The organism is Streptomyces kronopolitis (genome assembly GCF_014646275.1).
GTDB lineage: Bacteria > Actinomycetota > Actinomycetes > Streptomycetales > Streptomycetaceae > Streptomyces > Streptomyces kronopolitis.
Window position 1 is genome coordinate 1 of sequence record NZ_BMND01000014.1, and the last position, 115343, is coordinate 115343.

Genomic DNA, 115343 nt, shown 5'->3' on the forward strand with positions numbered 1-115343 from the left:
CGGGCGCCTCGGCGGCGGCCGGTTCGGCCGGGGCCGCGGCGGGCTCGCCGGATGCCTGCTGCGGGGCGCCGGCCGGGGCGGTGGCCTTGCGGGTGGCCCGGCGGCGGGTACGCGCGGGCTTGGCCTCGTCGCCGGTGGTGACCGCGGAGGCGGTGTGCTCCTCGGCGAGGGCCGCACCGGGTCCGTCGGAGGTGCTGCTCACCACCGCGGCCTCGGCGGCGCCGGCGCCCTTGGGCGGGCCGGCCGGCCGGGAGGCGGCACGGCGCCGGGGCGGCAGGGTGTCGCTGGGTGAATGGTTGTCGTCGGCGCCACCGTTGCGTGAACGCGTCGAATCGGTGGGCTCAATGGGCTCGAGCATGCGGGCGGTTCTCCCGTCACGCTCCCGGGCGCCGCGCCTGATTCCGGTCGCGGTCCGCGTGATGAGCGCGGTCCCGCTGTCCGGGGCGTGGGCGCCGCACGGGAGCTGTCGTCTCGCTCGCCGGCTCCCTTTGGGCGGGGACCGGCGAAAGTCTCCTGGTCAGTGCGTCTGCCGGACCGGGGTGGCTCCCTGGCTGCTCGGCGACGCGACGACGGCGGTCCTACGCAGTACCTTCCCCGGCTGCCGGGGAGACCCCGCTCGTCGCCTTCGCGGCACTCAGCCCGGCGGCCGTGGGTGGGGCGGCCGTGGCAGCGTCGCGGTCGGGCGCTAGCGGGTCGGTCACCGCGCCGGTCTCCTCATCGAGCAGCCCCTGCGCCAGCCTGGTCACCGCAGCGGGGACCGGCGGCGCCAGGTCGGCCGCGGCTCGGAGGCCGGACAGGACGTCGTCGGGTCGAACGGCAGGTGTCAGATGCCGAACAACCAGCCGCAGTATCGCACAGGCTTTGCCGTCGGGCCTATCGCCCGGGCAACCGGCGGCCTCCAGACGCGTCACCGCGCCCCGTGCGTCAAAGGTCCGCATGCCGTTCTTCGTACGGCGCTCGACCTGCACCTCTTCGGCGGCGAGGAACGCCTCGACGGCGCGCCCGGCCTCCTCGGCCCCGACCCCGTCGAGCCGGATCTCCCATACGGAGGCCTCCAGCCGGTCGGCCAGGCCGGAGGTGTGCGCCTCGACGGCGTCGATCACATCGAGGCCGTCCGGCAGCGAGGTGTCGAGCAGCGCGCGGAGCGTGTCCGGGTCGCGGCGCTCGGCGAGCTGGATTTCCAGATACTCGGCCTCGCTGCCCGTGCCGGTGGGGGCGGCGTTGGCGTACGACACCTTGGGGTGCGGGGTGAAGCCCGCCGAATAGGCCATGGGGACCTCGGCGCGGCGCAGCGCCCGCTCGAAAGCGCGCTGGAAGTCGCGGTGACTGGTGAACCGGAGGCGGCCGCGCTTGGTGTAGCGCAGTCGGATGCGCTGCACCGCCGGTGCGGGCGGCGGGCCTTCGGGCTGTCGCTTGCCCAGTGTTACTTCTCCTTGTGAGAGGGCGCTGCCGGATGCCACCCCCGTGGGGCGGGGACGGCCCGGAGGACGCCGTCCGGCGTCGCCCGGTCCGGATCGGCCCCGCGCGGGCGGGGACACGTCGCGCCCGGACTTCTTACCTAGAGTACGTGTCCCGGAACCCGCCGGTTCCCGCCGGGGCACCGCGGCCCTCGCCGGCCGGGCCGCGCGGGGTGCCCCGAACAGGCAGGACGCGGCCGAGGACCCGGGAAATCATGCCCGCCGGGAGTGCGCCGGAGCCGGGCAGCCGTCGACCCCTCGTGCTCCGGTGCGTCAGCCGCGCGGCGACGGCTTCGGTCCGGCGGCGGGGCGGGGCGCGTGGATCCAGTAGCGCAGCTTCTCCGCCCGGCGGTCCTCGAAGACCCCGCCGCAGGCCTCGATGACCTTGCGCGAGGCGGCGTTGGTGTGGTCGCAGGTGACCAGCACCGGGTCGATGCCCAGCTCGTGATGGGCGACCGGCAGCGCGGCGCGCAGCATCGCGGTGGCGTGGCCGCGGCGGCGGGCGCCGGGACGGACGGCGTAGCCGATGTGGCCGCCGTGGTCGAGGAGCGAGGGGGTCAGGCCGTGCCGGAAGGTGACCCGGCCCAGGTACCTGCCGTCCGCCACCCACCACCGGGTGGTCATGGCGACGACGCCGTCCGGGCGCTCGTCGCGCGCGGTGCCGGCGGTCAGCGCCACGTACGCGGCGAACCCCTCGGCGGTGCGCCAACGATCGGCCCACGTGCGCAGTTCAGCGGCCAGCCGGGAGTGCGGTACGGCCTCGGTGCCGTCGGCGCGGAACTCCTCCATCGCGGCGAGGAAGGAGGCGTGGACCTCCGCGGTGGGGGCGATGAGCTGCGGAGGCGTCGGCATCGGCATCGGCCCATTGTGGGCGAGCACACCGCGGCCCGGCCGCGCGGGGTACGCGGGGCCGGGCCGAAGAGGCGTACGGCGGGCGCTACTTGACGACGCTCAGCGGCAGCAGCTTCTTGCCCGTGGGGCCGATCTGGATCTCGGTGTCCATCTGCGGGCACACGCCGCAGTCGAAGCACGGGGTCCAGCGGCAGTCCTCGACCTCGGTCTCGTCGAGGGCGTCCTGCCAGTCCTCCCAGAGCCAGTCCTTGTCGAGACCGGAGTCCAGGTGGTCCCAGGGCAGGACCTCCTCGTACTCCCGCTCACGGGTGGTGTACCAGGCGACGTCCACGCCGAAGCCGGGCAGCGTCTCCTCGGCGGCCTTCATCCAGCGGTCGTAGGAGAAGTGCTCGCGCCAGCCGTCGAAGCGGCCGCCGCCCTCGTAGACGGCGCGGATGACCGAGCCGACGCGGCGGTCGCCGCGCGAGAGCAGGCCCTCGACGATGCCGGGCTTGCCGTCGTGGTAGCGGAAGCCGATGGAGCGGCCGTACTTCTTGTCACCGCGGATCTTGTCGCGGAGCTTTTCGAGACGGGCGTCCGTCTCCTCCGCCGACAGCTGCGGCGCCCACTGGAACGGCGTGTGCGGCTTGGGGACGAAGCCGCCGATGGAGACCGTGCAGCGGATGTCGTTCTGCCCGGAGGCCTTGCGTCCCTCGGCGATGACCTTGACCGCCATGTCGCCGATCTGGAGCACGTCCTCGTCGGTCTCGGTCGGCAGGCCGCACATGAAGTACAGCTTCACCTGCCGCCAGCCGTTGCCGTAGGCCGTGGAGACGGTGCGGATCAGGTCCTCTTCGGAGACCATCTTGTTGATGACCTTGCGGATCCGCTCGCTGCCGCCCTCCGGCGCGAAGGTCAGACCCGAGCGACGGCCGTTGCGCGTCAGCTCGTTGGCAAGATCGATGTTGAAGGCGTCGACCCGGGTCGACGGCAGCGACAGACCGATCTTGTCTTCCTCGTACCGGTCGGCGAGGCCCTTCGCGACGTCGCCGATCTCGGTGTGGTCCGCGGAGGACAGCGACAACAGGCCGACCTCCTCGAATCCCGTGGCCTTCAGGCCCTTGTCCACCATGTCGCCGATGCCGGTGATGCTTCGCTCCCGTACGGGGCGCGTGATCATGCCGGCCTGGCAGAAACGGCAGCCGCGGGTGCAGCCACGGAAGATCTCGACCGACATCCGCTCATGGACGGTCTCGGCCAGGGGGACGAGCGGCTGCTTGGGGTAGGGCCACTCGTCCAGGTCCATGACGGTGTGCTTGGACACCCGCCACGGGACGCCGGAGCGGTTCGGCACGACGCGCGAGATGCGCCCGTCGGCCAGGTACTCGACGTCATAGAACTTGGGGACGTAGACGCTGCCGGTCTTCGCGAGGCGCAGCAGCAGCTCGTCGCGCCCACCGGGGCGGTCCTCCTGCTTCCAGGCGCGGATGATCTCGGTGATCTCCAGCACCGCCTGCTCGCCGTCGCCCACCACCGCGCAGTCCAGGAAGTCCGCGACCGGCTCCGGGTTGAAGGCCGCGTGGCCGCCGGCGAGGACGATCGGGTGGTCCTCGGTGCGGTCCTTGGCCTCCATCGGGATGCCGGCCAGGTCCAGCGCCGTGAGGAGGTTGGTGTAGCCCAGCTCGGTCGAGAAGGAGACGCCGAGGACGTCGAAGGCGCCGACGGGGCGGTGCCCGTCGACCGTGAACTGGGGGACGTCGTGCTCCCGCATCAGGGCTTCGAGGTCCGGCCAGACGCTGTACGTCCGCTCGGCCAGCACGCCCTCGCGCTCGTTGAGGACCTCGTAGAGGATCATGACGCCCTGGTTGGGCAGACCGACCTCGTAGGCGTCCGGGTACATGAGCGACCAGCGGACGTCGCACTCGTCCCACGGCTTGACTGTGGAGTTGAGCTCGCCACCGACGTACTGAATGGGCTTCTGCACGTGAGGGAGGAGGGCCTCCAGGCGCGGGAAGACCGACTCGACAGGCATCGTGGTGATCTTTCATCAGCGGGCAGGGGGGACCCTCAAGCCTAACGTGCTCCGCGGCGGCGGCCGGACCAGCCGCCGCGGACCGGGTCAGGGCCGCAGCGCGGTGCGGTACCGGCGGCGGGACGCCTTCTTCCACACCCGCGGCAGCCGGCGCTCCCGGTCGGCGGCCAGGGCCTCCTCGCGCCCGTGGAGCAGGCCGAAGGTGAAGCCGCTCTCGCCGGCCCGCTGGGCCTGGGTCGCCAGCTCGCGCAGCGTGCCGCGGGCCACGACGCTGTCCTGGTGGTCGCCGAGCAGCTGCTGCACCCGCTTGATGCGGCGGGCGAACTTCTTCGCCGGGCGGCCGAGCGCCGGGCGGGCCGCCTCCGCGGCGTACCGGGTCCGCTTGGCCGCCTTGCGGGCGCCGTGCAGCGCCTCGTCCCGCGCCCGTCCGGCCGGCGCCGCCAGGGCGGTCTCCATCCGGCCGGCCAGCCGCCGGTAGTCCTTCAGCACGGCCCGGGCGGCCACCTCGGGCGCCGGGCGGGCGGCGGCCGGGCGCAGCGGCGGCGCCTCCAGGAGCACGTGCAGCCGCTTCAGCAGGGCGAGGTAGCGGGGCCCGTCCAGGACGGCCAGCAGCTGCCCGCGCGCGCCGCCCCGGCGCCGCTCGGTCCAGATACGCAGCCGGGCGTCGACGGGGCCCAGCCGCAGCTCGCGGGGCACCCCGTCGAGCGCGGCCCGCAGCCGTGCGGTGAGCACCTCGCGGTCCCGCTCCACGCCCAACTCCGCGGCCAGCCACTTGAGTTCGACGCCGAGGGGCAGGGTCTCCGCGCGGTCGAGCACCTTGGTGTACGAGCGGAAGGCGCTGCGCAGCCGGCGGGTGGCGACCCGCATCCGGTGGACCGCGTCGGGCAGGTCGCGGCGCACCGCCGGATCCAGCTCGACGATCGCCCGCACCTGCGCGCGGACGTAGCGCAGCACGACCTCGCCGGCGGTGCCGCCGCCCTTGCCGGTGCCGGGCCCGGCCGCGTCCTCGTACCGCTGGCCCGTCTCGGCCAGTGCCCGCGCCAGTTTCGAGGCGGATCCCGCGGGGCGCACCCCCGCCTCGGCCAGCTTCCGGTCGACGGCGTCCAGCAGCCCGGGGCCGCCGCCACCGACGAGCTCGACCTCGATCTCGTGCCACCGGGCCTGGACCGCCGCCGCCTTCGTCTTCCTGCGCCCCTCGGGCGGGCCGGGCCGCCGCGCGCGCACCGAGTCCACCGCGACCTCCGCGAGCGGCGCGCCCCCGGCGTCCCGCAGCACCCGCACCGTGCGGTGGGTGCGCAGCCGTACGACGGGCACCAGGGCGCGGTCCAGCAGCCGGGATCGCAGGAGGGCGGTGAGTTCCGCGGGCGGGGTGTCGGACAGCGGGGCCCGCACCTCGTCGCGGACGCCCGGCGCGACCGGGAGCTTCAGATGCCAGCCCGCGTCCCTGCCGCCGGTGCGGTGGCGCAGGGTGATGCCCTCCGCGGCCAGGTGCAGTCCGGCGGTGTCGTAGTAGACGGCGTCCAGCTCCTCGGCACCCGCCTCCACCACCGTGGCGACCCCGTCGACCCCGGTCAGGTCGGGCAGCTGCGTGGTCCGGTCGGCCTCGTACTTCCGCTCGATCTCCCGCACGGTGTCCGCCATGCCTCGAATGTAGTCATGCCGCCCCGCCGGGAGCCACCCATCGGACCGGCCGGACGCCGACTGTCCGGGATCCGCCGGGTGGGTGGCACGCACCGCATCCGGTGACTTACGGTGTGTGACGAGTCGGCCACGCAGAGTGGTACCGGCCGCGTACTCGACCCCTTCGGGGAGGGAGACACCCGTGCACCCCCAAGCCGTACCCGCCACCCGGGCGCCCATCCACGTCTCGACCGGCGCCCGCCCGTCCCTCCTGACCGCGGCGAGCGAGCCCACCGCCCCGAAGGCCGCCCGCGACTTCGTCCGGGCGGTGCTGCGCCGCACCGGGCTCGACCCGCTCCGCGACACCGCGGTGCTGCTCGCCTCGGAGGCGGTGACCCGCTGCCATCTGCACACCCCGCGCTCCGCGGACATCCTGCTGCGGATGCTGACCGCCCGGCACGGCCTGCGGATCAGCGTCCATGACACCGCGCCGGTCCGGATCCCGCGCCCGGCCCCGCCGGACGGCGAGCAGGGCGCCGACCACGGGCTGCTGCTGACCGGCCACCTCGCCGACGCCTGGGGAACGACGCCGTGCGAGGGGCCGCGCGCCACCTCACTGTGGTTCGAGCTGTATCTCGGGCGGTGAGGGGGCTCAGCGGGAGGCCGACAGCGGCCGCTGAACGCGGATGGACTGCAGCAGCCCTATCGCGATCCAGACCGCGAACATGGAGGTACCGCCGTAGGAGACGAACGGCAGCGGGAGGCCGGTGACCGGCATGATGCCGAGCGTCATGCCGATGTTCTCGAAGGACTGGAAGGCGAACCAGGCGATGATGCCGGCGGCGACGATGGTGCCGTAGAGCTCGGTGGACTCGCGGGCGATCCGGCAGGCGCGCCACAGCACGATGCCGAGCAGCACGATGATCAGGCCCGCGCCCAGGAAGCCGAGTTCCTCGCCGGCGACGGTGAAGATGAAGTCCGTCTGCTGCTCGGGGACGAACTGGCCGGTGGTCTGGCTGCCGTGGAACAGGCCGGAACCGGTCAGTCCGCCGCCGCCGATCGCGATCCGGGCCTGGTTGGTGTTGTAGCCGACGCCGGCCGGGTCGAGGCTGGGGTTGGCGAACGCGGCGAAGCGGGCGATCTGGTATTCGTCCAGCAGACCGAGCTGCCAGATGGCCACGCAGCCGACGACGCCCGTGCCGCCCAGCCCCAGGATCCAGCGGTTGGAGGCCCCGGAGGCGAGCAGCACGCCGAGGATGACGGCGCCGAGCACCATCACCGAACCGAGGTCGGGCATCAGCAGGATGACGCCGACCGGGACGGCGGCCAGGCCCAGGGCCTGGACGACGGTGCGGTGGTCGGGGTGCGGCCGGTCGCCCGCGTCGACCCGGGAGGCCAGGATCATCGCCATGCCGAGGGTGATGGTGATCTTCGCGAACTCGGCGGGCTGGAGCGAGAATCCGCCGGGGATCGCCAGCCAGGAGCGCGAGCCGTTGATGGTGGCGCCCAGCGGGGTCAGCACCAGCAGCGCGAGCACGACCGACAGGGCGTACAGGATCGGTACCGCGCCGCGCAGGGTGCGGTGCCCCAGCCAGATCGTGCCGGCCGCCAGCGCCAGGCCGATGCCGGTGTTGAGGAGGTGGTGCAGGAAGAAGAAGTACTCGTCGTCGTGGTTGAGCGCGGTGCGGTTGCGGGTGGCGGAGAACACCAGCACCGAGCCCATGAGCGAGAGCGCCAGGCAGGACAGCAGCAGTATCCAGTCCAGCTTGCGCACCACCGAGTCACGCGCCGTCAGCTTTCCCCAGGTGCCGAGTTCGGGGGTGTAGCGCCGGATCGAGAACGCCCGGGACGTATGGCTGGTCGTCATCGTGGGCTCTCCGATGCGGACGGCGAGGGCGACGGCGGGGCGTACGGCTTGATGGGCTGGGCCTCGATGGAGCCATCGGTGTCGATCTTGGGCAGCCTGGCCTCCGGCCTCGGCAGCAGGGCCGCCTTCGGGTCGATGCCGCCCTTCTCGTCGATCCCGTAGAGCGCGTTGTAGATGTTGCGCACCGCGGGACCGGAGGCGCCGGAGCCCGTACCACCCTGGGCGATGGTCATGACGATCGTGTAGTCCTTGGTGTACGTCGCGAACCACGAGGTCGTCTGCTTGCCGTAGACCTCGGCGGTACCGGTCTTGGCGTGCATCGGGATCTTGTCCTGGGGCCAGCCGCCGAACCGCCAGGCCGCGGTGCCCCGGGTGGCGACGCCGGCGAGGGCGCCGTCCATCTGCCCCAGGGTCTTCTTGCTGACCGGCAGTTTGCCGTGCGGGTGCGGCATGATCCGCTGGATGTGCTTGCCGTCGGGGCTGACGATCGCCTTGCCGACGGTCGGGTTGTAGAGCGTGCCGCCGTTGCTGATCGCGCCGTAGATGGTGGCCATCTGGATCGGCGTGACGAGGGTGTCGCCCTGGCCGATGGCGTAGTTGATCGAGTCGTAGGCGTGCAGCTTCATGCCCTCCAGGCAGCCCTCACGGGCGAGCTTGGTGCCGAAGTCCTTCTTCTTCGGCCAGGCCTTGGCCTGCTGGCACCAGCCGGCCTTGTTGGCCTTCCAGAACGCGTTCTTCCACCTGCGGTCGGGGACCCGGCCGGTGACCTCGTTGGGGAGGTCGATGCCGGTCTCCTTGCCGAGGCCGAACTGGTGGGCGGTCTTGTAGAACCAGTCGTTGGGGTCCTTCTTGGGCTTGTCCCCGCCGTCCTTCTTCCACTCCTCGTGCGAGAGCCGGTAGAAGACGGTGTCGCAGGAGACCTCCAGCGCCCGGCCCAGGCTGATGTCGCCGTGGCCCTCGCCCTCGAAGTTCTTGAAGGTCTGGCCGCCGATGCTGTACGAGCTGGTGCAGGGGTAGTGGCCGTTGAAGTCGTAGCCGGCGTTGACCGCGGCCGAGGTCGAGATGACCTTGAAGATCGAGCCGGGGGCGGCCTGCCCCTGGATGGCGCGGTTCAGCAGCGGGTAGTCGGAGTCCTTGCCCGTGAGGTGGGCGTAGTCCTTGCCGGAGATCCCGCCGACCCAGGCGTTGGGGTCGTAGCTGGGGTTGGAGGCCATCGCCACCACCCGGCCGGTCTTGGCCTCCATGACGACCACGGCGCCCGAGTCGGCCTTGTAGTTGGTGCCGGTGTTCTTGTCGAACTCCTTGCGGGCGTCCTTCATGGCCTGGTCCAGCTGCTTTTCCGCTATGGCCTGCACACGGGCGTCGATGCTGGTCACGACGCTGGCTCCGGCCCGGCCCTTCTCGCTCTTGGCCTGACCGATGACCCGGCCGAGGTTGTCGACCTCGTAGCGGGTGACGGCGGCCTTGCCGCGCAGCGCGCTGTCGTACGTCCGCTCCAGCCCGGACCGGCCGATCTGGTCGGAGCGCAGCAGCGGCGAGCGGGTGTCCTTGGCCTTGTTGATCTCGACGTCGGTGACCGGCGAGAGATAGCCCAGCACCTGGGCGGTGTTGGCGGTGCCGGGGGCGGCGTAGCGGCGGACGGCGGTGGGCTCGGCGCTGATGCCGGGGAAGTCCTCGGAGCGCTCACGGATCTGGAGCGCCTGCTGGGTGGTGGCCGCGTCGGTGATCGGGATCGGCTGGTAGGGCGAGCCGTTCCAGCAGGGCTGCGGCGTCTTGGAGTCGCACAGCCGGACCTTGTCGCGGATCTCCTTCGCCGACATCCCGAGCACCCGGGCGAGCCGCCCGAGCACGGCCTTGCCGTCGTCCTTCATCTTCAGCAGGTCGGTACGGTTCGCGGAGACGACCAGCCGGGTCTGGTTGTCGGCCAGCGGCACGCCGCGGGCGTCGAGGATGGAGCCGCGGGTGGCGGGCTCGACGACCTGCTGGACGTGGTTGCTCCTGGCCTCGTTGGCGTACTCCTGGCCATTGCGGATCTGCAGATACCAGAGCCGTCCGCCGAGGGTGACCAGCAGGGAGAAGACCAGGATCTGGATCGCGATGAGCCGGACGGTGACCCGGGAGGTCCGGGTTTCCGGGAGATTACTCATGGCGCGCAGCGCCTCCATGAGGGGTGGTGGTCGGATGGAGACGGGAGGGCGTCACAGTCGCTTGACCCCCTTGATGCGGCCCACCTTGTCGCGGGCGGACTTGCCGAGCAGGCCGCCGCGCTGGGTGCCGATGCCGGCGCCGGTGCGCAGGGACTTCATGGCGCCGCGGCTGGCCTTGAGGCCGGTGCCGGTGGTCAGCCAGCCGTACCCGGCGTCGCCGGCGGAGCCGCTCGTGCTGCCGGAGCCCTCGCCGGCCAGCAGATCGCTGTCCGTCTTCCGCGCCAGCGCCATCACCAGCGGGACGGTGAAGGGGGCCAGCAGCAGGTCGTAGAGGGTGGCGCTGAGCAGCAGCCCGACGATGCCGACGTGCCGGGCGGCGGTGTCGCCGACCAGCGCGCCGACGCCGGCGTACATCAGCGTCGAGCCGATGGCGGCGCCGATGACGACGAGCAGCGGCAGCGTCGCCGAGCGGTGCCGGCCGGAGTCCGGGCGGGTCAGGCCCGCGGCGTAGCCGATGACGCAGAGCACCAGCGCGTAGCGGCCGATGGCGTGGTCGGACGGCGGGGCGAGGTCGGCCAGCAGGCCGGCGAAGAAGCCGATGAGCGCGCCGCCGACATGGCCGTAGACCAGCGCCAGGGCGACCACCACGAGCAGCAGCAGGTCCGGTACCGCGCCGGGGAGTTGCAGCCGGGCCAGGATCGTGACCTGGATGACGAGGGCGACGACCACCAGCGGGGCCGAGAGCAGGATCCGGTTGATGCGCATCGGTCAGCTCCTGGGAGAGGCGCTCGCGGAGGGGGAGGCCGTGACGGTGACCGTCGGTGTCGGCTTGGGCTTGGCGGGCCGCGGCGGCAGCACGGTGTCACGCGGGTCCTCGCGGGGCGGCTGGACCACGACGCCGACGATGTCGAGCTGGGAGAAGGCGACGAAGGGCCGGACCTGGAGGGTGCGGGTCAGATCGCCGTTGAACGGCTCGACCCGTACGACCCTGCCGACCGGCACCCCCGGCACGAACGGCTTGTCCTTGCTGGAGCCGAAGGTGACCAGGCGGTCGCCCTTCTTGATGTTGGCCCGGCCGTTGAGCAGCTGCACGCGCAGCGAGCGCACGCCCTGCCCGTTGGCGAAGCCGATCTCGTTGGTCTTCTCCATGCGGGTGCCGACGGTGAAGTCCGGGTCGGCGGCCAGCAGGACCGTGGAGGTGCTGGGGCCGACGGTGGTGACCCTGCCGACCAGGCCGTCGCCGTTGAGCACGGTCATGTCGCGGGCGATGCCGTCGCGGCTGCCGGCGTCGATGGTGATGGTCCAGGAGAAGCCCTGGGCCGAGCCGATGGCGATGACCTGGGCGCCCTTGATGGCGTACTGGCCGGTGCCGGCGGTCTTGAGGATCTTGTCCAGCTCGGCGGCGCGGGCGCGGTTGCGGTCGGAGGAGCCGAGCTTGGCCTTCAGCGCCTCGTTCTGGTGCTCCAGCGTGCTGATCCGGTCGTGCCGCCGGCCGGAGTCGCGTACCGCGCCCACGGCGTTGCCGACCGGGTCGACGACGCGGGCGACACCGCTTTCGACCGGCCCGAAGGCGGAGGCGGCGGCGTGCCGGGCACCATCGAGCGGGGACTGTTCGCCGCCGCGGATATCGACCGTGATCAGCGCGAACGCGATCGCGACCAGCAGCACCAGCAGCAGCCGGCTCTCTCGTGTGTCCCTCACGTGCGGCGGCCGTGTCCTTCCTCGTAGGACCGGCCGGCTGCGGGCCCCGCCGGTCTCGTTCGGGAGTTGAGCGTTGTGCCTGATGTGACGGTGCCGGATGGTGAAGCGTCAGGCGCCGTGTCTGTTGGGATGTGTGCCTGTATATCAGCGATCCGGCGGACGGATCGGCCGCTGCCGCCGTGGCGTCCGGCCGCCGTGGCCGCCGGGTGGCGGCCGCGGCGCCGGACGGACCCGGCGGGTGCTACCGGCGCGGCTGGGAGTCGAGGACCTGCTGGAGCGCCTCGAACTCCTCCACGCACTTGCCGGAGCCCAGCGCGACGGAGTCGAGCGGGTCCTCGGCGATGTGGATGGGCATACCGGTCTCGCGGCGCAGCCGCTCGTCGAGGCCGCGGAGCAGGGCGCCGCCTCCGGTGAGCACGATGCCGCGGTCCATGACGTCGCCGGACAGCTCCGGCGGGCACTTGTCGAGGGTCGTCTTGACCGCGTCGACGATGGAGTTGACCGGCTCCTCGATGGCCTTGCGGACCTCGGCCGCCGAGATCACGACGGTCTTCGGCAGGCCGGAGACCAGGTCGCGGCCGCGGATCTCGGTGTGCTCGTCCTGTTCGAGGTCGTACGCCGAGCCGATGGTGATCTTGATGCTCTCGGCGGTGCGCTCGCCCAGCAGAAGGCTGTACTCCTTCTTGATGTGCTGGATGATCGCGTTGTCCAGCTCGTCGCCGGCCACCCTGATGGACTGGGCGGTGACGATGCCGCCGAGCGAGATGACCGCGACCTCGGTGGTGCCGCCGCCGATGTCCACGACCATGTTGCCGGTGGCCTCGTGGACCGGCAGACCGGACCCGATCGCGGCGGCCATCGGCTCCTCGATGATGTGCACCTGGCGCGCGCCGGCCTGGGTCGAGGCCTCGATGACGGCACGGCGCTCGACTCCGGTGATGCCGGAGGGCACACACACCACGACCCGCGGGCGGGCCAGGTAGCGCCGCTTGTGGATCTTGAGGATGAAGTAGCGGAGCATCCGCTCGGTGATCTCGAAATCGGCGATCACGCCGTCTTTCAGGGGCCGTACGGCGACGATGTTGCCGGGCGTGCGCCCGATCATCTTCTTCGCCTCAGCACCTACCGCGAGGATTCCGCCGGTGTTGGTGTTGATGGCCACGACCGACGGTTCGTTGAGAACGATTCCGCGGCCCCTGACGTACACCAGCGTGTTGGCGGTCCCGAGGTCGACAGCCATGTCACGGCCGATGAACGACATGTTGTTCCCCATGAGGATACGTCTGGCCTTCCCAACTGGAGCGAATGCTTACTGGAGGTCGGCAGGAGGTGATGCGCTGCGAGGCGCGGAAGCCTCCATGGTAGTTCGTGGTGGGCCCACTCGAACACGTCGGGAGGCTGTTCCGCCATTGTCAGCCGTACACGTTCCCGGCCCCCTCAATGGTGACGTCGTGTCGCGGTGATGCGTTCCCCCGATCGTGTCGTATACACCAAAGGGCGACCGACGTTTTTCTCGGTCGCCCCTGGTCACGAGGGGTATACAGCTGATGAGGCGTCAGGAAATCCCGGGGAAGAAAATCTTGATCTCGCGCTCGGCGGACTCTTCGGAATCCGAGGCATGGATCAGATTCTCCCGGGTGATCGTTCCGAAGTCCCCACGAATGGACCCACTCGGTGCGGCAATCGGGTCAGTCGGACCGGCCAGCGCCCGCACGCCTTCGATCACCCGCTCGCCCTCGACGATCATCGAGACCACCGGACCGGCGGACATGAAGGCGACCAGCGGCTCGTAGAACTCCCGGCCGACGTGCTCGGCGTAGTGCTGCTCGAGAAGGGACCGGTCCAGGGTCCGCATCTCCAGCGCGCTGATCGTCCAGCCTGCCTTCCGCTCGATACGGCCGAGGATCTCGCCGATCAGACCCCGCTGGACGGCGTCGGGCTTGAGGAGGACGAGGGTGCGCTGGCTCACGGAGGGACTCCCTGGATATGAACAATGGTCAGCGGGTGCACTGAGGCTACAGGGGCGCGCCCACCAGCCGTCACCCGCCCACCCGGCGGGCCCGCGCCGCGGAACGCGCCCCCGGGAGGTGCTCCGCGGGGGCGCGTCGCGGGTCAGCCCGCGGTCGTGGCCTCGGCCGCCCAATGGGCCTTCGCCGCATCGATCTTGCGGCCGTAGTGGACCGACGCCCACCACAGGGCCGCGAAGACCCCGCCGAGGAAGAACATCGTGGGGATCACGAAGCCGCTGGCGATCAGGGCGAGCTGCAGCAGCCAGCCGAGCTGGACACCACCCGGACGGGTCAGCATCCCGCACAGCAGGAGGCTCAGCAGCATCGCGATCCCGCTGACCGTCCAGATCGTGGCCGTCGGGAGGTCGGACATCTGCATCGCCACCAGGCCGGCGAAGCCGATGACGAAGAATTCACCTATCAGGGTGCTCGCACACAGCGTGCGCACGGTCAGCCCCTTCCCATCAGCAGCCGGGCCTCGCCGACCGTGATCACCGAACCGGTCACCAGCACCCCGGCGCCGGAGAACTCGCCCTCCTCCTCGGCGAGGGTGATCGCCACCTCCAGGGCGTCGTCGAGCCGCGGCTCGACCTGCACCCGCTCGGCGCCGAAGACCTCGACCGCCACGGCCGCCAGCTCGTCCGGGTCCATCGCACGATGGCTGGAATTACGCGTCACCACGACCTCGGCGAAGATCGGCTCGAAGGCCTCCAGGAAACCCCGGACGTCCTTGTCCGCGCTGGCGCCGACGACGCCCACCAGCCGGCTGAAGCCGAAGGCCTCGGTGACCGCCTCGGCGGCCGCCCCGGCACCGGCCGGGTTGTGCGCCGCGTCCAGCACTACCGTGGGGCTGCGCCGCACGACCTCCATCCGGCCGGGCGAGGTGACGGCGGCGAACGCGGAGCGGATGGTGTCGAGGTCGAGCGTGCGGGCGTGCTCCGAGCCGACGCCGAAGAAGGCCTCCACCGCGGCGAGCGCCACCGCGGCGTTGTGCGCCTGGTGGGCGCCGTACAGCGGGAGGAAGATCTCCGGGTACTCGCCGCCCAGCCCGCGCAGGGTCAGCATCTGGCCGCCGACCGCGACCTCGCGGGAGATGACCCCGAACTCCATGCCCTCGCGGGCGACCGTGGCGTCCACCTCGACCGCGCGCTTGAGCATCACCGACGCCGCGTCCACCGGCTGCTGGGCCAGGACGACCGTGGCGTCCTTCTTGATGATCCCGGACTTCTCGCCGGCGATCTGCTCGGGCGTCTCCCCCAGCCGGTCGGTGTGGTCCAGGGAGATGGGGGTGATCACGGCGACATCGCCGTCGATGACGTTGGTCGCGTCCCAGGTGCCGCCCATGCCGACCTCGACGACCGCGATGTCCACGGGGGTGTCCGCGAAGGCGGCGTACGCCATCGCCGTCAGCACCTCGAAGAACGACAGGCGGTACTCCTGCTGGGCGTCGACCATCTCCACATACGGGGCGATGTCGCGGTAGGTCTCGATGAACCGCTCGGCGGAGATCGGCTCGGCGTCCAGGCTGATCCGCTCGGTGATCGACTGGACGTGCGGGCTGGTGTAGCGGCCGGTGCGCAGCTCGAAGGCGGACAGCAGGGCCTCGATCATCCGGGCCGTGCTGGTCTTGCCGTTGGTACCGGTGATGTGGATGGACGGATACGCCCGTTGGGGCGAGCCGAGGATGTCCAGCAGCGCCGCGATGCGCTGCACCGACGGGTCGAGCTTGGTCTCGCCCCAGCGGCCGGCCAGCTCCTCCTCGACCCCGCGCAGCGCGCGGTCGACCTCGGGGTCGGCCGGACGGGCCGGGATCCCGTCCCCCTGCGGCGGCCCGGCCTGGGCGCGCAGGGTCCGGCTGCCGGCCTCGATCACCGCGAGATCGGGGTCTTTGTCGGTCTCCGTCTCGACCATGTCGTCGAAGGCGTCGTTCGGGTCGGGGTCGTCATTTTCGGGGCGCTCGCTCACGCCGACCAGTCTACGAGGCCCCTCCGACAGCGGTGCGCTGAGCTGCCCGCGCCGAGACCGCGCCGTCACCCCGCGGCCGGCCGGCCCGGCAGGGGCCGGGATCAGCCCCGGCCGGGGCCCGGATCCCGGGCGCCCGGCCGGCGCCGCGCCGCCGCTACTGCAGTGCCGCCTTCATCATGGCCCGCGCGATCGGGCCCGCCAGACCGTTGCCGGAGACCTCGTTGCGGGCGGCGTGCCCGTCCTCGACCATCACGGCCACCGCCACCTGGTGCCCCTTGCCGTCCTCGGCGTACGAGACGAACCAGGCGTAGGGCGTACCGCTGTTGTCCACGCCGTGCTGGGCGGTACCGGTCTTGGCGCCGACGGTCAGTCCGTCGATCTTCGCGCCGGCCCCGGTGCCCTTGTCCACCACCGTCTGCATGGCCGACCGCAGCTGCTCCGCCGTGCGCCCCGACATCGCCTTGCGGTAGGTCTTCGGGGAGTTCTCCTGCACGGTGTTGCCGCCGCCGTCGGTCAGCTTGTCGACCAGCTGCGGGGTCTTCAGCTCGCCGCCGTTCTGGATGGCCGCGGAGACCATCGCCATCTGGAGCGGGGTCGCCTGGTCGTTGAACTGGCCGATGCCGGACAGGGCGGTCTGCGCGTCGTCCATGTCACCGGGGAAGACGCTCTTGGCGGCCCGCACCGGGGTGTCGACCTTGCCGTCGTTGAAGCCGAGCTTCTCGGCCTGCGCCTTCACCTTGTCCTTGCCCAGGTCCACGGCCATCTTCCCGAAGACGGTGTTGCAGGAGTACTGGAGCGCGGTGCGGATGTTCGCGTTCTTGCAGGGCGCGGAGGCGTTCTCGTTGGGGAGCTTCTTGCTGGTGTGCGGGAGGGTGTACGGGTCGGGACTGTCGGTGGGCTCGTCCACCGAGGAGTACAGGCCGTTCTCCAGCGCGGCCGCCGCCACCACCAGCTTGAAGGTGGAGCCGGGCGGCAGCGGCTGCCGCAGCGCCCGGTTGACCTCGGGGCTGTCCGGGTCGTCGGACAGCTTCTGCCACGCCTTCTGGTCGGCGCCCGAGGACCCGGCGAACTTCCCGGGGTCGTACGAGGGCGTGCTGACCATCCCGAGGATCCGCCCGGTGGCCGGGTCCATCGCGACGGCCGCGCCCTTCTTGCCCCCCAGCGCCCGGTAGCCGGCCTGCTGCACCTTCGGGTCGATGGTGGTGGCCACGTCGCCGCCCTTGGCGCGCTCGCGGGTCAGCGCGTCGACCGGGCTCTGCAGCCGGCTGTCGGAGCCGTCGAGCAGGTCGCCGTAGAGGCTCTCCAGCTGGTTGCTCCCGTAGATCTGCGAGGTGAAGCCGGTCACCGGCGCGTACATCGGGCCGTCCTTGTACGTCCGCTTGTACTTGAGCGTCGAGTCGGTCGCGGCGGAGCCGGTGACCGGCTCCCCGCCGACGAGGATGTTGCCCAGCGGCGCGGAGTACTTGCCGATCGCGACCCGCGGATTGTGCGGGTCCTCCTTGTAGTCACTGGCCTTGGCCCCCTGGATCCAGGTGGCCCAGCCCATCAGTGCGAGGATCAGTGCGAGACAGAAGATCGCGGCCCGTCGCAGGGGTTTGTTCACGGTGCGCGGCTCCTCCGTACGGGACGTGCGGTACGGCCGGAACGTCTGTATTCCGGCATTTCCGGTCCACCGTGCCTCGCCTTCATGAGAGGGCCATGAGAACGGCCGCCGCACCGCTCCGGGGCAACTTCCGGCCGCGTTCGCCCCTCTTCCACGGCGGGCTGTGGGCCGCCCCCGATGATCACCGCGCTGCGCGGACGGAAAGGCAGGAGCTGAGGACGGGTGCCGGCAATCAGTCAGCGGATGCATTTGGTCCTGCTCAGCGCCTGGACCGTGCTGTGGTTCGTCCTCGTGGAACCGCACGGCGGGTTCTCCTGGCACTACCTGCACACCGGCGGACAGCTGATCTACCAGGACACCTCGGACCACGGCACCGGCGGGCTCAACCTCTACGCGCACCACCCCGAGCTCCAGATGGGCCCGCTCAGCTTTCTGGCCGCCGGGCTGTTCAACCCGTTCCCCGAGGTCACCGGCCAGTTTCTGGCCGCCGCCCTGATGTCGCTGCTCGGCCTGGTCATCGTGGTGCTGGCCGGCCGCAGCGCCGCCCACCACTTCCTGGGCACCGGCACCAACCACCAGCGGCTGCGGCAGCGCGTGCTGATCGCCGGGCTGGCCTTCATCCCCATGTGGATCGAGGTCGCGGTCCGCTTCGGGCATCTCGACGACGTCCTCGCGCTGTTCTTCACCACCCTCGCGGTCCGCGCCGTCACCCGCGGCGACGCCGCCCTCACCGGCGTCTTCCTCGCCCTCGCGATGGACTCCAAGCCCACCGCCCTCGCCTTCCTCCCGCTGCTGCTCGCGCTGCCGCGGGAGAAGTGGCTGCGGGCCGGGCTGTGGTGCGCGGGCCTGGTCGCCGTCGCCTGGCTGCCCTTCTTCCTGGGCGACTCGCACTCCTTCGCCGCAGCGCGGTTCGCCATCCCGAACCAGCCGGCGTCCGCCCTGCGCTGGCTGGGCGTCGGCGACCCGAGGACGCCCGGCTGGGACCGCCCCGCCCAGGCCGCGCTGGGGCTCGCGCTGGGCGCCCTCGCGGTCTGGCGCGGCCGCTGGGCGGCGGTGGTGCTGCTGGGCGCCAATGCCCGGATCGTGCTCGACCCGAGCGTCTACACGTACTACACGGCGTCCGTGCTGCTGGGCACCCTGCTCTGGGACGTCATCGGCCAGCGCCGGCTGGTGCCCTGGTGGAGCTGGCTGGGCTTGCTCGTCCTCTACGGCAGCGTCTTCGCCGTTCCCGACGACGCCGCCCGGGGCCTGATCCGGCTGGCCTTCGTGGCCGTCTCGACGGCGTATGTGCTGCTCTGGCCGGTGCGCGAACGCGGCAGCCGGGGACGGGGGACGGGCCGGGGACGGCGCAGGCCCCCCGCCCGTACGGACGAGGGGCCTGCGTACAGCGCTCCCGGGGCGGGCCGCCCGGATCCCGGACCGCGGCCGGGCCCGGCGGCTACGCCTGGGGCAGGGCCGCCAGCTGCGCGGTGATCCGGACGATGTCCGCCTCCGCGGCCGCCAGCCGGACCCGGATCTTGTCCACGACCTGCTCCGGCGCCTTGGCGAGGAACGCCTCGTTGCCGAGCTTGCCGGTGGCCTGCGCCTTCTCCTTCTCCGCCGCGGCCAGGTCCTTCGTCAGCCGCTTGCGCTCCGCCTCGACGTCGATCGCGCCGGAGAGGTCCAGGGCCACCGTCGCGCCCGCGACCGGCAGCGAAGCGGTCGCGCTGAAGCCCTCACCTGCCGGCTGCAGCCGCAGCAGCGAGCGCATCGCGGCCTCGTGCGCGGCCAGCGCCGTACCGGACAGCTCCAGCCGCGCCGGGACCTTCTGGCCGGGCTGCAGCCCCTGGTCGGAGCGGAAGCGCCGGACCTCGGTGACCACCTGCTGGACGGTCTCGATCTCCCGCTCGGCCGCCTCGTCCCGGAAGCCGCCCGGGGCGTCCGCCCCCGCAACGAGCACAGCCTTCGGCCAGTCGGCGATCACGACCGACTCACCACCGGTCAGCGTCGTCCACAGGGTCTCGGTGACGAACGGCACGATCGGGTGCAGCAGCCGCAGCGTGACGTCCAGCACCTCGCCCAGCACCCGGCGCGAGGCCTCTGCGGCCGGGCCGCCCGCCATGAACGTCGTCTTGGACAGCTCGACGTACCAATCGAAGACCTCGTCCCAGGCGAAGTGGAAGAGGGTGTCCGACAGCTTCGCGAACTGGTAGTCGTCGTAGTACGCGTCGACCTCGGCGACGACCGAGTTCAGCCGGGAGAGGATCCACCGGTCGGTCGCCGACAGCTGCTCGGCGGGCGGGAGTTCGCCCTCCACCGTCGCGCCGTTCATCAGCGCGAAGCGGGTGGCGTTCCAGATCTTGTTGGCGAAGTTGCGCGAGCCCTGGACCCAGTCCTCGCCGATCGGGACGTCGACCCCCGGGTTCGCCCCGCGCGCCAGCGTGAACCGGACGGCGTCCGAGCCGTAGGCGTCCATCCAGTCCAGCGGATTGACCGCGTTCCCGAAGGACTTGGACATCTTCTTGCCGAACTGGTCGCGGACCATGCCGTGCAGCGCGATGGTGTGGAACGGCGGGGTGCCGTCCATCGCGTACAGCCCGAACATCATCATCCGGGCGACCCAGAAGAAGAGGATGTCGTAGCCGGTGACCAGGACGGAGTTCGGGTAGAACTTCTCGACGCTCGGGGTCTGCTCGGGCCAGCCGAGCGTGGAGAACGGCCACAGCCCGGAGGAGAACCAGGTGTCCAGGACATCGGTGTCCTGCGTCCAGCCCTCGCCGGTGGGCGCCTCGTCGTCCGGTCCGACGCAGACGACCTCGCCGTTCGGGCCGTACCAGACGGGAATCCGGTGGCCCCACCACAACTGCCGTGAGATGCACCAGTCGTGGAGGTTGTCGACCCAGCCGAAGTAGCGGGACTCCATCTCCTTGGGGTGGATGGCGACCTTGCCGTCGCGGACCGCGTCACCCGCGGCCTGCGCCAGCGGACCGACCTTGACCCACCACTGCATGGACAGCCGCGGCTCGATGGTGGTCTTGCAGCGCGAGCAGTGCCCGACGGAGTGGGTGTACGGGCGCTTCTCGGCGACGATCCGGCCCTCGGCGCGCAGCGCGCCGACGATCGCGGAGCGGGCCTCGAAGCGGTCCAGGCCCTGGAAGGGGCCGTGCGCCGTGATGACGCCGCGCTCGTCGAGGACGGCGAGGTTGGGCAGGTCGTGCCGGCGGCCGATCTCGAAGTCGTTGGGGTCGTGGGCCGGGGTGACCTTGACCGCGCCGGTGCCGAACTCCGGGTCGACGTGCTCGTCGGCGACGACCGGGATCCGGCGGCCGGTCAGCGGCAACTCGATCTCGGTGCCGACGAGATGGGCGTAGCGCCCGTCCTCGGGGTGGACCGCGACGGCGGTGTCGCCGAGCATCGTCTCGGCGCGGGTGGTCGCCACGACGATGGAGTTCTCGCCCTCGCCGTAGCGGATGGAGACCAGCTCGCCGTCGTCGTCCTGGTACTCGACCTCGATGTCCGAGATCGCGGTCAGGCAGCGCGGGCACCAGTTGATGATGCGCTCGGCGCGGTAGATCAACTCGTCGTCGTAGAGCCGCTTGAAGATCGTCTGGACGGCCTTGGACAGGCCCTCGTCCATCGTGAAGCGCTCGCGCGACCAGGCGACGCCGTCGCCGAGCCGGCGCATCTGGCCGGAGATCTGACCGCCGGACTCGCCCTTCCACTGCCAGACCCGCTCGACGAAGGCCTCGCGGCCCAGGTCGTGCCGGGAGACGCCCTCCTTGGCGAGCTCGCGCTCGACGACGTTCTGGGTGGCGATGCCGGCGTGGTCCATGCCCGGCTGCCAGAGCGTCTCGTAGCCCTGCATGCGCTTGCGGCGGGTGAGGGCGTCGATCAGCGTGTGCTCGAAGGCGTGCCCCAGGTGCAGGGAGCCGGTGACGTTCGGCGGCGGGATGACGATCGTGTACGGCGGCTTGTCGCTCTTCTCGTCCGCCTCGAAGTAGCCCCGCTCTACCCAGCGCTCGTACAGCGGCCCCTCTACCTCGGCCGGCGTGTACTGAGTCGGCAGTTCGGGGGCGCTGTGGTTGCTCTGCTGAGTGTTCTCGGTCACGACGCACAGTGTACGGGCGCGGATGTCGCGGCTTCGAATCGGTTTCGCCCCCGGGGCCGCGGCTGTCGGCGGCGTCGTACAGGATGTCCGCAGCGCGCGAACATCGCCGCACGTCACACCCAGAACTCCACACCCAGAACTTCACACGCAGAACTCAACTGTCTTCAGTTGTCACGAGGGGAACCGCTCCATGAGCTTCAACCAGCCGCCTCCCGGCCCGTACGGCCAGCAGCCCCCGCAGCCGGGCCCGTACGGCCAGCCGCCGCAGCCGCCGGCCCCGCAGCCGGGCTACGGCTACCCGCAGCAGGGCGGCCCGGTCCCGGGGCAGCAGGGTTACGGCTACCCGCAGCAGGTTCCCCAGCAGGGCTACGGCTACCCCCAGCAGGGCTACGGCTACCCCCAGCAGCCCGCCCAGCCCGGATACGGCCAGCAGGCGCCGTACGGCGGCCAGCAGACGCCCTACGGCATGATCCCCCAGGGCGCCCCGGAGTCCGGCGGCAACGGCAAGAGGATCGGCCTGATCGCCGGCGCCGTCGTGGTGGTCGCGGCCATCGGCATCGGCGCCTACTTCGTCTTCGGCTCGGGCGGCGACGTGGCCCCCTACACGATTTCCCTCCCGGACAAGCTGCTGAGCGGGGAGTACAGCAAGGCCCTCGGCTCCCCCGCCGGCGCCGTCAAGGACGTCTCGAACGACAAGGACGCCAAGGCGATGGGGATCACGGACAGCAAGGCGGTCTCCGGCAAGTACGCCAACGTCGCCAAGCTCCAGCTGAACGTGGGCGGGGTCTACGGCAAGGTCGCCGACCCCGAGTCGGCCGTGAACCAGGCGTTCGCCAGGCTGGAGGAGGACCAGAACAAGAACTCGGCCGGCCAGGGCTTCAAGATCGAGACGGTCTCCGGTCCCACCGCGTACTCGCCGAACGGCTTCGACGGCGCGATCATGAAGTGCAAGGAGCAGAAGCTCTCCGCCGCCCAGGGGGGCGTGAACGTGGCGGTGAACTTCTCGATGTGCATCTGGGGCGACAGCAGCGCCATCGGCACGGTCTCGGTGGTCCCGACCCCCTCGCCCAGCGGGGAGAGCGGGAAGGCGCCCAGCGCCGAGCAGCTGTCGGAGATGACCGCGAAGGTGCGTACCGAGGTCCGCAAGGAGAAGTGACCGCGGCCCGCACGACGGGGCCGTACGACGGGAGCCGCCCGGCAGCAGCTGCTGCCGGGCGGCTCCCGTGCGGGTGGGGCGGAGCGGCTAGGCGCTCTTCTCCTGCGGCTCCCCGGAGTCGCCGCGGTTGCGCGGGACCAGGGTGGGGTTCACGTTCGAGTGGACGACGTCCTCGGTGATGACGACGCGGGCCACGTCCTTGCGGGACGGGATCTCGTACATCACCGCCTGGAGGACCTCCTCCATGATGGCGCGCAGTCCGCGGGCGCCGGTGCCGCGCAGGATGGCCTGGTCGGCGATGGCCTCCAGCGCCGGGCGGTCGAAGTCCAGCTCGACACCGTCGAGTTCGAAGAGGCGCTTGTACTGCTTGACGAGCGCGTTGCGCGGCTCGACCAGGATCTGCAGCAGGGCCTCGCGGTCGAGGTTGTGGACCGAGGTGAGGACGGGGAGGCGGCCGATGAACTCCGGGATCATCCCGAACTTCACCATGTCCTCCGGCATGACGTCCTGGAGCTGGTCCTTGGACTCGATCTCGCGCTTGGAGCGGATCGTGGCGCCGAAGCCGATGCCCTTGGCGCCGGACCGGGACTCGATGATCTTCTCCAGGCCGGCGAAGGCACCGCCCACGATGAACAGCACGTTGGTGGTGTCGATCTGGATGAATTCCTGGTGGGGGTGCTTGCGGCCGCCCTGCGGCGGGACCGAGGCGGTGGTGCCCTCCAGGATCTTCAGCAGGGCCTGCTGGACGCCCTCACCGGAGACATCGCGGGTGATCGACGGGTTCTCGCTCTTGCGGGCGACCTTGTCGATCTCGTCGATGTAGATGATGCCGGTCTCGGCCTTCTTGATGTCGAAGTCCGCGGCCTGGATCAGCTTGAGGAGGATGTTCTCGACGTCCTCGCCGACATAGCCGGCCTCGGTGAGCGCCGTGGCGTCGGCGAACGCGAAGGGGACGTTGAGCATCCGGGCGAGGGTCTGGGCGAGCAGCGTCTTGCCGGAGCCGGTGGGGCCCAGCAGCAGGATGTTGGACTTGGCGAGCTCGATGCCCTCCTCGCCGCGCCCGGGGCCGTTCTCGCCCGCCTGCACCCGCTTGTAGTGGTTGTAGACGGCGACCGACAGCGCCTTCTTGGCGGGGTCCTGGCCGACGACATAGCCGTTCAGGAACTCGTAGATCTCCCGCGGCTTGGGGAGCTCCTCCCACCGCACCTCGGAGGTCTCGGCGAGCTCCTCCTCGATGATTTCGTTGCAGAGGTCGATGCACTCGTCGCAGATGTACACACCAGGTCCCGCGATGAGCTTCTTCACCTGCTTCTGACTCTTTCCGCAGAATGAGCACTTGAGCAGGTCGCCGCCGTCACCGATGCGTGCCACGAGGTGCTTCCCCTTCGCCTGGGATCCGTATTGCTCCACGGACCCGGGTGCTTGCCTATCGACGGTACCTTGCCGGGCCCCCCGTACGGGCCCCCCTTGGACCGACTCGGTTTCACTCGATCCCGACCCGGTCCAAGGGGGCAACGCTCCGGCTCACATTGCGAAGATCGTCAGCCGATCGACACGGAGGACTTCCGGGTCGAGACGATCTGGTCGACCAGACCGTACGCCAGGGACTCCTCCGCCGTCAGAATCTTGTCACGCTCGATATCGTCACGGATCTTCTCGACCGGCGTGGAGGAGTGCTTGGCCAGCAGGTCCTCCAGCTGCGAGCGCATCCGCAGGATCTCGTTGGCGGCGATCTCCAGGTCGGAGACCTGGCCGCGGCCGGTCTCGCTGTAGGGCTGGTGGATCAGCACCCGGGCGTTCGGCAGCGCCATCCGCTTGCCGGGCGTGCCGGCGGCGAGCAGCACGGCCGCGGCGGAGGCCGCCTGGCCCATGCAGACCGTCTGGATGTCCGGCTTCACGAACTGCATCGTGTCGTAGATGGCCGTGAGCGCCGTGAACGAACCGCCGGGGCTGTTGATGTAGATGGAGATGTCCCGGTCCGGGTCCATCGACTCCAGGCACAGCAGCTGGGCCATGACGTCGTTGGCCGAGGCGTCGTCGATCTGCACGCCGAGGAAGATCACGCGCTCCTCGAACAGCTTCGCGTACGGGTCGTACTCGCGCACGCCCTGCGAGGTGCGCTCGACGAAGCGCGGGACGATGTAGCGGGACTCGGCACGCGGGCCGGAAAACTCGGACTCCGCGCCCTGGGAGAGGCCGCTGCCGGGGAAGTTGTTCATCGTGGTGTTCACCGTCCTGGTGGCGATCAAGTGGGCTGGGGGCTGTGGGGCGAGTGGTACGGGGCTCAGGCCCCGGTGCCGCCCCCGCCCGGAACGCCGGCGGCGGAGGTCATCACATCGTCGATCAGGCCGTATTCCTTGGCCTCGTCGGCGGAGAACCAGCGGTCGCGGTCCGAGTCCTGCGTGATCCGCTCGACGGTCTGGCCGGTGTGGAAGGCCGTGAGCTCCGCCATCCGCTTCTTGGTGTGCAGCAGCCGCTCGGCGTGGATCTTGATGTCCGACGCGGAACCCGCCAGGCCCGCGGAGGGCTGGTGGATGAGGATCTCGGCGTTCGGGAGCGCGAAGCGCTTGCCCGGGGTGCCGGCGCTCAGCAGGAACTGGCCCATGGAGGCGGCGAGGCCCATCGCGATCGTCACCACGTCGTTCTTGATGTACTGCATGGTGTCGTAGATCGCCAAGCCGGCCGAGATCGAGCCGCCCGGGGAGTTGATGTAGAGGAAGATGTCCTTGTCCGGGTCCGCGGCCAGGAGAAGCAGCTGCGCGGTGATCTTGTTGGCGATGTCGTCGTCGACCGGCTGGCCGAGGAAGATGATCCGCTCGCCGAGCAGCCGGTTGTAGACCTGGTCGCCGAGGCCACCGAAGGTCGGCTCAGCGGCGGCGGAAGGCATCGGGATCGTCACGTGTCCACCTGCTCGTTGTCGGACGGCTCAGGCCGTCTCAGCGTCGTCTTCTGGGGCGTGGGGAGTGGCGCCGTGTAGGGGTCCGGCGCGGATTCAGCAACTCCCCTGCCCTCGTATCTACGGACCCTAACGCGCAGGTCGGACAACGCCATCCCGCATCGATATCTGTTCGCTGTGAGCGCAGGCTCACCGGCCGGTTACGACATACGGGCCCGAACACGCGGGCGTGCGTGTTCGGGCCCGTCACAGCCGGTCGGCGCCGCGGCGCCGGAGGCTCAGGCCTCGGGCTTCTCGTCGCCCTCGGTCTCGGCAGCCTCGGTGGCCTCGACCGTCTCGGCGGTCTCGTCCTCGTCGTCGAGGTCGATGACCTCGCCGTTGCTGTCCTTGACCGTGGCGGCCTCGACGACGACCGCGAGGGCCTTGCCGCGGGCGACCTCACCGACGAGCATCGGCACCTGGCCGCCCTCGACGACGGCCTGGGCGAACTGGTCGGGGGACATGCCGGAGGACTGCGCGCGGCGCATGAGGTGCTCGGTGAGCTCCTCCTGGCTGACGTTCAGCTTCTCCTTGTTGACCAGCTCGTCGAGGAGGAACTGGGTCTTGATGCCCTTCTCCGCCTGCTCCTTGGTCTCGGCGTCGAACTCCTCCTCGCTCTTGCCCTGGATCTCCAGGTACTTGGCGAGGTCGAGGCCCATCTGGCCGAGCTGGTGGTTGACCAGGTTGTGCTTGCGGGTCTGGATCTCGTCCTCGAGCAGCTTCTCGGGCATCGGCACCTCGACGAGCTTGAGCAGCTCGTCCAGGACCTTCTCCTGAGCCTGGGTGGCCTGGTCGTACTTCTTCATCTGCTCGAGGCGCTTGCGGCTGTCCGCGCGCAGCTCCTCGAGGGTGTCGAACTCACTGGCCAGCTGCGCGAAGTCGTCGTCCAGCGCGGGCAGTTCACGGGACTTGATCTCGGTGACCTCGACCGTGACCTCGGCCTCCTTGCCCTCGGCGGAACCGCCCTTGAGCTCGGAGGTGAAGGTGGCGCTGCCGCCGGCCTCGACGCCGGTGACGGCCTCGTCGATGCCGTCGAGCAGCTCACCGGAGCCGACGGTGTAGGTGACGCCCTGGGCGACGCCGTCCTCCAGGACCTCGCCGTCCACCTTGGCCTCGAGGTTCAGCGTCAGGACGTCGCCGTCCTGGGCCGCGCGCTCGACCGGGCTGGTCGTCGCGAAGCGCTCGCGCAGCTGCTCGACGGACTTGTCGATGTCCTCGTCCGACACCTCGACGGCGTCGACCTCGACCTCGATGCCGGAGTAGTCCGGGATCTCGACGGCGGGACGGATGTCGACCTCGGCGGTGAAGGCCAGCAGCTCGCCGTCCTTCAGCTCGGTGATGTCGACCTCGGGCTGGCCGAGGACGTTGAGCTCACCCTCGTTGACCGCTTCGGTGTAGAACTTCGGGAGCGCGTCGTTGACGGCCTCCTCGAGCACGGCGCCGCGACCGAACCGCTGGTCGATGACGCGGGCCGGGATCTTGCCCTGGCGGAAGCCCTTCACCGTGACCTGCTGGTTGATCTTCTTGTACGCCGCGTCGAGGCTGGGCTTGAGCTCCTCGAAGGGCACCTCGACAGTGAGCCGAACCCGAGTCGGGTTCAGGGTCTCCACGGCGCTCTTCACGGTTCGGTCTCCTTGGGGCTGACTTCTGGGGTTCTGCGTGAGATCAGCCTGTGCCCGGCTTATCCGGGTCCGGCCGACCGCGCCCGGTACACAGACACACGGACACGCAGTTTGCATAGTAACCGCAAGGAGGATGACGCCCACAATGTGATCTTGAACAGCCGACGATCCCGCGGCATCGCCAAGGTGGGTGGCAGCGGTGCCCGACGCGAACCGTCGGGCCGACCTGCTGCTGGTCGGGGTGGCCGGATTCGAACCGACGACCTTCCGCTCCCAAAGCGGACGCGCTACCAAGCTGCGCCACACCCCGTCGGTGCGACACGTAGGGTACATGGCCGCAGGCCGTGCGGCCGCACGTTATCGGGGCGTCCGGTGGGTGGCGCGCGGGCAGCGGCGGCGCGGGCGCACCGTCCGCGGGAAGGGATGTGCGGCACACCCCCGCGACCCGCTAGGATGCACTGCGTGCCGAGGTCCCGCGACCGGTCGGCGCTCGCGGGCGTAGCTCAATGGTAGAGCCCTAGTCTTCCAAACTAGCTACGCGGGTTCGATTCCCGTCGCCCGCTCAGATGCGAAACCCCAGGCCCTCCGGCCTGGGGTTTTCTGCTGCCCGGGGCGCCTCGGTGGGCGTCGGGCGCCCTCTTCGCACCGGGTGCCGGGATCCTTAAGCTGGCGCCATGGAGATCTGGCTCAATCCCGCGTGTTCCAAGTGCCGTTCCGCCGTGGAGATCCTCGACGAGGAGGGCGCCCAGTACACCGTGCGGAAATACCTGGAGGACCCGCCGGGCGCCGAGGAACTGCGCGCCGTGCTGCGGCGGCTGGACCTGGAGCCCTGGGACATCACCCGCACCCAGGAGGCCGAGGCCGCGGAGCTGGGACTCGCGGACTGGGAGCGCACCGACGCCGCGCGGGAGCGCTGGATCGCGGCACTGGCGGCGCACCCCCGGCTGATCCAGCGGCCGATCATCACGGCGGACGACGGGTCGGCGCTGGTGGGACGCAGTGCGGAAGCCGTACGCGAGGCCGCGGCGCGGACCGGTGGCGAGGAGACCTCGTAGACCTCGTACGACTGGCCCCGCGTGCGGGGCACGGGAGCCGGCGGTTCACCTAGAAGGTGATGTGGTTGATGGTGTCCGCCAGGGAGTTGAGGAACCGGTTGATGGACGGCGCCATGCCCGTGGAGGCGAGGAAGAAGCCGAACAGTATGGCGACGAGCGCCGGCCCCGCCTTGATGGATTTCCCTCTGATCAGCACGATCAGGATGATCCCCAACAGCAGCACCACAGACAGCGAAAGAGCCACAACTGATCACACCCTCGGTCGGAACGCCTCACCGGCCCGGGAGCATGCCGCGCACACCCCCCTGCACCCATCGTGCCACCAACTCCATGCCCACCGCAGACCGGTGACGAATCATCGGCCAACGCTTTGCCCGATTCCCGACGGGGGTGGCTGCGCCGGACGCGGCGGGAGGTACGGGCGGGCAACGCACGGGCGGCGACGGGTCGGTGGCGGGCTCACGAGGGGCCGGCCGGGCGGTGAATTCTTCCCGCCTGACGCCGCGTCGGCAAATCGCCGCGATCTTTCCCCGGAGCCTCTCGCCCTTTCCCACCGCATGCACGGAAAGAGGAAATTCGTGGCGTCCGTCACTGCTTTAGCCGGCGCCATAAGGGCCTATTAGCATTCAGACATAAGAGTAAGGAGTGGGACATTCCCGCGGAGTCGTTTGCGGGGGATACGGGAGGATTTGAGGGGACGATAGGGGATGAGTCGGACGGGCGCTGACATGCGTCTACCCGGCGCCCGCGGGTTTATCCGTGCCTCATCAACGGCCGTACCAGGGGAAATAAAAAATGCGCAGGCCGCGGTTTTACGCATTCCCCGGCCACCGCTATCGTGCCTCCAATGTTTTCCGCTGCCCCGACACCCCGACGCGTACTCCCCCCTGCCCGGGCGGCGGCGGACTCCGACCGGACGGAGGCGACGGCGGGGCCGTCCGACGGGCCGGAGGGAGCCGCGCCGCCCGCCCCGAAGACCGGTGGCCGCAATCCGTTCTTCGACAACGCGAAGTACCTGGCCATCGTGCTGGTGGCGATGGGCCACTCCTGGGAACCGCTGACCGACGGCAGCCGCGCCGCCGAGGCGCTCTACATGACCGTCTACACGTTCCACATGCCGGCCTTCATCATCATTTCGGGTTACTTCTCCCGCAGCTTCGACATGCGCAAGGACCGGTTGCAGCGGCTGGTGACCGGCGTCGCCGTCCCGTATGTCCTCTTCGAGACCGCCTACGCCTTCTTCAAGCGCTGGGCGGACAACGACCCGGGGCAGCCCATCAGCCTGCTCGACCCGTGGTTCCTGACCTGGTTCCTGGTGGCCCTGTTCATCTGGCGGCTGACCACCCCGCTGTGGCAGATCGTGCGCTGGCCGGTCCCGCTCGCGGTGGCCATCGCCGTCCTCGCGTCCGTCTCCCCCGACATCGGTGACGATCTCGATCTCCAGCGGGTGCTGCAGTTCCTGCCGTTCTTCGTCCTGGGGCTGTCGCTGCGGGCGGAGCACTTCCGGTGGGTGCAGCGGCGGGCGGTGCGGATCGCCTCGGTGCCGATCTTCGCGGCCGCGCTGGTGATGGCCTACTGGGCGGCGCCCCGGATGACCTCGGCGTGGTTCTACCACCGGGACAGCGCCCAGGAGTTGGGCACCACCTGGTGGATCGGTGCCGTGATGACGCTGGCGCTCTTCGGCTGCTCGATCGTGCTGACCGCCTGCTTCTTCTCCTGGGTGCCGACCCGGCACACCTGGTTCACAGTGCTGGGCGCCGGGACGCTGTACGGCTATCTGCTGCACGGCTTCCTGGCCAAGGGCTCGCGGTTCTGGGGCTGGTTCGACGACTACGCCTGGCTGCACTCCCCGCTCGGCGAGGTCGCGGTCACGCTGATCGCGGCGGGTGTCGTGACGGCGCTGTGCACCCCGCCGGTCCGCAGGCTGTTCCGCTTCGCGATGGAGCCGACGATGGCCTGGGCGTTCCGCAAGGACCCGGCCGATTCGGCGCGGGCCCGCGTCAGCGCCTGAGCGCGCGTCCCGGCCCGGCGAATCCCCTGGACGCGGGCCGGGGACCCGGCCCGCGCGGTGCCGTGCGGGTCAGGCGTCCCGGCAGATCAGCAGCAGTGCCCGGTCGTCGTTGACGTCCTTGGCGACGGCCTCGATCAGATGCCAGGCCGCGCCGGCGAAGCCGCCGGCGACATAGCGGTCGGCCTCGCCGGTCAGCCGGTCGATGCCCTCGGCGATGTCCCGGTCGGCGGCCTCGACCAGGCCGTCGGTGAACAGCATCAGCACATCGCCCGTCCGCAGCGTCCCCTTGACCGGGTCGAACTGGGCGCCGTCGTAGACCCCCAGCAGCGGCCCCTCCCCCGACTTCTCCTCCCAGCGGCCGCTGCCGGCGCTGAGCTGGAGGGCGGGCAGATGTCCGGCGGAGAACAGCTCGTAGTCGCCGGATTCCAGGTCGAGGACGAGATGGATGGAGGTCGCGAAGCCCTCGTCCCAGTCCTGGCGCAGGAGGTAGCCGTTGGCGGCGGGCAGGAAGCCGTGCGGCGGCAGCGAGCCCAGCAGGCCGCCGAAGGCGCCGGAGAGCAGCAGTGCGCGGGAGGCCGCGTCCATGCCCTTGCCGGAGACATCGGTCAGCACCACTTCGAGGATGGTGCCGCCGTGGGTGCGCGAGGCCACCACGAAGTCGCCGGAGAAGGACTGCCCGCCGGCCGGGCGCAGGGCCATCTCGTGGTGCCAGCCCCGGGGCAGCGTGGGCAGCTGGCTCTGCACCCGGATCCGCTCGCGCAGGTCGAAGAGCATGGTGCCGCCGCGCCGCCAGGGCACCCCGACCCGGCTGCGGAACTGGGCGATCAGCAGCCCGAAGAAGCCGACCGCGGCGACCACCAGCACCGTGCCCGGAGTGATCCGGTCCGGTCCTTCGTCGTACGGGCCGAACAGCGCGGACTCCACGACCAGCGCGGTCGCCGAGGCGCCGTACAGCACGAGGAGGTTGGCCGGGCGCAGCAGCAGTCCGCCGGCGATGACCGGCAGGACCAGGGCCGTCGGGGCGATCCACTCGGGGAAGCGGAGCGTGCCCGCGGCGATGGCGGGTATGGCCAGGAGCAGGACGGCCAGGGCGAACCGGTCGGAGCCCTCGCCGCGGAAGTAGTCGACCCCGGCCTTGCGCACGCCGATGCGGGCCCGGTGCAGACCTTTGTGCATCCGGGCCGTCAGGGTGTCCGTGCCCTGGCCATGTGTCATTGCTCTCGGACCCTATCCACCCGTTCGGCGGCGCGTCGATTCGCCGCACGACGGCCCGCCCAATTGCCGGGAAACACCGTTCGAAATCCGGTCGCGCGGCCGTCGGGCGGGCTGCTAGGGATGGGGCATGGCGACGGAACTGCGGGGTGTGCGGAGCCTCGAATGGGATGACTGGTCCGACAAGCTCGATCTGGCGTTCGGCGAGCCGCCGCCGACCGGCGCGCAACGGGCGCTCCGGCGCGAGTGCACCGAGATCGACCGGTCGTTCGGTGTCTGGGACGACGACGAGTGCGTCGCCACGGCGGGGGCGCTGTCGTTCCGGCTGACCGTGCCCGGCGGGTCCGCGGTGCCCGCGGCCGGGGTCACGATGGTCAGCGTGCAGCCCACGCACCGCCGCCACGGGCTGCTGCGGTCGATGATGCGCCACCAGCTGGCGGACGTCCGGGAGCGCGGTGAGGCGCTGGCGGTGCTGACCGCCTCGGAGCCGGCGATCTACGGCCGGTTCGGCTACGGGGCGGCGGCCCTGGACCTGCGGCTGACCGTGGACACCACGCGGCTGGCCGCCCCCGAACCGCCCGGGGTGGACGGCGTGCGGCTGCGGCTGGTGGACCCGGCGGCCGCGCTCGCCGACTGCGAGCGGGTCTACGCCCGGCTGGTCCCGGCCCGCCCCGGGATGCTCGCCCGGCTGCCCGGCTGGGAGCGGATGGCCGTGCAGGACGCGCCCGAGGAGCGGGACGGGGCCGGGGTGCTGCAGTGTGTGGTGGCCGAGGTGGACGGCGAGGTGCGGGGCTACGCGCGCTACGCGGTCAGGCCGGGCTGGGAGCGGGGCGGGCCGTCGGGCGAGGTGCGGGTGCGGCATCTCGACGCGCTGGATCCGGTGGTGTACGCGGCGCTGTGGCGCTTTCTGTTCGGGATCGACCTGACGACGTCGGTCTCGGTGCGCAGCCGGCCGGTGGACGACGCGCTGCCGCTGCTCGTCGCGGACATGCGGCGGTGCGCGATGGAGCTGCGGGAGTCGCTGTTCGTCCGGCCGGTGGAGGTGGGCGCGGCGCTGGCGGCGCGGACGTACCGCACGCCGGTGGACGTGGTGCTGGAGGTCGCGGACCCGTTCTGCCCCTGGAACGCCGGGCGCTGGCGGCTGACCGGCGACGCGACCGGGGCGTCCTGCGCACGGACCCGGGACCCGGCCGAACTCGCGCTGTCCGTACGGGAGCTGGGCTCGGCGTATCTGGGCGGCTTCACGCTGACGGCGCTGGCGGCGGCCGGCCGGGTGGAGGAACTGCGGCCCGGTGCGCTGGCGGCCGCGGCGTCGGCGTTCGGGTCGGACGTGGCGCCCTGGCTGCCGCACGGGTTCTGAGCGGGGGCGGGGCCGGTCTCCGCAGCGCGGCCGGCGCCGGGGAGCGTCAGCCGCCGCCGGTGGACGGCTGGCAGCCCGGGCACCAGAAGAGGTTGCGGGCGGCGAGGCCGGCAGTACGGATCTCGCTGCCGCAGACGTGGCAGGCCTGCCGGGCGCGGCGGTAGACGTAGACCTCGCCGCCGTGGTCGTCGACCCGCGGCGGGCGGCCCATGGTCTCCGGCAGGTGTTCCGGGCGGACGGTGTCGATCCGGTTGTGCCGGACGCCCTCGGCCATCAGGTACACCAAGTCGTCCCAGAGGGCGTCCCATTCGCCGCGGGTGAGGTCGCGGCCGGGGCGGTAGGGGTCGATTCCGTGGCGGAAGAGGACCTCGGCCCGGTAGACGTTGCCGACGCCGGCGACGATCTTCTGGTCGAGCAGCAGCGCCGCGATGGTCGTGCGGCTGCGGGAGATCCGCTGCCAGGCGCGGGCGGCGTCGTCGCCGGGGCGCAGCGGGTCGGGGCCCAGCCGGTCGTGTATCGCCTGCTTCTCGTCCTCGGTGATCAGTGCGCAGGTGGTGGGTCCGCGCAGGTCGGCGTGGTGCCGGGCGGTGGCCAGGCGCAGCCGGACGGTGTCCGTGGGCGGCGGGGCGGGCGCGGTGCCGAAGCCGAGCTTGCCGAAGAGGCCGAGGTGGACGTGGATCCAGTGGGCGGCCGGGCCGAAGCCGAGGAAGAGGTGTTTGCCGTGCGCCTCGGCGCAGGTCAGGACCTGGCCGTCGACGAGGGCGGCACCGGCGGCGAACTTCCCCTGCGGGCTGCTCGCCCGGACCGCTTCGCCCTCGAAGCGGTCGCGGTGGTCCAGGGCGAGGCGGTGGATCGTATGCCCCTCGGGCACGGGCGTTCCTCCTGTGGGCGCGCCCGCCCTCCCCGGCGGCCGGGGCGGGCGGGCGGCGGGACGAGCGGGGTCAGCCCTGCGGGTGGTGGGCGGGGATGGCCGGCAGTTCGCCGGTGGTCTCGTAGGCGGAGAGCATCTCGATGCGGCGGGTGTGCCGCTCCTCACCCGAGTAGGGCGTGGCCAGGAAGACCTCGATGAACCGGGTCGCCTCCTCCTCGGAGTGCATCCGGCCGCCGACGGAGATCACGTTGGCGTTGTTGTGCTCGCGGCCGAGCTTGGCGGTCTCCTCGCTCCAGGCCAGCGCGGCCCGTACGCCCTTGACCTTGTTGGCGGCGATCTGCTCGCCGTTGCCGGAGCCGCCGATCACGATGCCGAGGCCGTCCGGGTCCGCGGCGGTCCGCTCCGCGGCACGCAGGCAGAACGGGGGGTAGTCGTCCTGGGCGTCGTAGACGTGGGGACCGCAGTCGACGGGCTCGTGGCCATGGGCCTTGAGCCACTCGACGAGGTGGTTCTTGAGGTCGAAGCCGGCATGGTCGGAGCCGAGGTACACGCGCATGCGATGAGTGTGACACGAGGGGCGCCGGGTAGGCGCCGCTGGGTCGTCCCGGGCCCGGGCGTACGAGGTACCTCCCCCGCCTTCCGTACGCAAGCGCATCGCGTAACCACCCAGGGTTTCACACAACAATCAGACTTCAGGCCTTCCAATCGACGGTGAACGAAGATCTAATGCGGGGGTTCCATCACGCGAACCACGAAGGACGGTGCTCATGGGCGCGCACCCTCCCCCACGCTCCGCAGGAGCAGGGGGCACTCCCACCACCACAGCGGTCCCCCCGGCCGGCGCTTCCGGTAGCGGAACCGGTGGGCAGTCGCCGGACGGGCTGCAGGCAGGACTCAAGAACCGCCATCTGTCGATGATCGCCATCGGCGGGGTGATCGGCGCCGGGCTGTTCGTCGGTTCCGGTGCCGGCATCGCGGCCGCCGGCCCGGGCATCCTGCTCTCCTACGCGCTGACCGGCCTGCTGGTCGTGCTGGTGATGCGGATGCTGGGCGAGATGGCCGCCGCCTCCCCCACGTCCGGCTCCTTCTCCGCCTACGCCGACCGGGCGCTGGGGCGCTGGGCCGGCTTCACCATCGGCTGGCTGTACTGGTTCTTCTGGTCGGTCGTGCTGGCCGTCGAGGCGACCGCGGCCGCCTCGATCCTCACCGGCTGGGTGCCCGCCGTCCCGCAGTGGGCCTGGGCGCTGCTGGTGATGATCGTGCTGACCGGTACGAACCTGGTCTCGGTGGGCTCGTTCGGCGAGTTCGAGTTCTGGTTCGCCGGCATCAAGGTCGTCGCGATCGTGGTCTTCATCGTGGTCGGCGCGCTGGCGATCTTCGGGCTGCCGCCGGGCGGCGACCCGGTCGGCCTGTCGAACCTGACCGGGCACGGCGGCTTCCTGCCGCACGGTCCGGGCGCGATCCTCTCCGGCATGCTGCTGGTGGTCTTCTCCTTCATGGGCAGCGAGATCGTCACGCTGGCGGCGAGCGAGGCGCCGAACCCGGTGCAGGCCGTCCGCAAGGCCGTCAACAGCGTCATCTGGCGGATCGGGCTGTTCTACCTGGGCTCGATCGGCGTGATCGTGACCCTGCTGCCGTGGGACTCCAAGGCCGTGGCGCACAGCCCGTACGTGGCCGTGCTGACCTCGCTGGACATCCCCTACGCGGGCACCGTGATGGACGTCGTGGTGCTGACCGCGGTGCTGTCCTGCCTGAACTCCGGGCTCTACACCGCCTCCCGGATGGCGTTCTCGCTCGGTGAGCGGGGCGACGCGCCGAAGTCCTTCGCCACCGTCAACAAGGGCGGGGTGCCGGCCGTCGCCATCTACGCCTCGGTCGCCTTCGGCTTCATCGCGACGATCTTCAGCTACACCGCGAAGGACACCGTCTTCCAGTTCCTGCTGAACTCGTCCGGCGCGGTGGCGCTGTTCGTGTGGCTGGTCATCTGCTTCTCGCAGCTGCGGATGCGCCGGACCATCGAGCGGGAGACCCCGGAGCGGCTGACCGTGCGGATGTGGCTGTACCCGTGGCTGACCTACGCCACGATCGGGATGATCGTGTTCGTCGTGGGCTACATGTTCTACGACCCGGACGGGCGGGTGCAGATGGTGCTGTCGGTGGCCGCGGCCGTGGTCGTGCTGACCGTCGGGCTGCTGCTGCACCGGCGGCGGGCCGGGCAGGCCGCGGCGGTGCCCGGCCCCGCCGGGCCCGGGGAGTAGGCGCAAGCGCGCGAACGGGCCGGGCCCCGCACTCACCGGGTGGTGAGTGCGGGGCCCGGCCCGTTCGCGCGGTCGGCGGCGGGACTCAGCCGCGGCGGCCGGCCAGCTTCCAGGCCGCGGGCAGCGCGCCCATCGCCAGCGCGGCCTTGAGCACGTCGCCGATCAGGAACGGGACCAGGCCCACCGCGACCGCCCGGCCGAACGGCATCCCGGTGCTCAGTGCCAGGAAGGGCACGCCGACGGCGTAGATCACGGCGGTGCCGGCGGCCATGGTGGCGGCGGTGCGCAGCGCCCCGCGGTCCCCGCCGCGGCGGGCCAGTCCGCCCACCAGGCCGGCCGCGAGCAGCATGCCCAGCACGTAGCCGAAGGTGGCCCCGCCGGTGCCCGAGGCACCGCCGGCGAACCACGGCACGCCCGCCATTCCCGCCACGGCGTACAGCGCCAGCGACAGCAGCCCGCGGCGGGTGCCGAGCGAGGCGCCGACCAGGAGGGCGGCGAAGGTCTGGCCGGTGACCGGCACCGGGGAGCCCGGGACGGGCAGGGCTATCTGGGCGGCGATGCCGGTGAGCGCGGCGCCGCCGAGCACCAGCGCCGCGTCCCGGACGCGGGCACGGGAGGCGGTGGTGGCCGGCAGCAGGTCGGCGAGGACGGCTCCGGTAGCTCCGGGAGAGGTGAGGGCGGCTGTGCTCATCGGGACCTCGCGGGGGTGAGAAGGAAGGGGCGGACCCGATGACGTTAGTCCAGCGGGCCCCCGCCGATCATCGTGTGGCGGCGACAAAGCCGTACCGGCCCGCTTGGAGAGTTCCGATCAACCGCCGCGCTGCCCGGCCCTGTTGAGTCGTGCGGCGTCTTTGCAGGTCACGTGATGCTCATCACGGCCCCGGCCGCGCTGCGGGGCCGGTTTTGTGGTAGCGCGCGACCTGCGGCGACACTGGTGCCGCTCCACGGTGAGCTGTGGAGATCCCCCAAACCTGCCGGCGGCCCCGCCGCCGGCCCTTGCGAGAGCGCGAGCCATGCACGACGTACCGACCCGCACCGGCGACACCTCCTCCGGTGCCGTCTCTTCCGGCTCTTCCGGTGCCGTCGCCGGCGAGCGGGAGCCGCTGTCCGCGGGCCTCAAACAGCGCCATCTGACGATGCTGGGCCTGGGCGGCGTGATCGGCGCCGGGCTGTTCGTGGGCTCCGGCGCCGGGATCGCGGTGGCCGGGCCGGGGATCGTGCTGTCGTATCTGATCGCCGGTGCGCTGGCGATGCTGGTCATGCGGATGCTCGGCGAGATGTCGGCGGCGATGCCGGCCTCCGGCGCGTTCTCGGTGCACGCGGAGCGGGCGCTGGGGCGCTGGGCCGGCTTCAGCGTCGGCTGGCTGTACTGGTTCCTGCTGGTGGTGGTGCTCGCGGTGGAGGCCACCGGTGCGGCGCAGATCGCGCACGGCTGGGTGCCGGCGGTGCCGCAGTGGGGCTGGGTGCTGCTCTTCATGGTCGTCTTCACCGTCGCCAACCTGTCCGCGGTGAAGAACTTCGGGGAGTTCGAGTTCTGGTTCGCCACGCTGAAGGTCACCGCGATCGTGCTGTTCCTCGGGCTGAGCGTGCTGGCGGTCTTCGGGGTGCTCCCGGACACCGAGCCGGCCGGGCTGAGCAACCTCACCGGGCACGGCGGTCTGCTGCCGCACGGCTGGGGCGGGGTGGTCTCCGGGGTGCTGGCGGTGGTGTTCGCCTTCGGCGGGCTGGAGGTCGTCACCATCGCCGCGGCCGAGTCGGACGACCCGGCGCGGGCGGTGGGCCGGGCGGTGCGCAGCGCGGTGTGGCGCATCCTGTTCTTCTACGTCGGCTCGATGGTGGTCATCGTGACCCTGCTGCCGTGGTCGTCGATGGAGCCGGGCAAGAGCCCGTATGTGGCGGTGCTGGACAGCATCGGCGTGCCGGGGGCCGGCCAGATCATGAACATCGTGGTGTTCGTGGCGCTGCTCTCCGCGCTGAACGCCAACCTCTACGGCTCCTCGCGGATGGTGTTCTCGCTGGCCGAGCGGGGCGAGGCGCCGCGCGCGCTGCTGACGGTGTCGGGCGGGGGTGTGCCGCGCCGGGCGGTGCTGGCCTCGGTGGCCTTCGGCTTCGTCTCGGTGCTGCTGAATCTTGAATGGCCGGATTCGGTCTTCCTCTACATGCTCAACGCGGTCGGCGCGGTGCTGCTGTTCGTCTGGGGTCTGATCGCGGTCTCCCAGCTGCGGCTGCGGCCGCGCATCGAACGCGAGGCGCCCGGGAAGCTGGCCCTGCGGATGTGGGCCTTCCCCTATCTGACCTGGGCGGCGCTGGCGGCCATGGGCGCCGTGCTGGTGCTGATGCTGACCGACGACACGGCCCGGCCGCAGCTGCTGTGGTCGGCCGGGGCGACCGGCGCGGTGCTGCTCGTCGCGGGCCTGCGGGAACTGCGGGAGCGCCGCGCGGGCCGCTGACCGCCTGCGACGGGGGTCACACCGCGTGGCAATGGATGCCTATTCGGGCACGCAAGGTCACGATCACGTCTGAATAGCGAACATTCGCTGCACAACTGTTGCCCTGAGCGGACACCGGCACCGAAACTGAGCCCGCTTTCGCCGAGGATCCCGGAGTCGTGCCGTCGGCAGGCCCATGCGACCTGCCGCCCACCGGGATCCAGGGGGCCCGGCAGCACCGTCGCACCACTCGCGGCCCCGGGAGAACGCACATCGCCGTGCTCCGCTCTCACCTACTGGGACAGGTACCACATGAATCGGACACCCTCGTCCGCCGCGCGCGAGCAGGCCGACGCGGTTCAGGGCGCCGGGCCCGACAGCGGTTCCACGCTGTCCAACGGCCTCAAGCAGCGCCACCTCTCGATGATCGCCCTGGGCGGGGTGATCGGCGCGGGCCTGTTCGTCGGCTCGCGGGAGGGCATCGCGGCGGCCGGCCCCTCGATCGTGCTGGCCTATGCCGTCTCCGGCGCCCTGGTCATGCTGATCATGCGAATGCTCGGGGAGATGGCGGCGGCCAATCCGGCCTCCGGCTCCTTCTCCGTGCACGCCGAGCGCTCCATAGGCTCCTGGGCCGGCTTCACGGTGGGCTGGATGTTCACCGCGCTGCTGTGCGTGGCGGTGGCCGCCGAGGCGCTGGGCGCCGCGGACGTCATGATCCAGTGGTTCCCCGGCACCCAGCCGTGGATGTGGGTGCTGCTGTTCATGGTGATCTTCACCGGTACGAACCTGGCCGCGGTCAGCAACTTCGGTGAGTTCGAGTTCTGGTTCGCCGCCCTGAAGGTCGCGGCGATCGGCATCTTCCTGGTGCTGGGCCTGCTGGCCATCTTCGGCGTGCTGCCCGGCACCCAGGCGCCCGGCACCGCGCATCTCACCGGCGACGGCGGCTTCCTGCCCAAGGGCGTGGACGGCCTGATGGTCGGCCTGCTGGCCTCGGTGTTCGCCTACGGCGGTCTGGAGACGGTGACCATCGCGGCCGCCGAGTCCAAGGACCCGGTGCGCGGGGTGGCCAGCGCGGTGCGCACCGCGATGTGGCGGATCGCCCTGTTCTACGTGGGCTCGATGGCCGTCATCGTCACCGTCATCCCCTGGAACGACTCCTCGATCGCCAAGAGCGGCCCCTATGTCGCGGTGCTGGACTACCTGAAGATCCCGGCGGCCGGCCAGATCATGAACGTGGTCATCCTGGTGGCCCTGCTGTCCGCGATGAACGCCAACCTCTACGGCTCGTCCCGGATGGCGTTCTCGCTGACCGCCCGCGGCCAGGGCCCGGCGTTCCTGGCGAAGGTCAGCGGCGGGGTACCGCGCCGGGCGGTGCTGATGTGCTCCGCGTTCGGCTTCGTCGCGGTGCTGCTGAGCATCCTGTGGCCCGACACGGTCTTCCAGTGGCTGCTGAACATGGTCGGCGCGGCCGTCCTGGTGGTGTGGGGCTTCATCGCAGCCGCGCAGCTGCGGATGCGGCGGCTGCTGGAGCGGGAGGCGCCGGAGAAGCTCGTGGTGAAGATGTGGGCCTTCCCGGTGCTGACCTGGGTGGCGCTGGCGGGCATCGCGGCGGTGCTGCTGCTGATGCTGCGCGATGAGAACCAGCGGCTCCAGCTGCTGTTCACCGGCGGCTTCGGGATCGTGCTGACGCTCGTGGGCCTGGCCCGGCAGCGGGCGCTGGGCCGGGCGGGCGTGGACACGACGAAGCCGTAGCCACCCGTATTTCCCCGAGGCGGGGCGGGACCTCCTACCGAGGTCCCGCCCCGCCTCCGTCTTTGGTCCCGGATGCCGGTCCCGTCACGGGCCGGTGATCACTGCTGCTGATAGCGTGCTCTTGCACATGGATTGCAACTACTGCATGTTCGCAGCTTGGAGGCGGGACCGGCATGGCCACCTACACACTTCCTGAACTTCCGTACGACTACGCGGCGCTGGCGCCGGTCATCAGCCCCGAGATCATCGAGCTGCACCACGACAAGCACCACGCGGCCTATGTGAAGGGCGCCAACGACACCCTGGAGCAGCTCGCCGAGGCCCGCGACAAGGAAGCGTGGGGCAACATCAACGGCCTGGAGAAGAACCTCGCGTTCCACCTCTCCGGCCACATCCTCCACAGCATCTACTGGCACAACATGACCGGCGACGGCGGCGGCGAGCCGCACGAGAAGGACGGCGTGGGCGAGCTGGCCGACGCGATCGCCGAGAGCTTCGGTTCGTACGCCGGCTTCAAGGCCCAGCTGACCAAGGCCGCGGCCACCACCCAGGGCTCCGGCTGGGGCGTCCTGGCCTACGAGCCGGTCTCCGGCCGCCTCGTCGTCGAGCAGATCTACGACCACCAGGGCAACGTCGGCCAGGGCTCCGTCCCGATCCTGGTCTTCGACGCCTGGGAGCACGCCTTCTACCTCCAGTACAAGAACCAGAAGGTCGACTTCATCGAGGCCATGTGGCAGGTCGTGAACTGGCAGGACGTCGCCAAGCGGTACGCGTCCGCCAAGCAGCGCGCGCACAGCCTGCTGCTCGCCCCGTGACGCCGTGACACCCGGCACCGGTCGTCCTGCCTCGTGATCGTCTTCTCACCCTTCACCCGGCAGGCGGAATGACGGAGCGCCCCCGTACGTCCGATACGTACGGGGGCGCTCCCATGGGCGACGAGGCGCCGAAGCGTCGGCGTCGGTCCGAGCAAGGGCGTCAGTCGAAGATCGGCCCCTGGGTCCGGGTCCGCTTGATCTCGTAGAAGCCGGGGATCGAGGCGACCATCAGCGTGCCGTCCCACAGCCGGGCGGCCTCCTCGCCCTTGGGGGCGGGGGTGACGACCGGGCCGAAGAAGGCGATCCGCTCGCCGTCGTGCCCCGGTACGGCGATGACCGGGGTGCCGACCTCCTGGCCGACCAGGTCGATGCCCTCCTTGTGGGAGGCGCGCAGTTCGGCGTCGTAGGCGTCGGAGTCCGCGGCGTCGGCCAGCTCGGCGGGCAGACCGGCCTCCTTCAGGGCGTCGACGAGGGTCTCGCGGGTGCGCTCCAGGCCCTGGTTATGGAAGCGGGTGCCGAGGGCGGTGTAGAGCGGGCCGAGCACCTCGCTGCCGTGCTGCTGCTCGGCGGCGATGCACACCCGCACCGGGCCCCAGGCGGTCGCCAGCAGCTCGCGGTAGTTCTCCGGCAGCTCGTCCAGCTTGTCCTCGTTGAGCACCGCCAGGCTCATCACATGCCACCGCACCTCGACCGGGCGGGCCTTCTCCACCTCCAGCATCCAGCGGGAGGTCATCCAGGCCCACGGGCACAGCGGGTCGAACCAGAAGTCTGCGGGCGTCTTCGCGGTCTCGGACACGGGGGTCTCCTCCAAAGAGCGGTGCGGCACGGGCCAGCGGCGCTGTTCCGTGGAAGGTTCAACCGACAGCGGGCGTGCCATGATTCCCCGTGTTCGATATTCGACACGAGGACGAAGGAGTCACGGCGTGCCAGGTGAGAATCTGTCCCGGGACGAGGCGCGGACGCGGGGCCGGCTGCTGAGCGTCGAGGCCTACGACGTGGCACTGGACCTCCGCTCGGCGGTCGCGCAGGGTGCGCAGGCGGACACCTTCCGCTCCCGCACGACCATCCGCTTCCGCTGCGCCGAGCCCGGCGCCGCCACCTTCGCCGACCTGCTGGCACCGGCGGTCACCTCCGTCACCCTCAACGGCCGGGAGCTGGACCCGGCGGAGGTCTTCGACGGCACCCGGATCGCGCTGGACGATCTGGCCGCCGAGAACACCCTCGTCGTGGACGCGCGGTGCGCCTACAGCCGGACCGGTGAGGGGCTGCACCGCTTCGTGGACCCCGAGGACGGCGAGGTCTACCTCTACACCCAGTACGAACCCGCTGATTCCCGACGGGTCTTCGCCAATTTCGAACAGCCCGACCTGAAGGCCCCGTTCACCTTCGAGGTGACCGCCCCCGAGGGCTGGGCGGTGCTCAGCAACGGCGCACGGGACGGCGCGGCCGAGGGCGGCCGGCACCGCTTCGCGACCACCCGGCCGATCTCCACGTACATCACGGCCGTGGTCGCCGGCCCGTACCACGTCGTCACCGACACCTACCGCCGCACCTTCGAGGACGGCACCGAGCTGGAGATCCCGCTGGGCGCCCTGTGCCGCAAGGGGCTGGCGAAGCACTTCGACGCGGACGACGTCTTCGCCGTCACCAAGCAGGGCCTGGACTTCTTCCACGACCACTTCGACTTCCCCTACCCCTTCGGGAAGTACGACCAGGCGTTCGTCCCGGAGTACAACCTCGGCGCGATGGAGAACCCGGGCTGCGTCACCTTCCGCGAGGAGTTCATCTTCCGCGGGAAGGTGACCGAGGCGGCCTACGAGCGGCGCGCCAACGTCATCCTGCACGAGATGGCGCACATGTGGTTCGGCGACCTGGTCACCATGCAGTGGTGGGACGACCTGTGGCTGAAGGAGTCCTACGCGGACTTCATGGGCTCCTTCGCGCTGGTGGAGGCCACCCGCTTCACCGGCGGCTGGATCACCTTCGCCAACCGGCGCAAGTCCTGGGCCTACCGCGCCGACCAGCTGCCCTCCACCCACCCGGTCACCGCCGACATCCGCGACCTGGAGGACGCCAAGCTCAACTTCGACGGCATCACCTACGCCAAGGGCGCCGCGGTGCTCAAGCAACTGGTGGCGTACGTGGGGCAGGAGGCGTTCCTGGAGGGCGCCCGGCGCTACTTCAAGCGGCACGCCTACGGCAACACCCGGCTCGCGGACCTGCTGGCGGTGCTGGAGGAGACCTCCGGGCGGGACCTGGCGCAGTGGTCGCGGTCCTGGCTGGAGACCGCGGGCGTCAACTCCCTGACCCCGCAGGTCGTGTACGACGCCCAGGACCGGATCACCGAGCTGAGCGTCCTGCAGGAGGCGGCGGACTCGCACCCCGAACTGCGGCCGCACCGGGTCGCGGTGGGCCTCTACCGACGCCAGACCGTGTTCTCGGAGGGCGGGGACTCGGCACTGGTGCGCTACGCCCGCGCCGAGGTCGACGTCTCCGGGCCGCGCACGGCGGTGCCGGAACTGGCGGGCCTGGAGCGGCCGGAGCTGATCCTGGTCAACGACGAGGACCTGACGTACTGCAAGGTCCGCTTCGACGAGGGATCCCTGGCCGCCCTGCGGGCCCGGCTCGGCGATCTGGCCGACCCGATGGCGCGGGCGCTGTGCTGGGCGGCGCTGTGGGGGCTGACCCGCGACGGGCTGATGCCGGCCCGCGACTACCTCGATCTGGTGCGGCGGTTCGCCGGCCGGGAGACCGACATCGGGGTGCTGCAGTCGCTGCACGACCAGGCGCAGGCGGCGCTGGAGCACTACACGGCGCCGGAGCACCGCGAGCGCGCCGCCCGGGAGCTGGCCGAGGGCGCGCTGCACGAGCTGCGGCTGGCCGAGCCCGGCAGCGGCCACCAGCTCACCTGGGCCCGGCACTTCGCCGCCGTCGCCGCAGCCCCCGCCGACCTCCAGCTGCTCCGCGGCCTGCTGGACGGCACCGCGAAGATCGACGGCCTGGACGTGGACCAGGAGCTGCGCTGGACGCTGCTGGGCCCGCTGGCCGCGCACGGCCTCGCGGACGAGGCCGCGATCGGCGCGGAGCTGGCCCGCGACGACACCGCCTCCGGCCGCCGCCACCAGGTGCGCTGCCTGGCGGCCCGCCCCTCGGCCGAGGTCAAGGAGCAGGCGTGGCAGCAGGTCGTGGAGTCCGACACGCTGTCGAACGCGCTGGTGGAGGCGACCATCGCGGGCTTCGCGCAGCCGGAGCAGCGGGAGTTGCTGGCGCCCTGCGCGCCGCGCTACTTCGAGGCGATCGAGCGGGTGTGGCGGGAGCGGTCCATCGAGATCGGGATGGCCGTGGTGCGCGGACTGTTCCCGGACTGGCTGGTCGAGCAGTCCACGCTGGACGCCGCGGACCGCTGGCTGGCGGAGCACGCGCAGGCGGCGCCCGCGCTGCGCCGGCTGGTCCTGGAAAAGCGCGACGATCTCGCCCGTGCGCTGCGGGCACAGGCTTGTGACGCGGCGGCCGGGGCCAGGCCGTAACCCCCGGGACGACCAGCTTCTTTCGGCAGTCGAACGCCCGTACTTTAGTACAGGGTTGTCCGGTTTGTGGTACGAGCGTGTAACAGCGGTTAGGGGGCGGAGCGGGCGCGGGAATCTGGCCCGCATGAACCACGACACCCCGCTCTCCCCCCTCCCCCTCCGCCACCTCTCCGATGTCCACTGCCGGGTGATGACCACCCGTCAGCTGCGCGAGCACGGCGTGCCCGCGGCGGAGACCACCGAGCGCTGCCGCGCCGGCGGCTCCTGGCAGCAACTCCTGCCGGGCGTCTACCTGCTGCACCCGGGGCCGCCCACCAGCGAGGAACGGCTCCAGGCGGTGCTGCTGTACGCCAGCCACCGGGGGCCGACCGTGCCGCGGCAGGGCGCCGCGTCCGAGGACGCCCCCGAGGCGATGATCACGGGCCTGGCGGCGCTGGCCCTGCACGGCTTCACCGAGGCGCCCGCGCTGCTCGCCCTGGACCGCATCGAGGTGCTGGTCTCGCGCACCCGGCGGCTGCGCTCGTCCGGCTTCGCGCGGATCCTGCGGGCCGTGGAACTGCCCGTCGCCCACGAGATCACCGGGCTGCCGGCCGCGCCGGTGCCGCGCGCGCTGGCGGACGCGGTCGGCGGGCTCACCGACGCCCCCACCGTGCGCCGGCTGCTGACCGAGGCGGTGCGCGGCGGGCACTGCGAGGCGACCGCGGTGGTGCGGGAGCTGAGCCGGGCCCGGCTGCTGACCCGGCCGCACGTGGTCGACGCGGTGGACACCCTGCTGGCCGAGGGCCGGGCGCTGGCCGAGCAGCGGCTGTACGCCATGGTGCGGGCGCAGGGGCTGCCCGATCCGCTGTGGAACGTCGACCTGCGGCTGCCGGGCGGGCCGCACCTGGGCGGCGTGGACGCCTTCTGGCCCGAGCACGGGGTGGCCCTGGAGATCGACACCCGGGCGCCCCGCCCCGAAGAGGACCCGCTGGCCTCCCCGTTCTTCCACAAGCGCGAGCATCTGGAGCGGCTGGGCATCACCGTCGTGCGCTGCCTGCCGCGCACCCTGCGCGAGGCGCCGGACCAGCAGGCCGCGGTGGTCCGCACGGCCCTGATGGCGGCCGGGGACCGGGAGCAGGGGGCGTATGTGGTGGTCCTGCCGCGCTAGTGCCCGCCGGGTGGATCAGGCCCCCCGCGGGCGCCGTCAGCGCCGCTTGAGCAGCAGCTCGACGTTGCGGTCCCGGGAGGTGCCGGCGAGGTCGGTACGGGCCTCGGGGGCGTTGAAGGACAGCTCGCGGTAGAGGGCGGCCAGCCCGGTCTGCGAGAGGTCGGTGAAGTCCGTGCGGTGCGGGGCGGCCGACTCGACCAGGGTGGCGAACAGCGACAGCGTGCCGTCGTGGTTGTCGACCAGCTCGATGACCCGGGCCAGCTGCGGGAAGTCGATGTGCGAGGCGGTGGAGACCTCCCAGAAGCCGCCGTGCGCGAGGATCTCGTTCTTGTGGCTGTGGCCGTTGATCCAGCCGGCGACGCGGGGGTGCGCGGCCAGCACCTCGACCAGCTCCGGACCGCCGTGCCGCTTCTCCTGCGGGTGGGCCGGGTCGGGCCGGGTGTTGTTCATGGTCTTGCTGGTGTGGTGGCTGAAGACGAGGACGTGCAGCTTGTCCCCCTTCTCGTTCTGCTTCAGCACCCCTTCCAGCCAGCGCAGCTGGGCGTCCCCGATCGAGCCGGTGTAGTGGCCGCCGGGGTCGGTGGTGTCCAGGCTGATCCCGAGGACGTCATCGGAGATCTTGAACGTGTAGTAGAGGCGGTTGCCGTCCAGATGCGCCTGGGTGTAGCCGTGGCCGTGCGGGCCCGCGCCGGTGCGCGCCGGGTCGAGGTGGGCGCGCAGGTATTCCGCCCGGGTGAAGGGGGCGCGCCGCTCGTCGGGGGTGACCCTCCTGGCCTGCTTGCTGTGCGAGGTCAGCAGGCGCTTGAAGTCCGCCCCCTTGGGGTCGAGGCCGTCCTTGACCGCCTTCCACACCTTCGCGGCCTCGGCGGCGGGCAGCGTCTCCAGCTTGCGGCCGCCGGTGGCGATCTCGGTCCAGAAGGGGTCGCCGGGGGCGTAGCAGCCGCCGGGCAGCGAGTCGTGGTTGCCGACCGTGGAGTACCAGGGCAGCCGCAGGCCTGGGCTGTGCACGGTGCGGATCGCCGCCTGGAGGAAGCCGTGCAGGTGCGGGAAGCCCGCCTTCTTGTCGGCGTCGCGCAGCGCGCTGTCCGGCTGCCAGTACAGCTTCAGTCCGCTGTCCTGGACGCCCTCGTAGCGGCGCGGGTCGCCGGAGTTCGGGGTGATCCGGCCGCCGCTCATCGCGGTCAGGAACCAGTCCAGCTCCAGCTTGGAGTTGTTGTCGGTGTTGTCGCCGGTGGTCATCACGCACGACAGCGGGGCGCCGGTGGCGGGCCCGCCGGGCAGCGCGTTGACCCGCTCGACCAGCGAGACCACCCCGGCCACGGACAGCGCCTCCTGCGGCCGCCAGGCGCTCGCGGTCTCCGCGCGCAGGTACTCGTAGCGCAGCGGGCTCTGCACATCGACCAGGTGCAGGTCGGTGAACTGCACGAACGACGCCAGGGCGGTCCGCCGGCGCTCGCGCCCGCCGTGCGCGGTGCCCAGGTCGGTGCGCACCACCCGGTTCCAGGCGGGGCCGTCGCCGAGCCGACGGTAGCCCGTGCTGCCGCGCGGGGCGGCCACGCTGCCCAGGGTGGTGCCCTTGGTGTACGGCACATGGGGGACGGCGGGGGCGTCTACCGGCACCGGCGCGGCCGGGGCCGGACCGCTGGTGACGGTGGCGGCCTGGGCCTGCCGGTCCGGGCCGACGCCGAAGGCGAGCCCCAGCCCGGTCGCGGCGCCGACGGCCCCGGTGGCGGTGAGGAACGAACGGCGGTCGAAGGTGGCGGCGGACCGTATACGGGACATACGCGGGCTCCCCGGGTGCGAACGCGAAGGCGGCCGGGCAGCGCAACTGCCCTGTCACCTGGGATGGTTGGCATCGGGAATGACCTGTGCGTGAACGCCACCGCAACGCGGGGAACCCATCACCGCACAGGGATCTGCCGGCCACCGGCCGGTCACGGAGCCCTGCCCGCGGGTGTCGCCGGCGGTCACCGGATGTTCACCCCGCGGGGTAGCGGCGGCACACCGGCCCGGACGGCCACGAACGCGACGTGAGCGCGCCGTCGCACACCGTCCATGCATACCCTCGCGACCCGCCACGGAATGGAACGGATTGGACAAGGCGACGGGTGTCACACACATGATGGAGGCACTACTGAGCAGGTGTTCCGAGCAGACACCCGAGCCAGGCCAGAAAGAAGGAGTCCCATGAGGATCGGAATCGTCGGAGCCACCGGACAGGTCGGCGGGGTGGTGCGAGGCATCCTCGCCGAGCGGAACTTCCCGGTGGAGCAGCTGCGGCTGTTCGCTTCGGCCCGGTCCGCCGGACGCACGCTGCCCTGGCAGGACACCGAGATCACGGTCGAGGACGCCTCGACCGCCGACTACTCGGCGCTGGACATCGTGATCTTCTCGGCCGGCGGCGCCACCTCCAAGGCGCTGGCGGAGAAGGTCGCCGACGCCGGCCCGGTCGTGATCGACAACTCCTCGGCCTGGCGCCGCGACCCCGAGGTCCCGCTGGTCGTCTCCGAGGTCAACCCCTCGGCGATCACCGAGCGCCCCAAGGGGATCATCGCCAACCCGAACTGCACCACCATGGCCGCGATGCCCGTGCTGCGCCCGCTGCACGACGAGGCCGGTCTGGTCTCGCTGGTCGTCTCCACCTACCAGGCGGTCTCCGGCAGCGGTCTGGCCGGTGTGGAGGAGCTGGACGGCCAGGTCCGCAAGGCCGTCGAGCAGGACGCCACCAAGCTGACGCACGACGGCTCGGCCGTGGAGTTCCCCGAGCCGGACAAGTACGTCCGCCCGATCGCCTTCAACGTGCTGCCGATGGCCGGCGCGATCGTCGACGACGGGCTGAACGAGACCGACGAGGAGCAGAAGCTCCGCAACGAGAGCCGCAAGATCCTGGAGATCCCGGACCTGAAGGTGTCCGGCACCTGCGTCCGCGTCCCGGTCTTCACCGGCCACTCGCTCCAGGTCAACGCCCGCTTCGCGCGTCCGATCAGCCCCGCCCGGGCCCAGGAGCTGCTGGCCGGCGCCCCCGGCGTCACCCTCTCCGACGTGCCCACCCCGCTCCAGGCCGCCGGCCAGGACGCGTCCTTCGTGGGCCGGATCCGCTCCGACGAGACCGTGGAGAACGGCCTGTCGCTGTTCGTCTCCAACGACAACCTCCGCAAGGGCGCGGCGCTGAACGCCGTCCAGATCGCGGAGCTGGTCGCGGCCGAGCTGCGCGGCTGAGGGCCGCACACCCGCCACGAGGTGCCCGTACGGAGTCTCCGTACGGGCACCCGCGCGTTTCGGGCGGCGTGCCCGGCGGTCCGTTCAGAGCGCCAGATGCCGCCGGAGCGCGACGTCGATCTCCGCCATGCGCCGTCTGGGCACCGAGCCGACCCTCTGGCGCACGCGCTCCAGGGTGACGGCGCGGACCTGTTCGCACTGGGCCTTGGAGTCCTTGGGCAGACGGCACTCCTCGGCGCCGAGGAACACCTGGAACGTCAGGACACGCGAGGTGTTCGACGTCAGGGGAACGACCGTGACCACCCCCCGGCGGTTGCTCTCGACCGACTGATTGGCGCCGTTGTTGGACACGATCACGGCCGGGCGGACCTTGTCGGCCTCACTGCCTCGCACCGGCTCCAGATCGATCATGTGGACGTCACCACGCCTCATCGGTGAGCCCATCCCCGCTCGTCCGGTCCCAGAGCGCCGCATCCCCGCTCGCGTCCCACTCCTCGAACGCCTCGGTGTACTCCGATTCGAGTTCCGCGGCACGCAGCAGTTCGATGGCGGCGTGTATCACGGCGGACCGGGACTCCGCCTCCGTTCTCGTGGCGTACTCGTCAACGAAGGCGAGGTCCTCCTGAGGCAGGCTCACACTAATCTTCATACCTCGATGCTACCCAGGTAGCTACCACTGTGCCACCTCGGATATCCCCCCTCGGCAGCCCCCGCCCACATGGAAGGATGGCCGAAAGTTCCGATGCAATGACCAATGCGAAGGAGACGAACGGGTGCCTGGCACGAATCTGACCCGCGACGAGGCGCAGCAGCGGGCGCGCCTGCTGACCGTGGACGCGTATGAGATCGATCTCGACCTCTCCGGCGCCCAGGAGGGGGGAGACGCGGACGACGGCGGCCACGGCACGTTCCGGTCCGTGACCACGGTGCGGTTCGACTCGGCCGAGGCGGGCGCGGACACCTTCATCGACCTGGTCGCGCCGGCCGTGCACGAGGTGCGGCTCAACGGCGAGGCGCTCGACGCGGGCGCGGTGTTCAAGGACTCGCGGATCGCGCTGGCGGGGCTGCGGGCCGGCCGCAACGAACTGCGGGTCGTGGCGGACTGCGCCTACACCAACACCGGTGAGGGGCTGCACCGTTTCGTCGACCCGGTGGACCAGCAGGCCTATCTGTACACCCAGTTCGAGGTGCCGGACGCGCGGCGGGTGTACGCGTCCTTCGAGCAGCCGGACCTGAAGGCGACATTCCAGTTCACCGTGAAGGCTCCGGAGGGCTGGACGGTGATCTCCAACTCGCCGACGCCCGAGCCGAGCGGCACCGTCTGGCGCTTCGAGCCGACGCCGCGGATCTCCACCTACATCACGGCCCTGATCGCCGGTCCGTACCACAGCGTGCACAGCAGCTACGAGAAGGACGGGCGGACGGTGCCGCTGGGTATCTACTGCCGGCCGTCGCTGGCCGAGCACCTGGACGCGGAGGAGATCTTCGCGGTCACCCGGCAGGGCTTCGAGTGGTTCCAGGAGAAGTTCGACTACGACTACCCGTTCGCCAAGTACGACCAGCTCTTCGTGCCGGAGTTCAACGCCGGCGCGATGGAGAACGCCGGCGCGGTGACCATCCGCGACCAGTACGTCTTCCGCTCGAAGGTGACGGACGCGGCGTACGAGGTGCGCGCGGAGACGATCCTGCACGAGCTGGCGCACATGTGGTTCGGCGACCTGGTCACCATGGAGTGGTGGAACGACCTGTGGCTGAACGAGTCGTTCGCCACCTACACCTCGATCGCCTGCCAGGCCTACGCCCCGGGCTCGAAGTGGCCGCACTCGTGGACCACGTTCGCCAACTCCATGAAGACCTGGGCCTACCGGCAGGACCAGCTGCCGTCGACCCACCCGATCATGGCCGAGATCAACGACCTCGACGACGTCCTGGTCAACTTCGACGGCATCACCTACGCCAAGGGCGCCAGCGTCCTCAAGCAGCTGGTCGCCTACGTCGGCATGGACGAGTTCTTCCAGGGCGTGCAGGCCTATTTCAAGGCGCACGCGTTCAAGAACACCCGGCTGTCGGATCTGCTCGGCGCGCTGGAGGAGACCAGCGGGCGGGATCTGAAGACCTGGTCGAAGAAGTGGCTGGAGACCGCGGGGATCAACATCCTGCGGCCGGAGATCGAGGTGGACGCCGACGGCGTGATCACCTCCTTCGCGGTGAAGCAGGAGGCGCCGGCGCTGCCGCCGGGCGCCAAGGGCGAGCCGGTGCTGCGCCCGCACCGCATCGCGATCGGCTCGTACGAGCTGCAAGGCGGCAAGCTGGTGCGCACCGGGCGGATCGAGCTGGACGTGGACGGCGCGCTGACCCCCGTACCGCAGCTGGCCGGCACCCGGCGGCCGGACGTCTTCCTCCTCAACGACGACGACCTGTCGTACGCCAAGGTCCGGCTGGACGAGGAGTCGCTGAAGACGGTCACCGCGCATCTCGGGGACTTCACCGAGTCGCTGCCGCGCGCGCTGTCGTGGGCCTCGGCCTGGGACATGACGCGGGACGCCGAACTCCCCGCCCGTGACTACCTCTCGCTGGTGCTCTCCGGCATCGGCAAGGAGTCGGACATCGGCGTGGTCCAGTCGCTGCACCGGCAGGTGAAGCTGGCCCTGGACCTCTACGCGGCCCCGGAATGGCGCGAGCAGGGTCTGACGGCCTGGACGGCGGAGACCCTGGACCAGCTGCGGGCCGCCGCGCCGGGCAGCGACCACCAGCTGGCGTGGGCCCGCGCGTTCGCCGCCTCGGCCCGTACCGACGAGCAGCTGGACCTGCTGCAGGGCCTGCTGGACGGCACCGAGGAGATCTCCGGGCTGGCCGTGGACACCGAGCTGCGCTGGTCGCTGGTGCAGCGGCTGGCCGCGACGGGCCGGGCGGACGAGAAGGCCATCGCGGCCGAGCTGGAGCGGGACAAGACCTCGGCCGGCGAGCGGCACGCCGCGACCGCGCGCGCGGCGCGGCCGACCGCGGAGGCGAAGGCCGGGGCCTGGGCCTCGGTCGTGGAGTCGGACAAGCTCCCCAACGCCGTGCAGGAGGCCGTCATCGGCGGCTTCGTTCAGACCGACCAGCGCGAGCTGCTGGCGTCGTACACCGCGAAGTACTTCGACGCGGTGAAGGACATCTGGAACTCCCGCAGCCACGAGATGGCGCAGCAGATCGCGGTGGGTCTCTACCCGGCGCTCCAGGTGTCGCAGGAGACGCTGGACGCGACGGACGCCTGGCTGGCCTCGGCCGAGCCGAGCGCCGCGCTGCGCCGGCTGATCACCGAGTCGCGGGCCGGGATCGAGCGCGCGCTGAAGGCGCGGGCGGCGGACGCGGCGGCGTAAGCGCCCCCTGCCCCTGACGGGCCCCCACCGCACCGGCGGTGGGGGCCCGTCGTGTGCGTCGGGACCCGGGGCCCGGGGCTCAGCCGCTCAGCTCGTCGAAGCGGCGGACGAGGGCGGCGCGGCCGCTGTCGGTGAGGTCCCCGTGCACCCGCATCCGCGCCAGGCCGCCGTCGGGGAAGACGTCCAGCCGCACATGGGTGGCGGTGACGGCCCTCGGCAGCCGGAAGCGGTGCGGGGTGTCGGGCTGCAGGGCGGTGCGCGGCAGGATCTCGCACCAGGCCGACGCGTCCGCCGGGTCGGCGCGCTCCGCGTCGCAGCCGTAGAGCGCCGCCCAGCCCGCGGAGTTGCCCTTGAGGTAGGCGGTGTCGATCTCCAGGGCGCGGATCTCGCCCCGGGCGGCGAGGCGGAAGCGCACCCAGTCGTTGGTGCCGCGGACCCGGCGGCGGCGGTTCTCCCAGCCGTCGTCCATCTTGCGGGACAGGTCGGGCCGGATGAGCTGGGTGGGCGAGGAGTAGAAGCGGTCGGAGGCGTCCTCGACGGTGCCGCCGTGCAGCACGGAGGCCAGGTCGAGGGTGCCCAGCACATCGAGCCACTCCGGGTCCGGCACGACCTCGCCGTGCACCCGCAGGCGCGCGATGCCGCCGTCGGGGTGCTGCTTGAGGCGGAGGTGGGTGAAGCAGCGCTCGGCGTCGACCGCGAAGCCGTTGGCGGCGTGGCCGCGGACCGGCGTGCGCGGGACCAGCTCCTGCCACTTCACGTCGTCGGCGAGCAGCTCCCGGGGGCCGGGGCTGCCGGGCAGCGCGGTGGCCTCGACGGATATCTGCTGCGGGTAGTTGCCGCGGAAGTGGGCGGTGTCGACGACGATGCCGCGGACCACGCCGGGGGCGGCGAGGCGGATCAGCGCCCAGTCGTGCTCGTGGTCGGCCGGGAAGGGGTGCTCGGCGTCGGCGCCGCGGCGGCGCCGGGTCTCCCAGCCGTCCATGATCTTGCCCTTGTGGCCGAAGCGCTCGGGGTCGAAGACCGCGGGAGTGGGCGTCAGCAGGTTCTCGCGCTCGGCGAAGAACTCGTCGTTCGCGGCGATCACCCCGGCGCCGAGCCGGCGGTCGGCGAGATCGACGAGCGAGGTGAAGGGGAAGTCCCCGCCGCGGTAGTCGGCGTAGGGGTCTCCGCCGCCGTAGGGGGCGGCGTCGTTCGCGTGCGGATCGTTGCTGCCGGCAGGGAGGCTGGTCATCGTGGCCTTTCGACGGGGCCGAAGGAACGGACCAGCCCACCGTCGCAGCGGGCCACCGCACAGGTCCATCGAAAGTTTTTGAGGAATACGTTCAGTCCAGCTGAACGGTTGGCTCCTCCGGCGCCTGGGCGGCGGCCGCCTGCCGCAGCGCCGCCAGCACCCGGGCGAGCCCCGGCGCCCCTTCCGCGCCGCGCCGGACGGCGGCGATCACATGCCGCCGCGGCCGGTCGGCGCGCAGCACCCGCAGCGCCACTCCCCCGGCCACCACGCCGTCCCCGGCGCCCCCGCGCGCGGCGCCGACGCCGCCCGCCCTCGCCATCCGGGGCACCAGCGCGACGCCCATCCCCGCCGCGACCATCGCCCAGATCGCGCTCCAGTCCGCGGCGGCGTGCGCCTGCTCGGGCACGAACCCGGCGCTCTCGCACACGGTGGTGGTGATCTGCGACCAGGGGCCGCTGCTGCCGAAGATCCAGGGCTCGTCCGCCAGATCGGCCAGCCGCAGCCCCGGCTCGGCCGCCAGCCGGTGGCCGGCCGGCAGCGCCACGTCCAGCGGGTCGGCCAGCAGCGAGACCCGGCTGAACCGGGGATCGCGCGGGGTGGGGGCGTGCGCCGCCAGGGACAGCGCCAGGTCCACGCTGCCGTGTGCCAGCAGCTCGTACGCGGCCTCCGCCTCCGCCTCCCGCACGGCGACCGCGAGCCCCGGGTGGCTGCGGCGCAGCTCCTGGACGGCGGGCACCACCAGCGCGGGAATGGCGGTGGCGAACGCGCCGACCCGCACCCGGCCCGCCTCGCCCCGCAGATGGCCGAGCAGCGCGGCGTCCGCGCGCTCCAGCTCGGCGAAGACCGCGTCGGCGTGCCGCAGCACCAGCTGCGCGGCGTCGGTCAGCCGCACCCGCCGGCCGTGGGCCTCCAGCAGCGTCACCCCGAGCGCCCGGGCCAGCCCGGTCAGCTGCTGGGAGACCGCGGAGGGCGTCATGTGCAGCGCCTCGGCGGTCGCGGTGACCGTGCCCCGCTCCTGGAGGGTGCGCAGGATGTGCAGCTTCTTGAGGTCCCAGTCGGCCATGCGGGCAGCGTACGCATCCGCCGGCGCGGTCACCGGGCACCGCGGGGCCGCGGCGGGGACGCACCCCGGCCGCGGCCGGCCGGTTCAGCCGCGCCTGGCCTGGCGGCGGGCGAGGATGGCCGCCTGCCGCTCGTCGAACTTCCGCGCCTGGCCGTCCAGGCCGTCCATGAACAGCCCCAGCTCCTCCTGCGCCGCGAGTCCGACCGGGCCCAGGCCGCTGATCTCCAGCACCTTCAGATAGCGCAGCACGGGCTGGAGCACGTCGTCGTGGTGGATGCGCAGGTTGTAGATGCCGCCGAGCGCCATCCGGGCCGCCGACCGCTCGAAGCCGGGCATGCCGTGGCCGGGCATCCGGAAGCCGGTGACGACGTCGCGCACCGCGCTCATGGTCTGGTCGGGCGCCATCTCGAAGGCCGCACCCAGGAGGTTGCGGTAGAAGATCATGTGGAGGTTCTCGTCGGTGGCGATCCGGGCGAGCATCCGGTCGCAGACCGGGTCGCCGGAGTGGTGCCCGGTGTTGCGGTGCGAGATCCGGGTGGCCAGCTCCTGGAAGGCGACGTACGCCACCGAGTGCAGCATGCTGTGCGCGTTGTCGGACTCGAAGCCCTCCGACATGTGGGCCATGCGGAACCGCTCCAGCTCCTCCGGGTCCACGGCCCGGCTGGTGAGCAGGTAGTCACGCATCACGATGCCGTGCCGGCCCTCCTCCGCGGTCCAGCGGTGCACCCAGGTGCCCCAGGCGCCGTCCCGGCCGAAGAGGGTGGCGATCTCGTGGTGGTAGCTGGGGAGGTTGTCCTCGGTGAGGAGGTTGACCACCAGCGCGATCCGGCCGATGTCGCTGACCTTGGACTGCTCCGGGGCCCAGGCCTCGCCCTCCATGACGCCGGGGAAGTTCCGCCCGTCGCTCCACGGGACGTACTCGTGCGGCATCCACTCCTTGGCGACCTTCAGGTGCCGGTTGAGTTCCTTTTCGACGACCTCTTCGAGTGCGTACAGAAGCTGAGCGTCGCTCCAGGCGGTCTGGCCGCGCTCTCCGTTATGGCGGGCGGGGGCGATGGTCACGGGGGAACTCCTGGGGGGACGATGACCTACGGGACCGTAGGTTTGACCTACGGCCCCGTAGGTTACGTCATCGTAGGTTAGGGCCGGTTAAACATCCGGCCCCCGCAAACCGGGCGAAAATCGCGCGATAGCCGCCTCGCAACCCCTTTTCCACCTGCGGAAATATCCGGGAACGACAAAGGGCGCCGCTCGGTCTTGTAACCGAGGGGCGCCCTGGGAAGCGTCGTGGTGGTGGTCCTGCGTCAGCCCTTGGACTTGGCCTGCTTGCGGGACTTGTCGCTCACGATGACCAGTCCGGCGATGATCAGGAAGAGCACGATGGGCATCGCGACATAGAGGCCGAGCGTCTGGATCACGCTCAGGCCCGGACCCGGGTCGTCACCGTCGTCGCGGGTGAGCGCGAACGCGGGGGACGACATCAGCAGCATCAGCGCGGTGCCGGCGGTGATGGTTCCGGCGCGCACGGCGTTCTTCTTGACCTGGTTGCTCACGAAGTCAACGTATCGGACGCCGCGTCGCCCCGCGCGCCCGGGGTGCACCAGCGGCCCCGACGGGCCGGCGGCGGCCTACCGCAGCCCGTCCGACAGCTCCCGCATCAGCGCGTGCAGCCGTGGCGAGGCGGCCAGTTCCTCCAGGGTGTGCGGACGCCCGTCGGGGCCCGCGACCGGCAGGCGCCAGTTCGGGTACTCGTCCCACGTCCCGGGCAGATTCTGCGGCCGCCGGTCCCCCACCGCGTCGGGCAGCCAGACGCCGATCATCCGCGCCGGGGTGCGCAGCAGGAAGCGGTGGACGGCCCGGACGGCCGCCTCCTCGTCGGCGGCGCCCTCCGGCAGCAGCCCGCGCCGCACCAACTCACCGAGCCACTCGGCGCGTTCGTACCGGGCCCGGGCGCGCTCGCGCTCCGGCGGCCCGGCGAGCAGCCCGAGCCGCTCGCGCAGCGCGACGTCCGCACCGCTCAGCCGGGCCGCGGTGGGCGGCAGATCGTGGGTGGTGACCGTGGCGAGGCAGTCGCCGCGCCACTCGTCGGGCGCCAGGATGCGGGCGGGGGCGGCGGGTTGCGGGGCGGACACCGCGGCGGCCTCCCGGGCCGGTTCCGGGGTGACCGCCGCGCCGGGGCCGCCCGCCTCGGCCGCGGGCACCTCGGCCCGCCCGGCCTCCTCGGCCGCGCCGGGACCGTCCGCCTCCTGGGCCGCGCCGCTCCCGTAGTCCCGCTCGAACCACAGCACGGAGGTGCCCAGGACGCCCCGTTCGGCGAGCGCCTCGCGGACGCCCGGCTCGACGGTGCCCAGGTCCTCGCCGATCACCGCGGCGCCCGCGCGGTGCGCCTCCAGGGCCAGCACCGACAGCATCGCCTCGCCGTCGTAGCGGACGTAGGTGCCCTCCGTGGGCGGCCGGCCCTCCGGGACCCACCACAGCCGGAACAGGCCCATCACATGGTCGATCCGCAGCGCACCGGCGTGCCGCAGCAGCCCGCGCAGCAGCTCGCGGTAGGGGGCGTACCCGGTGGCGGCCAGGGCGTCCGGGCGCCAGGGCGGCAGCCCCCAGTCCTGGCCGCGGGCGTTGAAGGCGTCCGGCGGCGCCCCGATGGACATCCCGGCGGCGAAGGCGTCCTGCTGGGCCCAGGTGTCGGCGCCGGAGGGGTGGACGCCGACGGCGAGGTCGTGCACCAGCCCGATGCCCATCCCGGCCTCCCGCGCGGCCCGTTGCGCGTCGGACAGCTGCTGGTCGGTGTACCAGGCGAGCCGGCAGTGGAAGTCGATCCGGTCCAGCAGCCGCGGCCGCAGCCGGGCGACCCCCTCGGCCCGCGGGTCCCGTAACCCCGCGGGCCAGCCGCGCCAGTCGGAGCCGTGCCGCTCGGCGATCGCGCACCAGGTGGCGTGGTCCTCCAGGGCCCGGCCCTGTGCGGCGAGGAAGTCGTAGTACGCGGCCCGCCGGCCCGGGCTGAGCGGCACCTTCCACAGCAGCTCCAGGGCCTCGCGCTTGAGCGCCCAGACCGCGTCCCGGTCGATCAGCGCGCCCCCTTCGAGCACCCCGGCCCGCAGCGCGGCCGCCCGCGCGCCCAGCCCGTCGGCCGCCACCCGGGCGGCACCGGTGAGCTGGGCGTACTCCGGGATGTGCGGGATCCGCAGATGGACCGGGTCGGGGAAGCGGCGCGAGGAGGGCCGGTAGGGCGACGGGTCGGTGGGCGGGCCGGGGACGGCCGCGTGCAGCGGGTTCAGCTGGACGAAGCCGGTGCCCAGGGCGCGCCCGGACCAGGCGGCGAGGTCGGCGAGGTCCCCGAGATCGCCCATGCCCCAGGACTGCCGGGACAGCAGGGAGTAGAGCTGGACCAGGAAACCGTGGCTGCGGCCGGGGGGCGCGGGCACCCGGTCGGGCGCGACGATCAGCGGGGCCTGGGCGGCCCGGCCGTCGGGTGCGCGCGCGTGCAGCGTGTGGATGCCGAGCGGCAGCCCGGCGAGGGCCGCCGGGTCGGGCGCTACCAGGTCCTGTGTGGCGCCGGCCTCGGTCTCCACCCGCAGGACACTGCCTGCGGGGAGTCCCGCGAGGTCGGGCGGCCGGCCCGGCCGGGCGACGACGGTGCGCGGCAGCAGGGCCGCGCTCCTGCCGTCCTCACAGGCGGCCAGGGCGGTACGGACGGCGTGCGGAGTCGAGGCGTCGACTCCGAGTGCGGCGAGCACGGCGACGACGGTGTCGCCGGCGATCTGGACGCTTCTGCCCGCTGCGGGTTCGTAGGAGGTCGCGATGCCGTGCAGCCGGGCGAGCCGCGCGCGGCCCATGGGTCCTCAGACCTCCATGGACTCCGTGCCCATACCGGCGGCCGTCGGCTCGCTGGTCAGCGGCAGCTCGGCGGCGATCGGGACCTCGCTGGTCAGCGGCGCCGCGTCGGCGAGCGGGGGCTCGCTGGTCAGGGGCGGCTCGACGAAGCTGAAGGATCCGGAGCCGTCGAGCCCGGAATCGGGGTCGGACAACCCGTCGTACAGATCGGCCTCCATCGCCGCACCTCCCGGTTTCGCGGACAGGGCGTCGAGGAGCAGTTGAGCGGATGCGGCCACTGAGGGCCTCCCGTTCATCGGTAGTGGGACACGTGGGCCCTACCCACTCGACACGGTCGCAGACGTATCTGCTCACGAAACGTGACCCACGTCACATTATGCCCTACGCAGGCGATTTGTTGGCGGGGGCCGCCGGCGGGCGCAGAGAACACGGAGGGAAAGGGGCTCGCGCCGGAAGTTCTGCGGACCTCCGGCCCTGCGGACGACCGCCCGCCGCACCGGCCGAAAACCGCCCATGAACGGCCCTCGCGCACCCCGCCATGGCCTGGTTGACACTCTCACCGCCACAATGGTGGGCTCACCGCGAGAGCTGCCCGAAGAGGCACCGGCGGGGGACGACGGGGCACCGGCGGCACGCCGGCGGGTGAGGGACGGGACGAGGAGCAGCCGTGCGAGGCCGGGGCGGATGGAGCGTCGGAAGAATCGGTAGGGGCGGCGGGGAGAGCGGCGCGGGCGCCCGGGCGCGGGTGGCGGGGACCACCGCGCTGGCCGCGGCGGTCATCGGGGGTCTGCTCGGCGGGGTGCCCAGCGCCCAGGCGGCGCCCGCGGACCCCGCCATCGGCGCCCCCGACCGGCCGGAGCAGCCGACCGGCGCGGGCACGGTGCCGGCCGTCTGGCCGCGCCCGCAGTCCCTGGAGAAGCTCGGCGAGGCCGTACCCCTGGGCGACCGGGCGGTGCTGGTGGCCGCGCCGGACACCGATCCGTACGCCCTGGACGTGCTGCGCGGGCTGCTGCGCGACGCCGGGGTCCGCACGGTCGACACCCGCGCGCCCGGCGACCGGCTGCCCGCCTCCGGGCCGGTGTTCCGGGTCGGCGGCGTGCAGGCCGCGGACGCGCTGCGGGCGCTGCGGGCGCCGGCCCGCGGGGATCTGCCCTCCGGCGGCTACCGGCTCGCCGTGGGACAGATCGCGGGCCGGGACACCGTCGCCATGGAGGGCGTCGGCCCGGACGGGCTCTTCCATGCCGCGCAGACGCTGCGCCAGCTGGTCACCGACGGTGCGCCGAAGGACACCCCGAGCGGCGGCTCGGGCCGGCAGCTGGCCTCGGTCCTCGTCCGCGACTGGCCCGGCACGGCGGTCCGCGGCACCACCGAGGGGTTCTTCGGGCAGCCCTGGAGCCGGCCGCAGCGGCTGGCCCAGCTGGACTTCATGGGGCGCACCAAGCAGAACCGCTATCTGTACGCGCCCGGCGACGATCCGTACCGCCAGGCCCAGTGGCGCGAGCCCTACCCGGCCGCGCAGCGCGCCGACTTCCGGGCGCTGGCCGAGCGGGCCCGCGCCAACCACGTCACGCTGGGCTGGGCCCTCGCCCCCGGCCAGGCGATGTGCTTCTCCTCCGAGGACGACCTGCGGGCGCTGCGGCGCAAGGCGGACGCCATGTGGGCGCTGGGGGTGCGCGCCTTCCAGCTGCAGTTCCAGGACATCAGCTACAGCGAATGGCACTGCGACGCGGACCGGGACGCCTTCGGCACCGGCCCGCAGGCCGCGGCGAAGGCGCAGGCCCGGGTCGCCAACGCGCTCGCCGACCACCTGGCACGCCGCCACCCCGGATCCGCGCCGCTGTCGCTGATGCCGACCGAGTACTACCAGGACGGCGCGACGCACTACCGCGGCGCGCTGTCCGACGCGCTCGACGACCGGGTGGAGGTGGCCTGGACCGGCGTGGGGGTGGTGCCGCGGACCATCACCGGCGGGGAACTGTCCGCCGCCCGCCAGGCGTTCGGCCACCCGCTGGTCACCATGGACAACTATCCGGTCAACGACTACGCCCAGGACCGGATCTTCCTCGGCCCCTACCGCGGCCGGGAGCCGGCCGTCGCCACCGGCTCCAGGGCGCTGCTCGCCAACGCCATGCAGCAGCCGCTCGCCTCGCGCATCCCGCTGTTCACGGCCGCCGACTACGCCTGGAACCCCCGGGACTACCGCCCGGCGGAGTCCTGGGCCGCGGCCGTCGACGACCTGGCCGACGGCGACCGGCGGGCCCGGTCGGCGCTGCACGCGCTGGCCGGCAACGACGCGTCCTCGCTGCTGGACGGGGCCGAGTCCGGCTACCTCCAGCAGCTGATCGACCGCTTCTGGCGGGCCCGCGCGGCGGCGACCGACCACGGCCGGGCCGGCCGGGACGCGGAGTTCGCCGACGCCGCCAAGGCGTTGCGGGCCGCGTTCCACACCATGAGCACCGTGCCCGGCAACCTGCACTCCGACCTGGCCGCCGAGATCCGGCCGTGGGCCGAGCAGCTGGCCCGCTACGGCAGCGCCGGCGAGCTGGCCGTGGACACGCTCATGGCGCAGGCCGGGGACGACGGCGACGCCGCCTGGTCGGCGCAGCGCACGGTCCAGCGGCTGCGCACGGTGATCGGGCGCAGCCCGGCGACGGTCGGCAAGGGGGTGCTGGCGCCGTTCCTCCAGCGGGCGATGGTCGAGGCCGACGCCTGGACCGGTGCCCGCCAGGGCGCCCCCCGCCCGGACGAGGGCGCCGACCCGACGTCCCTGACGGTGCCCTTCGAGCGGGCCCGGCGGCTGGGCGCGGTCACCGCGCTGACCGAACCGGGCCCGGGCGCCGGCGCCGTCTCCCTGGAGGCGCACATCCCGGGCGAGGGCTGGCGGCGCCTGGGCGCGCTCTCCCCGACCGGCTGGACCGAGTCGCGCACCCCCCGGCTGCGGGCCGACGCGGTCCGGCTGACCTGGGAGAAGGGCACCGACGCGCCCTCCGTGCACGCGCTCACCCCGTGGTTCGATGACACCCCGCCGGCCGGGCTCGAACTCTCCCGCAAGGAGACGGACGCGCCGCCCGGCGGCACCGCGACGGTGGACGCGCGGATCTTCTCCCGGCGCCCCGCCGACGTCCACGAGAAGCTGACGGTGCAGGCCCCCAGGGGCTTCACCGTGCGGGCGCCGCAGGAGGTCACCGCGCCGCGTGGCGGCACGGCCACGGTCCGTATCGCGGTCGGCGTCCCCGAGGACACCCGCACCGGGACGTACGAAATCCCGGTGCGCTTCCATGGCGAGGAGCAGACGCTGACCGTGCGGGTCTATCCGCGCACCGGCGGCAGGGACCTGGCGCGCGGCACCGTCGCCACCTCCTCCGGGGACGAGACCCCCGACTTCCCGGCCTCGGCAGCCACCGACGGCGACCCGAGGACGCGCTGGTCCTCCCCCGCCGAGGACGGCGCCTGGCTCCAGTTCGCGCTGGCCCACCCGACCCGGCTGGGCCGGCTCGTCCTGACCTGGCAGGACGCCTATGCCGCCGGATACCGCGTGCAGGTCTCGCCGGACGGCCGCAGCTGGCGCACGGCGGCCACGGTCCGTGACGGCAAGGGCGGCCGGGAGTCCGTGCGGATGGACGCCAAGGACGCGCGGTTCGTCCGCATCCAGGGCGACAAGCGGGCGACCCGCTTCGGCTACTCGCTGTGGTCGGTGGAGGCCTACGCGGTCGAGGGACCGAAGGGCTGAGTCGAGGGACCGAAGGGCTGAGCGGCCCGCCGCGGGAGCCCCGGACGGTCGTGCCGCGGGGCCCCGGCCGCCGTGGTGGCGTGCCACGGCGGCCGGGGGCCGGCGGTGTGCGTCCCGGCCCGGGCGGGGCGTCCGGCACCGCCGCCCCGGACGGAAAGACCCGGACCTACGCCGATACGGCGTCGATCCGGGCGAGGGCGTCATCCGCGCCGTACGGCTGCAAATACGGCAGCCAACGCGGGTCCCGATGGCCCGTGCCGATGATCCGCCACGCCAGCCCTGACGGCGGGGCGGGCTGATGCCGCAGCCGCCAGCCGATCTCGGCGACATGGCGGTCGGCCTTGACGTGGTTGCAGCGCCGGCAGGCGGCGACGACGTTCTCCCAGGTGTGCTGACCTCCGCGGCTGCGCGGGATGACGTGGTCGACGCTGGTTGCGACGCCACCGCAGTACATACAGCGCCCGCCGTCACGGGCGAACAGCGCCCGGCGGGTCAGGGGGACGGGGCCGCGAAAGGGCACCCGCACGAACCGCTTCAAGCGGACGACGCTCGGAGCGGGGATGACATGGGTCGCGCTGTGCATCAGGGCGCCGGATTCCTCGAGGCTGACAGCCTTCTCGTTGAGCACGAGGATGAGCGCGCGGCGGAGCGGTACGACGCCGAGCGGCTCGTACGACGCATTGAGGACCAGGACATGCGGCACGGGTGCCTCCTTGTACGCCGGCGGCGCGTGGCTCGCGCCGGGACGATCTCCCCACAGTGTCCCCCGGTGCCTGGTCGGAGCGCCACCATGACCGAGTAACGGGCCGGAGGTGTTTTCCACCACACGCCCGGACGGCCCCGCTCGCCGGGGCACCTGTGCGGCCCCGGCGTTTTGTGGCGTGCCGAACAAGGGCGCGGACCGCCCCCGTTGCCCCGTTAGTGTGGTTGGTCTGCCCGGTCCCTGGAGACCCCGGGGCCCGGGTCCTGCCCCACACGGAAGGTTCGACTGTGTTCTGGTCCGCTTCGCCGGTCACCGGCGCGTCACTGCGCGCCGCCACGCCGGGCTCAAACGGCCCGACCTCGCTCGACGAGGCCACGCAGAAGGCCACCAGCGCCGCCGGCTGGGTCGAGGAGAACTGGGGGACGTGGCTCACGTCCGGCCTGAAGATCGTGCTGATCATCGTGATCGCGGTGGTACTGCGGCATGTGATCCGGCGCACGCTCACCAAGCTCATCGAGCGGATGAACCGCACCGCGGCCGCCGCCCAGGGCACCGCGCTGGGCGGTCTGCTGGTCAACGCCGAGCGCCGCCGGCAGCGCTCCGAGGCCATCGGCTCGGTGCTGCGCAGCGGCACCTCCTTCGTGATCATGGGCACGGCGGCGCTGACGGTGCTGTCCGTGCTGGAGATCAATCTGGCACCGCTGCTGGCGAGCGCCGGTGTGGCCGGTATCGCCATCGGTTTCGGTGCCCGCAACCTCGTCACGGACTTCCTCTCCGGGGTCTTCATGATCCTGGAGGACCAGTACGGCGTCGGTGACGAGATCGACGCCGGCGTGGCCACCGGAACGGTCATCGAGGTCGGCCTGCGCGTCACCAAGCTGCGCGGCCCCAACGGCGCGATCTGGTACATACGGAATGGTGAGGTCAAGCGGATCGGCAACCTCAGCCAGGGCTGGTCCACGGCCGCCGTCGATGTGGTGATCGCCTCCGACCAGGACCTGGAGCGGGCCCGCGACACCATCACCACCGCCGGCGAGGAGATGTCCAAGGCCGAGCCCTGGAACGAGCAGCTGTGGGAGCCGGTGGAGGTCCTCGGCCTGAGCGAGGTGCACCTGGACACGGTCACCATCAGCGTCGCGGCCAGGACCATGCCGGGCAAGGCCCCGGGGGTGGAGCGCGAGCTGCGCTGGCGCATCAAGCGGGCCCTGGACGAGGCAGGGGTCCATCTCGCCCCGCGCCCGCTGCCCGAGGAGGAAGTGGAGGAGGCCGCGGACCCCACCGCCGCCGTCGCCGCCCCCTCGGCGCTCAACAACCCGTCCTCCCCGCAGTCGCTGGCGACGGAACCGCTCGCGGCGCCGCCGAAGGCGGGGAAGTAACCCGCTCGGTTCCGCCACCGCGGACCGCACTGGGGCGTACCGGCCACCGCCGGTGCGCCCCTTTCCGCTGTCCCGCGCGGGGTCGCATCGAGGAGCAGCCACCCGCCGCCCCCGCACCGTTGACGCCGTCCCGGCGCGCCCCTACCTTCCTGAGCGGGAATGGGAAGGTTTCCTAACAGTCCTCGGCTTCTCGACAGTTTTTCGCGTCTCCACCACGGTCGTCCGATTCTCCACGGCCGTCCGCTTCTCCGCAGTCCTCGGCTTCTCGACGGTCCTCGGCTTCTCGACGGTCTTCCGTTCCTCCTGAGCCTTCTCGCCGGTCCTTTCTCAGCCGGCTCTTTCCCGGCCGGGCCTTTCCACCAAGGGCCGGGCAATCTTCTCCACACAAATCCCAGGAGTCCCAGGAATCCCGGATACCGGGGAACGGGGTGACGGTCATGGCAGAGGGGCAGCGGGCCCGGGGCGCGCCGGGGACACCGCGGGTGCTGCGGGCCATGAACGACCGGGCCGCGCTCGATCTGCTGGTGTCCCACGGGCCGTTGACCCGCACCCGGATCGGCGAGCTGACCGGGCTGTCCAAGCCCACCGCCTCGCAGCTGCTGGCCCGGCTGGCGACCGCGGGGCTGGTGCGGAGGACCGGGAACGTGACCGGACGGCCGGGCCCCCGCCCGCAGTTGTACGAGATCAACCCGGCGGCGGCGCACGTCGCCGCGCTGGCCGTCGACCGGCGGGGGATCACCGCCGCGGTCGCCGACCTGACCGGGCGGCTGCTCGCCGAGGAACGGGCCACCGCCGAGGCCGCCACCGAGGCCGCGGACGGGGAAGCGCTGCGGCTCACGGCGCGGCTGGTCGCTCGCGCGCTCGACGGTGCGCTGGCCACTGCGGGGCTGACCCGCGATCAGCTGCACGGTGCGGTGATCGGCACGCCCGGCGCCCCGGACCCGCGGACCGGACGGCTGCGCCACGCCCCGCACCTGCCCGGCTGGCAGTCGCACGCGCTCCGGGAAGAGCTGACCGGGCTGCTGGGCGTGCCGCTCACCATCGAGAACGACGTCAACCTGGCGGCGGTCGCCGAACAGCACGACGGCGCCGCGCGGGGCGTCGAGGACTTCGTGCTGGTGTGGGTCGGCGAGGGGATCGGCGCCGCGCTCGTGCTGGGCGGCCGACTCCTGCGCGGAGCCACCGGCGGCGCGGGCGAGATCGGCCATCTTCCGCTGCCCGGCGCCCCGTTGTCCCGCGGCGGCGACCGCGCCGCCGCCCGTCCCGATGCCGGGGGCGGCTTCCAGAGCCTGGTCGGCTCGGCGAGCGTACGTGCGCTGGGCCGGGAGTACGGCGGCCCCGGGGTCCGTACGGTGGCCGGGGCGCTGGCGCACGAGGCGGTGCGCACCGAGGTCGCGCGGCGGCTGGCGACCGGGATCGCGGCCGTGGTGGCGGTCGTCGATCCGGGGCTGGTGGTGCTCGCCGGTGAGGTGCCGCAAGTCGGCGGGGAGGCCCTGCGGGACCTGGTCGAGGCGGAGTTCACCGGCCTCGCGCTGCCCCGCCCCGCGTTGCGCCTCAGCCGCCTCGACGGCGATCCCGTTCTGCGCGGCGCGCTGCGGACGGCGCTGAACCAGGCACGGGAGGCGGTGTTCCGAACCGGCTGAACACACCACGGAACGGTGCCCCGGCCCGCACCGCCCTCCCCCGAGGGCGCCGCCGCCCTCACCACTCCCCCCGCACCCCCGTCCTCTCCCGCTCTCTTCTTCCCCCCGAAGGCCTTCGTCGAAGGCGTCACGCACCACGGAGTGAAGGGCTGACCCCGTATGCCGTCTCCCGAGGGACGAACCCCGCACCGCCGCGTCAAGCTCGCCGTGATCGGCGGCGGCTCGACCTACACCCCCGAACTCATCGACGGTTTCGCGCGGTTGCGTGACGTCCTGCCGCTGGAGGAACTCGTCCTCGTCGACCCGGACGCCGGCCGGCTGGCGGTGGTGGGCGGCCTGGCCCGGCGGATCTTCGCCCGGCAGGGGCACCCGGGCCGGATCTCCTGGACCGGTGACCTGGACGCCGGTATCGACGGTGCCGACGCCGTGCTGCTGCAACTGCGGGTCGGCGGGCAGGCCGCCCGCCTCCAGGACGAGACCTGGCCGCTGGAGTGCGGCTGTGTCGGGCAGGAGACCACCGGCGCCGGCGGCCTCGCCAAGGCGCTGCGCACCGTGCCCGTCGTCCTGGACATCGCCGAGCGGGTGCGCCGCCGCAACCCCGGCGCCTGGCTCGTCGACTTCACCAACCCCGTCGGCATCGTCACCCGGGCGCTGCTCACCCATGGCCACCGGGCCGTCGGGCTGTGCAATGTCGCCATCGGCCTGCAGCGCACCTTCGCCGCGCTGCTGGGCGTGCCCCCCGACCGGGTCGAGCTGGACCACCTCGGCCTCAACCACCTCACCTGGGAGCGCGCGGTGCGCGTCGCGGGTGAGGACCTCCTCCCCCGGCTGCTGGCGGAGCACGGCGACTCCCTCGCGGGGAAGCTGCGGCTGCCCCGTCCCCTTCTCGACCATCTCGGCGTCATCCCCTCCTACTATCTGCGCTACTACTACCGGCATGACGCCGTCGTACGGGAGTTGCGCACCGAGCCGCCCCGCGCGGCACAGGTCGCCGCCCTCGAACAGCAGCTGCTCGGTATGTACGGCGACCCGTCTCTCGACGAGAAGCCGGAACTCCTCTCCCGGCGCGGCGGCGCCTACTACTCCGAGGCCGCGGTCGCGCTGACCTCCGCACTGCTGGGCGGCGCCGGCGGCACCCAGGTCGTCAACACCCGCAACGACGGCACCCTGCCCTTCCTCCCCGACGACGCGGTGATCGAGGCCCCCGCGACCGTGGGCCCGCCGGGCGCCGCGCCGCTGCCCGCACGCCCCCTGGAACCGCTGTTCGCCGGGCTGGTCTCCCATGTCACCACCTACGAACATCTCGCCCTGGACGCCGCCCTGTTGGGCAGGACCGGCCGGAAGACCGGCCGCGCCGACGGACGCCGGGCCGTGTTCTCCGCTCTTCTCGCTCACCCCCTCATCGGCCAGAGCGACCACGCGGACCGGCTCGCCGACGAGCTGATCGCGCACAACCGGGAGCACCTCCCATGGGCCTGACCGGCACGGCACTCGCCGTGGACGCGGGCAACACCAAGACCGATGTGGTGCTGGTGGCCGCGGACGGCACCCTGCTCGCCTCGGCGCGCGGCGGGGGCTTCCGGCCCCCGGCGGTGGGCACCGCGCGGGCGGTGGACGTACTGGCCGACCTGGTGGACTCGGTAAGGGAACAGGCGGGGCTCCCGGGCCCCGTCGGGCATCTCTCCGCCTTTCTCGCCAACGCCGATCTCCCCGCCGAGGAGGCGGACCTGACCGCCGAGATCTCCGGCCGCGGCTGGGCGCGCACGGTCGCCGTCCGCAACGACACCTTCGCCCTGCTGCGCGCCGGACTACCGGACGACCGGGAGCCGCTGGGCGTCGCGGTGGTCTGCGGGGCCGGCATCAACTGCGCCGGCCTCGGGCGCGGGGGGACCACCGCCCGCTTCCCCGCCGTCGGCCGCCTCTCCGGTGACTGGGGCGGCGGCTCCCACCTCGCGGACGAGGCGCTGTGGTCCGCCGCCCGGGCCGAGGACGGCCGCGGCGCGCCGACCGAGCTGGCCCGCGCCCTGCCCGCCCACTTCGGACTGGCGGCCATGCCGGACCTGATCGAGGCGCTCCACCTCCGCGCCCTCCCCGACCACCGCCGCCACGAGCTGGTCCCGGTGCTCTTCGCCGTCGCGGCCTCCGGGGATGCCGTGGCCCGCGCCCTCGTGGCCCGCCAGGCCGAGGAGGTGGCCCTGATGGCCACGGTCGCCCTCCGGCGCCTCGGTCTGCTCGACGAGCCCGCGCCCGTGATCCTCGGCGGCAGCGTCCTCACCGCCCGGCACCCGCTCCTCGACGAACGGGTCGGCCAACTCCTTTCCGAGCGCGCCCCGAAGGCCGTCCCACGACTGGTCACCGCCCCGCCGGTCCTGGGCGCCGCCCTCGACGCCCTGGACCGGGCGGGCGCGACGGCGGAGGCCTACGAGCGGTTGAGAGGGTCCTGGGCGCAGGATCCCGAGGCCGGTCCGGGAGGCGAGGAGGCAGAGGCACCCGCGAACAGCGCACGCTGAAGGGCCAGTCGTCTCCGTCCGGCGCCCCTCACCCGACGCGCACGCTGTCCCCGCCTCTCGTCTCCGTGCGCTCGCCCGGGGCCAGGACGAGGCCCGCGGCGGGGGCCGGAGCAGGGGCCGGGGCCGTCGGGTCGCCCGGCGGGGCGGGGGAATGGTGACTATTGCGTTCCGTGACGATGGTGATCTGGCGGTCGGTGTCGTTGATGACGAGGGTGGCGGAGCCGTCCGCGCGGTGGTCGAGGGGGTAGCTGCCCTCGGGGTCGATGTAGGTCGTGTCGCCAATGGTCAGGAAACCGCTGGCCGTTGCGGGGGTGCGAGAGTCGGCAGGGTCGTCGGACGGGGTGCCCGCGAACCGGGTGAGAGGCCTTTTCCAGCGAGACATGAGCGTTCCTCCGAGCGTCGGGCACGGCAGGATGCCGTGCGGTGGCGAGGGTCGAGAACCACCCTTCGTCACTCAACGTAATCGACGACGCGTGCCCGGACAGCGGCGCGTGGGAGCGAAGGAGGGGGCGCGGAGAGAGTCCAGTGCGCCGTCGCGGCCGTGCGGAGAGGTGGGAGGCAACGGCACGGAGCGGTGGCGGCAGCGGCGCGGAGCCGGAAAAGCCCGACGGCCGCGACGGTCCCGCACCCCCTCGCCGCCGGTCGCGATCCGAACAAGATCAGGGCATTTGCGGTGTGGGTGTCAGCGGCTGCGGCCATACTGCTGCCCATGCACCAGTCCTTCGCGTGAGCGCGCCCGGCGCGGGCGCGGAGGCCGTCCGGCAGTCAGCGACCAGGGGGAGGATCCGTGGCGACCAGCACCGTCTCGCCGCCCGTGCCGCGGCGCAGGACGGCCTGGGCCGAGGGCCTGGACGAGGTACGCGCCGCGGCGACCACCGAGCCCGGCCGGCTGCGGGTGATCGGGGCCGTACTGGCCCTGCTGGTCGTGGTGTTCGGCGCGGTCACGGCCTGGCAGGTCACGAACCGGGCGGCGGCCGCCGACGATGTGGTGACCCACAGTCAGCCGCTGACCTCGGACGCCGCGAGCATCTACCGTTCGCTGGCGGACGCCGACACGACGGCCGCGGTGGGCTTCCTGGCCGGCGGCGAGGAGAGCCGCGCGACGCGCGAGCGGTACGCCACCGATATCGCGACGGCGTCCGCACTGCTGGTCAAGGCCTCGGCGAACGGCCGGGGCGCGGACCGGGCCGGCACGCAGATGGCCAGGCTCAACAGCCTGCTGCCGCGCTACACGGGGCTGGTCGAGACCGCGCGGGCGAACAACCGGCAGGGGCTGCCGCTGGGCGGCGCCTATCTGCGGTACGCCAACAACCAGATGCGCACGGAACTCCTCCCGGCCGCCCGCGCGTTGTACGACGCGGAGTCGGACCGGCTGACCGCGGACTACGACAAGGCCAAGGCCTGGCCGTGGTACGCGCTCGCGGCCGGTGCGGTGGCGATCGGTGCGCTGGGATGGGCCCAGCGGCGGCACTACCTGCGGACCAACCGGGTGTTCAGCCCCGGGCTGCTGGCCGCCACGGCGGCCTCCGTCGCGGTGCTGCTGTGGCTGGTGGCGGGCCATATGACCGCGCGGGCCGGGCTGACCGCGTCCTACGAGCACGGCGCCCGGTCGCTGCGGGTGCTCAACGAGGCGCGGATCGACGCGCTCCAGGCGCGCGGGGACGAGAATCTGACGCTGGTGGCGCGCGGCGCGGTGCTGACCGCCGCCCGGCAGGACTTCTACGAGACCGGTTTCCGTTCGGGGATGGCGGACCTGGCGGGCCCGGGTGAGCACGGCGCGGCCTCGGCGCACAGCCGGCTGGGGGCCGCGCTGGCGCTGGCGGACGACGAGGCCGGGCGGCGCCCGGTGCGGGCCGCGCTGACGCGGGTACGGCAGTGGCAGGTGCGGCACGCCCAGGCCCGGGCGGCGGACGACAAGGGGGACTACGAGGGGGCGCTGGCCAAGGTGATCGGCCCGGAGGGGTCCACCGGCGCGTCCTTCGACCGGGTGGCGGCCGGACTCCAGCAGGCCCTGGAGCACGAGCAGGCGCAGTTCCGGTCGTCGGCGGACGCGGGCCGCGGCGCCCTGGCCGGACTGCCGGTGGGGGCCGGGGTCCTGGCGGCCCTGGGGGCGGCGGGCGCCGTACTGGGGATCGGGCGCAGACTGGCGGAGTACCGGTGAGGGGGCCTGGTGAGGGGGAGAGGCGGATGCGCGCGCGAGGGCTGAGCAATCTGCGTGCCGTCATGGCACCGGTCGCCTCGGGCATGTGCGTGATGGCGGCGGCCGCCGCCGTCCTGGTGCCGACGCTGGGCCACTCGTCCGGGCACGGCGAACCCGTCCGGCACGGCGCGTCCGCGCCCGCGGCGCCGCACGGCGCGTCCCGCCCGGGGGCGGTACCGGCCACCGCGCGGTGCACCGCGGGCAACGCCGCCGAGAGCCTGCGGCCGTCGTCGGCGGACGGGCCGGCGGTGTCGCGGATCAAGGAGAAGGGCCAACTGGTCGTCGGGGTCGACCAGAACACCTACCGCTGGGGCTACCGCGACCCGGCCACCGGCAAGCTGGCGGGCTTCGACATCGACCTGGTGTGGGCGATCGCCCGGGACATCCTGGGGCCGCACCCCGATGTCGTCTTCAAGGCGGTGCCGACCGCCGAGCGGGTGCCGGCGCTCCAGCGGCGCAGCGTCGATCTGGTGGTGCGGACGATGACGATCAACTGTGCGCGCAAGGCGCAGGTCGCGTTCTCCACCGCGTACTTCCAGGCGGGGCAGCAGGTGCTGGCCCCCAAGGCGTCGCACATCAAGGCGTTCGACGATTCGCTGCGGGGCCAGCGGGTGTGCACGGCCGCGGGTTCGACGGGCGAGAGCGAGCTGCGCCGGCAGCGGCACGGCGCCACGGTGCTGACGATGCCCAATCAACTCGACTGCCTGGTACGGCTGCAGCTGGGCGAGGCCGACGCGGTGGTGACGGACAACGCGCTGGCCGCCGCGCAGACGGCCCAGGATCCGACGGTGGAGCTCAAGGGCAGCCCGTTCACCGACGAGCCGTACGGCGTGGCGATGAACAAGGGCGACACGGACCTGGTGCGGCGGGTCAACAAGGTGCTGGACGACTACCGGGACGGCGGCAGCGGCGACAGCCCCTGGATGCGGGCGTACCGCACGTGGCTGAAGGCCGATCTGCCGGGCATACCGGGGCCGCCGTCACCGGAGTACAGCGACTGATCCGCCCCAAGGAGCGGTGTACGGCGGATGATCGCCCCACGAAGCGGTCCGATGGCGTCACTATGGAGGCAGACCGGGAGGAGCTGACCGCGGCGGCCGGACGCCGCAGCAAACGCCGTGCACCGTACGCGTATTGGAGAGGTGATCGATGGGGGTCCCTGGACCCTTCCCCGGCACGCCGGGGAGGACCGATGCCCCGGCGGCGGACCGGGAAGAGGTGGATCGCGCCCTGGACCGGCTCGGTGCCGAGTACGAGGCGATCGAGACCTCGCTGCTCGCGTTGCAGGACCACGCGGGACGCCGGCTCCTGGAGGGCGCCGACCTGACCGGCACCACCAAGGAGCGCTGGGCTGCCGCGGAGCGGTCCATCACGGTCCTGTGGTCCCTGTTCGACGCGTACACCGCGGCGTTGGAGCAGGCCCGCGTGCTGCGGACACGGCGCCGCTGGCCCTCGGCGCAGGAGCTGGCGGAGCTGAGGGAGCTGCTGCACGGCGACGCGGTGGCGGTGCCGGACGTGGCGGACGGCAGCCCCGGGGACGGCCCGGCCGGGCCCGGTGAGCGGTTCAGCCTGGTCGGGCTCGTCGAGCGGATGAACGGGCTGTACGCGCGGTCGCTGGACGTCATCGTCGCCGCCGACGCCGTCTGGTCGACGCTGCCGGCCCGGATAGATCTGCTGTCGGCCGAGCTGCAGCGGACGCGGTCGCTGGCGCACTCCGTGGGCGTGCGCCCCGGAGAGCATCCGGCGGGCGACGACCTGGAGCGGATCACCGGCGAACTCCTGCGGCTGCGTGCCCGGGTGATCGAGGACCCGCTGGCGTTCTGGGTGTCGTCGTCGACGGGCAGTTCGGCGCCGGGCGGCGGCCGCCCGGACACCGAGCGCTACGACCGTGCGGCCCGGGCACTGGAGGACATCCGGCGGGAGGTCGCCGCGGTACTGGACGTACGGCAGGACGCCGAGCGGCGGCTGATGCAGCTGCGCGACGTGCTGTCGCGGGCGGACCGCACCCTGACCGAGGCGCGGCAGGCCCGTGGCGAGGTTCTGGCGAAGATCGCCGCGTCGGAGGTGCCCGCGGTCAGCGGCCCGTCGTCGGCGTTGCACGAACAGCTGGCGGCGGCCGCCGACTACCGCAGACGGGCGCAGTGGCACCGGCTGTCGCCCCTGCTGGAGAGTCTGGAGGACGAAGCGGAGGAGGAACTCCACCGCGCCCGCGAGTCGTTGACGGCGGTGACCGCGCCGCTGGCGGTGCGCGCCGAGCTGCGCGGCCGGCTGGACGCCTACCGCGCCAAGCTCGCCCGCCACGGCATGGCCGCCGATCCGCTGCTGATCGAGCGCTACGACCTGGCGCGCCGGATGCTGTGGAGCGCGCCGTGCGATCTGCGGGCGGCCGAGCAGGCGGTGCGGCGCTATCAGCAGGCCGCGGTGGAGGCACTGGCCGCACCGCAACTGGAGGGGAGGGGGGAGTCATGACCGGGCCGACCGAGGAGCACTGCCAGCGGCGGGACTGCGCGGGCAGTTACGAGGACGTCGGCGGCGGCGAGCTGTACTGCGATCTGTGCGGGCTGGCGCCGGTGGTCTCCCCGGGCGGCCTGCTGTCCTCGCCGCCCACGGGTCTGACGGGCCGGGTCCCCATGGCCGCGACGGACACCGCCGCCGCCCGGGAGGCGGCCGGTGCCCTGCTGACGGTCCCCTCCCCCGCCCCGGGTGCGGGCGGAGCGGTGCCGTCCGGCCGCACGGCACCGTCCGGTTCGGGGCCCTCCCGCCGCTCGCTGCCCGGGCGGCTCTCGCCCCGGGCCTCCGGCGACGGTCCGGCCCGTGGAGTGCCGACGGTATCGCTGCCCCCCGGGGGCAGCGGTCCGTCCTCCGGTTCCGTGCGCGGGCGGCTGGGCGCGGGCCTGGTCGCGGTGCCGGAGGTGCCGCGGCCCGATCCGGCCACGGCGGTGCTGGCGCACCCGGAGGTCCCCGAGCGCAAGCGGTTCTGCAGTCGTGCGGAGTGCGGCGCGCCGGTCGGCCGGGGGCGCGGCGACCAGGCGGGCCGCACGGAGGGCTTCTGCGCCAAGTGCGGCCAGCCGTACAGCTTCGTGCCCAAGCTCCGCCCCGGGGACCTCGTGCACGACCAGTACGAGGTCGTGGGCTGCCTGGCGCACGGCGGGCTCGGCTGGATCTATCTGGCGACCGACCACGCCGTCTCCGACCGGTGGGTGGTGCTCAAAGGCCTGCTGGACACCGGCGACGAGGAGGCGCTGGCGGTGGCGGTGTCCGAGCGGCGCTTCCTCGCCGAGATCGAGCACGCCAACATCGTCCGGATCTACAACTTCGTGGAGCACCTCGACCGGGCGACCGGCAGCCGCGACGGCTACATCGTCATGGAGTACGTCGGCGGCAAGTCGCTCAAGGACCTCGCCAACGACCGGCGCACCGCGCAGGGCAGGCGCGATCCGCTGCCGGTCGCGCAGGCCTGCGCCTACGGCATCGAGGCCCTGGAGGCGCTCGGCCATCTCCACAGCCGCGGCTATCTGTACTGCGATTTCAAGGTCGACAACGCCATCCAGCAGCACGACCAGCTCAAGCTGATCGACATGGGCGCGGTGCGCAGGATGGACGACCACGAGAGCCCGATCTACGGCACGATCGGCTACCAGGCGCCCGAAATCGCCGTGCTGGGCCCATCGGTCGCCTCCGACCTCTACACCGTCGCGCGCACCCTGGCCGTCCTGACCTTCGACTTCCAGGGCCATACGAACGTCTTCGCGGACTCGCTGCCCGACCCGGACCACATCGAGGTGTTCCGCACCTACGAGTCCTTCTACCGGCTGCTGGTGCGCGCCACGGATCCGGACCGGGCCCGCAGGTTCGCCTCGGCCGAGGAGATGGCCGAGCAGCTGACGGGCGTGCTGCGTGAGGTGGTGGCCCTCCAGTCGGCGGAGCCGCGGCCCGCGCTGTCCAAGCTGTTCGGGCCCGAACTCCGCGTGGTCGACACCGAGGTGATGGCGGCGGCGGAGGGCGACAGCTCCCTGCTGGGCGGGCGCGGGGCGGCGCCCGCCGGCGCAGCGACGGCGGACCGCGGCCCGGCCCTGCGCCCCCTGGACACCACCGCCACCGCCCTCGCGCTGCCGGTGCCGCGGGTGGATCCGGGCGACCCCCACGCCGGGCTGCTGGCCGGACTGCCGGCCGCCCCGCCCGCCGAGCTGCTGGGCGCCCTGCGCTCCGCGCCGGAGCCCTCCCCGGAGTTGCGGCTGCGCGAACTGCGCGCCCTCCTGGAGACCGGGGACGGCGCGGCCGCGCGGTCGGCGCTGGAGGCGCTCACGGCCGGATCCTCCGCGCCGGGCGGCTCTCGGTCCGGCGACGGCGGCGCGGACTGGCGGGTGGTGTGGCACCGCGGTCTGCTGGCGTTGACGGCGGGCGACCGCGAGGGCGCCGCGCTGGCCTTCGACGCGGTCTACGACGCGTTCCCCGGTGAGCCGGCCCCGAAGCTGGCGCTGGGTGTCTGCGCCGAGCTGCTGGGCCAGCTGGACAACGCCGTGGAGTATTACCGCCTGGTCTGGACGACCGACCGCAGTTACGTCAGCGCCGCGTTCGGCCTGGCCCGGGTGCGGCTGGCGGCGGGCGACCGCACGGGCGCGGTCGAGGCGCTGGAGTCCGTGCCGGAGTCGTCCATCCATTACGTCGCGGCGCGGATCGCCGCGGTCCGCGCCCGGCTGCGGGAACGCCCCGCCCGTGACCCGCTGCTGGCGGATCTGCGGGCGGCCGCCGCCCAGACCGAGGCCCTCGCGGCCTTCGGACTGGACGCCGAGCGCCGGGAGCGACTGGCCACCGAGGTACTGGGCACCGCCCTGGACTGGGTACTCTCCGGTAGCCACGGTGCCGGGCCACCCGGCGCGGTGACCGCGCAGGAACCGCCGTCGCTGCTCGGCAGCCCGCTGGACGAACGCGGGCTGCGATTCGGCCTGGAGCGGTCGTACCGGCTGCTCGCACGGCTGGCGCAGCGCGGTGAGAAAAAGATCGAACTGGTGGAACGGGCCAACCGCTTCCGCCCCAGGACGTGGGTGTGACATGGGTGTGACTGGGCCGTCCCGGTGTCCGGGCTGTGACGAACCGCTCGCTGCGGGGGACAACTTCTGCGGGCGGTGCGGTGCCGCGCTCCTGGCGCCCGCCGCGCCGTCGGCGTACGGCGCCCCGGCGGTACCACCCCCGCCGCCCCCGCCCCCGATGCCTCCCGCGCCGCCCGCCCCGGCTTCCGGCACGGGCCACGGCAGTTCCGCCGAGCCGCCGCCCGACCCGCAGGCCCGCCTCCCCTACGGGGACTCCGGCACCCCGCCGCTGCCGCGGCACGCCCCGCCGCTGCCCGATCACCCGCCGGCGGTGCCCGGCCCCCCGCCGGTGACCGACGCCCCGCCGCCGCCCGCCGACCCGCGCGTGGCGGGATACGGAGCGGCCGCGGGGGGCGGCGCCGGTGCGGATGTCGAACCGCCCGCGCCGGTCACGGAATCCGATGCACCCGCAGACGGTGCCGCCCCGGTGGTGGGGCCGACCGGCACCCCCGCCCACGGCACCCCGCTGTGCGCCGCCTGCCGGTCCGCCGCCGTGGACACCGACGGCTACTGCCTGCGGTGCGGCCAGGCCCTGCCCCCCGCCCGCGACCACATGGAGTGCGAGGTGGGCGGCATCGCGGCGGTCAGCGACCGCGGCCACCGCCACCACCGCAACGAGGACTTCTTCGCCCTGCGGGCCACCACCCTCCCCGACGGCGGCCCGGCCGTGGTCGCGGTGGTCTGCGACGGCGTCTCCTCGGCGACCCGCCCGGACGAGGCCTCCGCCGCCGCGTCCGAGGCGGCGGGCGAGGCGCTTGGGGCGTCCCTGCCGCACGGCACGCATCCCCAGCAGGCCATGCACGAGGCCATCCTGGCGGCCTCCGCGGCGGTCGACGCCCTCGTCGCCGACGACTCCCCCGCGCAGGACGAGCACCGCCAGCAGAACGCCCCGGCCTGCACCTTCGTCGGCGCGGTGGTCGGCGGCGGCCTGCTGACCGTCGGCTGGGTCGGCGACAGCCGCGCCTACTGGATCCCCGACGACCGCACGGCGCCGCCCGCCCGGCTCACCGAGGACGACTCCTGGGCCGCCCAGATGGTCGCCAACAACCTGATGTCCGAGGCCGAGGCCAACGCCGATGAGCGGGCCCACGCCATCACCGGCTGGCTCGGCGCGGACGCCTACGAGGTCGAGCCGCACACCGCCACCTTCAAGCCGGACGGCCCCGGCATCGTGGTGGTGTGCACCGACGGGCTGTGGAACTACGCCGAGACCGCCGAGCAGATGGCCGCGGTGCTGCCGCCCGACGCCCCCGTCCGGCCGCTGGACGCCGCCCGGGCGCTGGTCACCCACGCGCTCGACGGCGGCGGGCACGACAACGTAACAGTGGCGCTGGTGCCGTTCCCCGCACCGGCCGCGCGGGCAGGATCGGCCTGACCCGCTCACCCACGGAACGAGCCGGACGCCGGTAAGGGGCGCGGACACCCGCGCCCCGCGCCCCGTACGACGCACCACGGGCACCGGCCGGCCACGGCGTCCCAAGGAGCGCAACGGATGGCCCACTTCGCCAAGTCCCCGGTGCCGCGTTTCTCCGCCGAGGTGCACCAGAACCCCTATCTCCCCGAGGGCGGGCGTGAGGTGCACGCCGTCGTCACGGTCACCGCGACCGGGGGCGGCACGACCGGCGGCCGGCCGGTGCCCGGGGGCGGCGGCCGGCCCGACGCCGGCGTGGTGATCGTCGTGGACTGCTCCGGGTCGATGGACCATCCGCCGGCGAAGATGCGCGGCGCCCGTGAGGCGACGGCCGCCGCCCTCGACGCGGTGCGCGACGGGGTCGGCTTCGCGGTGGTGGCCGGTACCCACCGGGCCGTGGAGGTCTACCCCGGCGGCGGCAAGCTGGCCGTGGCCGGTGCGGACACCCGGGCCAGAGCCGTCGAGGCGCTGCGCGCGCTCCGCACGGGCGGCGGCACGGCCATCGGCAGCTGGCTGCGGCTGACCGGGCAACTGCTGTCCTGTGCCAAGGGCATCCGGCACGCGATCCTGCTCACCGACGGCCGCAACGAGCACGAGTCGCCGCAGGAGCTGCGCGCCGCCCTGGACGCCTGCCACGGCTCCTTCACCTGCGATGCCCGGGGCGTCGGCACGGACTGGGAGGTCAAGGAGGTCGGCGCGATCGCCTCGGCCCTCCTGGGCACGGCCGACATCGTCGCCGATCCGGCCGCGCTGACCGCCGACTTCACACGCATGATGGAGGCGGCGATGGCCAAGGGGGTCGCCGATGTCGGGCTGCGGCTGTGGACCCCGCTGGGCGCCGAGACCGTCTTCGTCCGGCAAGTGGCGCCGACGGTGGCGGACTTGACCGGCCGGCGCCGGGAGTCCGGGCCGCGCTCGGGGGACTATCCGACCGGCTCCTGGGGCGACGAGTCCCGCGACTACCACCTCTGCGTCCGCGTCCCGGCGGCCGGAATCGGCCAGGAAATGCTGGCCGCCCGTGTGTCATTGATCATCTCAGGGCCGGACGGGGACCCGGCCGGTCCGCCGCCGCGGCCGCTGCCGCAAGCGCTCGTACGGGCCGTGTGGACGGACGACGTGGCCGCCTTCACAGCGGTCAATCCGCAGGTGGCGCACTACACGGGGCAGGCGGAACTGGCACAAGCGATTCAGCAGGGGATCGATGCGCGCAAGTCGGGTGATAGCGGAAATGCCATGGCGAAACTGGGCCGTGCGGTGCAGCTGGCCGGGAGCTCGGGCAACGACGAGACTGCGAAACTGCTTGCGAAGGTGGTGGACGTCGTCGACGCGGCGACCGGTACTGTGCGACTGAAGACGACGGTCGCCCAGGCGGACGAGATGACTCTCGAAACCCGCTCCGTGAAAACCGTTCGCGTGAAGAAATAGCCACGATCAGTACCGAGCAGTACCACCGAGAGAATTCGGTACGGAGGGGGAAGAACCGACATGCCGACCTGCCCGAGCGGCCACCAGTCAGTGGCCGAAGACTGGTGCGAGGTGTGCGGCCAGCGGATGGCGGGCGCTGTGCCCCCGCCGCCCTCCCTGCCTGCGGGATTCCTCAACGCACCGCCCGGACCGCCCACCGGCCAGCCCGGACCGCCGCCCGCCCCGCCGCAGGGCCAGCCCGGCCCGCCGCCCGGCGGCCCCGGCTTCGGCAACCCCGGCCCCGGTGCGCCCGACCAGCAGGGCGGCCAGGGCGGTTATGGCTTCCCGGCGCCCGCACCGGGCCCCGACAACTCCGGCGGCCAGGGTGGCCAGGGTGGCTACGGCTTCCCGCCGCCCGCCCCCGGCCCCCAGGGCGGTCAGGGCGGTTACGGCTTCCCGCCCCCGGCGCCCGGCCCCGGCCCGGACCGCTCCGGGCAGTCCGAGACCTGCCCGCAGTGCGGTACGCCCCGTGAGGCGATGGCGCCGTTCTGCGAGGGGTGCCGCTACAACTTCCTCACCAACTCCCCGACGTCCTACGCGCCGCCGCCCGGACAGCAGCCGGGCCCGCCGCCCGCCGCCCCGGGCCCCCAGAGCGGATACGGTTTCCCGCCGCCGGCCCCGGGTCCGCAGGACGGTTACGGCTTCCCGCCGCCACAGCCCCAGCAGCCCCAGCCGCCGCAGCAGCACGGCATGCCCGGAGGCGGCCCCGGCGGCATGCCCGGCCAGGGCGGCTACCCCGGCCAGCCCGGTCCCGGCGGCTACCCCGGTCAGCCCGGCCCGCCGCCCGGCATGCCCGGCCCGCCGCCGCAGCAGGGCCCCGACGACTGGCCGCTGAGCCCGCCGCACGCCCAGGCCGCGCCGCCGATGGCGCCCGCACCGCCCGGGCCGGGCCCGCAGGCCCCGTTCGAGCAGCAGCCGCCCGCGCCGTTCCCGCCGCAGGACCAGAGCCCCTACGAGCAGCAGCAGCCGGCTCCGTTCGAGCCGCAGATGCCGCCGCAGCAGGGCCCGGACCAGCAGTGGCAGGGCGGTCCCGGCACCGGCCAGGGTCCCGCGGCACCGCCGCAAGGTCCGCAGCCCGTCGTCGGCACCGGCTGGGTGGTGGCCATCGCGCCGGACCGTGAGTACTTCATGGCGATGATGGGCCGCAGCGGTCCGGAGGCGGCGGGGCTCAACCTGCCCGCGTACTCCCCCGAGCAGGTGCTGCCGCTCGCCAACGGCCAGATCGCGATCGGCCGCCGCCGGAACAGCACCGGTGAGGCCCCGGACATCGACCTGGGCAGCACGCCCGAGGACCCGGGCGTCTCGCACCAGCACGCGCTGCTGGTGCAGCAGCAGGACGGCAGCTGGGCCGTGGTGGACCAGAACTCCACCAACGGCACGACGATCAACCTCGCCGAGGACCCGATCCAGCCCTATGTGCCGGTCCCGCTCCACGAGGGCGACCGCGTGCACGTCGGCGCCTGGACGACCCTGACCGTCCGCCGCGGCTGAGCCCGCGCCGGCATCCGGCGATACCGGGGCGTGATCAACCGATCACGCCCCGGTGGCTTTTGCGGGCCGGGGCGTCCGCTTCGACCTACGACCTCCGTCCTCGGCCGCGGTGTCTGCCACCATGGACGGGTGAACAAGATTCCGCACGGCACGCTCGAGGAGCAGACCTTCTACGAACAGGTCGGTGGCGAGGAGACCTTCCGGCGCCTGGTGCACCGCTTCTACCAGGGAGTCGCCGAGGACCCGCTGCTGCGGCCGATGTACCCCGAGGAGGACCTCGGCCCGGCCGAGGAACGGCTCACCCTGTTCCTCATGCAGTACTGGGGCGGCCCCCGGACGTACAGCGACGGCCGCGGACACCCCCGGCTGCGGATGCGGCACGCCCCGTTCACCGTCGACCGGGCCGCCCACGACGCCTGGCTGCGGCACATGCGCGAGGCGGTCGACTCCCTCGGCCTGTCCGAGGCGCACGAGACGCAGCTGTGGAACTACCTGACGTACGCGGCCGCCACAATGATCAACGCCGCGGACTGAGAAACACCTCACAGCGAGCGGCGCCCGGCCGGCGTCGCCATGTTCCGGCCAAGATTTATCCACAGCCCACCCCCCTCACCACCCTCGTCTGACACCATTCGTTCGTCTGTGTGGTGCTGAGCGCGGCAAGGGGGGCCCGTGTCCGGCTTTGTCTTTCTACGGGTGCGGGCGCACCGTCTTCTGCTGACCGCCGCGTTGCTGTCGGTGCTGCTGACCACCGCCGTGCTCACGACACTGGCCGCCTTCTCCGGCGCGGTGGGGGATGCGGGCCTGCGGCAGGCCCTGCGGACCCGCGCCGCCCCGGCCGCCGCGCTCCGGGTCACGGCCCAACTTCCCGCCGGACAACGGGAGTCAGCGAACCGGGCGGTCGTCCAAGGCGCCCGGCGGACCTTCGACGGACTGCCGTTCACGGTCCGCACCCTGGTCCGCTCCGGGCCGTACGCCCTGCCCCGCTCGCTCCGTCCGGCGCAGGCGCGCGCGGAGGATCCGGATCTCACCCAGCTCGCCGCCCTGGACCGCTCCCGGCTCACCCTCACCGCCGGCCGCTGGCCCACGGCGGTCCGGCGCGGCCCGCTGCCCGTCGCGGTGCCGGCCGCCGCGGCCGCCCGACTGGGGATCGCGCCCGGCCGGCGACTCACCCTGGACAACCGGCTGTCCGGCCCCGCCCATCTGGCGGTCGAGGTCACGGGCGTCTACCGGCCCACCGACCGCTTCGACCCGTACTGGAAGCTCGACGAGCTGGGCGGGCGCGGGGTGCGCACCGTGGGATTCACCACCTACGGTCCGCTGTACACCGATCCGGCGGCATTCGGCGACGGGGCGGGTCCAGGAGCCGGCGTGGCCCCGGACACGGTGGGCTGGCTCGCCGCCGCCGACTTCCGCCCGCTGACCGCGGACCGGCTGCCCGCCCTGAGCGCCGCCGCCACTGCGGCACCCAAGGCGCTGATGGCCGATCCGGTGTTCGCGGGCCGGGCGACCGCCACCACCGATCTTCCCGGCACACTGGGGCAGTTGCGGCGGGCGCTGCTGGTGAACCGCTCGACGATCCTGATCGTCGCGCTGCAGCTGATCCTGCTGGCCGGCTGCGCGCTGCTGCTGGTCGCCCGGATGCTGAGCACCGAACGGACCGGTGAGACGGCACTGTTGCGGGCCCGCGGCGGCTCCCGGCGGCGGATCGCCGGACTGGCGCTGGCCGAGTCGCTGCTGCTGGCCGCCCCGGCCGCGGTCGGCGCACCGCTGCTGACCGGCCCACTGCTGCGCCTGCTGGCCGCCCACGGCGCACCGGCCCGCAGCGGACTGCCGCTGGACACCGGACTCACCGCCACGACCTGGCTGACCGGCATCGCCGTGGCGCTGGGCTGCGCCCTCGCGGTCGCCGCCCCGGCACTGCTGCGCACCGGCCCCGGCGACCCGCACACCCGCCGGACGCGGCCGCCGCGCGGTGCGCCGGGGCCCTCCGCCGCGCGAGCCGAGTGGCGGACCTGGGGACGGACGGGCGCGGACCTCGGGCTGCTGGTGATCGCCGGGGTCGCCTACTGGCAGCTCCGGCGGCAGACCGCGGACGGCGCGGGCAGCGGGGTGCTGACCGGGGACACCGCCGGCCGGTTCGGCATCGATCCGGTGCTGGTGGCCGCCCCGGCGCTGGCGCTGCTCGCGGGAACGGTGCTGACCCTGCGGCTGCTGCCGCTCGCCGCCCGGATCGCCGAACGGGGCGCGGCCCGCGCCCGGGGGCTCGCCGCGGCGCTGGCCGGCTGGCAGATCAGCCGCCGCCCGCAGCGCGGCGCCGGGCCCGTACTGCTGCTGGTGCTGGCCACCGCCCTGGGCATGCTGGCGATCGGCCAGGGCGCCTCGTGGAGCCGTTCGCAGGACGACCAGGCCGACTTCCGCGCGGCCGCACCGGTACGCGTCCTGGCGAGCCGGATCCCGCCCCTGGGCCAGGGCGGGGCGTACGAGGCCCTGCCCGGGGTGGCCGCGGCGCTGCCCGCCGGGCTGACCGGGCTCGACCTGCCGGACGGCAAGAACTCCTCGCTGCTCGCCCTGGACACCCGGCGCTCGGCGGGCGCGCTGCTGCCGCGCGGCGATCTGATGGGCGGCACCGCGGACGGTCCGGCGGGCGCGGCGGCGGACCGGCTGCTGCGCGCGGTGGCCCCGCGCACCGGGCCCGCGGCGGGCGTGGAACTTCCCCCGCACACCGACCGGTTACGGCTGACGGCGACCCTGCGCTCGCTGCGGACGCTGCCGGTCCCCCCGCGCCAGCCCGTGCCCGGCGCGGACGCCGACCCGCAGGACACCGGCCCGGTGCCCGCGGACCTCTCCGTCCTCCTCACCGACCGCCACGGCGTTCCGTACTCCCTCCCGCTCGGCTCGCTCCCGGCCGACGGCCGGCCGCACACCCTCACCGCGGACCTCGCCGCCGCTTCCGGTGGCGCAGCGGGCCGCCCGGCCGGTCCGCTGCGGCTGACCGGCCTGGTCGCCGGCCTGGACCAGCCGCCGGTCCCGCACCGCCAGCAACTCACCGTCACCACCGCCGAGACCACCGCCGGCACCGGCCCGCCCCGGCCCCTCACCACCCCCGCCGCCCTCCGCTGGCAGCCGAGGGTCACCGATGCCAGCCCCTCTGTCGGCGAGGCGTCCGGCCCCCGGGCCGGCCGGGCCGGCGTCCCCCGCGGCGGACTGCTGTCCCAGACCTACGACACCGGCGCCCGGCTGGACGCGTACGGCGCGTGGGTGACGACGCTGCGGATCACCGCCGCACACGCCGCGCGGCCGCCGCTCACCGCCGTCGCCACCGGGGCCTTTCTGCGCGACGGCGGATCGAAGGTCGGCTCCGTCGTCGAGATACCGGTCAACGGGCAGCCGCTGAAGGCCCGGATCGTCCGGGCGGTCCGCGCGCTGCCGGGACCGGCCGACGCACCGGCCACCGGCGGACTGCTGGCCGACCTCGGCGCCGTCAACGAGGCGCTGTCCGACCACGGTGCCCCGCCGCTGACCGCCACCGAGTGGTGGCTGCGCCCCGAGCCGGGCGCGGCGGCCCGGGTCGCCGGGGCGCTGCGGGCCCGCCCGGACACCGACCCGGACCAGGTCCTGGTCCGCGACGAGATCGCCGGGCAGCTGCACGACGATCCGCTGGGGCTCGGCCCGCAGACCGCGCTGGGGGCGGCCGCCGCGGTCGCCGTCGCGCTGGCGGCGGTCGGCTTCGGGGTCGGCGCCGCCGCCTCGGTCCGCGAACGGACCGCGGAATTCGCGGTGTTGCGTGCCCTGGGCGCGCCGCGCGGGCAGCCGGCCCGGATGATCGCCGCCGAGCAGGGCGTCCTGATCGCGCTGGCGCTGGGCGTCGGCGCGGCGCTGGGCACGGCGCTGACCCGGGCGGTCGTCCCGCTGGTCGTGCTCACCGAGCAGGCGGGCCGTCCGGTGCCGCCGGTGCTGGTGGAGCTGCCGGCCGGCCCGGTGGTGGCGCTGCTGGCGGCGGTCGCCGCGGTGCCGCTGCTGGTCGTCGCGGCCCTCGGGCTGCGCCCCGGCGACCCGGTGCGGGCCCTGCGCGGCCAAGGAGCGCGGTGAGATGACCAGATACCCCGTGGCCCCGGCCCCCACCGGACGAAGTGCGCCGGTGCACACCCCGCCCCGCACGCACTGGTGGCGCGCCCGGCTGCGCGCCTCGCGCACCACCGCCCTGGCACTGGCCGCCCTCGTCCTGGTCACGGCCTTCCTGGCGGCGGCGTTCCCGCGCGCGAGGGAGGCGTACGAGACCGACGGGGTGCGCCATGCACTCGGCTCGGCGCCGCCCGACCAACGGACGGTGGAGATCACCGTCTCGCGCGCGGACCTGACCGGCGGCGACACGGCGGCCGCCTACGCCGCGCCGGAGCTCGCCCGCCAGGACCGTGCGATCCGCGGGCAGTTCACCGCCCCGCTGCGGATCGCCGCGGCCGACGCCGTGCACGGCGTCCGCACCACCAAGGCACCGGCCGCACAGGACGCCTGGCTGCCCCGGCCGGAGGGTCTCACCCCGCTCCTGTCCCTGTACGCCGTGTCCGGTCTGGACCGGCACGCCGGCGTCACCCGGGGGCGGCTGCCGCATGCCGCGCGTCCGGGGGCGCGCACCCTGGAGGCGGCGGTCACCGTCGCCACCGCCCGCACCCTCCATCTGCACGAGGGCAGCCGGCTGCATCTGGCGGGGCTGACGGTCCGGATCTGCGGACTGCTCACCCCGCGCGCCCCGCAGGGCCCGTACTGGGCGGTGGATCCGCTGATGGCCACCGCCCGCCAGGACGTGTCGGTGGGCCCGCCGCCGCAGAGGTACTGGCGGGCCGGTCTGCTGCTGGCGCCGGGGGACGGCCCGGCGCTGCCGGCCGCCGCCGAGCCGGAGAAGTTCTGGCGCTACCCCCTCGACACCGGCGCGCTGACCGGCCGGGACGCCCCGCTGCTGCGGGAGCGGCTGGTCTCCCTCGAACACGGCGCGGCGCAGGCCCGGTTGCGCACGGTCGCGGGCGCCGGCGCGCTGGCCGACAGCGCGGTGGACGGGCTGCTGGACTCCTTCGCCCGGACGCGGGCGGCGATCGCGCCGGTCCTCGCGGTGGCCGCGTGCGGGATCGGCACCGTGGCGGCGGTGGTGCTGCTGATGACCGCCGGACCGGCCGCGGCCCGGCGGCACGCCGAGCTGGCCCTGCTGCGGGCCCGCGGCGCCTCACTGGCCGGGCTGACCGGGCAACTGGCGGCGGAGACCGCGACGGTGGCGCTGCCCGCGGCCGCGGCCGGCGGCGGCCTGGCGCTGCTGGTGCCCGGGGAACGTCTACTGCCCTCGCTGCTGGCGGCTGCCGCGGTCGGGCTGCTGGGCACGCTCGCCCTGCCGCTGCGGGCCGCCGCCGCCCACCGCCGGGCCCGCCCCGCCGAGCGCGGCGACCTGGTGCGGGCCCGCCCCTCCCGGCGCCGTACGGTCGCCGAACTGACCCTGCTGGTACTGGCGGTGGGCGCGGTGCTCGCCCTGCGCCGCCGCGGTACGGCCGGCGGGGTGGACACCCTGGTCAGCGCGGCCCCGGTGCTGCTCGCGGGCATCGCCGCGCTGGTCCTGACGCGGCTGTATCCGCTCCCGCTGCGGCTGGCCGCCCGGCCCGCCGCCCGGCGGGCCGGGCTGACCGGGTTCCTGTCGCTGGCCCGCGCGGGCCGCGCCCCGGCCACCGCCGGGCTGCCGCTGCTGGCCCTGGTGGTGGCGCTGACCACGGCCTCCTTCGGGGGCTCGGTGCTCGCCGGGGTCGCCACGGCACGCGACCACGCGGCGCTGACCGCGGTCGGCGCCGAGGCCCGGATATCCGCCGGCCGTGCCCTCCCGGAGGCCCTGCGGCGCGCGGTCGCCAGGTTGCCGGGCGTCACGGACGCCGTGCCGGTACGCATCGGCATCCAGCCCGCCGACGACAACGGGCCACCGCTCTACCTGGTCATCGCCGATGCCGAGGCCTACTCCCGGCTCGCCCGCGCCACCGGCCTGGGCGCCTTCGACGCGCGCGAACTGGCCGACCCGGGCGGCGACCGGCCGCTGCCCGCGCTGGTCCCGCCCGATTTCGTGACCCGCTTCGGGCGCGCCCCGATGGCCCTGCAACCGGAGTTCGGCCAGCTGGTGATCCGTCCGCAGGTCGTGCGCGGCGACACCCCCGCGCAGCCCGGCGGTGACTTCGTGGTCATCAACTCCCGGAGCGTGGCCCGGCTGCATCCGGACACCTACGCCGACCCCGCCAACGGCCCCTCCCTCCTGCTGCTGTCCGGCCACGCCCTCGACGCCGGGGCCCTGCGCACCGCCCTGCGCGCCCACACCCCGCCGTCGGCGCAGCCCGCCCGGCTGAGCCTGCGCTCCGCCGAACGCGCCACACTGGCCGACTCGCCCCTCCAGCAGGGCGCGGAACGCCTCTACACGACCGCCGTCGGGGCCGGGGCCGGCTTCGCCCTGCTCGCCCTGCTGCTGTCCCTCCTCCGGGACGCCCCGCAGCGCGCCCAACTCCTGGCCAGGCTGCGCACGATGGGCCTGACACCGGCCCAGGGGCGGCGGCTGATGATCCTGGAGGCGCTGCCGCAGGTCCTGCTCGCGGCCCTGGGAGGCGTGTTGACCGGCGCCGCCGCGATCCAGCTGCTGGGCCCGGGGACGGACCTGACCCCGCTCGCCCTCCCCGGCGCCCCGGGAGACGGCGCGCGGAACGCCGTACGACTGCCCTTCGATGCCGCGTCCCTGCTGCTGCCGTCGGCGGGCGTGCTCGTCCTGGCTCTTGCGGTGGTCCTGGCCCAGGCCCGGTGGAGCGGACGGCGCCGCGAGAGCACCGAGTTGAGAGCGGGGGACCCCCGATGACCACACGACCCGACGACACCCCACGGCCCGACAGCACCACACGGCCCGACAGCACCGCACCACCGACGGCGCACGGCCCGGCGGCGCACACCCCGGAGGGGCACGCTCCGGAGGGGCACGCCCCGGAGGCGCACGCCCCGGAGGCGCACGCCCCGGAGTTGGCCCCGGCCGCCCGGCCCCCCGCCGCCGCTCCCGCCGGCCTGGCCGAGCTGGAGCGGCGTGCGGCCTCCCGGCAGGGCCGCCCCGCCTACGGGCACGACGCGCTGATCGCCTGCGACCGGCTGGTGCGGGTCTTCACCACCGACGGGGTCGAGGTGCAGGCCCTCCAGGGACTCGATCTGCTGGTCGCCGAGGGTGAGTTGATGGCGCTGGTCGGGGCGTCCGGCAGCGGCAAGTCGACGTTGATGAACATCCTGGCGGGCCTGGACGTGCCGACCGCGGGCGCCGCCACGGTCGCCGGCCGCGATCTGCTGACGATGGACGGCCGCGCCCGGCTCGGCTACCGCCGTGACGTCGTCGGCTTCGTCTGGCAGCAGACCGCCCGCAACCTCCTGCCGTATCTGACGGCGCTGCAGAACGTCATGCTGCCGATGCAGCTGCGCGGCGGCCGTCGGCGGGCGGCCCGCGCGAAGGCGGCCGGCGAGCTGCTGTCGATGCTCGCCCTCGACCACTGCCGGGGCCGCCGTCCGCACCAGCTCTCCGGCGGCGAGCAGCAGCGCACCGCGATCGCGGTCGCGCTGGCCAACACCCCGTCCGTGCTGCTGGCCGACGAGCCGACCGGCGAACTGGACTCACACACCGCCGAGCAGGTCTTCACGGCGTTCCGTACCGCCAACGAGGAGCTGGGCACCACGATCGTGATCGTCACCCATGACCAGGCGGTGGCGAGCGAGGTACGGCGCACGGTCGCGATCCGCGACGGCCGGACGTCCTCGGAGGTGCTGCGGCGCACCGAACGCGACGCCGCGACCGGCCGGGAGTCCCTGGTGGCCCGCGAGTACGCGATGCTCGACCGCGCGGGCCGGCTGCAACTGCCCGCCGAGTACACCCACAGCCTGGGGATGGAACACCGCGTCCTGCTGGAGCTGGAGAGCGACCACATCGGGGTCTGGCCCGACCGCACCGCGGACGCGGCGGCCCGGGCCCGCGGCACGGAAGGGGACGAAGACGCCGAAAGAAGCGGGACCGCGGACGGAAAGCGCTAGCTCCGCCGCAGCTCGCGCGCCCTGTTCCGCCGCACCTCGCGCGCCCTGTCCGGGCACCCGGGTGGCGGCCGTCGCCCTCAGAGCGGTGTGACCGTGAGCCCCGACAGCCCCGTCGACCCCGCCGGTCCCCCGGTCCGTACGGCGACCGACCCGTAGGGGGTGCTCAGCCGCAGCCAGCCGCCCGCGGACAGCAGACTGAGCGGCGGGGGACGGGAGTCCGGGGCGCCGGCCGAGGCGACGCCGCCCACCAGCGCACCGGCCCGGGCCGGCCGCAGAAAGCCCAGCGACTGCGCGGCGTGGGCGGCGCGCAGCGGAAGGTGGGTGTCGCCGAGGGTGCGCGACCAGATCTCCTTGCCGATCCGGTCGCGTTCGGCGCGGGTGCGGTGCTGCGGCTCCAGCGCCTCGTCCCGGGACCGGAATTCGGCGACCGCGGCGGCCACCGCGCGCACCAGCGCCTCGGGCGCGGGCAGTCCCGGCACCCGCTGCCAGCCGCCGCGCGGCGGCAGCAGCCCGGTCCACGGCGGGCCGGTGACCGCGGCGGGCACGGTCACCGCGTCCGACGACTCCTCGATGCCTTCGAGGAGTTCACCGGCCGAGACGGTGCTGTCGAGGGCGGTGTCCCCGGCGAGCCGGGCGGTGCGGATCGCCAGCACCTCGAACGACGGCGGGCGGCCGAAGACGGCGAGCACCCCGCCGCCGGCCTGGAGCCGGACCGCGGCGGCCTTGTCGTAGTGGATCAGCCGGGCCAGGAAGGCGGCGAGATCCGCCGCCTCCCCGGCGTCGGCGAGGTGGAGCACCGTCATACCGCGACGGCCCCCCGCTGGTGCGAGGCGTCGTCCAGATACTCCTTGAGGATCGTCTTCTCCTCCGCGGTGAGGCGGCGGGGACGCTCCTCGGTGAAGTTGTACGGGACGACGACGGTCGAGGCCCGCAGGTAGAGGGTGTCCTCGTCCTTGACCTCGTAGCCGACCGTCATCGACGCGGCGCTGATCTTCGTCACCCACAACTCGACGGTCACCGGCGCGTGCCGGTGGACCAGCGGCCGCACATAGTCGATCTCGTGCCGGGCGACGACCGAGCCGCCCGTGAACGACGGGCTGCCGTCCCCCGGCGCCAGCCGGCGCATGAAGTCGATCCGCGCCTCTTCGAGGTAGCGGACGAACACCGCGTTGTTGACATGGCCGAACGCGTCCATGTCCGACCAGCGCAGGGGGCAGGAGTAGAGGTGTCGCACGCCGGTCAGCCCCGGGTGAGCTTCTTGTACGTGGCGCGGTGCGGACGGGCCGCGTCCGCGCCGAGGCGCTCGACCTTGTTCTTCTCGTAGGACTCGAAGTTGCCCTCGAACCAGAACCACTTGGACTCGCCCTCGTACGCCAGGATGTGCGTGGCGACGCGGTCGAGGAACCAGCGGTCGTGGGAGACGACCACGGCGCAGCCCGGGAACTCCAGGAGCGCGTTCTCCAGCGACGACAGGGTCTCGACGTCGAGGTCGTTGGTCGGCTCGTCGAGGAGCAGCAGGTTGCCGCCCTGCTTGAGGGTGAGCGCCAGGTTGAGGCGGTTGCGCTCACCACCGGAGAGCACCCCGGCCGGCTTCTGCTGGTCCGGGCCCTTGAAGCCGAACGCGGACACATAGGCGCGCGAGGGCATCTCGACCTGGCCGACGTTGATGTAGTCCAGCTCGTCGGAGACCACGGCCCACAGGGTCTTCTTGGGGTCGATGTTCTCGCGGCTCTGGTCGACGTAGGAGATCTTGACGGTCTCGCCGACCTTGATGTCGCCGGAGTCCGGGGTCTCCAGGCCCTGGAGCATCTTGAACAGCGTGGTCTTGCCGGCGCCGTTCGGGCCGATGACGCCGACGATGCCGTTGCGGGGCAGGGTGAAGCTCAGGTCGTCGATCAGGACCTTCTCACCGAAGGCCTTGTTGAGCTTGTCGACCTCGACGACGACGTTGCCCAGGCGCGGGCCCGGCGGGATCTGGATCTCCTCGAAGTCCAGCTTCCGCATCTTGTCGGCCTCGGCGGCCATCTCCTCGTAACGGGCCAGTCGCGACTTGGACTTGGCCTGCCGCCCCTTGGCGTTGGAGCGGACCCACTCCAGCTCGTCCTTGAGGCGCTTGGCGCGCTTGGCGTCCTTCTGGCCCTCGACCTTGAGACGGGAAGCCTTCTTGTCGAGGTACGTGGAGTAGTTGCCCTCGTAGGGGTGCAGGCGGCCGCGGTCGACCTCGCAGATCCACTCGGCGACGTGGTCGAGGAAGTACCGGTCGTGGGTGACGGCGACGACGGTGCCGGGGTACTTGGCGAGGTGCTGCTCCAGCCACTGCACGGACTCGGCGTCCAGGTGGTTGGTGGGCTCGTCGAGGAGCAGCAGGTCGGGGGCCTCCAGCAGCAGCTTGCAGAGCGCGACGCGGCGCTTCTCACCACCGGAGAGGTTGGTGACCGGCCAGTCGCCGGGCGGGCAGCCCAGCGCGTCCATGGCCTGCTCCAGCTGGGTGTCCAGGTCCCACGCGTTGGCGTGGTCGAGGTCCTCCTGGAGCTTGCCCATCTCCTCCATCAGCGCGTCGGAGTAGTCGGTCGCCATCAGCTCGGCGACCTCGTTGAAGCGGTGGAGCTTGCCCATGGTCTCGGCGGCGCCGTCCTGCACGTTCTGCAGCACCGTCTTGGACTCGTCCAGCGGCGGCTCCTGCAGGAGCATGCCGACGGTGTAGCCCGGGGAGAGGAACGCGTCGCCGTTGGACGGCTGCTCAAGGCCGGCCATGATCTTCAGCACCGTGGACTTACCGGCGCCGTTGGGCCCCACGACACCGATCTTTGCGCCGGGCAGGAAGCTCAGCGTCACGTCATCGAGGATGACCTTGTCGCCGTGCGCCTTGCGCGCCTTGCGCATCGTGTAGATGTACTCAGCCAAGAGAAACCGTCCGGCAGATTGGATCGATCAGGGTCTGTGCGGCACCGCCCCGGTCCGTCGTACGCGGTGACCGGGGGAGGGCAGATACACCCCATCTTGCCGTACGCCTGTGCTCTGGCGGAAACGAGTAGGTCAGAGCGCCCCTGCTCAGCCCCGACCTGGCACGCGCCGGTGACCTCCCGGTCGCGCTCCGTGGGCCCGGCGTTCCACCGGGCGGGCGTGCCCCGAGGCGGGCGCCGGGGCGGCGGAACGGGCCGTGCCCGCCCTCCGGACGCGGTACGGGGCGAGCCGGCCGTGCCGGGTTCACACCCCTCGGGACCGGCCCCCGGCCGACGGTGGCGCGCACGCCGAAGGCCCCGGAGCGCTGCTGCGCTCCGGGGCCTTGAGGTACTCGACCGGCTACCGCCCGCTCACCGAGGGGTCACGGGGCGGTCGCCGACCGCGACCGGGCGCCGGGTCCCACGGAGGCCGGGAATCCGCCTCCGTGTCGCCCGGCGTCACCGGGTGCCGGTGTCACGCGGCGGGGGTGCCGGCCTTCTTCTTGCGGAGGAAGAACACCGCGCCGCCGCCGACCACGACCAGGAGGACCGCGATGCCCGCGATCATCGGGGTGGCGTTGCTGGAGCCGGTCTCGGCGAGGTCGCCGCCCTTGTCACCGCCGGTGCTGCCACCGACCGAGGCCGGGCTGGGCTGCGAGGAGGGCTTGCCGCCGCCGCTGCCGGCGGTCTTGCAGTCCAGGACCCCGGAGAAGGACTTCTTGAAGCCGCCCGCACCCGTGATCGTGATGTTGTAGGGCTGGTCCTCGCCCACCGGAACGGTCACGGTCTGCGACTTGCCCGGGGCGACCTCGTAGGTCTTGCCGGAGAGCTGGAAGCGGAACGCCTCATCGCCCTTGTTGCTGGCCGTGACGTCCACGCCGCCCTTGGCGCAGTTCTTCTCGGCGGTGATCGCCGGGATGGCGCCCTGCTTCTTCCAGGAGGCCGAGGCGGCCGCGGAGACCGTGGACTCGCTGGAGCCGGCCAGGATCTGGGTCTGGCTCTTGGCGTGCTCGCCGATGCCGGTGAAGGCACGGCCGACCGGGACCTTGGTGGCGGCCTGCGCGGTCAGCGAAGTGCTGCCGTCCGCGGCGCCCTTGGGCACGTCGAAGAACAGCTGGGTGCCGTCGGTGGCGCTGGTGACCGGCTTGCCGTCCTTGCCGACGACCTTGACACCGGCGGGCGCACCGGCCGCCGGGGCGATCGTGACGCTGTCGGCGTTGGTGTGCACGGTGACCGGGCCGAGCTTGCCGCCGGACTTGCCGGAGACGGCCGGGGGGTCCAGCGTCAGCGACGCCTTGGGCTCACCGACGTTCTGCGCGCTCTTCTCGAGGTAGTCGGCGAGCTTCTCGGCCGCCGGGTCGACCGCGTCCACCTTGACGTGGTCGGAGAAGCGCCAGATCGCGACCTGGGTGCCGGCCGCCGCGGTCTTCTCGGTGAGGTTGCCGGCGCCGGCCTTGGAGGCGAGCGCGGCCAGGTCGTTCACCTGGGGGTACGAGTTCTGCAGGATCCAGCGGATCTTGCCCGCGTCCCCGTTGTTGTGCAGCGACGAGGCACTCCAGGGCACTTCCTGGTACTTCGCCTGCTGCTGCGTCGGGTTGTGGATGTCGATGCAGTACGTCTGGAGCGTGCCGCCGTTGTCGACCGCCATCTCGAAGAGGCCGGCGCCGACGCGCTGGTCCCCTCCCGGGTTGTGCACGACCGCCTGGTCAAAGGTCTTCAGTCCGCCGAGCGTGGCGGTGGCACCCCCATGGGCGGGGGTGGTGTCATCCGCCGCGGCAGTGCCAGCGGTGGCTATCGCACCCGCCGCGACCAGGCCCGAGGCCACGACCGCGGCGGCAAGGCGGGCTGCGCCCCGCCTCTTTATGGAAAGCATGAAATTCCCCTCTGGGCGAGGCGGTCGAGTGGGAGAGGAGCCTCGCCGGAAAGATCCAAAGGACTCAGCAGCCGAACACGTCAGCCCCCGTGAGTTCTTGTCGGATCTTATGGAGCAGGCGCACCAGGGTCCCCAGTAATGGCATCCCATAAGCGATCCGAATCGCAATCGTTACCGACCACAGGCATCCTGACCTGGCATTATCGACAAATCGTCAGGACTTTTCAGGAAACTACTACCTTCTCGGGCGAATCGACGCCGTCCGAGACCGGTGGAACGGAAGCCTCCGGCGGCCCAAGGCCCCCCGGACCATTCAAACCTGTCGAGGATTCAGATGACGCGGAGGGTTCAGCGGCCTCGGGCGCCTCGGCAGCCGAGTGCCCGGCGGAGGACCTCTCGGCGGCCGCCGGAGTCGTGTGTCCCCTCCGCCGGCCACCCGCCGCCGACGCCTCTGCAGACGCCTGCCCCTTGGCGGGCAACGCCGCCTCTTGGTCCCGCTGTTGCGGCGGTGGTGGCGCGGGCTCGGGGGAGGCCGAGGAGGGCGCGGCGGCATCCGTTCCGGTCCGTGCCGGCCGGGTGCCTCTGCGGAACGCGGCGGTGCCACGCGTGAGGTCGTGGCCGATCGCCACCGCGTCGACCTCCGCCGCGAACCACCGCTGCCCGCCCCGCTCGGGCGACTGCTCCCCTTCCCTCAGCCGCAAGCGCCCCTGGACGATGAGGGGTTCCCCCACCGCCACCGACGCCGCGACATTGTCGGCGAGCCCGCGCCACGACCGGACCGTGTAGAAACTCGTCTCGCCGTCGGTCCAGCGCTCCAGCGCCTTGTCCCACCGCCGGGACGTGGCCGCCAGCCGGAACCTCGCCACCGTCGCGCCCGCCGTCGTCTGCCGGTGCTCCACCGCCGTCGCGGCATTCCCCACCAGCGTCACCATCGTGTCGTTCACGGAACACGCCTCCCCCGTGTCGTGCGCGGTCCCTCGTCCGGTGCCGCGCTGCGTGGATCTCATGCTGCACGGGTTCGGCGGCCGCCGCGGCGGCGTGTGGACGACCGGCCGCCTGTGGACAACTCGGCCACCCGAAAGGGTCGTCGCGAGGAAGCCATCACAAAGAAGAGGAAGGGGAAGCCGTCACACCCCCGACGCCACCGCGTACTGCTCCCGTACCTCTCGATAGCGCAACAGCTCCGCCGCCACCGGCTCCAGCACCCGGGCCCGGCCGCACCCCGCCGCCGCCGTCCGCAGCCGCCGCTCCGCGTCCTGCCCGTAACGCCGCGCCGGACCGCGCGCCACCACCCGGCACAGCCAGGTCAGCGCGAGGCCGCCGAGCGCGCCCAGCACCGAGGGCAACAGCCCGGAGACCCAGTCCGTCCCGTCCCCGAGGCCTGTGACCACCCCCACCAGCCACAGCACACCGACCACTTGCAGCGCGGCCAGCAGCCCCTGCAACGAGGCGGCGACCGTCCACCACCGCGGCTTCACGGCGGGCCCGCCCCGCAGCGACTCCTCGGCCTCCGCCGCGGCCTTGTCCAGTACTTCGGGCAGTCCGTGCGCGCCCCGGTCCGCCGCCTCCCGCACCGCCTGGGCCCAGGGCGCCGGCAATCCGTGCGCCGCCTCACCGGCCACCGCCCGTACGGCGTGCTCCACCACGGGCCGCGCCGCCGCCCGGCCGTCCACCGCCGGCTCCCCCGCGCCACCGGCCGTGCCCTGCTGCCCCGTGAGGCCCTGCCGCACGACGCCCCGCCCGGGAGCGGTCCGCCCGGAGGCGGCCCTCCCGGTACCCGTCCGCACGGCCCCCGTTCCCGTCTCGCCGCATCCCCCGCAGGTCTGCCCCCCGCCAACCCGCCCGCCGCCCGGCTTTCCGCGCCGCCGGGGCGCCCCCACTCCGGCCGTCGCCCCCCGGGGAGCCCCCACATCCGTCGTCGCCACCCCGGAGGCCGGCTTCACCCACCGGCTCCCCCGCCCTCCCCGCCCGCGCCGCAGCCGCAGCCGCGCCCACGGTGTCCCGCACGCGCGCTCCGCCTGCCGCAGCCAATCGCGTTCCGCCGCCCGCCCGGTGGCCACCGCTCCCACCGCCTCGGCCAGCCGGTCGTCGAACTCCGCCCGCGCCTGCTCGGTCAGCCCGACCGGGCTCTGCGCCACATACACCGACCGCAGCCGCTCGGCCGCCGCGTCCACATCCGCCGCCAGCCGCCGGTCCGCCGCCCCCTGCTCCGCGACGAACTGGCCCAGCGCCTCCCTCAGTTCCCCCACGCCCTGGCCGGTCGCGGCGGACAGCGCGAGCACCGCCGCCCCGGGCTCCCCGTGCTCGCCGAGCGCCAGCCCGTCCTCGTCCAGCAGCCGGCGCAGATCGTCCACCACCTGGTCGGCGGCGTCCCCCGGCAGCCGGTCCACCTGGTTGAGGACGACGAACATGACCTCGGCGTAGCCCGCCAACGGCCGCAGATACCGCTCGTGCAGCACCGCGTCGGCGTACTTCTCCGGGTCCACCACCCAGATCACCGCGTCCACCAGCTCCAGCATCCGGTCCACCTGGGCGCGGTGCTCGGTGGCCGAGGAGTCGTGGTCGGGCAGGTCGATCAGGATCAGCCCGCTCAGCTCGGAGGTGCCGTCCGCCGGGGCGTGCCGACGGTGCATGGGCACGCCCAGGCGGTCCAGCAGTCCTTCCGACCCCGGCCGGGTGCCCGGCCAGACACAGGCCACCGGCTCCGCGGTGGTCGGCCGCCGCGGCCCCACCTGCGAACGATTCGCCCCGGCCAGCGCGTTGAACAGCGACGACTTGCCGCTGCCGGTCGCCCCCGCGAGGGCGACGACGGTGTGCTCACCGGACAGCCGGTAGCGCGCGTCCGCGGTCTCCAGCACCCGCCCCGCCCCCTCCAGCGTCCGCCCGTCCAGGCGGCTGCGGGACAGCGCGATCAGCTCCCGCAGTGCGTCCAGCCGCCCGCGCAGCCCGCCCCCCGCGGCCCGCCGCCCGCCGTCGGGCACCCACCGGTACCCGCTCCCGTCCGCACGCGACGGCACGGGGACCCGTCCGCCACCCGCCTCTCCACCACGGACCGCACCCCCCGCCCGTACACCCGCCCGTCCCTGCGCCGCGACAGACCGATCACCGGAGGACGAAGCCACACCCGCCGCCACCGCCGACTCCACCCGCGCCGCGCTCACACCGTCCCGCCCGCCGGGCCGCGGCACCCCGCCACCCCGTGCCCGCCGCGCGATCAGCCCGTCATCCCACACCCCACCGGCCCCGGCACCTCCCCCGGCCTCCGCCGACTCGGCCTGCTCCACGGGCTCCACGGGCCCCACGTGCTCCTCGGACGCCACCACTCCCGCCCTCTCCCCGGACGCCACCGTCCCCTCCGCGAGCACCTCACCCACCTCACCCACCACAGCCGCCGACTTCCGTCCGCTCTCCCCCGCCCCCGCCTCCCGCTCGTGCTCCGCGGCCTCCCCGGATCCCGTCACCTCGGACACCGTCACCCCGACACCCCCTCCTTCCCCATCGCCATCTCCCTGGCCATCGCCGTCTCCTCTTCTCTGCGCCGCTCGTCTCTCCGCTGCTCCCGCTGTTTCTCCCGCTGCACCACGGACAGCGCGGCGATCAGCTCCGCCTGCTGGTCCAGGGGCACCGTCAGCTGATCCAGCGGAGCCAGCCGCCGCTCCCGCTCGCCGTGCAGGGCGCGCTCCAGATACGTGGCCAGCAGCCGGCTGCCCCGGTCGCAGAGCCGCAGCGCGCTCTGGGCCCCCAGGAGGTCGGCGAGGTTCTCGCCCGCCGTACGGGCGCGGCGGCCGCCGAGCAGGGCGGTGGCCAGCAGCGCCGCCGACTCCTCCGGCTCCACGGACCCCGTGCGCTCGCCGGCCTGCCCGGCCCGGGCCTCGCGCGTCTCCTCCTCGGCCAGCTCCTCCAGGCAGCGCCGCCAGCGCCGGACGATCACGCCGAGCCGTTCGCCGGCGCCGGCCGCGCCCGCGGCCGTCGTCAGCGCGACCTCGGACGCCGCGGCATCGCGCCGCCAGGCGTCCGCCGACCGCTCATCGGCCTCCTCCACGGCGCAGGTCAGCAGCGAGGTGAGGCCGTGGGTCAGGGCGTCGAGCAGTTCGTCCGACCGGCCGTCGAGGCCGTGGTCACGCCAGTGGGCGCGGGCGTCCCCGGACAGCACCTCCCCCGCCGCGACCTCCTTGCGTACCCGCTCCGCGGCCCGCTCGTACGCCTCCTCGACCCGGCCGGCCAGCCGCAGCGCCGCGGCGTGCTGGGCGGCGGCGGCCCCGGCCAGCGCGGGCAGCCGGCTGCGCATCGAGGCGATCACCCCGGTGGCGGTACGTTCCGCGGCGGCCATACGGGCGGCGGGGTCCTGGGCGTGCCGCTCCAGCCAGTCCCGCAGCGCCGCGACGGCCGTGGCGGGCAGCAGCCCGCGCCCGCCGCCGGCCGACTCGGGCAGCTCGGGGATGGTGAACCGCGGGACATGGCCGAGGCCGGCCCGCTGGAGCAGCTCCGCATACCGCCCGGAGATGTCGGTGGCGATCTGGTGCGGCACCCGGTCCAGCACGGTCACCAGGGTGACGTCGTACTCCTTGGCCGTCCGCAGGAGGTGCCAGGGAACCGCGTCCGCGTACCGGGCGGCCGTGGTGACCAGCACCCAGACGTCCGCCGCACAGATCAGCTCGGCGGCCAGTTCCCGGTTCCGCGCGACCAGCGAGTCGATGTCCGGGGCGTCCAGCAGCGCCAGACCGCTGGGCAACGCGGGCTCCGTCTCGATCCGCACCGTGAGCATCCCCGAGTCGACGGCCCCGCCCACCCCGCCGTACACCTCGTACCCCTCACGCGCACCGCCCCCGAACGCCTCACCCGCTTCTCTTCCCTCACCCCCCACACCTCTCCCCCGCTCACCACGCCCCCCACTTGCCGATTCCGCCCCCTCTCGCTCACCGTCATGCAGCTCCTGAGCCATGGCCATGCGGCCCGCCTGAGCGCCACGCCCCCCATGAACACCACCAGCACCCTGCGCGCCGGCTGCCCCACGCCCACCGCCGGCCGTCACTCCCCCCACACCCCGGACCCCGAACTCCCCCCGGCCCAGGCCCGCGCCCGCCGCGTACTCCTCCGCGCCGTCGTCCTGCTCGGGCACCCACATCCGTGCGAGCTGCGGCAGAACGCGCGGCCCGGCGAACCACCGGAGGTCGTCGGGATGGCAGACCAGCACCGGCGTACGCGTCGTCGGCCGCAGCACCCCCGCCTCCGACACCCGCCGCCCCACCAGCGAATTCACCAGCGTGGACTTGCCCGCCCCGGTCGATCCGCCGATCACCGCGAGCAGCGGCGCCTGCGGGGAGCGCAGGCGCGGAATCACGTAGTCGTCGAGCTGGGCGAGCAGCTCGGCCCGGTTGCGCCGGGCACGGGCGGCCCCCCGTAGTGGCAGTGGAAAGCGTGCGGCGTCGACGCGGTCGCGCAGAACGGACAGTGCGTCGATCAGCCGGGGTCGTACGTCCAAGGTCGCCACATGTGCAGAATGCCCAATTTCGTTGGGTTTTTGAAGCGTATAACCCCTCGTGCGCGCCGCAAGAATGTGCACAGAACGGGATGAGTGGCACATGAGGCGCCCGCGACGCGCGCGACGCAGGCATAACGAGTGCACAACACCCGCAGCGCGGGGCGTCAAAAGCGATGCAGGATTCGTACCTGCCTGCGATTATCGGGACCGCTTCACCGAACCTCCACAACGTGCCACGGAGGTGAAGCAACCGGGACGAGGCACCCGGACCTCTATCCTTGACCGCGGTCCGTGATCCACGTCCACACCCGGCCCCCGTAGCTCAGTGGATAGAGCAGGTGCCTTCTAAGCACTTGGCCGCAGGTTCGAGTCCTGCCGGGGGCGCACCGCAAGACCCTCCCTTTGGGAGGGTCTTTTTGCTGTTCAAGGGTGTACGCAGGCACACATACGGAAGGGTCGGCACCGCCCCAGATGGCGGCGGGACGGGTCCTACGCCGACGCTACCGCCCACCGGTTTCCGGGGCGGCTGCGACACCAACACCCGCCCCCGACAGGGCCCTACCCCTCCCCGTCCACCCCCGCACCCTCCGCCGCCTCCGCCGCAGCCCGGACCAGGTTCTGTTCCAGGCGTTCCAAGGTGTGCAGGGCTGCGGTGCGTTCGTCGGGGGAGAGGCCGGCTGCGGAGAGGTCCTCCAGGTGGGTCCAGACCTGTTCGACCTCGCGGCGCAGGGCGTGGCTGGCCGTGGTCGGTTCGATGAGGGAGGCGCGCCTGTCGGTGGGTGAGGGGCGGCGGCGGACGAAGCCGGCTTGTTCCAGGCGGCGGACGGTGCGGGTCATCGTGGCGGCGTCGGAGTCCATCAGGCGCACCAGGTCGGTCTGCCGCTGGGGGCCGAGTTCCCACAGGTGCATCATGACCAGCTCCTGGCCCGGATGCAGGCCGATCCGGCGCAGGAGCTGTCCGGCGAACATGCGGTGCAGACGGGCCAGGCGGAAGATCGCGTGACTGACCGGCCCGCCGCCGGCCGCGGCCGGTAGCGGGACCGTGGCGTCCTGCCCCTTCTCCACGGGGCTCTGGCCGGCTTCCGGGGTGGACTGCGTCATCAGCCTCTCACTTTCCTGTTCGGTCAGCGTAATCCTACCTCTCCAGCCCTAGGACTCCAGGCCCGCGCCGGACCCTGGACACATACGCGCAGGTAGCAACGTGTTGCGTGCTTCACATTTGAAAGCGGGAATGGATTTTTGACCGTTACTTGTTCGGACAGGTGATTTACTTGTTCGGACAGGCAATCGCGGGCCCGGGGTCCCGAGCACCGGTGCCGCGAGACCTTCCATCTCCCGAGGAGAGAGACCATGACCACTGCTTTTGACCCGATCACCCTGGGCGCCGGCAACCTGGCGAACCGCCTCGTGATGGCCCCGATGACCCGCAGCCGCGCCTACGGGCCGGGCGCCGAGCCGACCGAGCTGATGGCGACGTACTACGCGCAGCGCGCCGGCGCCGGGCTGATCGTCACCGAGGGCATCCAGCCGTCGGTGGTCGGCCAGGGCTACCCCGACACCCCCGGCCTGCACTCGGCCGGGCAGGTGCGGGCATGGCGGACGGTGACCGACGCCGTGCACCACGAGGGCGGCGCGATCTTCGCCCAGCTGATGCACACCGGCCGCATCGGCCACCCCAGCCTGCTGCCCGACGGCCTGGAGCCGGTGGGGCCGTCCGCGGTGACCGCCAAGGGCCAGGTCTTCACCCACGAGGGACCCAAGGAATACGTCACGCCCAAGGAGCTGACCGAGGCCGAGATCCGGCAGACGATCGCCGACTTCGCCGCCGCGGCCCGCAACGCCATCGAGGCCGGGTTCGACGGCGTGGAGCTGCACGGCGCCAACGGCTACCTGATCCACCAGTTCCTCGCCCCCAACACCAACCTCCGCACCGACGCCTGGGGCGGCGACACCGAGGGCCGCATCCGCTTCGCCGTCGAGGTCACCGCGGCCGTGGCCGAGGCGATCGGCGCCGACCGGGTCGGCCTGCGGATCTCCCCCGGAAACCAGTACAACGACATCGCCGAGGACAACCCGGACGAGGTCTACCTCGCCCTGCTGGAGCGGCTCGCCGGCCTGGACCTGGCCTACCTGCACCTGATGGAGGGCCCGAACCGCGACCTGACCCCGCGGCTGCGCAAGGCGTGGGCCGGCACGTTCGTCCTCAACCCGTTCACCTACCCCGACGTCACCGGTCCCGACGCGCTGGGGCTGATCGAGGATGGCAGCGCGGACATGATCGCCTTCGGCTCGCTCTTCCTGGCCAACCCCGACCTGCCGCGGCGCCTCGCCTCCGGCGGTCCGTTCAACGCCGCCGACAAGGCCACCTTCTACGGCGGCGACCACCGCGGCTACACCGACTACCCCGCCCTCACCGCCTGAGCGGCGGCCCCGCCGCCGCGGCCGCACAGTGAAAGACAGCGCGTGCGGTTGCCCACTCCCCCACCCGTCCCTACCTGGGAGTCTGCGATGTCCAAAGCAATCACCTTCTCCGAGTACGGCACACCCGAGGTGCTGCGACTGTCGGAGGTCGACCTGCCCGAGCCGGGCCCGGGCCAGGTCCGCGTCCGTGTGCGGGCCGCGTCCGTGAACCCGCTCGACCTCAAGATCCGGTCCGGTCTGATGGCCAAGGTCGCCCCGGCCCGCTTCCCGGTGACCCCCGGGCTGGACGCGGCCGGTGTCGTCGACGCCGTCGGCGAGGGGGCCGACGTGGCCGTGGGGGATGAGGTCCTCGGTGCCACGGCAGGTGGCAGCTACGGCGAGTACGCGCTGCTCGACCGGCCCCTGGCCAAGCCCCGGGGTCTGTCGTGGGAGGTCGCCGCCTCGCTGGTCACGGTCGGCCAGACGGCGTTCCGGGTCCTTGGGGAACTGGAGGTGCGGGCGGGGCAGACCCTGCTCGTGCACGGTGCCGGAGGCAGTGTCGGCACCGCCGCGGTACAGCTGGCCGCCGCCCGCGGCCTCACCGTCGTCGGAACGGCCGGTGAGCACGACCTCGAGCGCGTCACCGGGCTCGGCGCCACCGCGGTCCACTACGGCGACGGCTGGGCGGAGCGGGTGAAGACCGCGGCTCCCCAGGGAGTGGACGCCGTCTTCGACGCCTCCGGGGCGGGCGTACTCGCCGAGTCCGTCGCCCTGACCGGGGACAGCGCACGCGTCATCACCATCGCCGACATGACCGCCGCGCAGCACGGCGTCCGCTTCAGCGCCGGCAGCGCCGAGGACGGCCAATCCCTGCCGGAACTGGTGCAGCTGGCCGCCACCGGTGAACTCGACGTCCCCGTATGGCGCGCCTATCCGCTCGACCAGGCCGCCACGGCGCACGGTGACCTCGAGGCCCGTCGCAACCGGGGCAAGGTCGTTCTCCTTCCCTGACCCCTGCCGCCGCCTCGCCCCGCCGGAGCGGGCGAGGCGGCCGGGCCGCGGTCGGCTTCCCGGCCGACCGCGGTCCATCCACCCACCACACACCCCTCACCAAGGACGCAGGACCGCGAGACCCATGGCAGCCCGGCCCACCCGCCCCGTGCCGCTGACGGCCGACGCGGACCTCATCGCCGCGTTCGAGGTCCTCGGCCAGAAGTGGACCGGCATCATCCTCCACACCCTGGCCACCCGCCCCGCCCGTTACGGCGAACTGAGCGCCGCCATCACACGCATCAGCACCAAGATGCTCGCCGACCGGCTGCGCGAACTCGTCGAGACCGGGCTGGTCACCCACGCCCAACTCCCGCCGGGGCCCGCGACCTACACGCTCACCGCCGACGGCCGGGCCCTGCTGCCCGCCCTGGAGCAGATCCGCTGCTGGTCGCGGCACCGCACCCGCACCCCACGCCACTCCCCCGGAAAGGCCACCCCCGTGTCCGCACACCCCCTGCCCGACGCCACCTACGCCCGCACCGTCCTGGGCTCCGGCCCGGGCCTCGCTCTCGCCCACGGCGCCGGCAGCAGCATCGACAACACCTACGGCCCGATCCTCGAAGGCCTCGCCGCCCACCACACCGTGGTCGGCGTCGACTACCCCGGCAGCGGCGACACCCCCCGCTCCACCACCCCGCTCTCACTCGACGACCTGGCCGACCAGCTCGTCGCCGGAGCCGTCGCCGAGGGCCTGGAGACCTTCGCGGTGTCCGGCTACTCGCTCGGCGGCCCGGTCGCCATCCGGGCGGCCGCCCGCCACCCCGAGCGCGTCACCGCCCTCGTCCTGACCGCGACCTTCCCGTACCGGGACAACCGGCTCGCGCTCGCCCTGCCGGTCTGGCGCAAGCTGGCCGAGTCGGACGACCCCGAACTGCTCGCCGAGTACCTGACGATGATGGCCCTGGGCGCCGACGCGCTGGAGGCGATGCCGGACGAGCAGCTCCGGCAGGCCGTCGGGTTCACCGCCGCCGGCGTCGCCGCCGGCACCCCCGAACAGGCTGAACTCGCCCCCCGCGCCGACGTCCGCGACGACCTGCCGGGCATCCAGGCGCCCACCCTGGTCATCTCCACCACCCAGGACCGGTTCACCTCCACCCGCCTGCACCGCCAGCTCGCCGACACCATCCCCCACGCCCAGCTCGTCGAACTCCCCACCGGCCACCTGCCCATGGTCGAACGCCCCGACGAATGGCGCCGCCTCATCACCGACTTCCTGGGGCGGAACGGGGGCTGAGTACCCGTTCGCGAGGGGGCCGCACGGCCGTCGCCCGGGCGACCCCCTCAAGAAAAAACAGGACAAATAAGCATTCCGGTTGAAGGAAGTTGAAAGTCGGATCACCCTTTCCGTCATGAGCCTTGCTTCCGTCGTCGCCGAGGATTCCGGCTTCCGTGCGTACGCCTTCGAGTGGGCGTTGGTGGACGTGGAGACCTCGGGGCTGGTGGCGCGCAGGGACCGGGTGCTGTCGGTGGCGGTGGTCACCATGGGGCCGGACGGCGAGCGGACCGGGGAGTTCTCGACGCTGTTGGATCCGGGGTGCGACCCGGGGCCGGTGCGGGTGCACGGGCTGACCGCCGAGCGGCTGCGGGGTGCGCCGGAGTTCGGTCAGGTCGCCGGCCGGATCGCCGCCATGCTTCAGGACCGGGTGCTGGTCGCGCACAACGCGCAGTTCGACTACGACTTCCTGGCGCACGAGTTCGCCCGCGCGGCCACCCCGCTGCCGGTCTCCCGGCGGCTGTGCACGCTGGCGCTGAACCGGCGGGTGGATCCGCCGACCGAGGATCTGCGGCTGGGGACGCTCGCCGCCCACTACGGCGTCCCGCAGCACAAGGCGCACGACGCGCTGGACGACACCCGGGTGCTGGCCGGGGTGTTGCGCGCCTCGCTGCGGGAGGCGGCGCGGCTCGGGCTGCCGCTGCCGTTCGTCGACTGCCCGCCGCGGCAGGATCCGCGGTTCCTGCCCCGGCAGTCGAAGGCGCCGTGCTCCTTCCGCAACCCGGGGCGGCTGGCCCCGGGAGGGCCGCTGGCGCAGGGCATGAAGGTGGCGGTCACCGGTGAGACCGACATCCCCCGCACCGAACTCGTCGCCCGGTCCGCCGCCGCGGGGCTGAACATGATGACGTCGGTCAGCCGGCACACCAGTGTGCTGGTCACCAACGACGCCTCCGCCGGCTCGGCGAAGGCGCGGCGCGCGGCCGCCGAGGGGGTGCCGGTCATCGACGAGCGCACGTTCCTGCGCCTGCTGGGCGAGGTGCGCGCCGGAACTCCCCATGAGCAGCCATCGGATGAGCGGCAGGATGAGCGACCGGCGGAACGGCGGTCCGAGCGGGAAGTCGAGGGGAGGTCGCGTCCGTCCCGGGGGCCCGGGTGGCGGAGGGCGGGGCTCGCACACTGCGGACGGCGGCCTCGAAGACCACGGGGCCGGTTCCGGTCCCCGCCGACCGGCCGCTCTCGGGGCGGCGGGTGCTCGTTCTGGGCGGTACGCATCCGACGGCGGCGGCCGGCCGTGCCCGGGTCGTCGAGCTGGGGGGTGCCGCGGCGATCAACCTGTCGGCGGGGGTCACCGATGTCGTGCTGCTCGCCGAGGGGGCGGCGGACCGGCGGATGCCCCGTATCGCCGCGCTGGAGATCCCCACCTACCCGGCCGACTGGCTCGACGCCCCCGCGGTCGCGCCCCTTCCGCGCTGGGTCATCGGGCGGCGGGGCCCGCTCGTGCTTCCGCGCGGGGGCGTCATCGACCTGCCGGACCAGCAGCTTTCGGCCGTCTGGCACCTCACCGCCTCCTGGGCGCAGCGGACCACCTGCGAGGTGGACCTGGTGGCCTTCCTGGTCGACGAGGACGAGCAGGTCTCGTGCGACGAGGACTTCCTCTTCTACGGCGCCCCGGAGAGCCCGGACGGATCGGTGCGCCTCCTGGCCGACGGGCCGGCCGAGCAGACCCTCGCGGTCCGTCTCGGCGCGCTGCCGTCCGCCGTCCGCAAGGTCGTGGTCGCGGCCGCCGTCGACGGCACCCCCACCTTCGGCGACGTCGGCGCGCTCCAGCTCACCGCGGGCTGCGGCAGCAGCGCCCCGCCCCTGGCGCAGTCCGCTCTCGACGCCGCCACCACCGAGCGCACCCTGCTGCTCGCGGAGCTCTACCGCCGGGGTCCGCGCTGGCGCTTCCGGGCCGTGGGGCAGGGCTACGACCACGGACTGGACGTGCTCGCACGGGGCTACGGGGTGGACATCGAGGAGTGAGCGCGGCCCGTTCCCCGGCGGGGAGCGGGCGGCGGGCGGGGTGGTGCGGGCGTCTGGCCGGAATCCGCACGCGTGACGGGGAGTGCACGGGCGGCGCCCGGGGGTGGGTGGTTGTGCGCGGTGTGGGGTGGCGTGCGGTGAGGGGTCGGCCGGAGCGCGCGGGACGGGCCGGCGTGCGGGGCACATGACTGAAGCCCCTTCATGCACCTGTGCTACTGCGCGCAACGTCCAGGCGGCGACTTGACTTTGGTCATCGCGATTCAGTCCCAGTTGTTGGGTAAAGACTGACCCATCCCGTTCTCTCTGGATATGCCAACGTGAACCGTTGGCGGCATGTGCTTGGAGGAGAACCATGGCCGCCCGACCACTCGTCGCGCGTCAGACCAACCAACGACTTCGGTCGCTCATCCAGGAAGCCTCACTGTCCAACTCCGCGCTGGCGCGGCAGGTGAACGTCCTGGGAGAGGCACAGGGCCTGGACCTGCGGTACGACAAGACCTCCGTGAGCCGGTGGCTCAGCGGTCAGCGGCCACGCGGCCGGGTGCCGGCCGTCATCGCCGAGGCACTGAGCGGCAAACTCGGCCGCACGGTCTCGACGGAAGAGATCGGCATGGCCAACGGCAACAGCGTGACCTGCGGGGTCGGTCTGCACTTCGCCGCCACGGTGGACGACGCCCTGGAACAGGTCCGTGAACTATGGCACATGGACGCCGAGTCACGGGGGCTTTTGTCGCGTTCGGCCATGACCGCGTCGGCGCTGGTCGAACCCAGCAGGGACTGGCTGATCAGCTCCCCCGACCCCCAGGTGGCCCGCCATCGGCCGCTGGGGCCGCGGGTCGGCATGACCGATGTGGAGCTGGTCCGGGCGACCACCCAGGCGCTGGCCGAACTCGACCACCGGGTGGGCAGCGGCTATGTGCGGCCCGTGGTGGTGTCCTGCCTGAGCAGTGTGCTGTCCGGGCTGATGGCCGGGAGCTACGGGGAGACCACGGGACGGCAGTTGTTCGCCGCGGCCGCCCGGCTGACCGAGCTGGCCGGGTACACGGCCCTGGACATCGGGCAACCGGGCCTGGCCCAGCGGTACTACATCCAGGCGCTGCGACTCGCGCAGGCCGCGGACGACCGGTGCTACGGCGGCTATGTGCTGGCCGCCGGGCTGAGCCACCTCGCGGTGGGCGCGGGCTGCTCCCGGGAGGCGGTGCAGCTCGCCCGGGCGGCACAGGAAGGCACCCGGGGCCGGGCGCCGCTGGCCGCGCAGGCGATGTTCTACGCCACCGAGGCCCGCGGCTACGCCATGCTCGGGGACGCCAGGATGTGCAAAATACTGGCGGACAAGGCGACGGAGGCGATGACGCAGGTCGTCCCCGGGGACGGCCCCGAGTGGATCGCACATTTCGACCGGGCCTATCTGGCCGACGAACTGGCGCACTGCTACCGGGATCTCCAGCAGCCGCGGCCGGCCGCCCGGCGCGCCGAGGAGGCGCTCGCCCGGCATCCGCGGACCCGGGTGCGCCGCCGGGCCATCGATCTGCTGCTGCTCGCCACGGTGCTGGCGCAGGCCGGCGACGTGGAGGAGGCCTGCCGGGCGGCGATGGAGGGGGTGGCCCTGCTCGGCAGGCTGAAGTCGGCGCTCGGGGAGCGGTATCTGCAGGGCTTCCAGGACGAGCTGCGGCCGTTCGGGGACACCGAGCCGGTGCGCGCGTTCGACACCCTCGTGCTGGAGAGCGGGATGCGGGTGTCGCGGTGATGGTGGTGCGACTGGCGTGGTCGGGGCGGTTGGTGCGGTCAGTTCGACCGGTGCGATCGGTGTGGCCGGTGCGAGCGGCGTGGCCAGTGTGGTCAGTTCGGCCGGTGTGGCCGGTGCGGTCGCCGTGCGGGGAGCGTGCGGTCGTTCCGGCGCCGACGGCCGGGCGGCTCGTCCCGGCCCGCGGGGAGGCGGTGGGGAAGCCGGTGCCGCCCGGCCGTCGGCTGTAGGGAGCCACCCCTAGGGGTGCAGCGGCACCGCGTACGGACCGCGGCCGGCGGTCCTCGGTGCCGCTTGTGGTGTTCCGTCGTGGGGAGCACGCCGCTTTTGGCCGTGGAAGCGGGCGTTGCGGGGCGGTGGCCGCCGGGGGACGGCCGAGGGGGTTACGGCGTCATGGGCCGGTGCACACCGGCCGCCAGTGGCAGCGCGGCCCAGACGGTGCAGCCGCTGTCGGCCTCGATGCTGCGGCCCCAGCACGCGGAGGACAGGGCGACCAGCTCCAGACCGCGGCCGTGTTCCTGTTCCCCGCCGGGGTGGCGCACCCGTGGTACCGACGCCGAGCCCCCGCGGTCGTGCACCTCGATGTGCAGCAGGTCCTTCGACCTCCATATCCGGCAGGTGAAGCGGGTGCCGGCGGAATACTGGATCGCATTGGTGCACAGTTCCGACAGGACGAGCAGCATGAGGTATCGGGTGTCGTCGTCATGGATGTGCTGTCCGTCGAGCCAGGCGCGGACCAGGCTCCGGCACACCGGGACCGCCCGTCGCAGCGCCGGCAGCCGGAAGACCACACGCGGTGCGGAACTCCAGCAGTCGGCGGGCACGATCTCGCTTCTTTCCCGGGGCCAGTTCGCGATATGCCGGACGGCAACAGTGACTTCGGCCGAATGCATGGTGGTGGGTAACATGACTACCCCTTTCCTGTGTACCTCATGGACTTCGATGTCGCTTTCGCCTCATGAAGCACTGCCAGCGGCATCGCTCGGGCTGTCCTGGCGGCCTTGGTAATGGGCCGCGCCGCCGGTGCGTACCGGCCCGCTTTTCAGCTTTGCTTTCCCTTTCAATTCAAGCAGTGCGCATGCCCGTACGGAAGGCGCACAGCGCAGCGAAGGGAGCAGCCGGGGAGGGGGCGGCGCGAAATACTATGACCATAAAAAGGCGGTTGCGCATTCCCGGAGAGACGGACGTCGGAAATGCACAAGGAGGCACCGGTGAGATGGCGGCGAGAATGTATCAGGAATTCAGCGGGTTGTGAACCGGCCGGGCGGGAGTTCGCCGGCGGGGAGGAGCCGCGTGCCCAACACCGCACCAAGGGTGGGCAGTTCGGGGCGTCAGGAGCGCCGGTGGCCGCACCGGCCGGCGGGCAGGGCGAACGCCCGGCGGGCAGGTTGCGCCCGCCGGGCGTCGCCGTGGAAAAGCCGTCGCTAAGCCGACGGCAGATCCAGTCCCAGCTGTTCCGCGATACCGGCCGCGAGTGCGGCCAGCGTCGGGTGTTCCCAGACGAAGTTCCTCGGCAGGGCGAGGGAGAAGGAACGGTCGAGCCGCACCCGCAATTCCATCGCCAACAAGGAGTCGAATCCCAGGGACTTCAGCGGGGTCTGCGGATCGAGAGAGCTTTTCCCGAGCCGGAGAACATCGCGGACATGGCCCGCGATATGGTCTTCCAGAGCGGACCGCCGGGCCAGTCCGGTGGGCAGGGCGGCGAGTTGGGCGCGCAGGTCGTCGGTGATCTCCGCGGGCGTGTTCCCTTCCTCCGGCAAGGCCTCACCGGACATCGCGCTGAAGAACGGGAGATGCCGGCCGGCGGGCGGCACCCAGGTTTCCGGCGGGCCGGGAATGACCCCGGTCTGCACCCGCCGGTGGGACAGCAGCGCGTGCAGTGCCGCCAGTCCCTGGTCGGTGGGGATGGTGCGGTATCCGCGGCGGCTGAAGTCGGTGGCGACACCGATCTCGCCCCACGGGCCCCAGTTGACCGCCACCGTCGGCATGCCCTGTGCGGAGCGCCAGGCGGCGAACCCGTCGAGCCAGGAGTTCGCCGCGGCGTAGACGCCCTGCCCGGGGTTGCCGAGCAGCGAGGCCATGGAGGAGAACGCCGCGAACCAGTCCAGGGGGTGGTCGGCGGTGGCGTGGTGGAGGTGCCAGGCGCCGGCCACCTTCGGCAGCCACACCCGCTCCAGCTGGTCGTCGGCGACGTTGGTGAGCACGGCGTCGTCCAGCACCATGGCGCAGTGCACCACGCCGTGCAGCCGGAAGCCGTCGCGCACCGCGGTGGACACCAGCCGCTCGGCGGTGCCCGGGTCGGCGATGTCGCCGAGGACCACCGACACCTTGGCGGTCCGGCCCACCGTGGTGGCCAGCGCCTGTGCGACGTCGGGCGCCGGGGCGGAGCGGCCGTTGAGCACGACGTGGCCGGCGCCGTGGCCCGCGAGCCACTTCGCCGTGGCCAGGCCCAGGCCGCCCAGTCCGCCGGTGACGATGTACGCCCCGCCCTCCTGCACCGGCATCTCCAGGTCCGGCAGCACCGCGGGGGCCTCGCCGGTGTCCGGCACGGTCAGCACCAGCTTGCCGACGTGGTCGGCGGCCGCCATGGTGCGGAAGACCGTGGCGGCCTCGGACAGCGGATACTCCGTGCAGTGCAGGGGCTTGAGCCGGCCCTCCTCGAACGCGCCGAGCACCTCGCGCCACACCGACGCGAAGGTGTCGGGCCGGTTGCGCTGGAGCTCGATGAGGTCGACGGTGCTCAGGGTGACGTTGTGCCGCAGCGGCAGCATCCCCAGCGGGGCGTCCGCCATGATGTCGCGCACCCCCAGCTCCACGAAGCGGCCGAACGGGCGCAGCGTCTCCAGGCCCGTGCGGATGGCCGCCCCGGACAGCGAGTTGAGGACCACGTCGACGCCCTCGCCGTTGGTCGCCTCCCGGACGCGTTCGCCGAACTCCAGGCTCCGGGAGTCCATGACGTGCCGGATGCCCATGCCGCGCAGGTAGCGGCGCTTGTCCTCGCTGCCGGCCGTGGCCAGCACCTCGGCGCCCAGCAGCCGGGCCACCGCGATCGCCGCGAGCCCCGTGCCGCCGGTGGCGGAGTGGATCAGCACCCGCTCCCCCGCGGTCAGCCGGGCGACCGTCCGCAGGGAGTACCAGGCGGTCAGGAAGGCGATCGGCAGTCCGGCCGCGGCCACCGGATCGATGCCGAACGGGATGGGCGCGACCGTCTCGGCGGGCAGGGTCAGGAACGAGCCGAAGGCCCCGCCGCGCAGATCGACCGCGATCACCTCGTCGCCGACCCGCACCCGCTCCACCCCCTCGCCGACCGCGCTGACCACTCCGGAGCACTCGAAGCCGATCCGGTAGCGGACGTCCAGGTCGCCGGGGAGCAGGCCCATGGCGGTGAGCACATCGCGGAAGTTGAGGCCGGCCGCGGTGACCTTGACCTCGACCTCGCCGGGCCGGGGGGCGCGCCGCGGGGTGGCCGCGTACTCCAGGCTCGACAGGTCGCCGAGCCGGGAGGCGCGCAGCCGGAACCCGTCCACGCCGTGCTGCACGGTGCAGGCGGTCGCGGCACGGTCGGGGGCGCCGCCGGTCGGCGCGTGCGCCAGCCGGGCCACGTACCGGCCGCCGTCGCGCAGCGCGACCTCGTCGTCGGCGGCGTCCGCGAGCAGTTCCAGGGCCACCTCCTCGGGGGCGTCGTCCCCGGCGCCGGTGTCCAGCGACACCGGCCGGACCTCGGGGTGTTCCAGCGCGCCGACCCGCAGCAGCCCGCGCAGCGCGCTCTGGCCGAGGTCGACCTCGTCCCCCGGGACGACACCGCGGGCGCCACGGGTGACGACGTACAGGCGGGGCGCGCCGGTGGTGGTGGCGGCGAGCGACTGGAGCGCGCCGAGCAGCCGCCGGGTGCGGCGCATGGACCGCTCCGTCGGGTCCGCGCCGTCCGCGGGCCCGCACAGCAGCACCACGCCGCGCGGGGCCTCCAGGGTCGCGGCCAGGCGGCCGGTGAGGGCGTCGCGGAAGGAGGCGAGGGAGCCGTCGTCGAGCGCCCGGTCCCAGACCACCGTGCGGGCGCAGTGCTTGCGCAGCGCGGCGGCCAGCGTCTCGGCCGAGCCGTCGGCCTCGCCGACGATGACCCAGCTGCCCGGTGCCCGGCCGCCGTCCGGTGTCACCCGGGGGGCCTGCTGCCAGCCGATCTCCAGGAGCCAGTCGTCGAACGCCGCCGCGGTCCGCGCCGCCCGCCGGGCGAACCGCAGCCCGTTGACGACGAGGACGACGGCACCGCCGTCGTCCAGGAGGCGCACGTTCGCGACTATCGCCTCCGGGGTGATCTCGCTGACGTGCGCGTGGCAGTACACCGCGCTCGCGGGGTCGCCCAGGATGCGCAGCGCCTGCATCCGCACCGGCAGCACCAGCGCCGGGTCCTCCTCGTTGATCAGCGGCGCCACGGCGAGCTGGGCGCACAGGTCGAGCAGGACGGGGTGCAGCGGCAGCCCGGACGGCGGGGTGTTCGCCTGCGGCGGCACCTCGACCCGGGCCCAGAAGCTGTCGTTGTGGCGTCCGGTGTGCAGTGCGCGCACGCCGTTGAAGGCCGGGCCGTGTTCCAGCCCACGCCGGCGCAGGCTCTCGTAGAGCGCCGAGGGCTCCACCGCGAGCGGATGGCGCACGCTCATCGCCTCGACGGAGCGCGGCCGCAGTTCGGGGCGCACGCTCAGCCGGTGCAGCGAGGCGCGGGCCTGCCGCTCCCAGCCGCCGCTCTCGTTGCGGGCGAGGATCTCGCACGTCCCGCGGTCCGGTGCGGTCAGCGTGACGACCGTGGAGATCTCGGTCCGCGGGCTCAGCCGCAGCAGTTGCTCGAAGTGGACGTCGGTGACCTCCACCTCGTCGGGTGCCGCGCCGAAGACCTCGCAGCCGGCCGCGAGGGCCAGTCCGCAGTGCGCGGCTCCGGGGAAGACCGGGTGGTCGTGCACCTTGTGGTCGGCGAGCCAGGGCAGCGCGTCGGTACCGGCGTCGGCGCGCCAGCTGTGCCGCACGGGCTCACCGGGGAACTCGCTGTGCCGGCCGGGCAGCGGGGCCCCTGGCGCCTCGGTGGCCGGCGCGGAGACCGGTGCGGCGTCGGCCCAGTGGTGGCGGCGGTCGAAGGTGACGGTGGGGGCGTCCACGAGGTTGCCGTCGTCGTACAGGTACCGCCAGTTGACAGGCACGCCGGCGCAGTGGGCGGCGGCGAGCTGGGTGCGCAGCGTGGTCTGCTCGTCCTCGTCGCGGCGCAGCGTGGGCAGGACCACGGGATCGGTGGCGAGCCCGGCCAGGCTGCGTTCGACGGAGTGGGTGACGACGGGGTGCGGGGAGATCTCGGTGAAGACCACGTGCCGGTCGGCGGCCGCGGCGGCCACCGCCTCGGCGAACCGCACCGGGCGGCGCAAGTTGTCGCACCAGTAGTCGGCGTCGAAGGCCGGCGTGACACCGGCGTCGACGACCGTCGAGTACACGGGCACCTCGGGCGCGCGGGGTGCGAGTCCGGCCAGGGCCGTCCGCAGCGCCGGCAGGACCGGGTCCACCAGCGGGCAGTGCGAGGCGACGTCCACGGCGATCGGGAACACCGGGATCTTGCGGGCCTCCCAGGCGGCGGCCAGCCGGCTGACCTCCGTGGTCCGCCCGGCCACGACGGTGGAGTCCGGCGCGGACAGCACCGCCACCGACACGGTCCCGTCCGCGCTGTCGGCGAGCTCCTCGCGCACCGTGGCGGCGTCGAGGCCGACGCTCAGCATGCTGCCGCTGCCGGCGATGTCGCTCAGCAGCCCCGAGCGCCGGCAGATCACCCGCACGCCGTCGGCCAGCGACAGCGCTCCTGCGACCACCGCCGCCGCGACCTCGCCCATGGAGTGGCCGATGACCGCGGCGGGTTCGACGCCGTGGGCGCGCCAGGTGGCGGCCAGGGCGATCTGGAGGGCGAAGAGGACCGGCTGCACCGTGCCGCAGCCCTGGACCGGCCGGCCGTTGCGGATCACGTCGAGGACGGAGACCTCGCTCTCGGCCGTGATGAGTTCGTGGACCTCGCTCAGCGCCTCCAGGAAGGCCGGCTCGGCCTTCAGCAGTCCGCGCCCCATCCCGGGCCACTGGGAGCCCTGGCCGGAGAACACCCACACCGGCTGCCGCTCGACCGCCGCTCCCACGGCGCCGGTGACCACCGCCGGGTGGCGCTGCCCGGACGCGAACGCCCGCAGGGAGCCCAGGAGTTCGCGGCGGCCGGAGGCCACCACGCCCAGCCGGCCGCGGCCCGCGCAGCGCCGCAGGGCCAGCGTGTGCGCCACGTCGTGCAGCGGGAGGTTCGCGCCGTCGCCCTCCATCCAGTCCGCGAGCCGGGTGGCCGCGGCCGGCAGCACGTCCGGTGAGCCGGCCGAGACCAGGAAGACCTCGGACGACGGCTGCGCGGGCCGCCCGGAGCTGCGGCGCTTGACGGGCGGGGACTGCGGGGCCTGCTCCAGCAGGACGTGCGCGTTGGTGCCGGAGAAGCCGAAGGAGGACACCGCGGCCAGCCGGGTGGGGGTGCGCAGCGGCCAGGAACTCAGCTCGGTGGGGACGAACAGCCGGGTGCCGGCCGCCGAGATGGCCGGGTTCCAGCTCCGGAAGTGCAGGTTCGCCGGGATGGTGCCGCGCTGGAGGCACAGCACGCTCTTGATCAGCCCGGTCACGCCGGCGGCCGGTTCCAGATGCCCCACATTGGTCTTCACCGAGGTCAGGGCGCAGCGGCCGGGCCCGTTGCCGTAGACGTCGGAGAGGCTGGCGAACTCGATGGGGTCGCCCACCGGGGTGCCGGTGCCGTGCGTCTCCACCATGCCCACGTCCCGGGGGTCGACGCCCGACCGGGCCAGGGCCTCCAGGTACAGGGCGCGTTGGGCGGTCACCGAGGGTGCCGCCAGCCCTTCGGAGGAGCCGTCCTGGTTCGTCGCCGAGCCGCGCAGCACCGCCAGTACCCGGTCCCCGTCCCGTAGCGCGTCCGTGAGGCGCTTGAGCACCACCACACCACAGCCCTCACCCCTCACGAACCCGTCGGCGTCGGCGTCGAACGTCCGGCAGCGCCCGGTGGCGGACAGCATGCCCATCCTGGCGAACGACCGGGTGATGCGCGGTTGGAAGGTCAGGGTGACGCCGCCGGCGAGGGCGAGGTCGCACTCCCCGGCGAGCAGCGCCTGGCGGGCCGTGTGCACGGCCACCAGGGAGGAGGAGCACGCGGTGTCCAGCGCCACGCACGGTCCCTGCAGTCCGAGCAGATAGGAGATCCGCCCGGCGGCCACACAGTGGCCGTTGGTCAGGATCGACCCCTCCAGTTCCTGGGGGTGGCCGGCGAGGTGGTCCATGTAGTCGGTGTAACTGATGCCGGCGAAGACACCCGTGGGGGTGCCGTTCATCCGGTCCGGCGGGAGGCCGGCGTGTTCCAGGGCCTCCCAGGCGACCTCCAGCAGCAGGCGGTGCTGGGGGTCGAGGACATCGGCCTCGCGGCCGGCGACGCCGAAGAACGCGGCGTCGAAGCCCGTCACATCGCGCAGGAAGCCGCCCTGCCTGGGGGTCGCCTCCCCCTCCACCGGCCCCGGGAGCCCCCCGGGGACCAGGCGCCTTCTCTCCGCGGGCAGTTCGCCCACCGCGTCCCGCTCGTCGACCAGCAGCCGCCACAGGGCCGCGGGCGAATCGGTGTCGCCGGGGAGCCGGCATCCCATGCCGATCACGGCGATGTTCTCTGGTGCGGTTCCGGGTTGCGTCCCGGCTGTCGGGCCGTGCGTGTTGTTGCTCATCGGGGTCTCCGTACGTGGGAGGTGATCTGCCCTGCGTCACACGGCTTCCGGGCTGCCGAGAAGGATGGCGTTCTTCACGCCGCCGACCTGGTAGTTGAAGGACAGCGCGTAGTCGAAGTCGAGCGCGCGGGTCCGGATGCCGGGGACCGGGTCGAACGGCAGCCCCTCGGCGGGCTGTTCGCAGTTGGCCGTCGGGCACACCTCGCCCCGTTCGAGCATCATCAGCGTCATGGCGACGCCCAGGCAGCCGGCCGGTGCGCCGTTGTGGCCGAAGCAGCCCTCCTGGGACGTCATCAGCACCGTGCTGTCCGGCCCGTACAGCTCCTTGACGGCGTTCGCCTCGAAGGCGGTGACGACGACGTTGCCGTCGCTGCCGCCGTGGACGTAGGGCACGTCGTCGAGGTGCCAGCGGTCGCCGAGGCAGCGGCGGACGGCGGTGACGAGTTCCGCGCCGGTCTCGTCGCAGGCCAGCGGGTTGGCCAGCCCGTCGCGGGTCAGGGCGGTGGCGAGCACCTGCCCGTAGACGTGCGCGCCGCGCCGGGCGGCGTGCTCCCGGCTCTCCATGATCACGGTGGCGGAGCCCTCGCCGTGGTTGATGCAGTCCGCCCGCCGGTCGTAGGGCCGCATCAGGGAGCGGAAGGACGGCAGCAGTTCGGGCATGCCGGTGGTGCGCAGCGAGTCATAGGTCTGCTGCGCGCCGCTGAGCAGCCGCTCGATGTTCTGGATGAGCTGGACGTTGAACACGTCGACGCCGGTCACGACCGCGACCTCGACCTCGCCCTGGGCGATCATCCGCCGGGCGTTGCCGATCTGCACGGCCGACGAGGCGCAGCCGCACGAGACGGTGTAGCAGGGGCCGTTGGAGCGGGTCAGCGCCGCCTGGACCAGGGCGACGTCCGAGGGCGTCACGGCCTGTTCGGCGGCGACGAACAGCTCCATGGCCTCGGCCGCGGTGGTTTTCCCGGGATCGGCG

The 115343-nt window shown here is 73.0% G+C and carries 80 protein-coding genes, 3 tRNA genes and 2 pseudogenes (1 of these 85 running past the window's edge); 37 read left to right on the plus strand and 48 right to left on the minus strand.

Annotation, left to right across the window (positions count from 1 at the left end; translation table 11 throughout):
• The 5 genes and pseudogenes from IEY78_RS16960 to IEY78_RS16980 form a co-directional block, all read right to left on the minus strand.
• Positions 1–358: pseudogene (locus tag IEY78_RS16960) on the minus strand (hypothetical protein); the annotation flags it as partial.
• A gap of 220 nt (positions 359–578) precedes the next feature.
• A complete protein-coding gene (locus IEY78_RS16965; RefSeq protein ID WP_189099117.1) occupies positions 579–1379 on the minus strand; it encodes a TIGR03936 family radical SAM-associated protein in 801 nt (266 codons plus the stop codon).
• A 351-nt stretch (positions 1380–1730) separates the two neighbouring features.
• Positions 1731–2315, minus strand: coding sequence for a GNAT family N-acetyltransferase (locus IEY78_RS16970; protein WP_229700005.1), 585 nt, complete (start codon positions 2313–2315; stop codon positions 1731–1733).
• A gap of 79 nt (positions 2316–2394) precedes the next feature.
• Positions 2395–4320 carry a TIGR03960 family B12-binding radical SAM protein gene (locus tag IEY78_RS16975; protein ID WP_189099119.1) on the minus strand — a complete coding sequence of 642 codons (1926 nt, stop codon included), beginning with the start codon at positions 4318–4320 and terminating at the stop codon, positions 2395–2397.
• A gap of 87 nt (positions 4321–4407) precedes the next feature.
• On the minus strand, positions 4408–5961 hold the full coding sequence (locus tag IEY78_RS16980; protein ID WP_189099122.1) for a CYTH and CHAD domain-containing protein: 1554 nt from the start codon (positions 5959–5961) through the stop codon (positions 4408–4410).
• A gap of 181 nt (positions 5962–6142) precedes the next feature.
• On the opposite strand from IEY78_RS16980, the gene IEY78_RS16985 reads away from it, so the two are divergent.
• Entirely contained in the window at positions 6143–6586 is a 444-nt protein-coding gene (locus IEY78_RS16985) for an ATP-binding protein (protein ID WP_189099124.1), read from the plus strand.
• A gap of 6 nt (positions 6587–6592) precedes the next feature.
• Here the strand turns inward: IEY78_RS16985 and rodA are convergent, their stop codons facing one another.
• The 9 genes from rodA to IEY78_RS17030 all read right to left on the minus strand — a co-directional run bounded on the left by rodA (position 6593) and on the right by IEY78_RS17030 (position 17232).
• Entirely contained in the window at positions 6593–7807 is a 1215-nt protein-coding gene (gene rodA / locus IEY78_RS16990) for a rod shape-determining protein RodA (RefSeq protein WP_189099125.1), read from the minus strand.
• The gene (gene mrdA / locus IEY78_RS16995; RefSeq protein ID WP_189099127.1) at positions 7804–9954 is read right to left on the minus strand and encodes a penicillin-binding protein 2; all 2151 of its coding nucleotides are present in this window, start codon (positions 9952–9954) and stop codon (positions 7804–7806) included. The genes rodA and mrdA overlap by 4 nt, the downstream gene beginning before the upstream one ends.
• Positions 9955–10005: 51 nt before the next feature.
• Positions 10006–10719 (minus strand): rod shape-determining protein MreD, encoded by a 714-nt coding sequence (gene mreD, locus IEY78_RS17000; RefSeq protein WP_189099129.1) that lies wholly within the window; start codon positions 10717–10719, stop codon positions 10006–10008.
• Positions 10720–10722: 3 nt separating this feature from the next.
• Positions 10723–11655, minus strand: coding sequence for a rod shape-determining protein MreC (gene mreC, locus IEY78_RS17005; RefSeq protein ID WP_189099131.1), 933 nt, complete (start codon positions 11653–11655; stop codon positions 10723–10725).
• A 241-nt stretch (positions 11656–11896) separates the two neighbouring features.
• On the minus strand, positions 11897–12916 hold the full coding sequence (locus IEY78_RS17010; protein ID WP_003985182.1) for a rod shape-determining protein: 1020 nt from the start codon (positions 12914–12916) through the stop codon (positions 11897–11899).
• 294 nt (positions 12917–13210) lie between these two features.
• Positions 13211–13624, minus strand: a complete 414-nt coding sequence (gene ndk / locus IEY78_RS17015; protein WP_189099133.1) for a nucleoside-diphosphate kinase — start codon at positions 13622–13624, stop codon at positions 13211–13213.
• Between the two features lie 143 nt (positions 13625–13767).
• Positions 13768–14112: a DUF4233 domain-containing protein gene (locus IEY78_RS17020; RefSeq protein ID WP_189099135.1), complete on the minus strand. Its 345-nt coding sequence runs from the start codon at positions 14110–14112 to the stop codon at positions 13768–13770.
• A gap of 2 nt (positions 14113–14114) precedes the next feature.
• Positions 14115–15629 (minus strand): bifunctional tetrahydrofolate synthase/dihydrofolate synthase, encoded by a 1515-nt coding sequence (gene folC, locus IEY78_RS17025; protein WP_189099137.1) that lies wholly within the window; start codon positions 15627–15629, stop codon positions 14115–14117.
• A gap of 154 nt (positions 15630–15783) precedes the next feature.
• The gene (locus IEY78_RS17030) at positions 15784–17232 is read right to left on the minus strand and encodes a peptidoglycan D,D-transpeptidase FtsI family protein (protein WP_189099139.1); all 1449 of its coding nucleotides are present in this window, start codon (positions 17230–17232) and stop codon (positions 15784–15786) included.
• A 243-nt stretch (positions 17233–17475) separates the two neighbouring features.
• Here IEY78_RS17030 and IEY78_RS17035 point away from each other — a divergent pair, with 243 nt between their 5' ends.
• Entirely contained in the window at positions 17476–18705 is a 1230-nt protein-coding gene (locus IEY78_RS17035) for a hypothetical protein (RefSeq protein ID WP_189099319.1), read from the plus strand.
• Here the strand turns inward: IEY78_RS17035 and IEY78_RS17040 are convergent.
• Positions 18671–21319, minus strand: coding sequence for a valine--tRNA ligase (locus IEY78_RS17040; RefSeq protein ID WP_189099147.1), 2649 nt, complete (start codon positions 21317–21319; stop codon positions 18671–18673). The two genes, IEY78_RS17035 and IEY78_RS17040, sit on opposite strands and share 35 nt — an antisense overlap.
• 190 nt (positions 21320–21509) lie before the next feature.
• Here IEY78_RS17040 and IEY78_RS17045 point away from each other — a divergent pair, with 190 nt between their 5' ends.
• Positions 21510–22475: a hypothetical protein gene (locus tag IEY78_RS17045; RefSeq protein ID WP_189099149.1), complete on the plus strand. Its 966-nt coding sequence runs from the start codon at positions 21510–21512 to the stop codon at positions 22473–22475.
• 87 nt (positions 22476–22562) lie between these two features.
• On the opposite strand, the gene clpX is transcribed toward IEY78_RS17045, so the two are convergent.
• From clpX to IEY78_RS17070, 5 genes are all read right to left on the minus strand, one after another.
• Positions 22563–23846 carry an ATP-dependent Clp protease ATP-binding subunit ClpX gene (gene clpX, locus IEY78_RS17050; RefSeq protein WP_189099151.1) on the minus strand — a complete coding sequence of 428 codons (1284 nt, stop codon included), beginning with the start codon at positions 23844–23846 and terminating at the stop codon, positions 22563–22565.
• Positions 23847–24016: 170 nt separating this feature from the next.
• Positions 24017–24694, minus strand: coding sequence for an ATP-dependent Clp protease proteolytic subunit (locus IEY78_RS17055; RefSeq protein WP_086718396.1), 678 nt, complete (start codon positions 24692–24694; stop codon positions 24017–24019).
• Between the two features lie 65 nt (positions 24695–24759).
• Positions 24760–25362 (minus strand): ATP-dependent Clp protease proteolytic subunit, encoded by a 603-nt coding sequence (locus IEY78_RS17060; RefSeq protein ID WP_030283915.1) that lies wholly within the window; start codon positions 25360–25362, stop codon positions 24760–24762.
• 287 nt (positions 25363–25649) lie between these two features.
• A complete protein-coding gene (tig, locus tag IEY78_RS17065; protein WP_189099153.1) occupies positions 25650–27032 on the minus strand; it encodes a trigger factor in 1383 nt (460 codons plus the stop codon).
• A gap of 233 nt (positions 27033–27265) precedes the next feature.
• Positions 27266–27342, minus strand: a tRNA-Pro gene (locus IEY78_RS17070).
• 182 nt (positions 27343–27524) lie between these two features.
• Between IEY78_RS17070 and IEY78_RS17075 the strand changes: the two genes are divergently transcribed.
• Positions 27525–27595 (plus strand) — tRNA-Gly (locus IEY78_RS17075).
• Positions 27596–27706: 111 nt separating this feature from the next.
• The gene (locus IEY78_RS17080; protein ID WP_189099155.1) at positions 27707–28087 is read left to right on the plus strand and encodes an arsenate reductase family protein; all 381 of its coding nucleotides are present in this window, start codon (positions 27707–27709) and stop codon (positions 28085–28087) included.
• Between the two features lie 49 nt (positions 28088–28136).
• Here the strand turns inward: IEY78_RS17080 and IEY78_RS17085 are convergent, their stop codons facing one another.
• Positions 28137–28331 carry a hypothetical protein gene (locus IEY78_RS17085; protein ID WP_030415520.1) on the minus strand — a complete coding sequence of 65 codons (195 nt, stop codon included), beginning with the start codon at positions 28329–28331 and terminating at the stop codon, positions 28137–28139.
• A 603-nt stretch (positions 28332–28934) separates the two neighbouring features.
• On the opposite strand from IEY78_RS17085, the gene IEY78_RS17090 reads away from it, so the two are divergent.
• A complete protein-coding gene (locus IEY78_RS17090) occupies positions 28935–30098 on the plus strand; it encodes an acyltransferase family protein (RefSeq protein ID WP_189099157.1) in 1164 nt (387 codons plus the stop codon).
• A gap of 69 nt (positions 30099–30167) precedes the next feature.
• Here the strand turns inward: IEY78_RS17090 and IEY78_RS17095 are convergent, their stop codons facing one another.
• Entirely contained in the window at positions 30168–31313 is a 1146-nt protein-coding gene (locus IEY78_RS17095; RefSeq protein WP_189099159.1) for a PP2C family protein-serine/threonine phosphatase, read from the minus strand.
• Positions 31314–31440: 127 nt separating this feature from the next.
• Here IEY78_RS17095 and IEY78_RS17100 point away from each other — a divergent pair, with 127 nt between their 5' ends.
• On the plus strand, positions 31441–32670 hold the full coding sequence (locus tag IEY78_RS17100; protein ID WP_189099161.1) for a GNAT family N-acetyltransferase: 1230 nt from the start codon (positions 31441–31443) through the stop codon (positions 32668–32670).
• Between the two features lie 46 nt (positions 32671–32716).
• Here the strand turns inward: IEY78_RS17100 and IEY78_RS17105 are convergent, their stop codons facing one another.
• Together IEY78_RS17105 and IEY78_RS17110 are read right to left on the minus strand one after the other, a co-directional pair.
• Positions 32717–33541, minus strand: a complete 825-nt coding sequence (locus IEY78_RS17105) for an Fpg/Nei family DNA glycosylase (RefSeq protein WP_189099163.1) — start codon at positions 33539–33541, stop codon at positions 32717–32719.
• 70 nt (positions 33542–33611) lie between these two features.
• Positions 33612–34097, minus strand: coding sequence for a ribose-5-phosphate isomerase (locus IEY78_RS17110; RefSeq protein WP_189099165.1), 486 nt, complete (start codon positions 34095–34097; stop codon positions 33612–33614).
• Positions 34098–34308: 211 nt separating this feature from the next.
• Here IEY78_RS17110 and IEY78_RS17115 point away from each other — a divergent pair, with 211 nt between their 5' ends.
• Complete coding sequence (locus tag IEY78_RS17115; protein WP_189099167.1) at positions 34309–35799, plus strand: amino acid permease; 1491 nt, start codon at positions 34309–34311, stop codon at positions 35797–35799.
• Positions 35800–35884: 85 nt separating this feature from the next.
• Here the strand turns inward: IEY78_RS17115 and IEY78_RS17120 are convergent, their stop codons facing one another.
• Positions 35885–36490: a biotin transporter BioY gene (locus IEY78_RS17120; protein WP_189099169.1), complete on the minus strand. Its 606-nt coding sequence runs from the start codon at positions 36488–36490 to the stop codon at positions 35885–35887.
• A gap of 322 nt (positions 36491–36812) precedes the next feature.
• Here IEY78_RS17120 and IEY78_RS17125 point away from each other — a divergent pair, with 322 nt between their 5' ends.
• The 3 genes from IEY78_RS17125 to IEY78_RS17135 all read left to right on the plus strand — a co-directional run bounded on the left by IEY78_RS17125 (position 36813) and on the right by IEY78_RS17135 (position 40795).
• Positions 36813–38249 (plus strand): amino acid permease, encoded by a 1437-nt coding sequence (locus tag IEY78_RS17125; protein ID WP_189099171.1) that lies wholly within the window; start codon positions 36813–36815, stop codon positions 38247–38249.
• Positions 38250–38540: 291 nt separating this feature from the next.
• Positions 38541–39980, plus strand: a complete 1440-nt coding sequence (locus IEY78_RS17130) for an amino acid permease (RefSeq protein WP_189099173.1) — start codon at positions 38541–38543, stop codon at positions 39978–39980.
• Between the two features lie 173 nt (positions 39981–40153).
• Positions 40154–40795, plus strand: coding sequence for a superoxide dismutase (locus IEY78_RS17135; protein ID WP_189099175.1), 642 nt, complete (start codon positions 40154–40156; stop codon positions 40793–40795).
• A gap of 160 nt (positions 40796–40955) precedes the next feature.
• On the opposite strand, the gene IEY78_RS17140 is transcribed toward IEY78_RS17135, so the two are convergent.
• Positions 40956–41591 carry a mycothiol-dependent nitroreductase Rv2466c family protein gene (locus IEY78_RS17140; RefSeq protein WP_189099177.1) on the minus strand — a complete coding sequence of 212 codons (636 nt, stop codon included), beginning with the start codon at positions 41589–41591 and terminating at the stop codon, positions 40956–40958.
• Positions 41592–41718: 127 nt separating this feature from the next.
• Between IEY78_RS17140 and pepN (IEY78_RS17145) the strand changes: the two genes are divergently transcribed.
• Together pepN (IEY78_RS17145) and IEY78_RS17150 are read left to right on the plus strand one after the other, a co-directional pair.
• Positions 41719–44322, plus strand: coding sequence for an aminopeptidase N (gene pepN, locus IEY78_RS17145; protein WP_189099179.1), 2604 nt, complete (start codon positions 41719–41721; stop codon positions 44320–44322).
• A gap of 124 nt (positions 44323–44446) precedes the next feature.
• Entirely contained in the window at positions 44447–45469 is a 1023-nt protein-coding gene (locus IEY78_RS17150; RefSeq protein WP_189099180.1) for a hypothetical protein, read from the plus strand.
• A gap of 36 nt (positions 45470–45505) precedes the next feature.
• On the opposite strand, the gene IEY78_RS17155 is transcribed toward IEY78_RS17150, so the two are convergent.
• Positions 45506–47251 carry a TIGR03767 family metallophosphoesterase gene (locus IEY78_RS17155; RefSeq protein WP_189099182.1) on the minus strand — a complete coding sequence of 582 codons (1746 nt, stop codon included), beginning with the start codon at positions 47249–47251 and terminating at the stop codon, positions 45506–45508.
• 405 nt (positions 47252–47656) lie between these two features.
• Between IEY78_RS17155 and IEY78_RS17160 the strand changes: the two genes are divergently transcribed.
• Positions 47657–48688, plus strand: a complete 1032-nt coding sequence (locus IEY78_RS17160; RefSeq protein ID WP_189099183.1) for an aspartate-semialdehyde dehydrogenase — start codon at positions 47657–47659, stop codon at positions 48686–48688.
• A gap of 84 nt (positions 48689–48772) precedes the next feature.
• Here IEY78_RS17160 and IEY78_RS17165 read toward each other — a convergent pair whose 3' ends face one another.
• Positions 48773–49099, minus strand: a complete 327-nt coding sequence (locus IEY78_RS17165; protein WP_229700006.1) for a type II toxin-antitoxin system PemK/MazF family toxin — start codon at positions 49097–49099, stop codon at positions 48773–48775.
• A gap of 7 nt (positions 49100–49106) precedes the next feature.
• On the minus strand, positions 49107–49337 hold the full coding sequence (locus tag IEY78_RS17170) for a ribbon-helix-helix domain-containing protein (protein ID WP_189099187.1): 231 nt from the start codon (positions 49335–49337) through the stop codon (positions 49107–49109).
• Between the two features lie 124 nt (positions 49338–49461).
• Here IEY78_RS17170 and pepN (IEY78_RS17175) point away from each other — a divergent pair, with 124 nt between their 5' ends.
• Positions 49462–52050 carry an aminopeptidase N gene (pepN, locus tag IEY78_RS17175; protein WP_189099189.1) on the plus strand — a complete coding sequence of 863 codons (2589 nt, stop codon included), beginning with the start codon at positions 49462–49464 and terminating at the stop codon, positions 52048–52050.
• Between the two features lie 79 nt (positions 52051–52129).
• Here the strand turns inward: pepN (IEY78_RS17175) and alc are convergent, their stop codons facing one another.
• The 6 genes from alc to IEY78_RS17205 form a co-directional block, all read right to left on the minus strand.
• Complete coding sequence (alc, locus tag IEY78_RS17180) at positions 52130–53281, minus strand: allantoicase (RefSeq protein WP_189099191.1); 1152 nt, start codon at positions 53279–53281, stop codon at positions 52130–52132.
• Positions 53282–53372: 91 nt separating this feature from the next.
• Positions 53373–54344, minus strand: coding sequence for a LysR family transcriptional regulator (locus tag IEY78_RS17185; RefSeq protein WP_189099193.1), 972 nt, complete (start codon positions 54342–54344; stop codon positions 53373–53375).
• 84 nt (positions 54345–54428) lie between these two features.
• Positions 54429–55406 carry an acyl-ACP desaturase gene (locus IEY78_RS17190; protein WP_189099195.1) on the minus strand — a complete coding sequence of 326 codons (978 nt, stop codon included), beginning with the start codon at positions 55404–55406 and terminating at the stop codon, positions 54429–54431.
• A gap of 242 nt (positions 55407–55648) precedes the next feature.
• Entirely contained in the window at positions 55649–55897 is a 249-nt protein-coding gene (locus tag IEY78_RS17195; protein ID WP_189099197.1) for a hypothetical protein, read from the minus strand.
• Between the two features lie 75 nt (positions 55898–55972).
• Positions 55973–58183 (minus strand): 4-alpha-glucanotransferase, encoded by a 2211-nt coding sequence (malQ, locus tag IEY78_RS17200; RefSeq protein WP_189099199.1) that lies wholly within the window; start codon positions 58181–58183, stop codon positions 55973–55975.
• A 6-nt stretch (positions 58184–58189) separates the two neighbouring features.
• The gene (locus IEY78_RS17205; RefSeq protein WP_189099201.1) at positions 58190–58459 is read right to left on the minus strand and encodes a hypothetical protein; all 270 of its coding nucleotides are present in this window, start codon (positions 58457–58459) and stop codon (positions 58190–58192) included.
• A gap of 467 nt (positions 58460–58926) precedes the next feature.
• On the opposite strand from IEY78_RS17205, the gene IEY78_RS17210 reads away from it, so the two are divergent.
• On the plus strand, positions 58927–61911 hold the full coding sequence (locus IEY78_RS17210) for a glycoside hydrolase family 84 protein (protein WP_189099203.1): 2985 nt from the start codon (positions 58927–58929) through the stop codon (positions 61909–61911).
• Between the two features lie 166 nt (positions 61912–62077).
• Here the strand turns inward: IEY78_RS17210 and IEY78_RS17215 are convergent, their stop codons facing one another.
• A complete protein-coding gene (locus IEY78_RS17215) occupies positions 62078–62614 on the minus strand; it encodes an HNH endonuclease (RefSeq protein WP_006605595.1) in 537 nt (178 codons plus the stop codon).
• A gap of 287 nt (positions 62615–62901) precedes the next feature.
• Between IEY78_RS17215 and IEY78_RS17220 the strand changes: the two genes are divergently transcribed.
• The 4 genes from IEY78_RS17220 to IEY78_RS17235 all read left to right on the plus strand — a co-directional run bounded on the left by IEY78_RS17220 (position 62902) and on the right by IEY78_RS17235 (position 68143).
• Positions 62902–63990 (plus strand): mechanosensitive ion channel family protein, encoded by a 1089-nt coding sequence (locus IEY78_RS17220; protein WP_189099205.1) that lies wholly within the window; start codon positions 62902–62904, stop codon positions 63988–63990.
• A 437-nt stretch (positions 63991–64427) separates the two neighbouring features.
• The gene (locus IEY78_RS17225) at positions 64428–65633 is read left to right on the plus strand and encodes an ROK family transcriptional regulator (RefSeq protein ID WP_373294174.1); all 1206 of its coding nucleotides are present in this window, start codon (positions 64428–64430) and stop codon (positions 65631–65633) included.
• 159 nt (positions 65634–65792) lie between these two features.
• Positions 65793–67112 (plus strand): 6-phospho-beta-glucosidase, encoded by a 1320-nt coding sequence (locus IEY78_RS17230; RefSeq protein WP_189099207.1) that lies wholly within the window; start codon positions 65793–65795, stop codon positions 67110–67112.
• Complete coding sequence (locus IEY78_RS17235; protein ID WP_189099209.1) at positions 67103–68143, plus strand: N-acetylglucosamine kinase; 1041 nt, start codon at positions 67103–67105, stop codon at positions 68141–68143. The genes IEY78_RS17230 and IEY78_RS17235 overlap by 10 nt, the downstream gene beginning before the upstream one ends.
• A gap of 28 nt (positions 68144–68171) precedes the next feature.
• Here IEY78_RS17235 and IEY78_RS17240 read toward each other — a convergent pair whose 3' ends face one another.
• Complete coding sequence (locus tag IEY78_RS17240) at positions 68172–68525, minus strand: hypothetical protein (RefSeq protein WP_189099211.1); 354 nt, start codon at positions 68523–68525, stop codon at positions 68172–68174.
• Between the two features lie 405 nt (positions 68526–68930).
• Between IEY78_RS17240 and IEY78_RS17245 the strand changes: the two genes are divergently transcribed.
• The 11 genes from IEY78_RS17245 (at position 68931) to IEY78_RS17295 (ending at position 87869) form a co-directional block, all read left to right on the plus strand.
• The gene (locus tag IEY78_RS17245; RefSeq protein WP_189099213.1) at positions 68931–70304 is read left to right on the plus strand and encodes a GlnX family signal transduction membrane protein; all 1374 of its coding nucleotides are present in this window, start codon (positions 68931–68933) and stop codon (positions 70302–70304) included.
• 26 nt (positions 70305–70330) lie between these two features.
• Entirely contained in the window at positions 70331–71344 is a 1014-nt protein-coding gene (locus tag IEY78_RS17250) for a glutamate ABC transporter substrate-binding protein (protein WP_189099215.1), read from the plus strand.
• Between the two features lie 148 nt (positions 71345–71492).
• Positions 71493–72812: a hypothetical protein gene (locus IEY78_RS17255; protein ID WP_189099216.1), complete on the plus strand. Its 1320-nt coding sequence runs from the start codon at positions 71493–71495 to the stop codon at positions 72810–72812.
• Positions 72809–75394 (plus strand): serine/threonine-protein kinase, encoded by a 2586-nt coding sequence (locus tag IEY78_RS17260; RefSeq protein ID WP_189099218.1) that lies wholly within the window; start codon positions 72809–72811, stop codon positions 75392–75394. Before IEY78_RS17255 ends, IEY78_RS17260 begins: the two co-directional genes overlap by 4 nt.
• Before the next feature lies 1 nt (position 75395).
• Positions 75396–76808 (plus strand): protein phosphatase 2C domain-containing protein, encoded by a 1413-nt coding sequence (locus tag IEY78_RS17265; RefSeq protein ID WP_189099220.1) that lies wholly within the window; start codon positions 75396–75398, stop codon positions 76806–76808.
• Between the two features lie 117 nt (positions 76809–76925).
• Positions 76926–78269, plus strand: coding sequence for a vWA domain-containing protein (locus IEY78_RS17270; RefSeq protein ID WP_189099222.1), 1344 nt, complete (start codon positions 76926–76928; stop codon positions 78267–78269).
• A 60-nt stretch (positions 78270–78329) separates the two neighbouring features.
• Positions 78330–79799: an FHA domain-containing protein gene (locus IEY78_RS17275; RefSeq protein WP_189099223.1), complete on the plus strand. Its 1470-nt coding sequence runs from the start codon at positions 78330–78332 to the stop codon at positions 79797–79799.
• A gap of 129 nt (positions 79800–79928) precedes the next feature.
• Positions 79929–80333 (plus strand): globin, encoded by a 405-nt coding sequence (locus IEY78_RS17280; protein ID WP_189099225.1) that lies wholly within the window; start codon positions 79929–79931, stop codon positions 80331–80333.
• 138 nt (positions 80334–80471) lie between these two features.
• Complete coding sequence (locus IEY78_RS17285; protein ID WP_189099227.1) at positions 80472–83891, plus strand: FtsX-like permease family protein; 3420 nt, start codon at positions 80472–80474, stop codon at positions 83889–83891.
• 1 nt (position 83892) lies between these two features.
• The gene (locus tag IEY78_RS17290; RefSeq protein WP_229700007.1) at positions 83893–86664 is read left to right on the plus strand and encodes an FtsX-like permease family protein; all 2772 of its coding nucleotides are present in this window, start codon (positions 83893–83895) and stop codon (positions 86662–86664) included.
• Positions 86661–87869: an ABC transporter ATP-binding protein gene (locus tag IEY78_RS17295; RefSeq protein ID WP_229700008.1), complete on the plus strand. Its 1209-nt coding sequence runs from the start codon at positions 86661–86663 to the stop codon at positions 87867–87869. Before IEY78_RS17290 ends, IEY78_RS17295 begins: the two co-directional genes overlap by 4 nt.
• A gap of 77 nt (positions 87870–87946) precedes the next feature.
• Here the strand turns inward: IEY78_RS17295 and IEY78_RS17300 are convergent, their stop codons facing one another.
• From IEY78_RS17300 to IEY78_RS17330, 7 genes are all read right to left on the minus strand, one after another.
• Entirely contained in the window at positions 87947–88672 is a 726-nt protein-coding gene (locus IEY78_RS17300; protein ID WP_189099229.1) for a DUF8010 domain-containing protein, read from the minus strand.
• Positions 88669–89103, minus strand: coding sequence for an acyl-CoA thioesterase (locus IEY78_RS17305; protein WP_364879838.1), 435 nt, complete (start codon positions 89101–89103; stop codon positions 88669–88671). Before IEY78_RS17305 ends, IEY78_RS17300 begins: the two co-directional genes overlap by 4 nt.
• A gap of 5 nt (positions 89104–89108) precedes the next feature.
• Positions 89109–90773: an energy-dependent translational throttle protein EttA gene (ettA, locus tag IEY78_RS17310; protein WP_189099231.1), complete on the minus strand. Its 1665-nt coding sequence runs from the start codon at positions 90771–90773 to the stop codon at positions 89109–89111.
• A 513-nt stretch (positions 90774–91286) separates the two neighbouring features.
• The gene (locus IEY78_RS17315) at positions 91287–92684 is read right to left on the minus strand and encodes a Cys-Gln thioester bond-forming surface protein (protein WP_189099233.1); all 1398 of its coding nucleotides are present in this window, start codon (positions 92682–92684) and stop codon (positions 91287–91289) included.
• Positions 92685–92908: 224 nt separating this feature from the next.
• Positions 92909–93628, minus strand: coding sequence for a single-stranded DNA-binding protein (locus tag IEY78_RS17320; RefSeq protein ID WP_189099235.1), 720 nt, complete (start codon positions 93626–93628; stop codon positions 92909–92911).
• Between the two features lie 183 nt (positions 93629–93811).
• Positions 93812–95665 (minus strand): YfjP family GTPase, encoded by a 1854-nt coding sequence (locus tag IEY78_RS17325; RefSeq protein WP_189099328.1) that lies wholly within the window; start codon positions 95663–95665, stop codon positions 93812–93814.
• Between the two features lie 491 nt (positions 95666–96156).
• Positions 96157–98175 carry a dynamin family protein gene (locus tag IEY78_RS17330; protein WP_189099236.1) on the minus strand — a complete coding sequence of 673 codons (2019 nt, stop codon included), beginning with the start codon at positions 98173–98175 and terminating at the stop codon, positions 96157–96159.
• Positions 98176–98477: 302 nt separating this feature from the next.
• On the opposite strand from IEY78_RS17330, the gene IEY78_RS17335 reads away from it, so the two are divergent.
• Positions 98478–98550 (plus strand) — tRNA-Arg (locus IEY78_RS17335).
• A gap of 174 nt (positions 98551–98724) precedes the next feature.
• On the opposite strand, the gene IEY78_RS17340 is transcribed toward IEY78_RS17335, so the two are convergent.
• Positions 98725–99267: a MarR family winged helix-turn-helix transcriptional regulator gene (locus IEY78_RS17340; protein ID WP_189099237.1), complete on the minus strand. Its 543-nt coding sequence runs from the start codon at positions 99265–99267 to the stop codon at positions 98725–98727.
• A gap of 249 nt (positions 99268–99516) precedes the next feature.
• Here IEY78_RS17340 and IEY78_RS17345 point away from each other — a divergent pair, with 249 nt between their 5' ends.
• The 5 genes and pseudogenes from IEY78_RS17345 to IEY78_RS17370 all read left to right on the plus strand — a co-directional run bounded on the left by IEY78_RS17345 (position 99517) and on the right by IEY78_RS17370 (position 106601).
• The gene (locus tag IEY78_RS17345) at positions 99517–100587 is read left to right on the plus strand and encodes an alkene reductase (protein ID WP_189099238.1); all 1071 of its coding nucleotides are present in this window, start codon (positions 99517–99519) and stop codon (positions 100585–100587) included.
• A gap of 87 nt (positions 100588–100674) precedes the next feature.
• The gene (locus IEY78_RS17350; protein ID WP_189099239.1) at positions 100675–101577 is read left to right on the plus strand and encodes an NADP-dependent oxidoreductase; all 903 of its coding nucleotides are present in this window, start codon (positions 100675–100677) and stop codon (positions 101575–101577) included.
• Positions 101578–101701: 124 nt separating this feature from the next.
• Entirely contained in the window at positions 101702–102853 is a 1152-nt protein-coding gene (locus tag IEY78_RS17355; protein ID WP_189099240.1) for an alpha/beta fold hydrolase, read from the plus strand.
• Positions 102854–102968: 115 nt separating this feature from the next.
• Positions 102969–104854 (plus strand): annotated as a pseudogene (locus IEY78_RS34470) (TerD family protein).
• Between the two features lie 352 nt (positions 104855–105206).
• The gene (locus IEY78_RS17370) at positions 105207–106601 is read left to right on the plus strand and encodes an NsdA family TPR-like regulatory protein (RefSeq protein ID WP_189099245.1); all 1395 of its coding nucleotides are present in this window, start codon (positions 105207–105209) and stop codon (positions 106599–106601) included.
• Positions 106602–106981: 380 nt separating this feature from the next.
• Here IEY78_RS17370 and IEY78_RS17375 read toward each other — a convergent pair whose 3' ends face one another.
• The 3 genes from IEY78_RS17375 to IEY78_RS17385 all read right to left on the minus strand — a co-directional run.
• The gene (locus IEY78_RS17375; RefSeq protein ID WP_229700009.1) at positions 106982–107422 is read right to left on the minus strand and encodes an ATP-binding protein; all 441 of its coding nucleotides are present in this window, start codon (positions 107420–107422) and stop codon (positions 106982–106984) included.
• A 600-nt stretch (positions 107423–108022) separates the two neighbouring features.
• Positions 108023–114370, minus strand: coding sequence for a type I polyketide synthase (locus IEY78_RS17380; RefSeq protein ID WP_189099247.1), 6348 nt, complete (start codon positions 114368–114370; stop codon positions 108023–108025).
• 36 nt (positions 114371–114406) lie between these two features.
• Positions 114407–115343: the 3' portion of a beta-ketoacyl synthase N-terminal-like domain-containing protein gene (locus IEY78_RS17385; RefSeq protein WP_189099250.1), read on the minus strand. 398 nt of this gene lie beyond the right edge of the window; the window shows 937 of its 1335 coding nt (coding positions 399–1335); the start codon falls outside the window, past its right edge — the gene reads right to left on this strand; its stop codon occupies positions 114407–114409.

Bases quoted from the DNA above. Each gene is read 5' to 3' on its own strand.
- IEY78_RS16970 (WP_229700005.1), bottom strand. From the start codon at position 2,315: ATGCCGATGCCGACGCCTCCGCAGCTCATCGCCCCCACCGCGGAGGTC.
- IEY78_RS16975 (WP_189099119.1), bottom strand. From the start codon at position 4,320: ATGCCTGTCGAGTCGGTCTTCCCGCGCCTGGAGGCCCTCCTCCCTCAC.
- IEY78_RS16980 (WP_189099122.1), bottom strand. From the start codon at position 5,961: ATGGCGGACACCGTGCGGGAGATCGAGCGGAAGTACGAGGCCGACCGG.
- rodA (WP_189099125.1), bottom strand. From the start codon at position 7,807: ATGACGACCAGCCATACGTCCCGGGCGTTCTCGATCCGGCGCTACACC.
- mrdA (WP_189099127.1), bottom strand. From the start codon at position 9,954: ATGAGTAATCTCCCGGAAACCCGGACCTCCCGGGTCACCGTCCGGCTC.
- mreD (WP_189099129.1), bottom strand. From the start codon at position 10,719: ATGCGCATCAACCGGATCCTGCTCTCGGCCCCGCTGGTGGTCGTCGCC.
- IEY78_RS17010 (WP_003985182.1), bottom strand. From the start codon at position 12,916: ATGTCGTTCATCGGCCGTGACATGGCTGTCGACCTCGGGACCGCCAAC.
- IEY78_RS17035 (WP_189099319.1), top strand. From the start codon at position 17,476: ATGCATTTGGTCCTGCTCAGCGCCTGGACCGTGCTGTGGTTCGTCCTC.
- IEY78_RS17045 (WP_189099149.1), top strand. From the start codon at position 21,510: ATGAGCTTCAACCAGCCGCCTCCCGGCCCGTACGGCCAGCAGCCCCCG.
- IEY78_RS17055 (WP_086718396.1), bottom strand. From the start codon at position 24,694: ATGAACAACTTCCCCGGCAGCGGCCTCTCCCAGGGCGCGGAGTCCGAG.
- IEY78_RS17060 (WP_030283915.1), bottom strand. From the start codon at position 25,362: ATGCCTTCCGCCGCCGCTGAGCCGACCTTCGGTGGCCTCGGCGACCAG.
- IEY78_RS17080 (WP_189099155.1), top strand. From the start codon at position 27,707: ATGGAGATCTGGCTCAATCCCGCGTGTTCCAAGTGCCGTTCCGCCGTG.
- IEY78_RS17090 (WP_189099157.1), top strand. From the start codon at position 28,935: ATGTTTTCCGCTGCCCCGACACCCCGACGCGTACTCCCCCCTGCCCGG.
- IEY78_RS17095 (WP_189099159.1), bottom strand. From the start codon at position 31,313: ATGACACATGGCCAGGGCACGGACACCCTGACGGCCCGGATGCACAAA.
- IEY78_RS17100 (WP_189099161.1), top strand. From the start codon at position 31,441: ATGGCGACGGAACTGCGGGGTGTGCGGAGCCTCGAATGGGATGACTGG.
- IEY78_RS17110 (WP_189099165.1), bottom strand. From the start codon at position 34,097: ATGCGCGTGTACCTCGGCTCCGACCATGCCGGCTTCGACCTCAAGAAC.
- IEY78_RS17115 (WP_189099167.1), top strand. From the start codon at position 34,309: ATGGGCGCGCACCCTCCCCCACGCTCCGCAGGAGCAGGGGGCACTCCC.
- IEY78_RS17120 (WP_189099169.1), bottom strand. From the start codon at position 36,490: ATGAGCACAGCCGCCCTCACCTCTCCCGGAGCTACCGGAGCCGTCCTC.
- IEY78_RS17125 (WP_189099171.1), top strand. From the start codon at position 36,813: ATGCACGACGTACCGACCCGCACCGGCGACACCTCCTCCGGTGCCGTC.
- IEY78_RS17130 (WP_189099173.1), top strand. From the start codon at position 38,541: ATGAATCGGACACCCTCGTCCGCCGCGCGCGAGCAGGCCGACGCGGTT.
- IEY78_RS17135 (WP_189099175.1), top strand. From the start codon at position 40,154: ATGGCCACCTACACACTTCCTGAACTTCCGTACGACTACGCGGCGCTG.
- IEY78_RS17150 (WP_189099180.1), top strand. From the start codon at position 44,447: ATGAACCACGACACCCCGCTCTCCCCCCTCCCCCTCCGCCACCTCTCC.
- IEY78_RS17155 (WP_189099182.1), bottom strand. From the start codon at position 47,251: ATGTCCCGTATACGGTCCGCCGCCACCTTCGACCGCCGTTCGTTCCTC.
- IEY78_RS17160 (WP_189099183.1), top strand. From the start codon at position 47,657: ATGAGGATCGGAATCGTCGGAGCCACCGGACAGGTCGGCGGGGTGGTG.
- IEY78_RS17165 (WP_229700006.1), bottom strand. From the start codon at position 49,099: ATGATCGATCTGGAGCCGGTGCGAGGCAGTGAGGCCGACAAGGTCCGC.
- IEY78_RS17170 (WP_189099187.1), bottom strand. From the start codon at position 49,337: ATGAAGATTAGTGTGAGCCTGCCTCAGGAGGACCTCGCCTTCGTTGAC.
- alc (WP_189099191.1), bottom strand. From the start codon at position 53,281: ATGACCAGCCTCCCTGCCGGCAGCAACGATCCGCACGCGAACGACGCC.
- IEY78_RS17185 (WP_189099193.1), bottom strand. From the start codon at position 54,344: ATGGCCGACTGGGACCTCAAGAAGCTGCACATCCTGCGCACCCTCCAG.
- malQ (WP_189099199.1), bottom strand. From the start codon at position 58,183: ATGGGCCGCGCGCGGCTCGCCCGGCTGCACGGCATCGCGACCTCCTAC.
- IEY78_RS17225 (WP_373294174.1), top strand. From the start codon at position 64,428: ATGGCAGAGGGGCAGCGGGCCCGGGGCGCGCCGGGGACACCGCGGGTG.
- IEY78_RS17230 (WP_189099207.1), top strand. From the start codon at position 65,793: ATGCCGTCTCCCGAGGGACGAACCCCGCACCGCCGCGTCAAGCTCGCC.
- IEY78_RS17235 (WP_189099209.1), top strand. From the start codon at position 67,103: ATGGGCCTGACCGGCACGGCACTCGCCGTGGACGCGGGCAACACCAAG.
- IEY78_RS17240 (WP_189099211.1), bottom strand. From the start codon at position 68,525: ATGTCTCGCTGGAAAAGGCCTCTCACCCGGTTCGCGGGCACCCCGTCC.
- IEY78_RS17250 (WP_189099215.1), top strand. From the start codon at position 70,331: ATGCGCGCGCGAGGGCTGAGCAATCTGCGTGCCGTCATGGCACCGGTC.
- IEY78_RS17255 (WP_189099216.1), top strand. From the start codon at position 71,493: ATGGGGGTCCCTGGACCCTTCCCCGGCACGCCGGGGAGGACCGATGCC.
- IEY78_RS17260 (WP_189099218.1), top strand. From the start codon at position 72,809: ATGACCGGGCCGACCGAGGAGCACTGCCAGCGGCGGGACTGCGCGGGC.
- IEY78_RS17265 (WP_189099220.1), top strand. From the start codon at position 75,396: ATGGGTGTGACTGGGCCGTCCCGGTGTCCGGGCTGTGACGAACCGCTC.
- IEY78_RS17270 (WP_189099222.1), top strand. From the start codon at position 76,926: ATGGCCCACTTCGCCAAGTCCCCGGTGCCGCGTTTCTCCGCCGAGGTG.
- IEY78_RS17275 (WP_189099223.1), top strand. From the start codon at position 78,330: ATGCCGACCTGCCCGAGCGGCCACCAGTCAGTGGCCGAAGACTGGTGC.
- IEY78_RS17290 (WP_229700007.1), top strand. From the start codon at position 83,893: ATGACCAGATACCCCGTGGCCCCGGCCCCCACCGGACGAAGTGCGCCG.
- IEY78_RS17295 (WP_229700008.1), top strand. From the start codon at position 86,661: ATGACCACACGACCCGACGACACCCCACGGCCCGACAGCACCACACGG.
- IEY78_RS17300 (WP_189099229.1), bottom strand. From the start codon at position 88,672: ATGACGGTGCTCCACCTCGCCGACGCCGGGGAGGCGGCGGATCTCGCC.
- IEY78_RS17315 (WP_189099233.1), bottom strand. From the start codon at position 92,684: ATGCTTTCCATAAAGAGGCGGGGCGCAGCCCGCCTTGCCGCCGCGGTC.
- IEY78_RS17340 (WP_189099237.1), bottom strand. From the start codon at position 99,267: ATGACGCAGTCCACCCCGGAAGCCGGCCAGAGCCCCGTGGAGAAGGGG.
- IEY78_RS17345 (WP_189099238.1), top strand. From the start codon at position 99,517: ATGACCACTGCTTTTGACCCGATCACCCTGGGCGCCGGCAACCTGGCG.
- IEY78_RS17350 (WP_189099239.1), top strand. From the start codon at position 100,675: ATGTCCAAAGCAATCACCTTCTCCGAGTACGGCACACCCGAGGTGCTG.
- IEY78_RS17355 (WP_189099240.1), top strand. From the start codon at position 101,702: ATGGCAGCCCGGCCCACCCGCCCCGTGCCGCTGACGGCCGACGCGGAC.
- IEY78_RS17370 (WP_189099245.1), top strand. From the start codon at position 105,207: ATGGCCGCCCGACCACTCGTCGCGCGTCAGACCAACCAACGACTTCGG.
- IEY78_RS17380 (WP_189099247.1), bottom strand. From the start codon at position 114,370: ATGAGCAACAACACGCACGGCCCGACAGCCGGGACGCAACCCGGAACC.